Source organism: Pseudoduganella sp. jia 12 (genome assembly GCF_055502675.1).
This window is the reverse complement of the sequence record NZ_JBUXKP010000007.1, coordinates 227,585-342,927: the sequence shown is the minus strand read 5'-3', so window position 1 is coordinate 342,927 and position 115,343 is coordinate 227,585. Positions and strand designations below refer to the sequence as shown.

The 115,343-nt window shown below is 66.5% G+C and carries 84 protein-coding genes and 1 tRNA gene (1 of these 85 cut by a window edge); 66 read left to right on the top strand and 19 right to left on the bottom strand.

Annotated elements, in window-relative coordinates; genetic code table 11:
* The 4 genes from ACY65G_RS17785 to ACY65G_RS17770 all read left to right on the top strand — a co-directional run.
* On the top strand, positions 1-944 hold the 3' end of the coding sequence (locus tag ACY65G_RS17785; protein WP_464998648.1) for a cytochrome c biogenesis protein ResB. Its footprint begins 1,162 nt before the window's first position; the window shows 944 of its 2,106 coding nt (coding positions 1,163-2,106); its start codon lies off the left edge, out of view; it ends in the stop codon at positions 942-944.
* 73 nt (positions 945-1,017) lie between these two features.
* Entirely contained in the window at positions 1,018-2,346 is a 1,329-nt protein-coding gene (gene ccsB / locus ACY65G_RS17780; protein ID WP_464998647.1) for a c-type cytochrome biogenesis protein CcsB, read from the top strand.
* 93 nt (positions 2,347-2,439) lie between these two features.
* Entirely contained in the window at positions 2,440-3,417 is a 978-nt protein-coding gene (msrP, locus tag ACY65G_RS17775; protein WP_464998646.1) for a protein-methionine-sulfoxide reductase catalytic subunit MsrP, read from the top strand.
* 7 nt (positions 3,418-3,424) lie between these two features.
* Positions 3,425-4,054, top strand: a complete 630-nt coding sequence (locus ACY65G_RS17770; protein ID WP_464998714.1) for a protein-methionine-sulfoxide reductase heme-binding subunit MsrQ — start codon at positions 3,425-3,427, stop codon at positions 4,052-4,054.
* Positions 4,055-4,392: 338 nt separating this feature from the next.
* On the opposite strand, the gene lysA is transcribed toward ACY65G_RS17770, so the two are convergent.
* On the bottom strand, positions 4,393-5,670 hold the full coding sequence (lysA, locus tag ACY65G_RS17765; RefSeq protein WP_464998645.1) for a diaminopimelate decarboxylase: 1,278 nt from the start codon (positions 5,668-5,670) through the stop codon (positions 4,393-4,395).
* 26 nt (positions 5,671-5,696) lie between these two features.
* Positions 5,697-5,882, bottom strand: a complete 186-nt coding sequence (lptM, locus tag ACY65G_RS17760; RefSeq protein WP_464998644.1) for an LPS translocon maturation chaperone LptM — start codon at positions 5,880-5,882, stop codon at positions 5,697-5,699.
* A 39-nt stretch (positions 5,883-5,921) separates the two neighbouring features.
* Here lptM and cyaY point away from each other — a divergent pair, with 39 nt between their 5' ends.
* Positions 5,922-6,263, top strand: a complete 342-nt coding sequence (gene cyaY / locus ACY65G_RS17755; protein WP_464998643.1) for an iron donor protein CyaY — start codon at positions 5,922-5,924, stop codon at positions 6,261-6,263.
* Between the two features lie 126 nt (positions 6,264-6,389).
* Here the strand turns inward: cyaY and ACY65G_RS17750 are convergent, their stop codons facing one another.
* On the bottom strand, positions 6,390-7,895 hold the full coding sequence (locus ACY65G_RS17750) for a SulP family inorganic anion transporter (protein WP_464998642.1): 1,506 nt from the start codon (positions 7,893-7,895) through the stop codon (positions 6,390-6,392).
* A gap of 90 nt (positions 7,896-7,985) precedes the next feature.
* Positions 7,986-10,319 (bottom strand): penicillin-binding protein 1A, encoded by a 2,334-nt coding sequence (locus ACY65G_RS17745; RefSeq protein ID WP_464998641.1) that lies wholly within the window; start codon positions 10,317-10,319, stop codon positions 7,986-7,988.
* 328 nt (positions 10,320-10,647) lie between these two features.
* Here ACY65G_RS17745 and ACY65G_RS17740 point away from each other — a divergent pair, with 328 nt between their 5' ends.
* From ACY65G_RS17740 to ACY65G_RS17705, 8 genes are all read left to right on the top strand, one after another.
* Positions 10,648-11,769, top strand: coding sequence for a pilus assembly protein PilM (locus tag ACY65G_RS17740; protein ID WP_464998640.1), 1,122 nt, complete (start codon positions 10,648-10,650; stop codon positions 11,767-11,769).
* Entirely contained in the window at positions 11,769-12,395 is a 627-nt protein-coding gene (locus tag ACY65G_RS17735; protein ID WP_464998639.1) for a PilN domain-containing protein, read from the top strand. The genes ACY65G_RS17740 and ACY65G_RS17735 overlap by 1 nt, the downstream gene beginning before the upstream one ends.
* Positions 12,396-12,408: 13 nt before the next feature.
* Positions 12,409-13,062, top strand: a complete 654-nt coding sequence (locus ACY65G_RS17730; RefSeq protein WP_464998638.1) for a type IV pilus inner membrane component PilO — start codon at positions 12,409-12,411, stop codon at positions 13,060-13,062.
* A gap of 5 nt (positions 13,063-13,067) precedes the next feature.
* Complete coding sequence (locus ACY65G_RS17725; protein WP_464998637.1) at positions 13,068-13,598, top strand: pilus assembly protein PilP; 531 nt, start codon at positions 13,068-13,070, stop codon at positions 13,596-13,598.
* Entirely contained in the window at positions 13,595-15,754 is a 2,160-nt protein-coding gene (gene pilQ, locus ACY65G_RS17720) for a type IV pilus secretin PilQ (protein ID WP_464998636.1), read from the top strand. Before ACY65G_RS17725 ends, pilQ begins: the two co-directional genes overlap by 4 nt.
* Before the next feature lie 264 nt (positions 15,755-16,018).
* Positions 16,019-17,638 carry a bifunctional shikimate kinase/3-dehydroquinate synthase AroKB gene (gene aroKB, locus ACY65G_RS17715; protein ID WP_464998713.1) on the top strand — a complete coding sequence of 540 codons (1,620 nt, stop codon included), beginning with the start codon at positions 16,019-16,021 and terminating at the stop codon, positions 17,636-17,638.
* 2 nt (positions 17,639-17,640) lie between these two features.
* Positions 17,641-18,771 (top strand): deoxyguanosinetriphosphate triphosphohydrolase, encoded by a 1,131-nt coding sequence (locus tag ACY65G_RS17710; RefSeq protein WP_464998635.1) that lies wholly within the window; start codon positions 17,641-17,643, stop codon positions 18,769-18,771.
* Between the two features lie 81 nt (positions 18,772-18,852).
* Positions 18,853-19,158, top strand: a complete 306-nt coding sequence (locus ACY65G_RS17705) for a ribonuclease HepT family protein (protein ID WP_464998634.1) — start codon at positions 18,853-18,855, stop codon at positions 19,156-19,158.
* A gap of 18 nt (positions 19,159-19,176) precedes the next feature.
* Here the strand turns inward: ACY65G_RS17705 and mutY are convergent, their stop codons facing one another.
* The 3 genes from mutY to mutM are packed head-to-tail and all read right to left on the bottom strand — an operon-like array spanning position 19,177 to position 23,082.
* Positions 19,177-20,325, bottom strand: a complete 1,149-nt coding sequence (gene mutY / locus ACY65G_RS17700) for an A/G-specific adenine glycosylase (RefSeq protein WP_464998633.1) — start codon at positions 20,323-20,325, stop codon at positions 19,177-19,179.
* Positions 20,322-22,232 carry a dynamin family protein gene (locus ACY65G_RS17695; RefSeq protein ID WP_464998632.1) on the bottom strand — a complete coding sequence of 637 codons (1,911 nt, stop codon included), beginning with the start codon at positions 22,230-22,232 and terminating at the stop codon, positions 20,322-20,324. The genes mutY and ACY65G_RS17695 overlap by 4 nt, the downstream gene beginning before the upstream one ends.
* A 16-nt stretch (positions 22,233-22,248) precedes the next feature.
* A complete protein-coding gene (gene mutM / locus ACY65G_RS17690) occupies positions 22,249-23,082 on the bottom strand; it encodes a bifunctional DNA-formamidopyrimidine glycosylase/DNA-(apurinic or apyrimidinic site) lyase (protein WP_464998631.1) in 834 nt (277 codons plus the stop codon).
* 130 nt (positions 23,083-23,212) lie between these two features.
* Here mutM and ACY65G_RS17685 point away from each other — a divergent pair, with 130 nt between their 5' ends.
* From ACY65G_RS17685 to ACY65G_RS17565, 25 genes are all read left to right on the top strand, one after another.
* Positions 23,213-25,024, top strand: a complete 1,812-nt coding sequence (locus tag ACY65G_RS17685; protein WP_464998630.1) for a tetratricopeptide repeat protein — start codon at positions 23,213-23,215, stop codon at positions 25,022-25,024.
* Positions 25,025-25,031: 7 nt separating this feature from the next.
* Positions 25,032-25,646, top strand: a complete 615-nt coding sequence (locus ACY65G_RS17680) for an outer membrane lipoprotein LolB (RefSeq protein ID WP_464998629.1) — start codon at positions 25,032-25,034, stop codon at positions 25,644-25,646.
* Entirely contained in the window at positions 25,643-26,530 is an 888-nt protein-coding gene (gene ispE, locus ACY65G_RS17675; RefSeq protein ID WP_464998628.1) for a 4-(cytidine 5'-diphospho)-2-C-methyl-D-erythritol kinase, read from the top strand. The genes ACY65G_RS17680 and ispE overlap by 4 nt, the downstream gene beginning before the upstream one ends.
* Positions 26,531-26,625: 95 nt before the next feature.
* A tRNA-Gln gene (locus ACY65G_RS17670) sits at positions 26,626-26,702 on the top strand.
* Positions 26,703-26,862: 160 nt separating this feature from the next.
* A complete protein-coding gene (locus ACY65G_RS17665) occupies positions 26,863-27,813 on the top strand; it encodes a ribose-phosphate pyrophosphokinase (protein WP_464998627.1) in 951 nt (316 codons plus the stop codon).
* 163 nt (positions 27,814-27,976) lie between these two features.
* Entirely contained in the window at positions 27,977-28,576 is a 600-nt protein-coding gene (locus ACY65G_RS17660) for a 50S ribosomal protein L25/general stress protein Ctc (protein ID WP_464980341.1), read from the top strand.
* 214 nt (positions 28,577-28,790) lie between these two features.
* Complete coding sequence (gene pth / locus ACY65G_RS17655) at positions 28,791-29,363, top strand: aminoacyl-tRNA hydrolase (RefSeq protein ID WP_464998626.1); 573 nt, start codon at positions 28,791-28,793, stop codon at positions 29,361-29,363.
* 410 nt (positions 29,364-29,773) lie between these two features.
* Positions 29,774-30,475, top strand: coding sequence for an ABC transporter ATP-binding protein (locus tag ACY65G_RS17650; protein WP_464998625.1), 702 nt, complete (start codon positions 29,774-29,776; stop codon positions 30,473-30,475).
* On the top strand, positions 30,472-31,710 hold the full coding sequence (locus tag ACY65G_RS17645; protein ID WP_464998624.1) for an ABC transporter permease: 1,239 nt from the start codon (positions 30,472-30,474) through the stop codon (positions 31,708-31,710). The genes ACY65G_RS17650 and ACY65G_RS17645 overlap by 4 nt, the downstream gene beginning before the upstream one ends.
* On the top strand, positions 31,703-32,461 hold the full coding sequence (locus ACY65G_RS17640) for an outer membrane lipoprotein-sorting protein (RefSeq protein ID WP_464998623.1): 759 nt from the start codon (positions 31,703-31,705) through the stop codon (positions 32,459-32,461). The genes ACY65G_RS17645 and ACY65G_RS17640 overlap by 8 nt, the downstream gene beginning before the upstream one ends.
* A 60-nt stretch (positions 32,462-32,521) precedes the next feature.
* Positions 32,522-33,796 carry a hypothetical protein gene (locus ACY65G_RS17635; protein WP_464998622.1) on the top strand — a complete coding sequence of 425 codons (1,275 nt, stop codon included), beginning with the start codon at positions 32,522-32,524 and terminating at the stop codon, positions 33,794-33,796.
* 30 nt (positions 33,797-33,826) lie between these two features.
* On the top strand, positions 33,827-44,686 hold the full coding sequence (locus tag ACY65G_RS17630) for an amino acid adenylation domain-containing protein (protein WP_464998621.1): 10,860 nt from the start codon (positions 33,827-33,829) through the stop codon (positions 44,684-44,686).
* 10 nt (positions 44,687-44,696) lie between these two features.
* Positions 44,697-48,743: a non-ribosomal peptide synthetase gene (locus tag ACY65G_RS17625; RefSeq protein WP_464998620.1), complete on the top strand. Its 4,047-nt coding sequence runs from the start codon at positions 44,697-44,699 to the stop codon at positions 48,741-48,743.
* Between the two features lie 19 nt (positions 48,744-48,762).
* Entirely contained in the window at positions 48,763-54,318 is a 5,556-nt protein-coding gene (locus ACY65G_RS17620) for a type I polyketide synthase (protein ID WP_464998619.1), read from the top strand.
* A 37-nt stretch (positions 54,319-54,355) separates the two neighbouring features.
* A complete protein-coding gene (locus ACY65G_RS17615; protein ID WP_464998618.1) occupies positions 54,356-61,903 on the top strand; it encodes an amino acid adenylation domain-containing protein in 7,548 nt (2,515 codons plus the stop codon).
* Positions 61,904-61,941: 38 nt separating this feature from the next.
* Positions 61,942-62,133 (top strand): MbtH family protein, encoded by a 192-nt coding sequence (locus ACY65G_RS17610; RefSeq protein WP_464998617.1) that lies wholly within the window; start codon positions 61,942-61,944, stop codon positions 62,131-62,133.
* Positions 62,134-62,135: 2 nt separating this feature from the next.
* On the top strand, positions 62,136-63,359 hold the full coding sequence (locus tag ACY65G_RS17605) for a DUF711 family protein (RefSeq protein WP_464998616.1): 1,224 nt from the start codon (positions 62,136-62,138) through the stop codon (positions 63,357-63,359).
* 10 nt (positions 63,360-63,369) lie between these two features.
* Positions 63,370-64,119: a thioesterase II family protein gene (locus ACY65G_RS17600; RefSeq protein ID WP_464998615.1), complete on the top strand. Its 750-nt coding sequence runs from the start codon at positions 63,370-63,372 to the stop codon at positions 64,117-64,119.
* On the top strand, positions 64,097-64,936 hold the full coding sequence (locus tag ACY65G_RS17595; RefSeq protein WP_464998614.1) for a 4'-phosphopantetheinyl transferase family protein: 840 nt from the start codon (positions 64,097-64,099) through the stop codon (positions 64,934-64,936). Before ACY65G_RS17600 ends, ACY65G_RS17595 begins: the two co-directional genes overlap by 23 nt.
* A 112-nt stretch (positions 64,937-65,048) precedes the next feature.
* Positions 65,049-66,140: a redox-regulated ATPase YchF gene (gene ychF / locus ACY65G_RS17590; RefSeq protein ID WP_464998613.1), complete on the top strand. Its 1,092-nt coding sequence runs from the start codon at positions 65,049-65,051 to the stop codon at positions 66,138-66,140.
* A 182-nt stretch (positions 66,141-66,322) separates the two neighbouring features.
* On the top strand, positions 66,323-67,888 hold the full coding sequence (locus ACY65G_RS17585) for a hypothetical protein (RefSeq protein WP_464998612.1): 1,566 nt from the start codon (positions 66,323-66,325) through the stop codon (positions 67,886-67,888).
* Positions 67,889-68,132: 244 nt separating this feature from the next.
* Positions 68,133-68,327 carry a YqaE/Pmp3 family membrane protein gene (locus tag ACY65G_RS17580; RefSeq protein ID WP_130186489.1) on the top strand — a complete coding sequence of 65 codons (195 nt, stop codon included), beginning with the start codon at positions 68,133-68,135 and terminating at the stop codon, positions 68,325-68,327.
* A gap of 225 nt (positions 68,328-68,552) precedes the next feature.
* Positions 68,553-71,048, top strand: coding sequence for a beta strand repeat-containing protein (locus ACY65G_RS17575; RefSeq protein ID WP_464998611.1), 2,496 nt, complete (start codon positions 68,553-68,555; stop codon positions 71,046-71,048).
* A 97-nt stretch (positions 71,049-71,145) separates the two neighbouring features.
* A complete protein-coding gene (locus ACY65G_RS17570) occupies positions 71,146-72,366 on the top strand; it encodes a helix-turn-helix domain-containing protein (protein WP_464998610.1) in 1,221 nt (406 codons plus the stop codon).
* 47 nt (positions 72,367-72,413) lie between these two features.
* Positions 72,414-73,097 (top strand): Vgb family protein, encoded by a 684-nt coding sequence (locus ACY65G_RS17565; RefSeq protein WP_464998609.1) that lies wholly within the window; start codon positions 72,414-72,416, stop codon positions 73,095-73,097.
* Here the strand turns inward: ACY65G_RS17565 and ACY65G_RS17560 are convergent.
* Both ACY65G_RS17560 and ACY65G_RS17555 read right to left on the bottom strand, forming a co-directional pair.
* Positions 73,028-74,317, bottom strand: coding sequence for a glycosyltransferase (locus ACY65G_RS17560; protein WP_464998608.1), 1,290 nt, complete (start codon positions 74,315-74,317; stop codon positions 73,028-73,030). The two genes, ACY65G_RS17565 and ACY65G_RS17560, sit on opposite strands and share 70 nt — an antisense overlap.
* On the bottom strand, positions 74,318-74,833 hold the full coding sequence (locus ACY65G_RS17555; protein WP_464998607.1) for a nuclear transport factor 2 family protein: 516 nt from the start codon (positions 74,831-74,833) through the stop codon (positions 74,318-74,320).
* A gap of 112 nt (positions 74,834-74,945) precedes the next feature.
* Between ACY65G_RS17555 and ACY65G_RS17550 the strand changes: the two genes are divergently transcribed.
* The 4 genes from ACY65G_RS17550 to ACY65G_RS17535 all read left to right on the top strand — a co-directional run bounded on the left by ACY65G_RS17550 (position 74,946) and on the right by ACY65G_RS17535 (position 79,998).
* Positions 74,946-76,670 carry an NYN domain-containing protein gene (locus ACY65G_RS17550; RefSeq protein WP_464998606.1) on the top strand — a complete coding sequence of 575 codons (1,725 nt, stop codon included), beginning with the start codon at positions 74,946-74,948 and terminating at the stop codon, positions 76,668-76,670.
* A gap of 166 nt (positions 76,671-76,836) precedes the next feature.
* Positions 76,837-77,688 carry an MOSC domain-containing protein gene (locus tag ACY65G_RS17545; protein ID WP_464998605.1) on the top strand — a complete coding sequence of 284 codons (852 nt, stop codon included), beginning with the start codon at positions 76,837-76,839 and terminating at the stop codon, positions 77,686-77,688.
* 10 nt (positions 77,689-77,698) lie between these two features.
* On the top strand, positions 77,699-78,796 hold the full coding sequence (locus ACY65G_RS17540) for a GGDEF domain-containing protein (protein WP_464998604.1): 1,098 nt from the start codon (positions 77,699-77,701) through the stop codon (positions 78,794-78,796).
* A 131-nt stretch (positions 78,797-78,927) separates the two neighbouring features.
* Complete coding sequence (locus tag ACY65G_RS17535) at positions 78,928-79,998, top strand: TonB family protein (protein ID WP_464998603.1); 1,071 nt, start codon at positions 78,928-78,930, stop codon at positions 79,996-79,998.
* A 24-nt stretch (positions 79,999-80,022) separates the two neighbouring features.
* Here ACY65G_RS17535 and ACY65G_RS17530 read toward each other — a convergent pair whose 3' ends face one another.
* A complete protein-coding gene (locus ACY65G_RS17530; RefSeq protein WP_464998602.1) occupies positions 80,023-80,352 on the bottom strand; it encodes a YnfA family protein in 330 nt (109 codons plus the stop codon).
* A gap of 2 nt (positions 80,353-80,354) precedes the next feature.
* Positions 80,355-82,328: a monovalent cation:proton antiporter family protein gene (locus ACY65G_RS17525; protein ID WP_464998601.1), complete on the bottom strand. Its 1,974-nt coding sequence runs from the start codon at positions 82,326-82,328 to the stop codon at positions 80,355-80,357.
* Positions 82,329-82,438: 110 nt separating this feature from the next.
* On the opposite strand from ACY65G_RS17525, the gene ACY65G_RS17520 reads away from it, so the two are divergent.
* The 9 genes from ACY65G_RS17520 (at position 82,439) to ACY65G_RS17480 (ending at position 90,300) form a co-directional block, all read left to right on the top strand.
* Complete coding sequence (locus tag ACY65G_RS17520; RefSeq protein ID WP_464998600.1) at positions 82,439-83,461, top strand: KpsF/GutQ family sugar-phosphate isomerase; 1,023 nt, start codon at positions 82,439-82,441, stop codon at positions 83,459-83,461.
* Positions 83,461-84,000 carry a KdsC family phosphatase gene (locus tag ACY65G_RS17515; protein ID WP_464998599.1) on the top strand — a complete coding sequence of 180 codons (540 nt, stop codon included), beginning with the start codon at positions 83,461-83,463 and terminating at the stop codon, positions 83,998-84,000. The genes ACY65G_RS17520 and ACY65G_RS17515 overlap by 1 nt, the downstream gene beginning before the upstream one ends.
* Before the next feature lie 42 nt (positions 84,001-84,042).
* Positions 84,043-84,636 carry an LPS export ABC transporter periplasmic protein LptC gene (gene lptC / locus ACY65G_RS17510; protein WP_464998598.1) on the top strand — a complete coding sequence of 198 codons (594 nt, stop codon included), beginning with the start codon at positions 84,043-84,045 and terminating at the stop codon, positions 84,634-84,636.
* Between the two features lie 31 nt (positions 84,637-84,667).
* Positions 84,668-85,261, top strand: a complete 594-nt coding sequence (gene lptA / locus ACY65G_RS17505) for a lipopolysaccharide transport periplasmic protein LptA (RefSeq protein ID WP_464998597.1) — start codon at positions 84,668-84,670, stop codon at positions 85,259-85,261.
* Complete coding sequence (gene lptB, locus ACY65G_RS17500; RefSeq protein ID WP_464998596.1) at positions 85,262-86,023, top strand: LPS export ABC transporter ATP-binding protein; 762 nt, start codon at positions 85,262-85,264, stop codon at positions 86,021-86,023.
* 73 nt (positions 86,024-86,096) lie between these two features.
* Positions 86,097-87,572 carry an RNA polymerase factor sigma-54 gene (locus ACY65G_RS17495; protein ID WP_464998595.1) on the top strand — a complete coding sequence of 492 codons (1,476 nt, stop codon included), beginning with the start codon at positions 86,097-86,099 and terminating at the stop codon, positions 87,570-87,572.
* 91 nt (positions 87,573-87,663) lie between these two features.
* Positions 87,664-88,020, top strand: a complete 357-nt coding sequence (gene hpf / locus ACY65G_RS17490) for a ribosome hibernation-promoting factor, HPF/YfiA family (protein WP_464998594.1) — start codon at positions 87,664-87,666, stop codon at positions 88,018-88,020.
* A gap of 206 nt (positions 88,021-88,226) precedes the next feature.
* Entirely contained in the window at positions 88,227-89,309 is a 1,083-nt protein-coding gene (locus tag ACY65G_RS17485; protein ID WP_464998593.1) for an enoyl-CoA hydratase/isomerase family protein, read from the top strand.
* Positions 89,310-89,316: 7 nt separating this feature from the next.
* Complete coding sequence (locus ACY65G_RS17480) at positions 89,317-90,300, top strand: amidohydrolase family protein (protein WP_464998592.1); 984 nt, start codon at positions 89,317-89,319, stop codon at positions 90,298-90,300.
* A gap of 242 nt (positions 90,301-90,542) precedes the next feature.
* Here the strand turns inward: ACY65G_RS17480 and rapZ are convergent, their stop codons facing one another.
* The 6 genes from rapZ to ilvA all read right to left on the bottom strand — a co-directional run bounded on the left by rapZ (position 90,543) and on the right by ilvA (position 97,605).
* On the bottom strand, positions 90,543-91,406 hold the full coding sequence (gene rapZ / locus ACY65G_RS17475) for an RNase adapter RapZ (RefSeq protein WP_464998591.1): 864 nt from the start codon (positions 91,404-91,406) through the stop codon (positions 90,543-90,545).
* Positions 91,407-91,459: 53 nt separating this feature from the next.
* Entirely contained in the window at positions 91,460-92,713 is a 1,254-nt protein-coding gene (locus ACY65G_RS17470; RefSeq protein ID WP_464998590.1) for a cation:proton antiporter, read from the bottom strand.
* Between the two features lie 344 nt (positions 92,714-93,057).
* Positions 93,058-93,993 carry an HPr(Ser) kinase/phosphatase gene (gene hprK, locus ACY65G_RS17465; protein WP_130186459.1) on the bottom strand — a complete coding sequence of 312 codons (936 nt, stop codon included), beginning with the start codon at positions 93,991-93,993 and terminating at the stop codon, positions 93,058-93,060.
* 37 nt (positions 93,994-94,030) lie between these two features.
* Complete coding sequence (locus ACY65G_RS17460) at positions 94,031-94,513, bottom strand: PTS sugar transporter subunit IIA (protein ID WP_464998589.1); 483 nt, start codon at positions 94,511-94,513, stop codon at positions 94,031-94,033.
* Between the two features lie 317 nt (positions 94,514-94,830).
* A complete protein-coding gene (queF, locus tag ACY65G_RS17455) occupies positions 94,831-95,664 on the bottom strand; it encodes an NADPH-dependent 7-cyano-7-deazaguanine reductase QueF (protein WP_464998588.1) in 834 nt (277 codons plus the stop codon).
* A gap of 408 nt (positions 95,665-96,072) precedes the next feature.
* On the bottom strand, positions 96,073-97,605 hold the full coding sequence (gene ilvA / locus ACY65G_RS17450; protein ID WP_464998587.1) for a threonine ammonia-lyase, biosynthetic: 1,533 nt from the start codon (positions 97,603-97,605) through the stop codon (positions 96,073-96,075).
* A 239-nt stretch (positions 97,606-97,844) separates the two neighbouring features.
* Here ilvA and ACY65G_RS17445 point away from each other — a divergent pair, with 239 nt between their 5' ends.
* From ACY65G_RS17445 to ACY65G_RS17420, 6 genes are all read left to right on the top strand, one after another.
* Complete coding sequence (locus ACY65G_RS17445; RefSeq protein WP_464998586.1) at positions 97,845-98,339, top strand: YqaA family protein; 495 nt, start codon at positions 97,845-97,847, stop codon at positions 98,337-98,339.
* A gap of 226 nt (positions 98,340-98,565) precedes the next feature.
* Positions 98,566-102,579, top strand: coding sequence for a DUF3683 domain-containing protein (locus tag ACY65G_RS17440; protein WP_464998585.1), 4,014 nt, complete (start codon positions 98,566-98,568; stop codon positions 102,577-102,579).
* Between the two features lie 3 nt (positions 102,580-102,582).
* Entirely contained in the window at positions 102,583-103,029 is a 447-nt protein-coding gene (locus ACY65G_RS17435; RefSeq protein WP_464998584.1) for an HIT family protein, read from the top strand.
* A gap of 39 nt (positions 103,030-103,068) precedes the next feature.
* Positions 103,069-103,491 (top strand): gamma-butyrobetaine hydroxylase family protein, encoded by a 423-nt coding sequence (locus tag ACY65G_RS17430; protein ID WP_464998583.1) that lies wholly within the window; start codon positions 103,069-103,071, stop codon positions 103,489-103,491.
* Positions 103,492-103,755: 264 nt separating this feature from the next.
* Complete coding sequence (locus ACY65G_RS17425) at positions 103,756-105,477, top strand: methyl-accepting chemotaxis protein (protein ID WP_464998582.1); 1,722 nt, start codon at positions 103,756-103,758, stop codon at positions 105,475-105,477.
* Between the two features lie 151 nt (positions 105,478-105,628).
* A complete protein-coding gene (locus ACY65G_RS17420; protein WP_464998581.1) occupies positions 105,629-105,988 on the top strand; it encodes a VOC family protein in 360 nt (119 codons plus the stop codon).
* Between the two features lie 106 nt (positions 105,989-106,094).
* Here the strand turns inward: ACY65G_RS17420 and ACY65G_RS17415 are convergent, their stop codons facing one another.
* Complete coding sequence (locus ACY65G_RS17415; protein ID WP_464998580.1) at positions 106,095-106,352, bottom strand: hypothetical protein; 258 nt, start codon at positions 106,350-106,352, stop codon at positions 106,095-106,097.
* 223 nt (positions 106,353-106,575) lie between these two features.
* On the opposite strand from ACY65G_RS17415, the gene ubiE reads away from it, so the two are divergent.
* The 9 genes from ubiE to nudB all read left to right on the top strand — a co-directional run bounded on the left by ubiE (position 106,576) and on the right by nudB (position 114,850).
* On the top strand, positions 106,576-107,310 hold the full coding sequence (gene ubiE, locus ACY65G_RS17410; RefSeq protein WP_464998579.1) for a bifunctional demethylmenaquinone methyltransferase/2-methoxy-6-polyprenyl-1,4-benzoquinol methylase UbiE: 735 nt from the start codon (positions 106,576-106,578) through the stop codon (positions 107,308-107,310).
* Between the two features lie 19 nt (positions 107,311-107,329).
* Entirely contained in the window at positions 107,330-108,307 is a 978-nt protein-coding gene (locus ACY65G_RS17405) for a Tim44 domain-containing protein (protein ID WP_464998578.1), read from the top strand.
* Positions 108,308-108,408: 101 nt separating this feature from the next.
* Entirely contained in the window at positions 108,409-109,047 is a 639-nt protein-coding gene (locus ACY65G_RS17400) for a ubiquinone biosynthesis accessory factor UbiJ (protein WP_464998577.1), read from the top strand.
* Positions 109,044-110,612 (top strand): ubiquinone biosynthesis regulatory protein kinase UbiB, encoded by a 1,569-nt coding sequence (gene ubiB, locus ACY65G_RS17395; protein WP_464998576.1) that lies wholly within the window; start codon positions 109,044-109,046, stop codon positions 110,610-110,612. Before ACY65G_RS17400 ends, ubiB begins: the two co-directional genes overlap by 4 nt.
* Entirely contained in the window at positions 110,613-111,230 is a 618-nt protein-coding gene (locus ACY65G_RS17390) for a methyltransferase (RefSeq protein WP_464998575.1), read from the top strand.
* Between the two features lie 186 nt (positions 111,231-111,416).
* Positions 111,417-111,728 (top strand): FmdB family zinc ribbon protein, encoded by a 312-nt coding sequence (locus ACY65G_RS17385; RefSeq protein WP_464998574.1) that lies wholly within the window; start codon positions 111,417-111,419, stop codon positions 111,726-111,728.
* A gap of 16 nt (positions 111,729-111,744) precedes the next feature.
* Positions 111,745-112,332 (top strand): DUF502 domain-containing protein, encoded by a 588-nt coding sequence (locus tag ACY65G_RS17380; protein WP_130190313.1) that lies wholly within the window; start codon positions 111,745-111,747, stop codon positions 112,330-112,332.
* Between the two features lie 49 nt (positions 112,333-112,381).
* The gene (gene aspS / locus ACY65G_RS17375; protein WP_464998573.1) at positions 112,382-114,187 is read left to right on the top strand and encodes an aspartate--tRNA ligase; all 1,806 of its coding nucleotides are present in this window, start codon (positions 112,382-112,384) and stop codon (positions 114,185-114,187) included.
* A gap of 204 nt (positions 114,188-114,391) precedes the next feature.
* Positions 114,392-114,850 (top strand): dihydroneopterin triphosphate diphosphatase, encoded by a 459-nt coding sequence (nudB, locus tag ACY65G_RS17370; RefSeq protein WP_464998572.1) that lies wholly within the window; start codon positions 114,392-114,394, stop codon positions 114,848-114,850.
* A gap of 20 nt (positions 114,851-114,870) precedes the next feature.
* On the opposite strand, the gene ACY65G_RS17365 is transcribed toward nudB, so the two are convergent.
* Positions 114,871-115,278, bottom strand: coding sequence for a hypothetical protein (locus ACY65G_RS17365; RefSeq protein ID WP_464998571.1), 408 nt, complete (start codon positions 115,276-115,278; stop codon positions 114,871-114,873).
* Positions 115,279-115,343: the final 65 nt, after the last annotated feature.

Genomic DNA, 115,343 nt, shown 5'->3' with positions numbered 1-115,343 from the left:
ACGCCTTTGCCCTGGGCCTCGACAAGCACCTGGGCTCGGCCGCCAAGAACGCCAACAACAAGGACCTGAAAAACGTCGGCCCCAGCGTGCAGTACAAAGTGCGCGACAGCACGGGCCAGGCGCGCGAATACCAGAACTACATGCAGCCAGTCACGCTGGAAGGCGTGCCGATGTTCCTGTCCGGCGTGCGCGCCAGTCCGAGCGATCCGTTCAGCTACCTGCGCATTCCCGCCGACGACGAGCACAGCGTGCGCGACTGGATGCGCCTGCGCGCCGCGCTGCACGATCCCGCGCTGCGCGAGCGCGCCGCCAACGCGTATGCTGGCCGCATGTCGCCCGGGGCAGGCAAGGGCGATGGCAAGAGCGAAACGGTGCAGTCGCAACTGGCGCTGTCGGCCCGGAAGAGCCTCGAGATCTTCGCCGGCGACAAGGATGCGGGCGGCTACATGTCGGTCAGCCGCTTCCTGGAAAAAGTGCCCCAGGCCGAGCAGGAAAAGGCGGCCGACATCTTCATGAAGATCCTGAACGGCACGCTGTGGGAGCTGTGGAACGTGGCGCGCGAACGCGACGGCCTGGCCGCCATCGTACCGGACGAGCCCCATGCCCGCTGGCTGCAGCTGGCAATGAACGGCCTGTCCGACAGTTTCTTCTACGGCGCACCGGTGTACCTGCAGCTCGACGAATTCGAGCAGGTGAAGGCCTCCGTCTTCCAGGTCACGCGCTCGCCGGGCAAGTCGGTGGTGTACCTGGGCTGCCTGTTCCTCGTGCTGGGTGTGTTCGCCATGTTCTACATCCGCGAGCGGCGCCTGTGGGTGTGGGTGCGGGCCGACGATGGCGGCACGGGCGGCGCCCATGCGCTGATGGCGATGAGCACGCAACGCCGCACGCTCGACTTCGACCGCGAATTCGACGAATTGAAGGAAAAGCTGCCGCTGGAGGCGTAAGCTGGCGGAACATGCTGGGACATGCAGAGAACGTGCAGTCAATCGACAGGCAGGAAATGAAGAGCTGGAGACCATGATGGACATCACCCAAAAGCAACCCTACGCGGCCGACCCCGGCTATTTCCGCCGGCTGTCGGCTTACGACTGGGTATTCGGCCTGGTGCTGCTGGGCGGCGCGCTGTTCGGCCTGAACCGCTATGGCGCCTACATGGACGTCTATGAAAAGGCGATCCTGCTGCTGTCCGTGCCCACGTTCGCGGCGCTGGGCTGGCATTGGAAACCCATGCGCACCCTGATGGTGGCGATGACGGTGCTGTCACTGGGCGCCATCGCCATGTATGGCGGCGACCTGGCCGCGGGCGAACAGCGCTTCTGGCTGCGCTACATGCTGTCGAGCCAGTCCGCGATCCTGTGGATGAGCGTGTTCTTCTTCCTGTCCACGCTGTTCTACTGGATCGGGCTGGTATCGCGGTCCGCCGCGGGCGGCGCGATCGGCGCCCGGCTGTGCTGGGGCGGCCTGCTGCTGGGCTGGACCGCGATGATGGTGCGCTGGTACGAGTCCTACCTGATCGGGCCGGACGTGGGCCACATCCCGATCTCGAACCTGTATGAAGTGTTCATCCTGTTCTGCCTGATCACGGCAATGTTCCACCTGTACTACGAAGGGCGTTACGCCACGCGCCAGCTCGGCCCGTTCGTGATGATGATCGTTTCGGCCGCGGTGGGTTTCCTGCTGTGGTACACGGTCACGCGCGATGCGCACGAGATCCAGCCGCTGGTGCCGGCGCTGCAGAGCTGGTGGATGAAGATCCACGTGCCGGCCAACTTCATCGGCTACGGCACGTTCGCGCTGGCGGCGATGCTGGGCTGGGCATTCCTGCTGAAGTACGAACGGCCGCGCACCATGTGGATCTGGCTCGTTGCCGTGCCGCTGGGGTTCATCGCCCTCATCAACCTGGTGGCCTTCGCCACCGGCGCGAGCGAAGCCATCCGCAGCTCGACGGTGGGCACCAGCAAGTTCATCTTCGTGCTGGCCGTGCTGTTCGCGGTGACGAACCTGCTGCGCAACCGGCTGGCGGACCGCATTCCGGATGCCGAGGTGCTGGAGGACATCATGTACAAGTCGATCTCGGCGGGCTTCGCGTTCTTCACGATCGCCACGATCCTGGGTGCGCTGTGGGCGGCCGAGGCCTGGGGCGGCTACTGGTCGTGGGACCCGAAGGAAACGTGGGCGCTGATCGTGTGGCTGAACTATGCGGCATGGCTGCACATGCGGCTGATGTCCGGCCTGCGCGGCCGCGTGGGCGCATGGTGGGCGCTGGTCGGCCTGGTGGTCACCACGTTTGCCTTCATGGGGGTCAACATGTTCCTGTCGGGCCTGCATTCCTACGGCGAACTTTAACCGGCGGGCGGGCACCGGTTTAATGCTGTCCTAAACGAATGGTTTCCGGGATTGGTGTAAGGTTTGTATAAATCCTTACTGCCCGGAGCCATCATGCTGATCAAACGTTCCCCCAACGGCATCGACCTGCCGTTTTCATCGGAAATCACGCCGCGCCATGTGTTTGAATCGCGGCGTGATTTCATCCGGCAGATCGCCGCCGGGTCGATCGCCAGCGGCGCCCTGGTCGAGATGCTGACGCGCGAAGCGTTCGCCCAGGGAACCAGCCCGAAGCTGGCGGCGAAACTCAATCCCGCCTACTCGGCGCTGGACAAGCAGACGCCCCGCAAGGATGCGACCACCTACAACAACTTCTACGAGTTCGGCACGGATAAAAGCGATCCGGCGGAGAACGCCGGCACGCTGCGCACGCGGCCCTGGACGGTGGCGATCGAAGGCGAAGTGAAAAAGCCCATGACGCTCGATATCGACTCGCTGCTCAAGCTCGCTCCGCTGGAGGAGCGCGTGTACCGGCTGCGCTGCGTGGAAGGGTGGTCGATGGTGATCCCGTGGGTGGGCTACTCGTTTGCCGAGATCATCAAGCGCGTGGAACCGACCGGCAACGCGAAGTACGTGGAATTCACCACGCTGGCCGACCGGCAACAGATGCCGGGCATCCGCAGCCGCGTGCTGGACTGGCCCTACGTGGAAGGCTTGCGTCTCGACGAAGCAAACCATCCGCTCACGCTGCTCACGCTGGGCATGTATGGCGACGTGCTGCCGAACCAGAACGGCGCCCCGGTGCGCATCGTGGTGCCGTGGAAGTACGGCTTCAAGTCGGCCAAGTCCATCGTGAAGATCCGCTTTACCCGCGACATGCCGCGCACCGCATGGAACAAGTCCGCGCCGTCCGAATACGGCTTCTATTCGAACGTGAACCCCGACGTGGACCACCCGCGCTGGTCGCAGGCTTCCGAGCGGCGCATCGGCGAGGATTCCTTCCTGTCCCGCAAGCGCAAGACGCTGCCGTTCAACGGCTATGGCGACGTCGCCTCGCTGTACACGGGCATGGACCTGAAGAAGTGGTTCTGAGGCGGAGATCCTGATGCAGCCTTCCACGAAACAGCTTGTCGGCATCAAGGCGCTGGTACACCTGCTGGCGCTCGTGCCGCTCGCGCGGCTGGTGTACCTCGTGTTCACCGACGCGCTGGTCGAACCGCTGCAGTACATCACGCACTCGACCGGCGACTGGACGCTGTACTTCCTCTGCATCGCGCTGGCCGTGACGCCGCTGCGGCGGGTGACGAAATGGAACTGGTTGCTCAAGCTGCGGCGCATGCTGGGCCTGTATGCGTTCTTCTACGGCGTGCTGCACTTCACCACGTTCCTCTGGTTCGACCATTTCTTCGACGTGGCGGGGATGCTGAAGGATGTGGTCAAGCGCCCGTTCATCCTCGTTGGCTTCATCGCCTTCGTGCTGCTCATTCCATTGGCCGCAACGAGCACCAACGCGATGGTCAAGCGGCTCGGCGGCAAGAAGTGGCTGTGGCTGCACCGGCTGATCTATGCGATCGTGCCCCTCGGCGTGCTGCATTACTGGTGGATGAAGGCCGCCAAGAACGACCTGGCGCAGCCGCTGCTGTTCGCCTGCATCGTCGCCGCGCTGCTGCTGGTGCGCGTGTGGTGGGCGCGGCAGAAAAGCAAAGCGCCGGCTCGCGCCAGCGCCTGAATCTTTCCCAGCACCGGGGTCAGACCCCAATTTCAGGAAATGTTTCTTCAATTCGGGGTCAGACCCTAATGCCGTTCAGTTAGCGTTCGGCAGGCATGTCGAATCCGCATGCATACACTCCAAAAGCGAAGGTCTGGGGTCAGACCCGCTGGGGCGCAGCCGGGGTTTCAAGGAGCATTGCTCCTTGCCGGCGTAGCGGTGCTGGCTTGCCAGTACCCCCCTGACCCCGGCATCTGCCGCTGGGGTTTGGCTTATCTGAACGGCATTAGGGTCAGACCCCGATTTTTGCGGCAATATTTCCTGAAAAATGGGGTACGTCCCCATATTTAGCGCAACATTCAGCGGATCACGGATTCCAGCGCGAACAGCTCTTCGGCCTTCTCGCGCCGGCGCACCAGGTGCACCTGGTCGCCGTCGACGATCACCTCGGCCGCGCGGCCGCGGGTGTTGTAGTTGGAGGCCATCGTCATGCCATACGCACCGGCCGTCTTCATGACCAGCAGGTCGCCCGCTTCGACCGGCAGGTCGCGGTCGCGCGCCAGCCAGTCGCCGGATTCGCAGATCGGGCCGACCACGTCGAACACGGCGCCGTTGGTTTCACGTTTTACGACCGGTTGCATGTCCATCCACGCCTGGTACAGGGCAGGGCGGGCCATGTCGTTCATTGCCGCGTCGACGATGCAGAAGTTCTTTTCCTCGCCGTGCTTGATGAATTCCACTTTCGTCAGCAGCACGCCGGTATTGCCGACGATCGAACGGCCCGGCTCGAAGATCACCTTGATGCCGCGGCCATCGTGTTTTTCCGCGCGCCACGCTTCGACCCGCTGGAACACGCGGCCCAGGTAATCGCCGGCCGGCACGGGCGCATCTTCGCCGGCCACGCCATAGTCGATGCCCAGGCCGCCGCCGATGTCCAGGTGATGCAGGTGGATGTCTTCGGCTGCCAGCGTGTCGATCAGCTCGATCAGGCGGTCCAGCGCTTCCAGCAGCGGCGTGTCGTCCAGCAGTTGCGAGCCGATGTGGCAATCGATGCCGACCGGTTCCAGGTTCGGCAACTGCGCGGCGGTGCGGTAGGTGGCCAGCGCGTCGTCGAATGCCACGCCGAACTTGCTGGCCTTCAGGCCGGTGGCGATGTACGGGTGCGTCTTCGGGTCCACGTTCGGGTTCACGCGCAGCGAGACACGCGCCTTCTTGCCCAGCGCGCCGGCCACGGCATCCAGGCGGTGCAGTTCGGGGATCGATTCCACGTTGAAGCACAGGATGTCGTGTTCGAGCGCCAGGCGCATTTCCGCCTCGCTCTTGCCCACGCCGGAGAAAATCACTTTCTTCGGATCGCCGCCGGCGGCGATCACGCGCAGCAGTTCGCCGCCGGAGACGATGTCGAAGCCGGCGCCGCGGCGTGCCAGCAGGTCGAGGATCGCCAAGTTCGAATTGGCCTTCATCGCATAGCACACGAGCGCATCGCGGCCGGCGCAGGCGTTCGCGTACGCATCGAAGTTGTCCAGCAACTGGGCCTTGGAGTACACATAAGTCGGCGTGCCGAACGTTTCAGCGATGGCGGGCAGGGCAACGCCTTCGGCGTGCAGCACGCCGTTCTGATAATCGAAGTGGGACATTATTTAACTGGAGGTCTGCTGGAAATTTACTGTTGTGACGCGGGCGGTGTCGAAGGTACCGGGGCGGAAGATGGCGCCACGCCGGGCTTGCCGGTCGGCGACTCCGCCTTGACGGGCTGTTTCGGCAGGTACAGGGCGCCGGTCTGGCCGCAGGCGGCGAGCGACGCGGCAATCAACATGGAAATCAAGACACGCGCGGGAGTGGACTTCACGATTAGAATCTCGTTATTACTGAACCCTTGGAGTGTAGCATGACCGAAACCGAATTCCTGGACCTGGCCGACAGCACGCTGAACGCGATCGAAGCCGCGCTGGACCGCCTGAACGACGACAACCGGCTCGACGTCGAATGCAGCCGCAACGGCAACGTGCTCGAGATCGAATTCCTGCACAACGGCTCGAAAGTCATCGTCAACAGCCAGGCCGCGATGCAGGAACTGTGGGTGGCCGCGCGCTCCGGCGGCTTCCACTACCGCCGCGTCGACGGCCGCTGGGTCAACACGCGCGACGGCGGCGAGCTGTTCGACGCGCTGTCGCAGATCGCCACCGAACAGTCGGGCGGCGCACCGGTGATCGTCAGCGAAAACCCGTGACACCAGCGCAAAGTTGCCGGAATACTGGTGACGGACACTAAAACCGGTGACAGACACCGGTTTTTTTGAAACAGATGTTCCAGAATTACTGGTGTCTGTCACCGGTTTTTTTCATCGGCTTTTTCGTTATGCCAGCCTGTCATCCGCAATGCGGTAGTGCGGGTCCTCGAACTCGTTCACCTCGACCATGCCCTTGGCGTTTGTGAGGATGTCCAGGCAATCCGGCGAGAGGTGCCGCAAATGCAGCGTCTTGCCGGCCTGCTGGTAGCGCGTGGCCAGCGTGTCGATGGCTTCGACGGCCGAGTGATCGACCACTTTGGCGTGGCGGAATTCAATGACCACGTGTGCCGGATCGTTCTTCGGATCGAACAGCGCCGCGAAGTTCGCCGTGGAGGCGAAGAACAGCGAGCCCTTCAGCGTGTAGACCTTCCAGCCGTGCTCATCGGTCGACACGTCGGCGCGGATTTCCTTCGCGTGCTGCCACGCGAACACGAGCGCCGCGAACACCACGCCGGCCAGCACGGCCACCGCCAGGTCCGTCAGCACGGTGATCACCGTGACGCCCACGACGATCACCGCATCCTGCCGCGGAATCTTGCGCAGCGTTTGCAGGCTGCCCCAGGCGAACGTCTTTTCGCAGACGACGAACATCAGCCCCACCAGCGCCGCCAGCGGGATCATCTCGATCCAGCGCGACAGCAGCACGATGAAGCCCAGCAGGAACACGGCCGCCGTGATGCCGGAAATGCGGTGGCGGGCGCCATTGTCGATGTTGATCATGCTCTGCCCCACCAGTGCGCAGCCGCCCATCGACGCGAAGAAGCCGCTGGCGACATTGGCCAGGCCCTGCGCCATGCTTTCGCGGTTCGGCCGGCCGCGCGTGTCCGTGATGGCATCGATCAGGTTCAAGGTCAGCAGCGTTTCGATGAGGCCGATGGCGGCCAGGATCAGCGAGTAGGGCAGCACGATGTACAGCGTGTCGAGCGCCAGGGGCACCTGCGGCACGTGGAAGGAGGGCAGGCCGCCGGCGATCGAGCTCATGTCGCCGACCGTCTTCGTGTCGATGCCCAGCGCGGCCACGAGGCCGGAAATGACGAGGATCGCCACCAGCGAGGCCGGCAGCGCTTTCGTCAGCCGCGGCAGCACGTAGATGATCGCCATCGTCAGTGCCACCAGCCCGAGCATCGTCCACAGCGCGCTGCCTTGCAGCCACTGGCCGTTCACCTTGAAATGCCCGAACTGGGCGATGAAGACCACGATCGCCAGGCCGTTGACGAAGCCCAGCATCACCGGATGCGGCACCATGCGGATGAACTTGCCCAGCCTGAACGCCGCGAACAGCAGCTGGAACACGCCCATCAGCACGACCGCCGCGAACAGGTATTCGGGGCCGTGCGTCACGACGAGGCTCGTCATCACCACCGCCAGCGCACCGGCGGCACCGCAGATCATGCCCGGCCGGCCACCCAGCGCGGACGTGACGAGGCACACGATGAAGGCCGCATACAGGCCCGTCAGCGGGCTCACCTGGGCCAGCAGCGCAAAGGCGATCGCCTCGGGCACGAGCGCCAGGGAAACGGTGATGCCCGACAGGACATCGGTGCGCAACTGCGCGGTTGTAAGTGAAGACATGATGTTGGCCACTGAAAAAATTGGGGACGTACCCCTGTTTCCAGGAAATTTCCTGGAAACAGGGGTACGTCCCCGGTTTTGCTTATGTGATTAGAACAGCTCGTTCTTGACGGCGTCGCGCGCCTTTTCTTCTTCCGGGGTGCCGCGGGCGGCACCTTCCAGGCTTTCCACGCCCACGCCCGGCGGGTTCTCGGCATAGTAGTAATCGCCGTTGGCCATCACGATCCCGTCCGGTACCGGCCGCTCCTCGACCGGAATCGTCTTCAGCGCCTTCTGCATGTAACCGATCCAGATCGGCAGGGCCAGGCCGCCGCCGGTTTCGCGGTTGCCCAGGTTCTTCGGCTGGTCGTAGCCGATCCAGGCGATGCCCACCAGCTTCGACTGGTAGCCGGCGAACCACGCGTCGATCGAGTCGTTCGTCGTGCCCGTTTTGCCGGCCAGGTCGGGCCGCTTCAGTATCTGCTGGGCCTTGGCGGCGGTGCCATAGCGTGCCACGTCGCGCAGCATCGAGTCCATCAGGAAGGCGTTGCGCTCGTCGATCACGCGGTTGCCTTCCACGCCGGCGCGGTCGGGCGCGGCCTGCGACAGGATGCGGCCGTTGGCATCGGTGACCTTCGAGATCAGGTACGGCGTGACCTTGTAGCCGCCGTTCGCGAACACGGCATAGGCGCCTGCCATCTGCAGCGGCGTCACGGCGCCGGCACCCAGCGCGAGGGTCAGGTAAGGCGGGTTCTTGTCGGCTTCGAAACCGAAGCGCGTCGTGTATTCCTGGCCATACTTGGCGCCGATCTTGTGCAGGATGCGGATCGAGATCATGTTCTTCGACTTCGTCAGGCCACGGCGCATCGTCATCGGGCCTTCGTAGCGGCCGTCGTAGTTCTTCGGTTCCCACGGCTGGCCGCCCGTCTGGCCGGCATCGAACGAAATCGGCGCGTCGTTGATGATCGTCGCCGGCGACAGGCCGCGTTCCAGCGAAGCCGAGTAGATGAACGGCTTGAACGACGAGCCCGGCTGGCGCCATGCCTGCGTCACGTGGTTGAATTTGTTGCGGTTGTAGTCGAAGCCGCCGACCATCGCCTTGATGGCGCCATCCTCGGTACTGGCGGCCACGAAGGCCGATTCGATTTGCGGCATCTGCGTGATCTGCCAGTCTTTCTCTTCCTGCATCACGCGGATCACGGCGCCGCGGCGGATGCGGCGGTTCGGCGCGGCCTTTTCGGACAGCCAGGCCTTGCCCATCGCCAGGCCGGTACCGGTAATCGTGATTTCCTCGCCGGAGGCCGTCATCGCAGTGACCTTCGTCGGCGATGCCGACAGCACCATCGCGGCCACGATGTCGTCGCTGTCCGGGTGTTCGGCCAGTTCGGTCTCGATCACCTCGTCCGCCTCGGCGCGGTTCTTCGGCAGGTCCACGTAGGCCTCCGGGCCGCGGTACGGATGGCGGCGCTCGTAATCCATCACCCCCTTGCGCAAGGCCAGGTAGGCGGCGTCCTGGTCGGCCTTGGTGATCGTCGTGAACACGTTCAGGCCACGCGTATAGGTATCTTCCTTGAACTGTTCGTAGACGAGCTGGCGCGCCATCTCGGCCACGTATTCGGCATGCACGCCGAACTCGCTGCTGTCGGTCTTGACCTTCAGCTGTTCGTTCTTCGCCTCTTCGAACTGCGCCGGCGTGATGTAGCCCAGCTGCGCCATGCGCTGCAGGATGTATTGCTGGCGCGTCCTGGCGCGCTTCGGGTTCACCACCGGGTTGTAGGCGGATGGCGCCTTCGGCAGGCCGGCCAGCATTGCCGCCTCGGCGATCGTGATGTCCTGCAGGTTCTTGCCGAAATAGATCTGCGCCGCCGACGCGAAGCCATAGGCGCGCTGGCCCAGGTAGATCTGGTTCATGTAGACCTCCAGGATCTGGTCCTTGGTGAGGTTCTGCTCGATCTTCCACGCCAGCAGTGCCTCGTAGGCCTTACGCTTGAGGGTCTGCTCGCTGGAGAGGAAGAAGTTGCGCGCGACCTGTTGCGTGATCGTCGATGCGCCCTGGCGCGCGCCGCCGGTGGCATTGTGGAACGCCGCGCGCAGGATGCCCAGGTAATCCACGCCGCCATGCTCGTAGAAGCGGTCGTCCTCGATCGCCAGCACGGATTTTTTCATCACGTCCGGGATGTCCTTGAAGCGCACCAGGTTGCGGCGTTCTTCGCCGAATTCACCGATCAGCACATTGTCGGCCGAATAGATCCGCAGCGGCATCTTGGGCCGGTAATCGGTCAGCGTATCGAGCGATGGCAGGCTTGGGTAGGCCAGTGCCAGCCCGAACACCACGAGCAGCACCAGGACCAGGACCAGCCCGACCACGGAGCCCAGTGCCATCAGCAGCAGGTTCCTGGGCGACTTGGACCTGGTCTTCTTGGAAGCGTTGTTCGGAGGAGTCATGCGGGGAAAACCTTTGAAATTTTGTGCACGCATTATAAGCGAGCCGCTACCCCCGGCACGTCCGCGCGGCAATACCAGTGGTATCGGTAAGCAAGGTGACAACTGTGTTATTGGCCCGGCCACACATCGGCCGACAAGTGTGGTTTCCTACGCACATGAAAGTAATCATGCACTGCGGAAATGACTTTACAGTTGCCGCGAGGAATTGCTAGCATCCATCTTGCCGTCCGGAATTATTCACGTAAGCGACGGTTTTTAAACGTTTTTTTCTCTTTATGCTAATTATTCCGGGGTGGTTCTCATACTGCACCGGGCCGGGAACCCATCGATGATGCCAGACTGGAAGACCTTGTTCGGCGGTGCCGCGCCGCCGCTCGTCGGCCTCGACATCAGCAGTTCCGGCGTGCGTCTGGTCGAACTGAGCAATGCCGGCAAGGAAGGCCTTCGTGTCGAACGCTGCGCGGTGGAATCGCTGCCGCGCGGTGCGGTTGCCGACGGCAACATCGAAAACCTGGACCAGGTGGTGGACGCGGTGCGCCGCCTGCTGAAAAAGAGCGGTACCCGCGCGCGTCACGTTGCGCTGGGCATGCCGCCGGCTGCCGTCATCACGAAAAAGATCGTGCTGCCCGCCGGCCTGTCCGAGGAACAGCTCGAGGTGCAGGTCGAATCCGAGGCCAGCCAGTACATCCCCTTCGCGCTCGACGACGTGAGCCTGGACTTCGACGTCATCGGCCCCGTCGCGAGCTCGCAGGACGATATCGAAGTCATGCTGGCCGCCGCACGCCGCGAAAAGATCGAGGACCGCGTCGCCGTGGCCGAGGCATCCGGCCTGAAGGCATCGGTGATGGATATCGAATCGTATGCCGCGCGCGCGGCGGTAACGCGCGTGGCGGCGCAGGTGCCCGGTGCGGCCCCGGGGCAGGTGATCGCGCTGTTCCAGCTCGGCGCGTCGACGACGCATGTCTCGATCCTGGTCGATGGCGTCACGGTCTGGGAAAGCGAGAAACCGTTCGGCGGCAATTCGCTGACGCAGGACATCGTGCGCGCCTATGGCCTGGCATTCGAGGAAGCGGAAGCACGCAAGAAGTCATGGAGTTCGCAGGCGGCCGGCCAGGCAACGAACACGCCGGCAGGCGATCTGCCGCCGAACTATGCGACCGACGTGCTGCAACCCTTCCTGGAATCGGCCGCGCTGGAAGTCACGCGGGCCATCCAGTTCTTCTTCACCTCCACGCCCTACACCAGGATCGACCGGATCTTCCTGGCCGGCGGCTGCGCGATGCTGCCCGGCCTGCCGGAGATCGTGGCGGGGCGCACCCGCATCGCGAGCACGGTGATCTCGCCGTTCCAGGGCATGGCGCTCGCGTCCACCGTGCGCGACCAGCAACTGCGCACCGACGGGCCGGCCTACCTGGTCGCCTGCGGCCTGGCATTGAGGAGGTTCGACTGATGGTACGCATCAACCTGCTGCCGCACCGCGAGGAAAAGCGCAAGCAGCGCAAGGCCGCGTTCCTGGCCCTGATGGTGCTGTCCGCGCTGGCCGGCATCGGCATCGTGCTGCTGGTCGGCGGCTACAACGCACGCGCCATTGCCGTGCAGGAGCAGCGCAATGCCGTACTGCAGACGGCGATCGCCGCGCTGGACGTGAAGATTGCCCGCATCGCCACGCTCAAGCAGGAGATCAACGCGCTGAAGGCGCGCCAGCAGGCAGTGGAAGACCTGCAGGGCGACCGCAACCAGCCGGTCTACCTGCTCGACGAGCTGGTGCGTCAAACGCCGCAAGGCGTGTACCTGAAAGGCTTCCGGCAGGACGGGCAGCGCGTGGCCATCGACGGCTATGCGCAGTCGCAGGAACGCGTGTCCGAATTGCTGCGCAACCTGTCCAGCGCCTCGCCATGGCTGGAACGCCCCGACCTGATCGAAGTGAAGGCGGGCACGATCGGCCAGGCGAAAAACCCGCGCAAGGTCGTGGAATTCTCGCTCGTGGTCAATATCAAGCGGCCGCGCGACAAGGACGGCGAAAGCCGCGAAGACGATGGCAAGGCCGGCACGCCGGCCGCCGCGAAGGCAGGCTGACATGGCGGTTGAAATGAAACGATTGGCAGGCTCGCTCGGCGCCCAGTTCCAGGGCCTGAATGGCATGCACCCCGGCCAGTGGCCACTGGCGCCGCGCATCCTGTGCGGCATCGGCGTGGCGCTCGGCATGATGGTGCTGGGTTACTTCGGCTACTGGAGCGGCCAGTTCGAAGAGCAGGAGGCGGGGGCCGCGCAGGAGCTGCAGCTGCGCGAGCAATACAGCATGAAGACGGCGCAGGCGATCAACCTCGATGCGCTGACGGCGCAGAAGGCGCAGGTCGACCGCTACGTGGTGCGGCTGGAAAAGCAACTGCCCAGCAAGGCCGAGATGGCCGCGCTGCTGTCGGACATCAACCAGGCAGGCGTGGGCCGCGGCCTGCAGTTCGAGCTCTTCAAGCCGGGCCAGGTCGTGGCCCGCGACTATTACGCGGAGCTGCCGATCGACGTCAAGGTGACCGGCAACTATCACGACATCGGCGCGTTCGCGGGCGACATGGCGAACCTGCCCCGCATCGTCACGCTGAACAACCTGGAACTGGTGACGAACAAGGATGGCGCGCTGACGCTGAACGCCGTCGCCAAGACCTTCCGCTACCTCGACGGGGAAGAGATCGCCGCGCAGAAGAAGAAGGCGGCGGCCGACAAGAAGAAGGGCGCAAGGAAATGAAGCGGATGACCACCATGCTGCTGACCGCATCGCTGGCCTCGCTGCTGAGCGGATGCGGCGACCGCGACGAACAGGAAGTGCGCCAGTGGATGAAGGAAGTGGACGCGACCACGCGCGTGGCCGTCAAGCCGCTGGCCGAACCGAAGACATTCGTGCCGTTCGCGTACGCGTCGACCGGCGAGCCGGATCCATTCAACCCGAACAAGCTGCTGACCGACCGCGCCGCCGCGCGCCCCGGCACCGGCGTGGCGCCGGACACGAACCGGCGCAAGGAATTCCTCGAGGGCTTCCCCCTCGACACGATGCGGATGGTGGGCATGCTGAAGAAGGGCCGCACCGTCGTGGCCCTGCTGCAGATCGACCGCTCCGTCTACCAGGTGCAGGCCGGGCAACGCCTGGGCCAGAACTTCGGTCTCGTGACGTCGGTGACGGAAAACGCCGTCAACGTGAACGAAACGGTACAGGATGCGAGCGGCGAATGGGTCGAGCGCCCCGCCACGCTGGAACTGCAGGAAAGCAAGGAGAATACCCAATGATCGCCATGACTACCGTGCGCCGCCTGTCGGCGCTGGCACTCGCCTTGGCCTGCGCATGCGCCAGCGGGCTTGCCCGCGCGCAGGCGGCCAATGCGATCGAATCGGTGACCGCCAGCCGGCAGGGCACGAACGTGATCGTGAAGATCGCGCTCGAGCACGCCCCGGATGCGGCGCCGGCCGGTTTCGCCACCGTGAATCCGCCGCGCATCGCGCTCGATTTCGGCAAGACCGGCAATGCCACCGGCAAGACGGCGCAGGACATCGAGCTGGGCGACCTGCGCAGCGTGAACGCGGTGCAGGCGGGCGACCGCTCGCGGCTCGTGTTCAACCTGAAGCGCGCGCTCAATTACGCGACGGTCGTCGATGGCCGCAACGTGATCCTGACGATCGAAGGCTCGGGCGGCGTCGCCACCGCGCTCGATGCGCGCGGCGTACCTGCTGCCCCTGCCGCAGCCCCTGTCGTTCCCGTGGCCCCGGCGGTCCCGGCAAAGGCGGCCGCCAGGCCGGCATTGCGGGCGGTCGATTTCCGCCGCGGTACCGGGGGCGAAGGGCGCATCGTCGTCGACCTGCCGAACAACGCCGTGGCCGTCGACGTGAAGCAGGGTCCGAAGGGCGTGACCGTCGACTTCCTGAAGACGGCCCTGCCCGAAACGCTGCGCCGCCGGCTGGACGTGACCGATTTCGGCACGCCGGTCACGCGCGTGACCGCGGCGCCGCAGGGCGACAACGTGCGGCTGCATGTCGAAGCGGCCGGCCTGTGGGAGCAGAACGTGTACCAGGGCGAGACGCAGCTGGTGATCGAAGTGAAGCCGATCAAGGAAGACCCGAACCGCCTGATGCAGGGCACCCAGGGCTACCGCGGCGAGAAGGTGTCGTTCAATTTCCAGAACATCGAAGTGCGCGCCGCGCTGCAGGCGGTGGCCGACATGTCGGGGCTCAATATCGTGTCGTCCGACAGCGTGACGGGCAGCCTCACGCTGCACCTGAAGGAAGTGCCATGGGACCAGGCGCTGGACGTGATCCTGCAGGCCAAGGGCCTGGACATGCGCAAGAACGGCAATGTGGTCTGGATCGCGCCGAAGGAAGAGCTGCTCACGAAGGAAAAACTGGAACTGGAGCAGCGTGCGCAGATCGCCGACCTCGAACCGCTGAAGTCGGAAATCTTCCAGCTCAACTACCAGAAGGCGGAATCGTTCAAGCTGGTGTTCGGCCTGGATGGCGCCGGCGATGCGAAGAACCGCATCCTGTCGCGCCGCGGCAGCGCGATCATCGAGCCGCGCACCAACCAGCTGTTCGTGACCGACATCCCGTCCCGGCTGGATGAGGTGCGCAAGCTGATTTCCAAGACCGACATCGCCACGAAGCAGGTGCTGATCGAGGCCCGTATCGTCGAAGCCAACGACGGCTTCACGCGCAACCTGGGCGCCAAGCTGGGCTTTGCCGACTTCAAGGGCACGGCGGGCGGCAACCACGCCATCGTCGGCGGCAACATGGCGGCGGTCGGCCGGTCGACCGGCCAGGTGGGGACGGCCGATGCGGGCAACGACTTCACCAACAGCCAGTTCATCAACCTGCCGGCGGCGCCGATCAACGGCGTGGCGGCGGGCAGCCTGGCGGTAAGCCTGTTCAACTCGGCGGCCAACCGCTTCCTGAACCTGGAACTGTCGGCTCTGGAGGCCGATGGCACGGGCAAGATCATTTCCAGCCCGCGCGTGGTCACGGCCGACAAGTCGGTGGCCACGATCGAGCAGGGCCTCGAGCTGCCGTACCAGGTGGCGACCAGCAGCGGCGCGACGTCGATCGTGTTCCGCAAGGCCAACCTGCGCCTCGAAGTGATCCCGCAGATCACGCCGGACGGCAACGTGGTCATCGACGTCGACGTCAACAAGGACAGCGTGGGCGCCGAAACCCGCGCCGGCTTCGCGATCGACACCAAGCACGTGAAGACGCAGGTGATGGTGGAAAACGGCGGCACCGTCGTGCTGGGCGGCATCTACCAGCAGACCGAGCGCAATTCGGTCTCGAAAGTGCCGCTGCTGGGCGACGTGCCCGTGCTGGGCAACCTGTTCAAGACCAGCAGCCGCACGAGCGAAAAAACCGAACTGCTCATCTTTATCACGCCGAAGATCGTGGCCGACAAGCTTTCCGCCCGCTGATCCCTCGCTGCGGTCCGGCACCAGTACAGGATGAGTGCCTGGTGTCGGACACCCTTTCCCCGCAGGGGAAACGGTGTCCGACACCGGTATTCGCATGATGTCGCCGATATTCTGAGCGGAAACCGGTGTCGGACACTTTTCCGGACGAGGCGTCCGGAAAAATGTCCGACACCAGAGCGGGCCGCTAATCTTGCCACTCGGATTACAATGGTACGAAATGTACTTATCTGATCCGCGATGCAAAACGTTTTTTTGGTAGGACTGATGGGGGCGGGCAAGACGACGATCGGTCGCCTGCTCGCCCGCAAACTGGGCATGCGCTTCGTCGATTCCGATCACGAGATCGAGGAGCGCACCGGCGCCACGATCCCGTGGATCTTCGAGATCGAGGGGGAAGCGAGCTTCCGGCGCCGCGAAGCGGAAGTGATCCGCGACCTGTGCGGCCAGGAAGGCATCGTGCTGGCCACCGGCGGCGGCGCCATCCTCGATCCGGAATCGCGCGCCCTGCTGCAGGAGCGCGGCACCGTCATCTACCTGCGCGCCAGCATCACCAGCATCCTTGCCCGCACGGGCCACGACAAGAACCGGCCGCTGCTCCAGACCGCCGATCCGCGCAGGAAACTCGAGGAATTGATGGCCCAGCGCGAACCGCTGTACCTGGAGATGGCGCGCCTCGTCGTCGACACGGGCCGACCTAACGTACAATCGATGGTCCAGATCATCCTCAACCAGCTGGACGCCCTGGCTTGCCAGGATGCCCCGAACTGTATGACGCAGGCACAATCCTCCATGAACGAACAGACCAACATCCTCCTGACCGTGGACCTCGGCGAGCGCAGCTACCCGATCTCGATCGGCCCGGCGGTGCTCGACGACGCCGCCATGCTGGTGCGCCACGTGGGCGGCCGCAAGGTGGCGATCGTCACCAACACCACCGTCGCGCCGCTGTACCTGGAGCGCCTGGCCGCGCCGCTGGCGGCGGCCGGCAAGGACGTGATTTCCGTGGTGCTGGAAGACGGCGAGGAATTCAAGAACTGGTCCAGCCTGATGCAGATCTTCGATGCGCTGCTGGCCCACAAGTGCGACCGCAAGACCACGCTGGTGGCGCTGGGCGGCGGCGTGATCGGCGACCTGACCGGCTTTGCCGCCGCCTCCTACATGCGCGGCGTGGACTTCATCCAGGTGCCCACCACGCTGCTGTCGCAGGTCGATTCGTCCGTCGGCGGCAAGACCGGCATCAACCACCCGCTCGGCAAGAACATGATCGGTGCGTTCTACCAGCCGAAGGTGGTGCTGGCCGATACCACCACGCTGGAGACCCTGCCGCAGCGCGAGCTGGCGGCCGGCCTGGCCGAGGTGATCAAGTACGGCCCCATCATCGACGAGCCGTTCTTCGACTGGATCGAAGCCAATATCGACAAGCTGGTGGCGCGCGACCGCGCCGCGCTGGCCTATGCCATCGCCCGCTCGTGCGAGATCAAGGCCGACGTGGTGCGGCAGGACGAGCGCGAAGGCGGCCTGCGGGCGATCCTGAACTTCGGCCACACGTTCGGCCACGCGATCGAGGCGGGCATGGGCTATGGCGCCTGGCTGCATGGCGAAGCCGTCGGCTGCGGCATGGTGATGGCGGCCGACCTGTCGCACCGCCTGGGCTACATCGACGCGGCCACGCTGGAACGCATCCGCAGCGTCGTCGCCGCGGCCGGCCTGCCGGTCAAGGCGCCGGACCTGGGCACCGCCCGCTGGCTGGAGCTGATGGAAGTCGACAAGAAGAACGAAGGCGGCGCCATCAAGTTCATCCTCATCAAGCCGCTGGGCACGGCCATCGTGACCAACGTGCCGGAAGAGGCGTTGCTGGCCACGCTGGCCGCCTGCGTGGAGTAAGCATGGAAGAAGCGCTCGCTCCCTACGCCGCGCATTCGGACAAGGGGCGCGGGCGCCGCTATGCCGAAACCGCGCACGCCTCGCGCAGCCAGTTCCAGCGCGACCGCGACCGCATCATCCACTGCACGGCCTTCCGCCGGCTCGAATACAAGACGCAGGTATTCCTGAACCACGAGGGCGACCTGTTCCGCACGCGCCTCACGCACAGCCTGGAAGTGGCGCAGGTGGGGCGCTCGCTGGCGCGCAACCTGCGGCTGAACGAAGACCTGGTGGAAGCGATCGCGCTGGCGCACGACCTGGGCCACACGCCGTTCGGCCACGTGGGGCAGGATGTGCTGAACGACTGCATGAAGGACCACGGCGGCTTCGAGCACAACCTGCAAAGCCTGCGCGTGGTCGACCACCTCGAGGAACAGTACGGCGCATTCGACGGCCTGAATCTGATGTTCGAGACGCGCGAAGGCATCCTCAAGCACTGCTCCGTCAACAACGCCCGCCAGCTGGGCGAGGTGGCGCAACGCTTCCTCGACAAGACGCAGCCCTCGCTGGAAGCCCAGCTCACCAATCTGGCCGACGAAATCGCCTACAACAGCCACGACATCGACGATGGCCTGCGCTCCGGCCTGATCACGATCGCCCAGCTGGAGCAGGTGGATTTCTTTGCCCGCCTGTGGCGCGAGGTGCAGAACAAGTACCCGGGCCTGACGGGGCGCCGCGCCATCTACGAAACGCTGCGCCGCCTGATCACGGCGCTCGCGGACGACCTGATCGTCACCTCGCTGGAACGCATCGCCGAAGCGCACCCGCAAAGCATCGACGACGTGCGCGCGGCGCCGCCGCTGATCCGCTTTTCGGACCCCATGCGCCGGGACGCGACCGAACTGAAGCGCTTCCTGCGCGAGAATCTGTACCGCCACTACAAGGTGAACCGGATGCGCCTGAAGGCCAGCCGCATGGTGCGCGAACTCTACGACGCGTTCACGGCCGACCCGCAACTGCTGCCGCCGGATTACCGCGAACCTTCAGGCGATGCTACCAGGCAGGCACGACGCATTGCCGACTACATCGCGGGCATGACGGACCGCTATGCGATCCATGTGCACCGGAACCTGTATTCCCTGGAAGAACTGTGATTCTTATCGGCCTCGAGTGCTGATCTGCTTGACCTTTGCCGGCAGATAGACAACGCTGGGAAGCACAAGGGAGGAATCATCATGAACGAACCCGTCATGGACGAAGCCGGCAACGTTTCCCCGTCGACAGCACAACGTGGGGCATCGGCGAACTGCGCATCGAACGGCAGCGAACGCCGCTTTGCCGCCGTGGAGCGCGACGTGGCCGTGATCGGTTCGAACTATGCCACGAAGGAAGACCTCGTCAAGTTGGAGTCGCGCGTCCAGGATCGCCTGTCGCGCATTGAAAGCGGCATGGCGGGCATCGAGAACCGGCTGGTCCGCTGGTATTTCGGCACGTCCGTCGCCCTCGTCGCGCTGGTCTTTTCGATCGGCAAGCTCATGTAGCGCGCCTGCGGCGCACCGTCAGAACATCCGCGCCTGCGCAGTCGCTCCCAGCAATTCCACCAGCAGTTTCTTCACCGGCGCCGGCAGCGCCGCCTCCGCAACCTTGCCCACGTCCAGCCACACGTAGCGGCCATCGGCCGCCAGCGGCGCACGCTGCGCCAGCGTGACGAGTACGGGCGCGATGTGCAGCTTGTAGTGGGTAAAGCCGTGGGTGACGGTGTTCAGGCGTTCCTGCGATTCGGGCACGCCGAACGGCAGCAGCGCCTGCGCCACCGCGTCCTCGTCGATTTGCGGATAGCCTTCATCGTCCGCCGCCACGTGGCCGTCCACCTCGGGAAGCGACAGCAGGCCACCCCAGATGCCGGCGCCGGGGCGCTGCTCCAGCAGCACCTGGCCGCCGTGCACGACGAGCAGCATGGTCGCATGCTTTTCCGGCGTCGCCTTCTTCGGCTTGCGCACCGGCAGCTCCTTCGTGCGGCCGGTGGCGAAGGCCACGCAGCGCGCCGCCATCGGGCAGCGCGCGCAATCCGGGCTGCTGCGGGTGCACAGCGTGGCGCCCATGTCCATCAATCCCTGCGTATAGGATTCGATGCCCTGTGCGGGCAGCAGGGCTTCGGCACGGCGCCACATCGCTTCTTCCGTGCGGCGTTCGCCGGGGAAGGTATCGATGCCGAACACACGCGCGAACACGCGTTTCACGTTGCCGTCCATGATCGCCGCCCGCGCGCCGCCCGAGAACGCGGCGATCGCCGCGGCCGTCGAGCGGCCGATGCCGGGCAGCTCGGCGAGCAGGGCCGGATCGGCCGGGAACACGCCGCCGTATTCGGCCACCACGCGCTGCGCGCACTTGTGCAGGTTGCGGGCACGCGTGTAGTAGCCGAGGCCGCTCCATTGCGCCATCACGTCCTCGACGGGCGCGGCGGCCAGGTCGTGCACGGTGGGGAAACGCTCCAGGAAGCGCGCGTAATAACCGAGCACCGCGGCCACCTGCGTCTGCTGCAGCATGATCTCGGAAAGCCAGATGCGGTAGGCATCGCGGGTATTTTGCCAGGGCAGCGTGTGGCGCCCGTGCTGCTGCTGCCACGCGATCAGCGCGGCGGAAAAAGTGGGGTCTTCGTACTGCAAAATCGTCCTTGTGGTTTGCGGCGGAGGTACGGCATGGGTCATGCAAGTTCGGTATCGATGGCGAGCTCGATCGCCCCGGCCAGCGCCGCCAGCCGTTCCTTCTGCTGTTCGAGCGCGGCCTGCATGCGCGCGAATGCCTCGATCTTCTGTTCCAGCGTGTCGGCGGCATCGTGGATGCGCCCGATCGATGCCTGCCGGCCCTTCAACTGTTCGCGGTGCTGGCGGATCTGCGCCTCCAGCGGCGCCATGATCACCTTCAGCCAGCTCTCGCACTCCGCGTTGGCCGCCTTGAAGCAGCGCTTGACCTGCGACGCGATCGTGTCGAAGAAGCGCTCCATCAGCACGGTGCGGCTGGTGGTCAGCAGCGCCGCGGTTCCGAACTGCTTCTGGTAGATCGCTTCGATATCCGATACCTGCGCGCGGTATTTCGCCAGCCCGAACGGCGGCGGCGGCGGCAGCGCCACGCCATGCTCGGCGGCGAACTGGCGGTACACGGCGTCCATCATCGTGCGGATCTCGACGGCCTTGCGGTCCGATTCCTCCAGCTCCGCCTGCACGCTGTCGAAGAAGATGCGCACCGCCTCGCGCAGGCCGGCCGACCAGTGGCTGCGCGCCATCGCCTCGCGCACGTGCAGCACGTGGTCGCGCAGCACGTCCATGCCCAGCGTGCCGTACAGTTCCGTCGACAGGCGCGTGAACGCGGTGCGCGCCGCCTGCATGCGGAACAGGCTGGCGTCGAATTCCTTTTTCTCGGCCTCGACGCGGCGCATCATGTGGGCGATCACGTTCTGGTTCTTGCCGCGCAGGCTGTTCAGCTCATGCAGCTGTTCGGCGATGCCGCGCTGCCTTGCCGCCAGCATGGCGCCCTGCGCGCCATTGAGCGCGCCCAGGTCCTCGGCCAGGCGCTTGCGCACGATGTCCTTCTTCGCCGGGATCAGTTCCTCGAACAGCGCCTGCTCGAGCCGGCCGATGCGGCTGCGCCCGGCCAGCGCGGTGTCGCCCGTGATCTTGGCCACCAGCGCCTTGTGCGCGGAGACCGGAAATACCTGGCGCTCGTCGACGGCGAGCAATTGCGCCGCGTGCGCGCACTGGCGGGCGATCTCGCCATCCACTTCGGCCTCGGAACGCAGCGGGTCCCACATGCCGTCGATCTTGTTCAGCACCACCATGCGGCCCGCGCCGGCGCCGATGTGCTCGCGCCATACTTCGATGTCGCTTTTCGTCACGCCCGTATCGGCCGCCAGGATGAACAGCACCGCGTGCGCGTGCGGGATCAGGTTCAGCGTCAGTTCCGGCTCGGTGCCGATCGCGTTCAGGCCCGGCGTGTCGAGGATCACCAGGCCCTGCTTGAGCAGCGGATGCGGGAAGTTGATGATCGCATGGCGCCAGCGCGAGATGTCCACCATGCCCGCGTCGTTCACGGTGGCGGCGAGGTCGGGATCTTCCGGGTCGTACAGGCCATAGCGGTGCGCTTCGTCCACCGGCACGGCGCGGGTCTCGCTCACCTGGCGGAATGCCTCGTGCATGGCGGCGGCCGATTCCACGTCCAGCGGCAGCACCGTCCAGGCGCGCGGGTCGTCGCGGTAGTCGCTGGTGGAGAGGTTGGTGGCGCGCGTTTCGATCGGCAGCAGGCGGATCGAGGCCGGCAGCGCCGGATCGTACAGCAGCTCGGTCGGGCACATCGTGGTGCGCCCGGCCGCGGATGGCAGGATGCGCTGCCCATAGTCGGCAAAGAAGATCGCGTTGATCAGCTCCGACTTCCCGCGCGAGAATTCGGCCACGAACGCGACCGACAGCTTGTCGTCCGCCAGGCGCCCCAGCGTGCGGGCGATGCGCTGGGCGGTGGCGGCGTCGAGCAGGTCCGCCGCCTGCGCGCCATCGCGGTAGGCCTGCAGCGCCGCCGCCACGCCCTGGCGCCAGGCACTGTATTGTTCGAGGTCGCGCATCATGGCTGTCGTCGCTCCCTCATTTCTGGCAATTCACGCAATAGAACGTGGAGCGCTGCCCCTGCTTGACCTGCCGGATCGGCGCGCCGCACACGCGGCATGGCAGGCCGGCCCGGTCGTACACGAAATACGTGTTCTGGAAATAGCCGGACTGGCCATTCACCGCGATGAAGTCGCGCAGCGTGCTGCCGCCCTGGACGATCGCCTCGGCCAGCACGTCGCGGATCGCCTGCGCCAATTTGTCGTAGCGCGCGCGGCCGATGCGGCCGGCCGGCGTCTTCGGGTTGATCCCGGCGCGAAACAGGCTTTCGGAACAGTAGATGTTGCCGACGCCGACGACGATATCGCCCGCCAGCAGGGCCGATTTCACCGCCACGCTGCGCCCGCGCGTCTTCCGGTACAGCAGTTCGCCGGTGAAATCGGGGCCCAGCGGCTCCACGCCCAGGCCGCGCAGCAGCAGGTGCGTCTCGAGTTCGCCTTCCTCCTTCGGGTGCCACAGCACGGCGCCGAAGCGGCGCGGGTCCGTCATGCGCAGCACCTGCTGCCCCTGCGGGCCGTCCACCACCAGGTCGAAGTGATCGTGCTTCTGCGCCGGCACGCCGGGCGGCAGCACGCGCAGGTGCCCGCTCATGCCCAGGTGGATGATCAGCGTGCCGTGATCGAATTCCACCAGCAGGTACTTGCCGCGGCGTCCCGTCGTGGCCACCGTGCGGTCGGCCAGGATCTGGGGCAGGGCGGCGGGAAACGGCCAGCGCAGGCCGGCGCGGCGCAGCACCACTTCGCGCACGGCACGGCCTTCGAGGTGGGGCGCGACGCCGCGCCGGGTGACTTCGACTTCGGGTAGTTCTGGCATAGGAAACGAATGGGAATCCGGCGAAACCTGGTTACACTTGCGCGTTGCACTGCGGGTGACATCGTGGATGACAGCTGCAAGCCGCGCAGGCGATGGGTTGGGCGTAGAATCAGGGTTTGACCCGACCTGGATGCATGCCTTGAAATACGCACTCGCCATTGTAACCCTCTCGGCCCTGCTGTCCGCGTGCGCTGTTGCGCCAGAAAAACAGGCCAATGGCGAAGCCGCCGCCACGCCGGCGCTGCCCTCGGCGGCCGCGGCGCCATCCGGTGAACCGGGTACCGATGCCATCGCCGCCACCTTGCAGCATGAGGAAAAGCTGCCCGCCGTCGAACTGACCAGCGATCTGTTCTACAAACTTACGAAGGCCGAGCTCGATTTCAAGCGGGGGCAGTGGCAAAGCGCCTATGTGTCGATGATGGTGCTGGCGCAGCAGACCCGCGATCCGCGGCTGGCGCGCCGTTCGGCCGAAATGGCGCTGGCGGCCAAGCAGGGCAACGAGGCCCTGGCCGCGATCCGCCTGTGGCGCGAGCTGGCCCCCGATTCCGATGAAGCCGTGCAGTATTTCCTGGGCTTTTCCGTGCTGGGCGACGACCTGTCCGAGTCGGAAAAGGTCTTCGCGCAGCGCCTGGGCGCCGCGCCGGCCGAGGCGCGCGGCCTGGTCATGTTCCAGATGCAGCAATACCTGCTGCGGGCAAACGACAAGGCCGCCGCGTTCGCACTGATGGAACGGGTGCTGGCGCCTTATGCCGCCATGATGGAAAGCCACCTGGTGCTGGCGCAGGCCGCATATGCGGCCGAGGACCGCGACCGGGCGACGGCCGAGGCGAAACGCGCACTGGAACTGAAGCCCGATTCCGAGCTGGCCGTGCTGACGCTGGCGCAGGTGCTGGGCGACGCCGACGCGGCCGGCCAGCTGTTTGCCGGCTTCCTGGACCGGAACCCGGCTGCCCGCGAGGTGCGCGCCGCCTACGCGCGCCTGCTGGTGGAGCAGAAGCGCTACGACACGGCGCGCGTCCAGTTCGCACGCATGCTCAAGGATGAGCCGGACAATCCCGGCACCCTGTATGCGCTGGGCATCATGTCGATCCAGGCGGGCGACCAGCAATCGGCCGAGGATTACCTGCGCCGTTTCGTGGCCGTGCTGGGCGACAGCGACGAAACCGATCGCGATCCGTCGAAAGGCCTCATGCTGCTGGCGCAGATCGCCGAGGAACGGGGCGATTTCGATGGCGCGCTGGGCTGGCTGGACAAGGTAAGCAGCGACGATCCGCGGCTGTACATGACATCGCGCCTGAAGCGCGCGCACCTGACGGCGAAGAAGGGCGAGCTGGAACGGGCCCGCACGATGCTGCACGAGATCGCCGCCGTCGATCCCGCCGAGCAGGCCGAGGTGCTCCAGACGGAAGGCCAGCTGCTGCGCGATGCCGGCCGCGGCGCCGAAGCCTACACGCTGCTGGCCGATGCCGTGCAGCGCTTCCCGGACAGCCCCGACCTGCTGTACGACTTCGCGCTGGCCGCCGAAAAGCAAAACAAGCACGAGGAAATGGAAGCGGCGCTGCGCAAGGTGATGGCGGCGGTGCCGGACAATCACCATGCCTATAATGCGCTCGGTTATTCGCTGGCCGAGCGCAACGTGCGCCTCGACGAAGCCCATGCGCTGATCGACAAGGCCCTGAAGATGGCGCCGAACGATCCGTACATCATGGATTCGATGGGTTGGGTACAGTTCCGCATGGGGCGCCTCGAGGAAGCGGAAACCACGCTGCGCCGCGCCCATGCGCTGCGCAGCGATGCCGAGATCGCCGTGCACCTGGGCGAAGTGCTGTGGCAGCGCGGCAAGCGCGACGAGGCGCAGAAGCTGTGGCGCGAAGCGCGTACCAAGGACCCCCAAAACGATGTGCTGCGCGATACGCTGGCACGCCTGAACACCAGTCTCTAAGAACCGCATGACGATAAAACACTTCTTCACCACCGCCGCATTGGCCACGTCGCTGGCAACCCTGCTGGCCGGCTGCGCCACGGCCCCGCAAGCCCCGCTGTCCACGGTCGCCGCGGCACCGTATGCCGACACGGTGGCACTCGACGGCCGGCTATCCGTCAATTACGTGCGCGATGGCAAGCAGGAATCGATGACCGGCAATTTCACCTGGCGCCAGCAGGCCGCGCGCACCGACGTGACACTGGCCAACCCGCTGGGGCAGACGGTCGCCACGATCGCCGTCACGCCCGGCGAGGCCACCCTGAAGGAAGGCAGCAATCCGCCGCGCAGCGCGGCCGATGTCGACACGCTGTCGGCACAGGTGCTGGGCTGGCCATTGCCCGTGTCCGGCCTGCGCGACTGGCTGCAGGGCTATGCGGTGGCGGCGGACGGCAAGCGCGTCGCGGCCAGTCCGGCGCAGCCGAAAGTCACCACGCGCGATGGCTGGGAACTCGAATTCGTGTCGTGGCAGGAGGGCGTCACGCCGCCGAAACCGCGCCGCATCGATGCCAGCCGGGGCCCTGGCGGCGCTATCGAAAGCATCGACATCCGCATCGTGATCGACGGGGCGGCCGCGCCATGAGCCGGCTGGAAAACTGCCCGGCGCCCGCCAAGCTGAACCTGTTCCTGCACGTGAGGGGCCGTCGCCCGGACGGCTACCACCTGCTGCAGACGGCGTTCGTGCTGGTCGACCGCTGCGACACGCTCGATTTCACGCTGCGCGGCGACGGGCAGGTTCGCCGCGTCACCGACATTCCCGGCGTGCCGGAAGAAAGCGACCTCGTCATCCGTGCCGCGCGGCTGCTGCAGGAAGAGGTGCGGCGCCGCACCGGCACGCTGCCACCCGGAGCCGACATCGCGCTCCGCAAGATATTGCCGATGGGCGGCGGGCTGGGTGGCGGCTCGTCCGATGCCGCCACCACGCTGATGGCGTTGAACCGGCTGTGGGGCGCGGGGCTGTCGAAGCAGGCGCTGATGGACCTGGGCCTGCCGCTGGGCGCCGATATCCCTTTCTTCATCTTCGGCGAAACGGCGTTTGCCGAAGGCGTGGGCGAGGCGCTGCAGGCCGTCGCCGTGCCCGATTGCTGGTATGTCGTCATCGAGCCGGGCGTGCAGGTGCCGACTGCGCACATTTTTACGTCGGAGTATTTGACAAGGAACACAGCCGCCGTCATAATCTCGGACTTTTCCAGGCACTATGCGGTTCAGAGCAGTGAGCTGCGACAGTTTGGGAAAAACGATTTGCAACAAGTGGCCACCCGCTTGTTCCCGCCGGTAGCCGAGGCGGTCGAATGGCTGGGGGCTTACGGCGATGCCAGGATGACTGGCTCCGGTGCATGCGTGTTCTGCGCGTTTCACAGCGAAGAACAGGCCGATGCGGTGCTTGACGCGTTGAAGCGGCAAGCGCCATCTACCTGGAAGGGGTGGAAGGCAAAGGCGCTCCGCAATCACCCGCTGGCACTTTAAACGGTGTGAAAGTTGCGAAGCGTAAAAAGATTTGGTGTTACGTCGTTTTGCTAGTATAATGCTCGCCATCTGACGGAACACAGTCAGTCAAGCGTAGGGGAATCGCCAAGCTGGTTAAGGCACCGGATTTTGATTCCGGCATACCAAGGTTCGAATCCTTGTTCCCCTGCCACCAATTCTTCAAGTCTGTCGAAGCGCAGTGCGGGTAAATAGCCTGACAGTCTTAGAAAAACAAGAAAAGCCCCTGCTCAGCCGGGGCTTTTTTATTCCGACGCCGATTTTTGCTTCATATCGGTGGTATTTCAAGTCAAGCTTACCTTCCTGGGACTCCCATGGCTTACGAAAACCTGATGGTTTTTACCGGCAACGCTAATCCTGCGTTGGCAGAAGGGGTCGCGAAAAATCTCGGCATCCCCCTCGGCAAAGCGGTCGTTTCGAAATTCTCGGACGGCGAAGTAATGGTCGAAATCAACGAAAACGTCCGCGGTAAAGACGTGTTCGTGCTGCAGTCGACCTGCGCCCCGACCAACGACAGCCTGATGGAACTGATCCTGATGGTCGATGCCCTGAAACGCGCATCCGCTGGCCGCATCACTGCCGCCATCCCTTACTTCGGCTATGCACGCCAGGATCGCCGCCCGCGTTCCGCCCGCGTTGCGATCTCGGCCAAGGTCGTGGCCAACATGCTGGAAAAAGCCGGTGTCGAGCGCGTCCTGATCATGGACCTGCACGCCGACCAGATCCAGGGCTTCTTCGATATTCCCGTCGATAACATCTACGCTTCCCCGATCCTGCTGGGCGACCTGCAGAAGAAGGATCACCAGGACCTGCTGGTGGTGTCGCCCGACGTCGGCGGCGTGGTGCGCGCCCGCGCGCTGGCCAAGCGCCTCGGCTGCGACCTGGCGATCATCGACAAGCGCCGCCCGAAAGCCAACGTGTCCGAAGTGATGAACATCATCGGCGACGTGGAAGGCCGCAACTGCGTGATCATGGACGACATGGTCGACACCGCCGGCACGCTGGTGAAAGCCGCCGAAGTGCTGAAAGAGCGCGGCGCCAAGAAAGTCATCGCCTATTGCACGCACCCGGTGCTGTCCGGCCCGGCGATCGAGCGCATCACCAATTCGTCGCTGGACGAACTGGTGGTGACGGACACGATCCCGCTGTCCGACGCCGGCAAGGCATGCGGCAAGATCCGTCAACTGACCTGCGCACCGCTGCTGGCAGAGACGTTCAAGCGCATCATCAAGGGCGATTCCGTGATCTCCCTGTTCGTCGACTGATTTTCCGGCGACTTACCTGATTCGAGGCGGCGCAGCTGGTTTTCGGCTGCGCCGCCAAAGTTTTATCCGGCGGCGGTTCATCGGCGCCGGTTTCCGGAGCTTCCTGGTCGCGGGAGGCTCCATAACAACGGGATGATTCATCCCGGCTCTTTTGGAGTATCAAATGAAAGTTGTTGCATTCAAACGCGAACTGCAGGGCACGGGTGCGAGCCGCCGCCTGCGTATTTCCGGCCAAACCCCTGGCATCATCTACGGCGGCGCCGAAGCCCCCGTGACGATCGCCCTGGACCACAATGCGCTGTACCACGCGCTGAAGAAAGAAGCGTTCCACGGTTCCGTGCTGGACCTGGAAATCGACGGCAAAGTACAGAAAGTGCTGCTGCGCGACTTCCAGATGCACGCATACAAGCAACTGGTGCTGCACGCTGACTTCCAGCGCGTCGACGCAAACCAGCCGGTGCACGTCAAAGTGACCCTGCACTTTGAAAACGCTGAAATCTCCCCGGCAGTGAAACTGCACGGCGCGACCATCAGCCACGTGACCAACGAGATCGAAGTGTCCTGCCTGCCGGGCAACCTGCCTGAGTTCATCACCGTCGACCTGACGAACATGGACGTCGGCACCTCGCTGCACGCATCGAACCTGACGCTGCCGGAAGGCGTGACGCTGATCACCCACGGTTCCGACCTGACGATCGCTACCGCATCGGTACCGGCCGGCCAAGTGTCCGCCGACGCTGCTGCGACCGAAGAGAAGAAGTAATCTCTCCAGCATCGAAAAAACCCGCTCCGGCGGGTTTTTTTTCGCCAATATTTCCCAGAAAATGGGGACGTACCCCATTTTTGAAGCAATCTTTCCTGAAAAATGGGGTACGTCCCCATTTTTCAGGAAAGATTTCTTGGCTGCCATGCTCTTTCGTTTCGGGGCCATCTCCGCGATAATCCGCCCTTCCAATCCATCTACTCTCCAGCGCGCCATGACCATCCGCCTGATCGTCGGCCTCGGCAACCCCGGCCCCGAATACGAGCAAACCCGCCACAACGCCGGCTTCTGGCTGGTGGATAACCTTGCCATCGGCCCGCTCCAGCGCGAGAGCCGCTTCAATGCGCTGGCGCAGAAGACGTCCATCGCCGGCAGCGAGGTATGGCTGCTGGAACCGCAGACGTACATGAACCGCTCCGGCCAGTCGGTCGGCGGCCTGGCGCGCTTCTTCAAGATCAATCCCGACGAAATCCTCGTCGTGCATGACGAACTGGACCTGCCGCCCGGCGTGGCCAAGCTGAAGAAGGGCGGCTCGTCCGGCGGCCACAACGGCCTGAAGGACATCACCGCCGCCCTCGGCACGCAGGATTACTGGCGCCTGCGCATCGGCATCGGCCACCCGCGCACGCTGAACCTCACGCAGAACGTGGCCGACTTCGTGCTGCACCGGCCGCGCCGCGAGGAACAGCTGCTGATCGACGAAGCGATCCGGAAAAGCCTGGACGTCATTCCCCTCGCCGTCGCCGGCAAGATGGCGCAGGCCACGATGGAGCTGCACAGCAGCTGATGGGCCGGCACCGCTGATGTTTCCTGGCGCCTGACATAAATTTCCAGAAATAAAAATCGCATAACGTTATTACCTGTACACATTTGCGACAAAAGCGGCACAACTGCACGATGGATTGTGCTGCGCACCATCGTTAAGATTCCCTCACTCGAAAGGGAGGCGCAAATGAACACACCATCTCGCGCAATGCCGTGCCAGGCGCACGGTTCCAGCCTCCCTCCAGCCCCGACCCAGGCCTGCCCGCGCGAGCAGACCCACCGGCAAGGGCGATAGCCAGTATCCCGGCCCGCGCCGGCAGCAACCAGAACCCCGACAGCAGGTATCGGCCACCGAGCGCGATGCCCATCATCCGGCAATGCCACGCGCATCGCCGCGGGGGCCCGTTTTTGCCTTTTTTCAAGGAGCATCCTTTGAACATCGTAGAACTCACCCACGTCGAAAAGGCGTACGGCAAGGACCAGGGCAGGGTTGTTGCACTGCACAAGCTCAGCCTCGAAGTGCATCCGGGCGAATTTGCCTGCGTGTGGGGCGCATCGGGCAGCGGCAAGTCCACGCTGCTCAACCTCATCGGCCTGCTGGACCGTGCCGACCTCGGCAGTGTGCACATCGATGGCACCGACTGCGCCACGCTCGATGACATGGCAGCGGCGAAATTCCGCAACGCCACCGTCGGCTTCGTGTTCCAGGGTTTCAACCTGGTACCGGTGCTGAGCGCGCTGGAAAACGTGATGATGCCGCTGCAGATCGCCGGCGTCGCTGCCGCCGAGGGCAAGGCCCGGGCGCTGCGCATGCTGGCCGACGTGGGGCTGGAACAGCAGGCCCGCAAGCGGCCGGACGAGATGAGCGGCGGCCAGCGCCAGCGCGTGGCCATCGCCCGGGCGCTCGTCAACGAACCGAAGCTGGTGCTGGCCGACGAACCCACCGCCAACCTCGATTCCGTCACCGCCGAATCCGTGATCGGCCTGATGCGCAGGCTGAACGAGGAGAAGGGCGTCACCTTCGTGTTCTCCACCCACGATGCGCGGCTGCTCGGCTATGCCAGCCGGCGGCTCGAACTGTCCGACGGCCGCATCGTCACCGATACCCGTACCGCCACCGAAAAGGCCGCATGATGGACATGATCACCCGCTTCAAGCTCGCCGCCCGCAACGCGGTCCGCAACCGCCGGCGCAGCATGGCCACGCTGGCCTCCGTCGTCATCGGCTTCGTCGCCCTGTCGCTGTTCGAGGGGTACTTCGTTTCCGTCTACAGTTCGCTGGAAGATGAAGTCATCGTCGGCGAACGCCTTGGCCACCTTACCGTGGGCAAGCCCGGCCTGTACGACAAGGGCGCCCAGGATCCGCGCCGCTATGCCTTCACCGAAAGCGAACTGGCCTCGGCCACGGCCCGGCTGGCGGCACTGCCCGGCGTCAAGCTGGTCAGCCCGCGCATCACGCTGTCGGGGCTGGTCAGCAACGGCGACACGTCGCGCATCTACATCGGCGAAGGCATGCGCGCCGAAGACATGTTCACGCTGCGCGGCGAAAAATATGCGAACCAGCCGGGCCTGCTCGATCCCCGGCGCACGCAGGGCGCCGTGTTCGGCCGGCGGCTGGCCGAATCGCTGGGCTTGAAAGCGGGCAGCGATGCCAGCCTGCTGGGCGGCACGCTGGACGGCATGGTCAACGCCGTCGGTGTCGAAATGCTGGAAGCCTCGGCCACCGGCAGCCTGGGCACGGACGACAAGTTCATCCTCACCTCGCTCGAGACCGCGCGCCGCCTGATGGCCTACGATGGCGCCGAACGCATCGTGCTGCTGCTGGAAGACGGCACCGACCTCGCCGCCGCCGCCGCCGCGGTGAAGGCCGCGCTGGCCATCGATGGCATCGCCGTCGAGGTGCGCGACTGGCGCACGCTGTCCGCCTACTACAACCAGGTGAAGAGCCTGTTCGACATGATGTACCTGTTCATCAGCGTCGTCGTCGCCATCGTCGTGCTGGCCAGCGTGTTCAACACGATGGGCATGACGATTACCGAGCGCACCCGCGAGATCGGCACGCTGCGCGCGCTGGGCATGCAGGTGCGCACGCTCGACAGCCTGTTCGTGCTGGAAGGCATGCTGATCGTGGCCATCGGCTGCGGCCTCGGCATCGCGATCACGGTGGCCGCCGGCTTCCTGATCAACGGCGCCGGCATCACCTACATGCCGCCGGACGCCGCCGCCGAAGTGCCGCTGGTCGTCAAGCTCGTCGCCGCCAACCTCGGCGGTTCCCTGTTCACGCTGGTCGTGCTGGCCGCCCTGGCCTCGTACCTGCCCGCCCGGCGCGCGTCGCGTCGCAACATCACCGGAGCACTATCCCATGTTTAACGCCAAACACCTGATGCGGCTGCTGCTCGCAGCCGCAGCCACCTTCAACGCACAGGCAGCGATTGCCGCGCCCGATCCCAACAAACTGCTCGAACAGAGCGACATGGCGCGCGGCGGCGGCCTGAAAGGCGTGCAGCTGAACAGCAGCGTCACCGAGATCCGCGACGGCCAGGCCGGCTCGGAACTGAAGCTGCAGATCCAGGCCGCCGCCGCCGACAGCCTGATCAGCTTCACGGAACCGCCGCGGGTGCGCGGCAACCGCATGCTGATGCAGGGCCGGAACATGTGGTTCGCCTCGCCGGACGTGCGCAAGCCGATCGCCATCTCGCCGCGCCAGCGCATGCTGGGCGAAGCGTCGAACGGCGACATCGCCACCACCAACTACAGCCGCGACTACGATGCCGCGCTGGCGGGCGAGGGCACCGTCGACGGCCGCGCCGTGTGGGTGCTGGACCTGAAGGCGAAATCGACGTCGGTGGCCTACGACCGCATCCGCTACTTCATCGACAAGGAAAGCGCGCTCGGCATCAAGGCCGAATACTTCGCCGTGTCCGGCAACGTGCTCAAGACGGCCCGTATCGAGTACGACAACCACGTGCGGCACAACGGCCAGACCGTGCGCTTCGTCAGCAGGATGGAAATCGCCGACGCGCTCGAACCATCGAAGCGCACCGTCCTCAAATACTGGGACGTCAAGGTCAACGACATTTCGTCGTCCACGCTCAGCCTGGCGAACCTGACGCGGAACTGATGCGCAACTGATGTACAACTGAGCGTATTCAGGCTCAACCCACCAACAACGAGGTCTTCCATGCGATCTGCTCTGGTAGTGCTGGCCACCCTGGCGGCCGGTACGGGGAACGTGTACGCCGGCGCGCCGGAATTCGGCGCCGACCTGGTGCTGTTCAGCTCCCTGTACGACGTGCGCGCCGACAGCAGTTACAACCCGGACAACCTGCTGGCAGGGCTGCCGCGCATGCAGCATGGCGCGCAAGCCCGGCTGCGCTGGCGCATGGAGGGCGAGTATGGCGTGCTGGCGATCGGCCCGCGCGTCACGTTCGGCAAGGCCACCGGCACCAACGCCGCCAGCGGCGACACGCGGGAGACCAAGGCCTATCTGCAGAATTGGCTGGTGGAGGGACGCCTCGGCAATGTCGACGTGTTCTACAGCCGCGAGCTGATGCTGTGGGGACCGTCGCAGTTCGCTTCGCCGTCGAACCCGTTCTTCACCGAGACGAACCAGGTGAACCCGTTCACGGAACTGCCGTCGCGCGATTTCGTCGGCGTCCGCTGGCGCATCGACGACCGCAACACCGTGGCGCTGGTGCGCAATGTCGACGAAGGCCGCGACCGGGAAGTGCTGCGCCCGTTCAAGCCCGAGACGGCGCTGCGGGCCGATCACGTGGGCGACGTGTTCGCCGTCGGCGCCGTGGCCTCGCACCGCGCCGGCCGCAACCAGTACGGCGCCTATGGCCAGTGGACCGTCAACGATGCCGTCATCGTGTACTTCGACGCCGCCACGTTCCGCGGTTCGCGCCGGCTGCTGGCCCTCGCACCGGGCGCCGCAAGCAACGGCACGCAGGACTGGCAGCTGGCAACGCGGGCCGACGACCGCAAGCGCCACTACGACGTGCTCGTCGGCGGTTCCTACACCTTCGAAGGCGGCAGCACCGTGAACCTGGAATACCGCCGCAATACGGAAGGCTACTCGGCGGCCGAGCGGGCGGCGCTCGATGCGTTCGCCGTCGCGCAGGCGGGCCGCTTCCGCGGCAGCGATCCCTTCGCCGCCGGCGCCGCGGCGGGGCAGCTGGGCGCCGTCGTGCAACCGTATGCCCGCACGTTCGGCCGCGACACCGTGTACATGCAGTACGTGAATCGCAGCATCGCGCCCGCCACCAGCCTGGTGGCACAGGTCAGCTATGGCCTGGGTTCCAGGGACGGCAGCACCACGATCGTGATTTCCCACGACCTGAACGACCGCATCAAGCTGGCCGCCAACCTGACGGTGCCGTTCGGCAGCCGCCATGGCGACACCCGCCGCTACCTGGACAGCGTGCTGTTCCTCGGCATGACGGCAAGTTTCTGACATCGACACTAAAACTATCAGGGGCAACCGATGAACACGCATGACGACTTCGCACCGCGCGACCTGGTGGACCTGCTGCAACAGCAGGCCGCCCGGCTGCCGGACTTCCCGGTCCTCACTTACCTGCGGGACGGCGAGGAAGCCGCCGCCACCGCCACCTTCGCAGATCTCGACAAGGAGGCGCGCGCCATCGCGCAGGCGCTGTCCGCCAGCACGCAGCCGGGCGACCGGGTGATGCTGCTGTACCTGCCGGGCATGGAATTCACCAGCGCCTATTTCGGGTGCCTGTACGCGGGCCGCATCGCGGTGCCGCTGCCGCCGCCACGGCCGGCGCGCCTGCAGCAGACACTGGAAAAGCTGCTGGCCATCGCCGCCTCGGCCGCGCCGCGCGCCGTGCTGACCACGCGCCTGCTGGCCGACAAGGCGGCCGAGTCGTTCGATGCGATGCCGGCGCTGCGCGACATGGCGTGGATCGCCAGCGAGGAAGTCGATACCGCCCGCGCGGCCGCCTGGCAGCGCCCGGACATCGATCCGCACGGCGTGGCCTTCCTGCAGTACACGTCCGGCTCCACCGCACTGCCGAAAGGCGTGATGCTGACCCATGCGAACCTGCTGGCCAACACCGGATACTTTGCCCGCGGCTGCGCGCATGGCGAAGATTCCAGCCTGCTGAACTGGCTGCCACCGTTCCACGACCTGGGCCTGATCTATGGCCTGCTCACGCCGATCCGGCTGGCGATCCGCGGCTACATCATGCCGAACGCCTCCTTCGTGCAGCAGCCGTCGCGCTGGGTACGCGCGATCAGCCGCCACCGCATCACGCACACGATGGGGCCGAACTTCGCCTTCGACCTCGCCATGAAAAGCGTGACCGCGGGCGAGCTGGCGGAACTGGACCTGTCGTGCTGGCAGGGCGCCCTGAACGGCGCCGAGCCCGTGCGGATGGAAACCATGCGCGCCTTCACGGAAAAATTCGCCCCCGCGGGCTTTCGCGCCGGCGTGTTCAACCCGAGCTGGGGCCTTGCCGAGGCCAGCTGCATCGTCACCGGCAGCCACCTGAAGGCGGCCGGCCAGGCGCCGAACGGCCTGTTCGTCGATGCCCGCGCGCTGGAACGCCACCGCGTCGAGCCGCGCCCGGGCGGGCCGGGCACCACGTGGCTGGCCTGCAGCGGCTACCCGATCGGCGATACGGAACTGGCCATCGTCGATCCGGCCACCCGCCTGCATTGCGCGGCCGACCGCGTGGGCGAGATCTGGGTGCGCAACGCCGCCGTCGGCGCGGGCTACTGGGAAAACCCGCAGCGCACCGAGGAAACGTTCGGCGGCACGCTGGCAAGTGATGCCGCGAGCGATGCCGCCAGCAGGTACGCCCGGCGCTGGATGCGCACCGGCGACCTGGGTTTCCTGCACGACGGGCAGGTCGTCATCGCCGGCCGCATGAAGGACGTGATCATCATCCGCGGCCGCAACCACTATCCGCAGGACATCGAACATACCGTCGACAGCGCGCACCCGCTGCTGCGCCCGGCCGGCGCGGCCGCGTTCGCGGTGCCGGTCGGCGGCGAGGAGCTGCTGTGCGTGGTGGCGGAAACCGACCGCCGCTTCAACCCCGAACGCGATACCGATGGAATGCTGACGGCCATCCGCCGCAGCATCGCCGACAGCCACGAGCTGAAGGTGGCCGGCATCGCCCTGATTCGCCAGGGCACGATCCCGAAGACCACCAGCGGCAAGGTGCAGCGCCGCGCCACGAGCGCGATGTTCCTGGACGGCACGCTGGAAGAAAAGGCCGGCTGGCGCAGCCCCGCGCTGCTGGCCGCGCAGGCATCTGCCGGCACCGAGGCAATGCCGGCACCCGCCGATGCCGCCGGTATCGAGACTTGGCTGCGCCACCGCGTGGCCGAGCTGGCCGGCCTGCCGGTCGAGGCGATCCGTGCCGAACGCGCGTTTGCCGACTGGGGCCTGGATTCGAACGATGCCGTGCGCCTGTCCGGCGAACTGGAACGCGAGTTCGCCATGCCCGGCCTGCCGACCACGCTGCTGTTCGACCATCCCACGCCGGCCGCCGTGGCGCGCCACCTGGCCGCCGCATTCGCCGACCCGTCGGCACCGGCGATGCCGGAGCAACCGGCGGCGCAGGAGGAGGCGCGGGACGATATCGTCGTCGTCGGCATGCATGGCCGCTTCCCCGGCGCGCCGGACCTGGCGGCGTTCTGGCAACTGCTGCACGAAGGCCGCCGCGCCGTCGGCATGCCGTCGGCCGCACGCCGCGCACTGGGTGCCGATGCCGATGCCGAGGCCGGCTGGCTGGACGATATCGATGGCTTCGATGCCTCGTTCTTCCACCTCGCCGCGCATGAAGCCGAACGGATGGACCCACGCCAGCGCCTGCTGCTGATGAGCGCCTGGCATGCGCTGGAAGCGGCGCGCATCCCGCGCGAACGGCTGGCCGGCAGCCGCACCGGCGTGTTCGTCGGCGTCAGCGGCCAGGAATACGGCCAGCGCGTGCTCGACGACGTGGCCGGCGGCCATGCCGCCACCGGTGGCGCCAACAGCATCGTCGCCAACCGGCTGTCGTATTTCCTCGACCTGCGCGGCCCCAGCGTGGCGATCGACACGGCATGTTCGTCGTCGCTGGTGGCACTGCACATGGCGTGGCGCAGCCTGCGGGATGGCGAATGCGATACCGCCATCGTCGCCGGCGTCAACCTGCTGCTCGACGAGCGGCTGTCGGCCACGCTGCGCCGTGCCGGCATGCTGTCGCCGAGCGGCGCGTGCCACAGCTTCGACGCGTCGGCCGATGGCTATGCGCGCGGCGAGGGCGTCGTTACCGTCGTGCTGCGCCGGCGCGACGCGGCCGGGGCGGATGGCAACCCTATCCTGGCCCGCATCGCCGGCAGCGCCGTCAACCAGGATGGCCGCAGCTTCGGGCTCACGGCACCGAACGGCAACGCCCAGCAGCAACTGCTGCGCGCCGCGCTGGATGCCGCCGGCATCGCGGGCGCGGCCGTGCAATACGTCGAAGCGCACGGCACCGGCACCGCGCTGGGCGACCCGATCGAATGGCATGCGCTGAACGCGGTCGTCGGCGCGGGCCGGGGCGATCGGGGTGGCGATCATGCCCCCTGCCTGGTCGGCACCGTGAAGGCCAATATCGGCCACCTGGAAGCGGCGGCCGGCCTGGCCGGTTTCGTGAAGGCCGTGCTGTGCCTGCGGCACCAGCAGGTGCCGCCCGTCGCCGGGCTGTCGCAGCCGAACCCCAGGCTCGAACGCGCCGAAGGCCGCCTGCAACTGGCCGATGGCACGGCGCCCGCCGCGCCGTTGCGCCACGTGGGCGTCACGTCGATGGGTTTTGGCGGCAGCAATGCGCACGTGATCCTCGAGCGCCATGAGAGCGTGGCGCCGGCGACGGCTGATTTTCCCACCGCGGTCCTGCCGGTCAGCGCGGAATCGGAACGGGCGCTGCGCTCGCTGTGCCACGCCTATGCGCGGCAATTGCGTGAAGATCCGGCAGCGCTGCATCGCCTGTCCCGTGCGGCCGCAGGAGGCCGCTCCGCACTGTCGCGCCGCGCCGTGGCCATCGGCACCGATGCGGCGGATCTCGCCGCGCAGCTGGAAGGCGCCGCCAGCCTGGCGCAGGGCGACGTGACGGGCCGCCCGGCGCCCCGCATCGCCTTCGTGTTCGGCGGGCAGGGCGCCCAGCAGGCCGCGATGGGCGCGGACTTGTACCGACACGTGCCGGCCTACCGCGAAGCGTTCGATGACGCCGCCGCCGCGTTCGCGCGGCACGGCCTGCCGACCTCGGACCACCTTGCGGGCCACCTCGCCGAACAACTTTACGGCAACGAACCGGTCGATAGTGAAATGCTGGCGCGGACCATGTTTGCCCAGCCCGCCCTGTTCGCCTGCGAATACGCGCTGGCACGCACGCTGATGGCCTGCGGCATCCAGCCGGCCGCCGCGTTCGGCCACAGCCTGGGCGAATACGTGGCGGCCTGCATCGCCGGCGCGCTCGACCTGGATGACGCGGCCCTGCTGGTGGCCACGCGTGCCCGGCTGATGAGCCGCTGCACGGGGGGCGCGATGCTGGCCGTCACGGGCCGCGCCGACCTGCTCGATACGTGGCTGGCGCACGTGCCGCCCGGTGTCGAGCTGGCGGCCGTCAACGCGCCCGGCGTGGTCACGCTGACCGGCCCGGCCGCGACCCTCGACACCGCGCGGGCCGCCGTGCTCGCGGCCGGCTTCACGGCGCAGCCGCTCCAGGTCGAAACGGCCTTCCACTCCGCCCTGATGGACCCGGTGCTCGGGGAATTCGGCCGCGTGGCAGCCGGCATCGGCTACCGCGTGCCCGTCATCCCGCTCTACGGCAACCTGCGCGGCACCCGCTTGCAGCAGGTCGACGGCGGCTACTGGGTCGATCACCTGCGCGGCACGGTGCGGTTCGCCGATTGCGTTGCCGCCGCCCAGGACGATGGTGCCGATGTGCTGCTGGAAATCGCGCCGCAGGCCGTGCTGGCGGGCCTGCTGCGACGCGGCGCCGCCCCGGACACCGACGTGGTGTCGTGCGTGCCCGGCACTGCGCTGCGCGGCATCCTCGCCGCGCTGGCCCGGCTGTATTGCATCGGCGCGCGGCCCGACTGGGTGGCGCTGGCCGGCAGGGATGCCGATCCCGCCATCGCGCTGCCGGCTTACCCGTTCGATCTCGCTTCCCACTGGATTTCACCTTCCGAGGCACCTGCCATGAATGCTCCCCATACGCCGGCCGCCGTTGCCGCTCCCACTACCCAGGCTGGCGCCGATGCCGCTGGCTGGCTGCGCGCCACGCTGGCCGAACTGCTGCGCTGCCCGGCCGATGCGGTAGACAACCGCCGCAGCTTCCTGGAAAGCGGCGCCGATTCGCTGGTGCTCACCGAGTTCGGCGGCCGCATCGAAACGCGCTTCGCCGTGAAGGTCGAGCTGCCCGCGCTGTTCGAAGGGCTCGACACGATCGACCGGCTGGCCGGGCACGTCGCGACGCATGCACCGGTGGTCATAGTGGAACCAACCGCACCGGTCCCCGCCGTCGCCCTTGCCGCCCCGATCGCCCCAGTCACCGCCGCGATCCCGGTCGCCGGCGGCATCGACAACCTGGCCCGCCTGTTCGAACAGCAGCTGGCCACGCTGCGCGACGTGATGGCCCTGCAGATGGCGCAGGCCGGCGGCAATGCGCCGCTTGCATCGACACCCGTGGCGCCTGCCATGCCGGTGGCCGCCATGCAGTTGCAACCGGCTGTCGTTTCCACATCTACTCCCGCATCTACTCCCGCATCAACTCCTTTCTTTGCGCCAGCGGCCCCCGCCGCGCCGGCCCTCGACAGCCGCAAGGCCGCCCATATCGACGAGCTGGCCCGCGCCTATACCGCGAAAACGGCCGGCTCGCGCGCCTACGCCGAGCAGCACCGCGCCGTGTTCGCCGATTACCGCAGCTCGCTGGGCTTCAAGCGCGCCACGAAGGAAATGATCTACCCGCTGGTCGTCGACCGCGGCGCCGGCAGCCACGTCACCGACATCGACGGCAACGACTACGTCGACCTCACGATGGCCTTCGGTTCCTGCCTGTTCGGCCACAACCCGCCGATGGTCGTCGACGCGTTGCGCAGGCAGCTGGTCGACGGCATCCAGGTGGGCCCGAAATCGCCGTTGTCCGGCCGGGCCGCCGCCCTGGTGGCGCGGCTGACCGGTGCCGAGCGCGTGGCGTTCGCCAACTCCGGCACCGAGGCCGTGATGACGGCGATCCGGCTGGCCCGCGCCGTTACCGGCCGCACGCGCATCATCCGCTTCACCGGCTCGTACCACGGCCATTCCGACGCCACACTGGCCAGCGCCGGCCGCGGCGGCATCGAAGGCCAGCCCGGCGCGCCCGGCGTGCCGGCGTCCAGCGCGCGCGAAGTGACGATGCTGGAGTGGGGCACCGAAGCGTCGCTGCAGAAAATCCGCGAACTGGCACCCGAAGCGGCGGCCATCATCGCCGAGCCGGTGCAGAGCCGCCGGCCCGGCCTGCAGCCCAAGGAGTTCCTGCACGAGCTGCGCCGCATCGCCGATGAAACGGGCTGCGCGCTGATGTTCGACGAGATGATCACCGGCTTCCGGCTGCATGCCGGTGGCGCCCAGGCCTGGTACGGCGTGCGGGCCGATATCGTCACGTATGGCAAGGTGGCCGGCGGCGGCATGCCGATCGGGGTCATCGCCGGCCGTGCGCGCTTCATGGATGCGATCGACGGCGGCGCCTGGCGCTACGGCGACGACTCCGCACCGCGCCAGCCGCACACGTTCTTCGCCGGCACGTTCTCGGCGCACCCGCTGACGATGGCGTCGTGCATCGCCGTGCTGGAACGCATCGAGGCGGAAGGCGAGGAGCTGTACCGCACGCTGAACGGGCGCACGGAGCGGCTGGCGGCGCGGCTGAACGCGCACTACGCCGCCGCCGGATTCCCGATCCACATCGACCATGCCGGCTCGCTGCTGCGGTTCGTGTTCTTCAATAATTTCAGCGTCGAGTTCCAGCCGATCGAGGCGAACCTGTTCTTCTATCACATGACCTTGCGCGGTGTGTACATCTGGGAAGGGCACACGTGTTTCCTGACCACCGCGCACGACGATGCCGACATCGAACGCATCGTGGCCGCCGCCATCGACAGCGCCAACGCGATGCGCGCCGGCGGTTTCTTCCCGGGCGGCGATGGCGGCGGACTGGTTGTCGATCGAGCCGCCATGGCACCGGAAGCGGCAACGCTCGCGCTGGACGATTTCGCGCTGGCCGCGTTTGCCGACGCCCTCGTCAGGCTGGGCTGGCGCGACGATGCGGCGGCCCCCGTGACGCCGGCCCATGCGAAGCTGCTGAACCGCATGCTGGAACACCTGGGCGCGCCCCGTGCCGATGCGCTGCGCCGGCTGGCCGCCACGCTGCCGCAGCGCCGCGCCGTACTGGCCGAGCGGCTGCCCCGGGCCATCGCCGCGCTTGCCGACCGCTGCGCGGTGGCGCTGCCGGACGTGCTGGCCGGCCGGCGCGAGGCGGTCGACGTGCTGTTCCGTGGCGAAGGCTTCGAATGGCTGGCGCGCCTGTATGCGGAAGCGCCGGGTGCGGCCGCCGCCAACGAAGGGCTGGTGCAGGCAGTGCTCGACTGCGAACGCGTCGCCGGCCGGCCACTGCGCATCCTTGAGGCGGGTGCCGGCACCGGCACCGTCGCGCGCCGCCTGCTGGCCAGGCTCGGCGCGCAATGCGACTACTGGTACACCGACGTCTCGCCCGCCTTCCTGGCTCGCGCCGAGCGCGAGTTGGCCGATGGCCGCGTCACGTACCGGCAGTTCGACCTCACCCGCGCCGCGGCGGAGCAGGGCATCGACGGCACGTTCGACGTGGTCCTAGCCGCCAATGTCGTCCACGTAACCCCCGACCTGGCGGCCACGCTGGCGAGGCTGGACGCGCTGCTGGACGACGGCGGCACGTTGCTTCTGCAGGAATGCACGCAGGCGCACGCGTGGCTCGACCTCGTGTTCGGCATCACCGAAGGCTGGTGGCAGCGCGACGATACGGACGTGCGCCCGGACCATGCGCTGATGCCCCCGGAGCGCTGGCTCGACCGCCTTGCCGCCGCCGGCTTCGCGCAGCCGGAAACGCTCGTTGTGGCGGCCGGCCAGGCCGTGCTGCGCGCACGGCCGGTACGCGACCTTGCGCTGCCCATGTCGGAAGCGCAGCGCCAGATCCTCGTACACCTGGAGCTGGGCGAGCAGATCGCGCCGGCCTACAACGAAGGCGCGCTGTATGCCGTGACGGGCGATCTCGATGCCGGCCTTCTGGCGCAGGCATGGAGCGCGGCGGTGGCACGCCACCCGCTGCTGCGCGCCCAGGTCGCCGAAGGGGGCGAACGCTTCGTGGTGCCGGCCGCTGCGGCCGTGGCCTTGCAGGTGGGCGCGCTTCAGCAGGTCGCGCTTCAACAGGTTGCGCTTCAACAGGTCGACTTTTCGATGCTCGGCGATGGCGCGAAAGGGCGCGCGCGTGACTGGATCGCCGTGCGCCAGCGCACCCCGCTCGATCCGCGCCGCGGCCCGCTGGCCGGCGCCTGGCTGCTGTGGCTGCCGTCGGGCGAAGCGTGGCTGTACCTGCTGGCGCACCACCTCGTCATCGACGGCATGTCGTTCGGCCGCCTGGCCGGCGAGCTGTGGGCGCTGTATGGGGCGCTGAAGGAAGGCGGCGTGGCGCCATTGAAACCGGTGCTGCCGGTCGACGCGGCTTGCAGCAAGCTCGACGAGATCGACCCGGCCGCCGCCGCCTACTGGCGCGAGCGGCTGGCGCAAGTGCCGCCGGCACCCGCGCTGCCGGTCGACCGACCGCATCCCGCAGTTCAGCGCTTCGAAGCGGGCCGCGTCACGCTGCAACTGCCGGCGGCCATGCTCGATGCCGTGCGCAGGCTCGGCGCCGCCGCCCAGGCCACGCCGTTCATGACGCTGAACGCCGCCTGGCGCCTGCTGCTGGCCCGGCTGAGCGGCGCCACCCGGTTCGTCATCGGTGTGCCGGTCTCCGTGCACCCGGCCGGCGCGGCCGAGTCGTACGTGGGCTTCGGCGTCAACGTGGTGCCGCTGACGGTCGCCGCGATGCCGGAGCAGCCGTTCACCGACTTCCTGCGCAGCGTGCGCACGGAAGTGGCCGATGCGCTGGCGCACCGCGCATTCCCGTTCGCCGACATGGTGCGCGCCGCCGGCCTGGAACGCGATCCGGCCCGGCCGGCGCTCGTGCAGGTGCTGTTCAACTGCGAAGCGCACGACGCATGGCAGGGAGCGGGCGTGGCGACGCGCACCATCGTGCCGCCCGCCACGCACACGAAGTACGAGCTCACGCTCGACGCGCTGCTGGCCACCGACGGCATCGAACTGGTGCTGACCTACTCGGCGGCACTGTTCGACGAAGCCACCGCGCAGACCATGCTGCGCCGCTATGCGCACCTGCTGGAGCGCATCGCCGCGGCGCCGCAACAGCCGCTGGCCGGCTTCGACGCGCTGCTGCCGGAAGAGCGCGAGGCGATCGCGGGGCAGCCGGCGGTGGCGATGAACGAGGGCTGCCTGCACCGCCTGTGTGAGGCTCAGGCCGCGCGCGACCCGGGCGCGGTGGCGTTGCGCTGCGGGGGCGAGACGATGACGTTCGGCGCACTCGATGCCCGCGCCAACCGGCTTGCCCATGCACTGCTGGCGCGTGGTGTCCGGCCCGAGGACCGCGTGGCCGTCTGCCTGCCACGCACGGCCGACCTGCCGGTGGCGCTGCTGGCCGTGCTGAAGGCCGGCGCGGCCTACGTGCCGGTCGACCCAACCTATCCGGCCGCATATGTCGACACGGTGCTGCGCCTGTCCGGCGCGGCGCTGGTGATCACGGCCGCCGGCACCGGCGACGTGGCGCTGGGCGCATGCCCGCGGTTCGTCCTCGACGACGGTGCGCTCGAAACGCATCCGGCGCATGCACCGGCGGTGGACGTCTCGCCGCACCAGCTGGCCTATGTGATCTTCACGTCCGGCTCCACCGGCGAACCGAAAGGGGTGGCGATCGAGCACCGCACCGTGTGCACATTCCTCGACTGGGCCGCCACCGAGTTCACGGCCGAGGAACGGACCGGCATGCTGGCCTCGACGTCGGTGTGCTTCGACCTGTCCGTCTTCGAGCTGTTCCTGCCGCTTGCCCACGGTGGCAGGATCGTCCTGGTCGACAACGTGCTGGCGCTGACGCAGGGCGGCGATGCCGACGACGCCCGGTTTGCCGACGTCACCCTGGTCAATACCGTGCCCAGTGCCGCCGCCGAGCTGGCCCGCGAGCAGTGCCTGCCGCCTGCCGTGCGGGTACTGAACCTGGCCGGCGAAGCGCTGCCGCAGGTGCTGGTCGACGGCGCGCGCGCCCTGTGGCCGCAGCTGACCGTCTGCAACCTGTACGGCCCGACCGAGGACACCACGTATTCCACGTGGCTGCGCCTGGCGCCGGGCGAGGAGGGCGCCGTGACGATCGGCCGCCCGCTGCCGGGTACCCGCCTGTATCTGCTGGACGAGGCGCTGCAGCCGGTGCCGGCCGGCGCGCAGGGTGAAATCTGCCTCGCCGGCAATGGCCTGGCGCGCGGCTACCTGGGCCGCCCCGGCATGACCGCCGAGCGCTTCATTCCCGATCCGCTGTCCGGCAGCGCCGGCAGCCGCATGTACCGCACGGGCGACCTGGGCCGGCTGCTGCCCGACGGCACCGTGGAATACCTGGGCCGCCGCGACGACCAGCTCAAGATCCGCGGCCATCGCGTGGAACTGGGCGCGATCGACGCGGCGCTGCGCGCCGTACCCGGCGTCGAGGCCGGCGCTGTCGTCGCGCATGGCGAACCGGCCCGGCTGGCCGCCTTCTACAGCGCGGGCAGCGACATGGAAGCGCCGCTGCGCGCCGCACTGGCCGAGCGCCTGCCGCGCTGGATGGTGCCGTCCGCGTTCCTCCGCCTGGCGCAACTGCCGCTGACGCCGAACGGCAAGACCGACCGCCGCGCACTGGCCGGGCTGGCGGCGGCGGGTGCCGGCGAACCGCAAACGCATGCCCGGCAGGCGCCCCGCAACGCCGTCGAGGAAGACCTGGCGCAGCGCTTTGCCGTGCACCTGGGCCTCGACCCTGAAGCGGTGGGCATCGACGGCGACTTCTTCGCGCTGGGCGGCCATTCGCTGCTGGCTACGCGGCTGCTGTTCGACGTGAACCAGCACTGGCACGCGGCGCTGCGCCTGTCCGACCTGATGACGCGGCCCACCGTGGCCGAACTGTCGCAAACGCTGCTGGCCGCGCTGGCCGATGGCATGGGCGACCTGCATGAACTGGTGGCCGAAGTGTCCGCCGACACCGCGCGGTAAGGAGAAGAGCATGGATATCATCGACAAGATCGCCGGCCTGTCCCGGTCGCAGACGGAAACGCTGCTGGCGCGCATGCGCGAGCGGCGCGAGGTGGTGGCACGGGGGCAGGGCGTGCCGCAGCTGGTGCCGGATGCCAGCCGCCGCCGCAAGCCGTTCCCGCTGACGGAAATCCAGCAAGCCTACTGGGTGGGCCGGCAGGGCAGCTTCGCGATGGGCAACGTGTCCGCGCACGGCTACCTGGAAATCGAGGCGCGCGGCGCCGACCTGCCACGGCTGGAGCGGGCATTCAACCGCGTCATCGCCCGGCACGACATGCTGCGCGCCGTGGTGCAGTCCGACGGCAACCAGCGCATCCTCGCCGACGTGCCGTATTACCGTTTCAAGGTGGAGGACCTGTCGGCCCTGCCGCCGGCGGAACGCGGCGCGCGGCTGGCCGCGCTGCGCGAGGAACTGTCGCACCAGGTACTGCCGGCCGACATCTGGCCGCTGTTCGAGATCCGTGCCAGCCGGCTGCCGGAAGGCGTGCTGCGGCTGCACCTGTCGCTCGACGTGCTGATCCTCGACGCCCACAGCTTCGACCTGATCAGCGACGACTGGCAGCATTACCACGACCACCCGAATGACGAATTGCCGGCGCTGGCCTTCTCGTTCGCCGACTACGAGGCCGGCTTGCGCCAGATGGAGGACACGCCGGCGTTCCAGGAATCGCTGCGCTACTGGCGCAACCGGCTCGACGACCTGCCGCCGCCGCCGGAGTTCCCGCTGGCGCGCAGTCCGGAATCGATCGACGCGCCGAAGTTCACGCACCGCAGCCTGCGCCTGCCGCGGGCCGACTGGGAAACGCTGAAGAAGCGCGCCGGCGCCCTGCGCATCACGCCGGCCGCGCTGCTGCTGTCGATCTATGCTTGCGTGGTGCGGCGCTGGTCGCAGTCGCCGCGCTTCACGCTGAACCTCACGCTGTTCAACCGGCTGCCGTTCCACCCGGACGTCGACCGGCTGGTCGGCGACTTCACCACCGTCACGCTGCTGGCCTTCGACCTGTCCACGCCGCGCGCCTTTGCCGACATCGCGCTGGGCGTGCAGCGCCAGCTGTGGCAGGACCTCGACCACCGCGCCGTCAGCGGCGTGCGCGTACTGCGCGAACTCACCGAACGCCGGCGCGGCGCCGGCTCGGTCATGATGCCGGTCGTGTTTACCGGCGCCCTCAATAGCGGCAATGGCAGCAATGGCAACGGCAACGCGAGCGCCGCCGCGCATGCGGATGTCGCCCCGCTGGACTGGCTGGGCCATACCGCCTATGCCGTCACGCAAACGCCGCAGGTGTGGCTCGACTGCCAGGCCGGCGAATACGGCGGCGACCTCGCCATCGATTGGGACAGCGTCGATGAGCTGTTCCAGCATGGTTTCGTCGATGCGATGTTCGATGCCTTCACGGGCCTGCTGCAGCGCCTGGCCCGCGATGGCACGGCATGGCAGCAGCCGCGGCTCGACCTGGTGCCCACCGCCCAGCAGGCACTGATGGCGCGCACCAATGCCACGGCCGCGCCGGTGCCGGCCGGGCTGCTGCACGAGCCCCTGCTGGCCCAGTGCCATGCGCGGCCGGACAGCCTGGCCGTGGCCGACGGCAGCCGCACGCTCACGTTCGGTGCGCTGTACCGCGAGTCCAATGCGCTGGCCCATGCGCTGTGCGCCCGCGAAGTGCCGACCGGGGCCCTGGTCGCCGTGATGCTGCCGAAATCGGCCGCCCAGGTGGTGGCCGTGCTGGGCATCCTCGAAGCAGGCACCGCCTACCTGCCCATCGAACCCAGCCTGCCGCAGGAGCGCATCGACGAGGTGCTGCGCCTGTCCGGCGCGGCCGCCGTCGTCACCGACGCGGCCACGCTGCGCCAGCGTTCCATTGCCGGCTGCATGGTCGTCGAGCTGGACTCGCTGGCGCCCGGCACGCCGCGGCCGCTGCCACCCCTGCGGGCACCGACCGACCTGGCCTACGTGATCTACACGTCCGGCTCGACCGGCACGCCGAAGGGCGTGGCCATCGACCACCGCGGTGCGCTGAACACCTGCATCGACGTCAACCAGCGCATGCAGGTGGGCGCGGACGACCGCGTGCTGGGGCTGTCGGCGCTGAACTTCGACCTGTCGGTGTGGGACATCTTCGGCGTGCTGGGCGCCGGCGGCGCACTGGTGCTGCCGGATGCCGGCCATGCGCGCGAACCGGCGCACTGGGCAGGGATCATGGCACGCCACGGCGTCACGCTGTGGAACACGGTGCCGGCACTGCTCGACCTTTACGTCGGCTACCTGCGCGACGTGGCCGAGCGGCCCGACCTGCGCCTGCGGGTGGCCATGATGAGCGGCGACTGGATCTCGCTGGCCCTGCCGGCGCAACTGCGCACGTGGTGCCCGAACGCGGCCATCTACAGCCTGGGCGGCGCGACGGAAGCATCGATCTGGTCGATCCTGCATCCTGTGTCGGAGATCGATCCGGCCTGGCGCAGCATCCCGTACGGCAAGCCGATGGTGAACCAGACCTTCCACGTGCGCGACGCGAACCTCGACAACTGCCCGGTCGGCGTTCCCGGCGAGCTGTGCATCGGCGGCACCGGCGTGGCCGTCGGCTACTGGAAGGATCGGGAGCGCACCGCGCAGGCATTCGTCACCTGCCCGCACAGCGGGGCGCGGCTGTACCGCACGGGCGACCTGGGCCGCTGGCTGCCGGACGGCACGCTGGAAATCCTGGGTCGCATCGATTTCCAGGTGAAGGTCAACGGCTACCGCGTGGAGCTGGGCGAGATCGAAAGCGCGATGAATGCCTGGCCGGGCGTGCAGGCGTCCGTCGCCAACGTGGGTACCGGCAAGGCGGGCCAGCTGGTCGGCTATTACCTGCGCGACGATGGCGGCAGCGCGGGCAAGCTGCAGGGCATCCTGTCGCAACCGGGCCTGCGCCGCCTGCACGGCAGCGAAACGGTACTCGGCGGCGCGGCACCGCGGCGCATCGAGCGTCGCTCCACCCGCGTGTTCGCGGGGGACGCGGTGCCGGCGGCGGCCCTGGCCCGCCTGCTCGAACCGCTGCGCCAGGGCGGCGACGACGGCCTGCCGCGCTACCGCTACGCTTCGGCCGGCGGCCTCTACCCGGTGCAGCTGTACCTGCACATCAGCCGTGTCGACGGGATCGAACCCGGCATCTACTACTACCACCCTGTGCGCAACGCGCTGCAGCAGGTGGCCGCCGGCGTGACGCTGGACGCGGACCTCTACCCGCGCCGCAACCAGCCGATCGCCGCTGCCGCCGCGTTCCGCCTGTTCCTCGTCGGCTCCCGGCAGGCGATCGAGCCGCAATACGGCGCCGTGGCGCCCACGCTGTGCCTGCTGGAGGCGGGTGCCATGAGCCACTTGCTGGAAGACGCCGCCGCGGCGGCCGGCCTGGGCCTCGTGCAACTGGGCGGCTTCGACGCGGAACGTGCCGGCGATCCGTTCGCGCTGGGGGGCGACGCGATGTACCTGCACATGCTGGCCGGCGGTCTGCCGGGCCAGGAAACGGCAGGCAACGCGAACGATCCCGACGCGTCGCTGCCGAAGGCCGCGTTCGAGGAAGGCCTGCGCGCCCACCTGGCCCGCCGCCTGCCCGAGTACATGGTGCCGCGCCAGTTCGTGCGGCTCGAATCGTTGCCGCTGTCGGCCAACGGCAAGGTGGACCGCAAGGCGCTGCCCGAGCCGGTGGCACGGCAGGCGCAGGGCACCGCGCGTGCCGGCGCCGCCAGCCCGCTGGCGGCGGACATCTGCGCGCTGTGGGCCGAAGTGCTCGGCGTGCCGCACGTGAGCCCGGCCGACAACTTCTTCGACCTGGGCGGCACCTCGGTGGACATGATCCGCATCCACACGCGCCTGCAACCGCGCCTGCCGCGCGACGTGAGCCTGCTCGACATGTTCTTCGGCCACCCGACCATCGCCGACCTGGTGCGGCACGTGGAGGGCGAGGCCACGGCGGCCGCGGGTTCGGGCAAGAACAACGACAACAACGACGCACCGCGCGGCCGCCGCCGCCGGGCTCAATGAACACATTCAGGGGAATACCATGAAAGAGAACCAAGTCTCGTCGGGCAAGATCGCGATCATCGGCATCAGCGGCCGCTTCCCGGGCGCGCCCGACGTGGAAAGCTTCTGGAACATGCTGTGCGAAAGCCGCAGCGCGCTGCGCCAGTTCACGCCGGAAGAAATCCGTGCGGGCATCGATGCCCACGACTACCTGACCGTGCCCTATGTCGAGCGGCAGGTGGCCGGCGGCGGCTGGGTCGGCGCCGGCTACCACCTGCCGGACGTGGACAAGTTCGACGCCGGTTTCTTCGGCTACGCGCCCAGCGAGGCGGAGCTGATCGATCCGCAACAGCGGCTGTTCCTGGAAGCGTCGTGGGCGGCGATGGAAGATGCGGGCTACGCGCCGGACGGCTACCGCGGCACGGCGGCCGTGTATGCCGGCACCGGGCTGTCGCGCTACTTCCTGAACAATGTGTATTCCAACCGCGAGATCATGTGCGCATCGGACCGCGACCTGATCGCCGGCATCGGCAACGAACCGGATTACCTCAGCAACCGGGTGGCCTACAAGCTCAATCTCACCGGCCCGTCGGTGACGGTGCAGACCGCGTGCTCCACGTCGCTGGTGGCGATCCACATGGCATGCCAGGCGCTGCGCGCCGGCGAATGCGACCTGTCGCTGGCTGGCGGTTCGATGGCCACCGTGCCGGCCGGCCATGGCTACAACTACACGGAAGGCAGCCTGAACTCGGACGACGGCTGCATCCGCGCCTTCGACGCGGGTGCGAAGGGCACCGTGTTTTCCGAGGGCGGCGTGGGCGTCATCGTCCTGAAGCGCCTGGAAGATGCCGAGGCGGACGACGACAACATCTACGCCGTGATCCGCGGCTCGGCGGTCACGAACGATGGCTCGCACAAGGCCGGCTACACGGCGCCCGGCATCGATGGCCAGGTGGAAGCGGTCACGCGGGCACTGAAGGCCGCTCGCACGAACCCGGACGACATCGGCTACATCGAGGCGCACGGCACCGGTACGTCGCTGGGCGACCCGATCGAGATCACGGCCTTGACGCGCGCATTCCGCGTCCACACCGACCGCAGCGCCTACTGCGCGATCGGGTCCGTGAAAACCAACGTGGGCCACCTGGCGCCGGCCGCCGGCGTGGCCGGCGTGATCAAGGCTGCGCTGGCGGCGCGCTCCGGCATGCTGCCCCCGAGCCTGCATTTCGATACGCCGAATCCGCGCATCGATTTCCCGGCGACGCCGTTCTTCGTCAACGACCGGCTGAACGAATGGCGCACCGCACCCGGCCGCAAGCGGGTGGCCGCCGTCAGCTCGTTCGGCATCGGCGGCACCAATGCGCACCTGATCCTGGAAGAACCGCCGATCACGAAGCCCACCGTGTCGGGCGAGAAGCTGCGGATCTTCCCGCTGTCGGCGAAAACGCCCGGTGCGCTGGGCCGCGCCGCCGGCCAGCTGGCCCGCTTCCTCGAACGCCATCCGGAAACGGACCTGGACGACGTGGCCTTCACGCTGCAGGAGGGCCGCCGCGCATTCGACCTGCGGGGCGCCGTGGTCGCGCGCAATGCGGCCGAACTGATCGACAACCTGGACAGGCTGGCGAAGGAGCCGGGCAAGACGCCGGCACTGCCGGCCACGAAAAAACTGGCCCTGCTGTTCACGGGCCAGGGCGCGCAATATGCCGGCATGGCGCGCGAGCTGCATGCGGGCTGCAGCGTTTTCCGCGACACGTTCGATGCCTGCTGCGCCACGCTGGCCCGGCACCTCGACACCGACCTGGCCCGGCTGCTGCTGACGGCCACGCCCACGGAGGCGGACAGCGCGCTGCTGCGTGAAACGCGCTATGCCCAACCGGCACTGTTCACCGTCGAATATGCGCTGGCAATGCAGTTGCAGGCATGGAAGATCGTGCCCGCCGCGCTGCTGGGTCACAGCCTGGGCGAATACGTGGCCGCCACCGTGGCAGGCGTGTTCACGCTGGACGATGCGCTGCGCCTGGTGGCGCTGCGCGGCCGCCTGATGCACGCGATGCCGCCCGGCGCCATGCTGTCGATCGGCGGTGGCGAAGCCGAAGCGCGTGGCTGCCTGCGCGAAGGCATCGAGCTGGCCGCCGTCAACAGCCCGCGCGCCAGCGTCGTTGCCGGCCCGCTGGCGGCCATCGATGCGCTGGCGGCAGAGCTGGAAGCCGCCGGCACCGGCTGCCGCAGGCTGCAGACGTCGCACGCGTTCCACTCGGCGATGATGCAACCCATTGCCGGGCAATTCCGCGCCGCCGTCGCCGCGGCCGCGCCGCGGGCGCCGGCGATGCCGGTCGTGTCGAACGTCACCGGCACCTGGCTGACGGCGGCCGAGGCCACCGACCCCGATTACTGGGTGCGCCACCTGCTGTCGCCCGTGCTGTTCCAGGCCGGGGTGCAAACGCTGCTGGCCGATGGCTGCGGCTTCCTCGTCGAAGCCGGCCCGGCGGGCGTGCTGAGCACTTTCGTGCGCCACATCGCCGGGACGGTCGCGGGCAAGCCCACGGCGGTGGCTGTGCCGCTGATGCGCCATCCGCAGGATGTGCTGCCTGCCGACCGCTTCCTGCTGGCCGCGCTGGGCAACCTGTGGGCAGCAGGCAATGCGCTCGACTATGCCGGCGTCGATGCGTTCAACCTGGGTCGCCGCATTCCGCTGCCCACCTATCCGTTCGCGCGCGAACGCCACTGGATGGAACCGCCGCTGGCGCCGAGCGGCACCCTCGATGGGGGGCTGCGCCGCAGCGCCGACATGGGCGAATGGTTCCATGCGGCGTCGTGGCGCCGGCAGCCGTGGCTGGACGCCGTGCCCGCGCTCGCTGGCCGCAACGTGCTGCTGCTCGCGCACGACGACGCGCAGGGCAATGCGCTGGCAGCGGCCCTGCGCGCCGCCGGCGCCACCGTGGCCTGCGCCGAGCCGGGCCCCGCGTTCGGCGTGGTGGACGACGGCGCGTACTGGGTACGCCCGGACCAGGCGGCCGACTGGGAAGCGCTGGCGCGGCATGCCGGCAAGCCCGATGCGATCGTCCATGCCTGGCTGCTGCCGGCAAGCGGCGGCGACTCCGTCGCCAACAGCGGCGCCACCCTGGAACTGGGCTTTCATACGCTGCTGGCGCTGACGCAGGCATTCGGCAACGACGCCGGTGAACGGCTGCCGCTGCTGTCCGTGGCCTGCGAAGTGTTCGACGTGCAGCCGGGCGAAGCGGTCGATGCCGTGAAGGCCACGATGCTGGGCGCGCACCTGGCGATCGGCTACGAACACCGCGCCATCGCCAGCCGCGTGCTGGATCTTCCGGCTGGCTCGGACGGCATCGCCCGGTGCATGCTCGACGAACTGGCCCGCCTGCAGGCGGCGCCGCATGCGCCGGCCGGCCCGGCGGACCAGTTCGTGGCCGAACGGAACGGCGCGCGCTGGCTGGCCCATGTGGAGACGATGGCGGTGCCGGAGCCGGCGATGCCGGCCGCGCTGGCGGCCGAGGGCACGTACCTCGTCACCGGCGGGCTCGGAGGCCTGGGCCTGGAATTCGCCGACGAGCTGGTGGAACGCGGTGCGCGCCACCTGGTGCTGGTGGGCCGCAACGCGCTGCCGCCGCAGGCCGAATGGAACGCGTGGCTGGCCGCGCATCCGGACGATGCCGCGGGCCGCGAACGTATTCGCCGCCTGCAGCGCATGGCGGCGCGTGGCGCCCGGGTCGTCACCGAACGTTGCGACATCACCGACCCCGCCGCGGTGCGCGCGATGGTCGAACGCGTGCAGGGTGCCATGCCGCCGGTGCGCGGCGTCGTGCACGCGGCCGGTATCGCCGGTGCCGGCATGATGGCGCTGAAGACCCGTGCCCAGGCCGATGCCGTGCTCGCGCCGAAAGTGCTGGGCGCGCTGGCGCTGGAAGCTGCGCTGGCTGTGCAGCCTCCGGGCACTGCGCTGGCCGGCCAGCCACTCGATTTCTTCGTTGTCGTGTCGTCGCTGTTCGGCACGATCGGCGGCGTGGGCCAGGCCGATTACGCGGCCGCCAACGCCTTCCTCGATGCGTTTGCCCGCAGCCGCAGCGCACGCGGCCAGCGCACGCTGTCGCTGGCCTATGGCGGCTGGCGCGAGGTCGGTATGGCGGTCGCTATGGGGCATACCACCTCCGCCCCGGCGCTGCCGGCCGGCCGCACGCTGGCCCACCCGTATTTGTTCAGCCGCGCCGACGAAGGCGCCACGCTGCGGTACACCGCGCACCTGCGTGCGCAGGACCATTGGGCGCTGCAGGACCACCGCATCCACGGCACGCCCGTGATGCCGGGCACGGCGCTGATCGAGATGGTGCGCGCCGCATGGCAGGAAGCCGCTGGCGGCGGCGAAGCCTGCACCCTGAGCGACGTGTTCTTCTACCGCCCGCTGTTCGTGCCGGCCGACCGGCTGGTCACGGTCGACGTGCTGCTGCAGCGCGCCGGCGACGGTTATTCGGTCGAGGTGAAGGAGGGCGACAGCCCCGTGTTGTCGGCCACCGTGTCGGCTGGCGCGACGGAAGTCCCGACCAAGGCCGACCTGGCGGCCATCGCCGAGGAATGCCGTGACGACATGCTGGACTTCCCCGGCGGCGCCGCGGCGATGGTGGGCGAGGATGGCTTCCTGGAGCTGGGCCGCCACTGGCAGGTGGTGCGCCGCATCCGCCTCGGCGGGCGGCAACTGCTGGGCGAGCTGGCGCTGCCGGACGGCGTGGCGGATGATGCCGCGCTGGGCCTGCATCCGGCCTTGCTGGACATGGCCACCGGCCCGATCACCGGCCACCTGCTGGCGCGGCTGGACCTGGGGCTGCAGGACGAATACCTGCCGTTCACGTACGGCACCCTGGCCGTGCACGGCCGGCTGGGTACGCACCTGTACAGCCACGTGAAGTTCGCCGGCATGTCCGACGACCGCGACGTGATCCGCTTCGACATCGCGCTGTATGCGCCGGATGGCACGGTGCTGGCCGAGGTGGCGGACTTCCAGCTGCGCCGGGTTCCAGCCGGCGCATTGGCGGCAAAGCCTGCCGCCGCCGCACTGGCGGTGGACGATGGCTCGATCTCCCCGCAGGAAGGGCGCGCGCTGTTTGCCCGTGCCCTCGCGCTGCGGAACGGCGGACACTGGATCGTCAACCCGCACCCGGTCGAAGCGCTGTTGCGCAAGCTGCGCGACGAGCGCATCGCCCCGGCTGCCACGCCCGCGGAAAAGAAAAAGGTGGTGCGCGAGGACGTGATCGCCGCGCCGCCCACCAACCCCACCGAGGAAGTGCTGGTGGGGATCATCGAGGGCGCATTGGGTATCACCCCGGTCGGCATCCACGACAACTTCTTCGACCTGGGTATCGATTCCGTGATCGGTATCCAGGTGGTGTCGCATGCCCGCAAGCATGGCGTGCTGCTGAAACCGAACCAGCTGTTCGAACACCAGACGGTGGCCGAGCTGGCGGCCGTGGCTGGCGCGGTTGACGACCCGGCGCCCCCTTCGTCCGCACCGCAGGCACCGGCGCCCGAGCCGGAACCGGCAACCGCCGACGACCTGGATGCCGTGCTGCACGCGCTGGCCGATTGAATACCGGATGAACGACACAAGAGACTCGAGAGCGACCATGAACAAGCAGGACATACAGGAAGTACACCGGCTTACGCCACTCCAGCAGGGCATGCTGTTCCACACGCTGGAGGCGCCGGGCAGCGGTGTCTACGTCGAGCAGTTCGCCTGCCCGGCGGCCGGGCGGATCGATGGCGCGCGCTGGCAGGCGGCGTGGAACATGGTGCTGGGCGCCTGCCCGGTACTGCGCGCCGCCATCGCCTGGGAAGGTCTCGAGCATCCGCTGCTGGTGGTGACGAAGCTGGCGGCGATCGACGTGGTCGAGATCGATGCCACGGGCGACGACGACACGGCCTTCGCCGCGCGCCTGGATGCCCTGCGCCGCGACGAAGCGGCGCGTGGTTTCGACCTGCGCCGCCCGCCCTTGCTGCGCCAGGCGCTGCTGCATCGCGAAGGGCGCAGCGTGGTGTTCTGGACCTACCACCACGTGCTGCTCGATGGCTGGTCGGCCTTCGTGGTGCTGGGTTCACTGCTGTCCGCCTATGCCGCGCTGACCGATGGCGCGGCATGGCAGCCGCGTCCGGTGCCAGGCTGGGGCGATTACCTGGGCTGGCTGCGCAGCCGCGACAAGGTTGCCGCGGAAGGATACTGGCGCGGGCAGATGGAAGGCTTCCATGCGCCCACGCCGCTTGGCCTGGTCAAGCGCCCGGCACCGGACAGCGGCGCCGATGCCGGCGCCACGGCGACGGCGGAACTGGGCGAGGCACTGGGCAACCGCTTGCGCGACACGGCCCGTGTCCTCCGCGTCACGCCCGGCACGCTGCTGCAGGCCGCCTGGGCGCACCTGCTGGCCCTCTACAGCGGCGAGGACGACGTGGTATTCGGCGCCACCGTCGCTGGCCGGCCGCCCGAGCTGGCCGGCGCGGATGCGATGGTGGGCCTGTTCATCAACACGGTGCCGGTGCGCGTGCGCATCGATCCGGCCGAAACGGTGCGCGGCTTCGCCACCCGGCTGGGCGCCGCGCTGGTGGCGCAGCGCGAACACGAACATGCGTCGCTGACGGAAATCGCCGGCTGGAGCGAGGTGCCGCGCGGCCGCGCGTTGTTCGATTCCATGCTGGCCATCGAATCGTTCCCGTACACGGAAGGTTTCAGCCTGCCGGACGTCAGCGTATGGCAGCACACGAATTTTCCGCTGGCCCTGGTCATCGACCCGGTCGGCCGCATGCGCATCAAGGCGCTGTACGACGCGCGCCAGTTCGACGGCAGTGCGGTGGCAGGGCTGCTGGCCCAGTACCGCGCGCTGCTGTCGCGGATGGTGAGTGACGTGGACCTGCCGGTCGGCATGCTGTCGATCGCCCCGGACGGCGACATGGCACTGCAGGACGCCTGGAACCACCGCCCCGCCATGGATGTGGCATCGGACCTGGGCGAGCTGTTTGCGCGGCAGGTGGCTGAACGGCCCGACGCGCCGGCCATCGTGTCGGACGAGGGACACGCCACCTATGCGGAACTCGACCTGCACGCGCGACGCCTTGGCGCCCGGCTGCTGGCCGCCGGCGTGCACGCGGGCGACACGGTGGCTTTCGCGTTCGAGCCCGGCGTGCCGATGATCGCCGCGCTGGTGGCGATTGCGCGCCTCGGCTGTGCGTATGCGCCGCTCGACACACGCCTGCCGGCGGCGCGGCTGGCGCAGATGGTGACCGACCTGGGCATCCGCCATGTGGTGACGGACGACGCGCATGCGGCGTTGTTCGACATCGCCGGCGTGACGATCCTGCTGGCCGGTCACGATGAGCGGGATGTGCCAATGAAGGATTGGCCGGAGAGCGATCCGGCACGCATCCTGTACGTGATCCACACGTCCGGCTCCACTGGCAAGCCGAAGGCGGCCGGCGTGTACCACGACAGTTTTACCCGCTTCATCGGCTGGTGGAACAAGGAGTTCGCCTTTGCGTCGGGCGAACGCTGCCTGCTCGTCAACAAGATCACGTTCGACCTGGCGCAGAAGTGCGTGTGGGGCGCCCTGACGACGGGCGGCATCCTGCACCTGGCGCCCACGCGCCACTTCGACCCGCTGCATGCGCGCGAGCAGGTGGCCGGGCATGGCATCGGCTGGATCAACTGCACGCCGAGCATGGCCTATGCCATGGTCGAAGCGGACTCCGGTCACCGTCCTTCTCGACATGACGCGCTGGCATCGCTGCGGCTGCTGTTCGTCGGCGGCGAGCCGGTCGACAAGCGCCGGCTGGCGCCGTGGCTGCTGTCGCCGGCTTGCACGACGGCGCTGGTCAACACCTATGGCCCGACCGAATGCACGGACCTGTGCACCACGCACCGCTTCGGTCGTGACGAGTTCATGGACCTGGAAGCGCCCGTTACCGTGGGCAGCGTGCTGCCCGGCCTGGCCGTACACGTGCTGGACCGTTTCGGCAACCGCCTGCCGGCCGGCGTGACGGGCGAGGTGGCGATCGCCGGCGGTTCGGTGGGCGCCGGCTACCTGAACAACGCGCAAATGAGCGCTGCCAAATTCCTGCCCGATCCGGACAGGGAGGGCGCGCGGCTGTATTTGACGGGCGACCTGGGTTACTACCGCGCCGACGGCACGCTGGTCGTGCACGGCCGCGTCGACTTCCAGGTGAAGCTGCGCGGCTACCGCATCGAGCTGGATGCGATCGGCCATGAGCTGCGTGGCCACCCGGCCGTGCTCGACGCCGTTGCCGCCGTGACACCGGATGGCCAGCGCCTGGTCGCCTACGTGGTGCCGGAGGGGGGCGCCGCGTGGACGCCCGCACTGCAGGAAGCATGCCGCGCCTGGCTGGCTGCCCGGCTGCCCGAGTACATGGTGCCGGCGTGCTACATGCCGCTGGCCGCGCTGCCGCTGAACGCGAACGGCAAGCTCGATCGCGGTGCGCTGCCGGCCCCGGACATGAGCAATGCGGACACGGTGAAAATCGCGCCGCGCGACGACATCGAGGCAAGGCTGGCCGGCATCTGGGCCGCCGTGCTGGGCACGGACGATTTCGGCGTCACGGACAATTTCTTCGACCTGGGCGGCCATTCGCTGTCGATCACGCAGGCGTATGCGCGGCTGCAGAAAACGTTCGGCGTGCGCATTCCGCTGTCCGTGCTGTTCGAGCAGCCGACCATCGCCGGGCAGGCTGCCGCCCTGCGCGAGGCCGGCGCGGATGGCACGGATGGTGCGAAGGCCCAGGCCGCGGCGCGGCAGCCGGCGATCACCGCCGGCCAGCGGCCCGAACGCCTGCCGCTGTCGTTCTCGCAATCGCGGCTGTGGTTCCTGCACCAGTATGAACCGGCCAGCATGGCCTACCACGTGCCGAACGCGCTGCCGCTGGCCGGCACCGTCGACCGCGCGGCGCTGCAAGGGGCGCTGGACTGGCTGCACGCCCGCCATGAATCGCTGCGCACCCGCTATCCCGAGGCGGAGGGCATGCCATGGCAGGAGGTGCTGGCACCGGCGCCCGTGGCGCTCGGCTATGACGACCTGCGCGACGTACCCGACGCCGCCGGGCGCCTGTCCGCCATCGCCACCGCCGAGGCGGCGCAGCCGTTCGACCTGCGTGCCGGCCCGGTAGCCCGCTACCGGCTGGTGCAGGGCGACGACCGGGCCATCCTGCTCGTGTCGCTGCACCATATCGCCACCGATGGCTGGTCGATGGACGTGATGATGCGCGAACTGTCGTCCGCTTACGCCGCGTTCGCCGCCGGCGGTGCGCCCCAGGCGGCGCCGTTGCCGATCCAGTATGCGGACTATGCGCTGTGGCAGCGTGCCGACCTGGCCGGCGACAAGCGCGCCCGGCTCGTCGATTACTGGCGCGCGGAACTCGACGACAGCCAGCCGCAGATCGCGCTGCCGTATGACTTCTCGCGACCCGCCGCGCGGTCGTCGGTTGGCGGCCTGCATGTGTCGCACATTCCCGCGGATGTCTGCGCGGGAATGCGCGGTATTGCCGGCAGCGATACCACGGCGTTCATGACGTGGCTGGCGCTGTACGACCTGCTGCTGTACCGCTGGAGCGGCCAGCCGGACTTCAACGTGGGCAGCCCGATCGCCAACCGCAACCTGGAGGAAACCGAGGGCGTGATCGGCTTCTTCGTCAACACGCTGGTGCTGCGCGCCCGCATGGACGGCGGCCAGACCTTTGCCGGCCTGCTGGACGACGTGCGCCGCACCGCGCGCGCCGCCTACGACCATGCCGAGCTGCCGTTCGAGTTGCTGGTGGACGAGCTGAACCCGCCGCGCAGCGCCAATACGCTGCCGTTCTTCCAGGTTGGTTTTGCGCTGCAGCGCGCCTACGAGGACACGTCGCTGATCGACACCACCGAATGGATTTCCCGCTTCGACCTGCAACTGGTGCTGCATGAAAGCGCCGATGGCGGCCTGCGCGCGCACTGGGAATATGCACGCGACCTGTTCCTGCCCGAAACGGTGGCGCGGCTGGCCGACTCGTTCGCGCTGCTCGCGCGGCAGGTGGCCGAGGCACCGGCCACGCCGCTGCGCAACCTGGCGGTGGTCGACGGCGCCACGCGCGAAAAGATGCTGGCGCTGGCGCAGGGCAGCAAGCCGGCATTGCCGGACGCCTCCGTGCATGGCCTGTTCGCCCGACAGGCGCTGCTGGCGCCAGAGACTGTCGCGCTGGTGCAGGGCGAGCGGCAACTGGGCTACGATGAACTGAACCGCCGCGCCAACCGGCTGGCCCATCACCTGCTCGGGGCAGGCGTGGCACCGGGCGGCATCGTGGGCGTGGCACTGCCACGCAGCCCGCAACTGATCGTCGCGCTGCTGGCCGTGCTGAAGGCCGGCTGCGCTTACCTGCCGCTCGATACGGAATATCCGCGCGAACGCACCGCCTACATGCTCGCGAACGCGGGCGCCGCGGCCGTGCTGACGAACGCCGACGGCGCCGCGCTGCTGCCCGCATTCGACGGTGTCGTGCTGGATGTCGACGCACCGCAAGTCGTGGCGCAGCGCGATGCCAACCCGGACGTGCCGCACGATCCGCGGGCGCTGGCCTACGTGATGTACACGTCCGGCACCACCGGCAAGCCGAAGGGCGTGATGATCGAGCACCGCAGCATCGTGCGGCTGGTACGCGAAGCCGACTATGCCGACTTTTCCACGGACTGCACGTACCTGCAATATGCACCGGTGGGCTTCGATGCCTCCACGTTCGAGATCTGGGGCAGCCTGCTGAACGGTGCGCGGCTCGTGCAGGCGCCCGCCGGCGTGGTGGGCCTGGACCAGCTGGCCGGGCTGATCGCCGGAGAGCGGATCGACACGGCGTTCGTGACGGCCGCGCTGTTCAACCAGCTGGTGGACCAGCACCCGGAAGCGCTGGCCGGCGTGCGCCAGTTGCTGACGGGCGGCGAGGCGATGTCGTCGCCGCACGCCGCGCGGGCAATCGACGCCATGCAGGCGGGGAGTGGGGGACAACTGATCCACGTATACGGCCCGACCGAGTGCACCACCTTCGCCACGGCCGGGAAGGTGAGCATGGCCGGCGCGCTGGCCGGCACGGTGCCGATCGGCCGGCCAATTGCGCATACCGACACCTATGTGCTGGACGATGCGATGGAACCGGTGCCGTGCAATGTGCCGGGCGAGCTGTATATCGGCGGCGCCGGCGTGGCGCGCGGCTACCTGAACGCGCCGCAGCAGAGCGCCGAGCGCTTCGTGGCCGATCCCTTCGCGGTTGATGGTCTTAGAGGCGATGGTGCCAGCGCGGGTGCGCGGCTGTACCGCACCGGCGACAAGGTGCGCTGGAAGGCCGATGGCACGCTGGAATTCCTCGGCCGGATGGATGACCAGGTGAAGATCCGCGGCTACCGGATCGAGCCGGCCGAGATCGAGGCGCAACTGGCGGCCTGCCCGGGTGTCGGCGGTGCGCTCGTGCTGGCGCTGGGCGACAGTGCCGACAAGCGCCTGGTGGCCTACGTGACGCTTGCCGATGCCGGCGCTGATGCTGATGCTTCCGTCACCCCAGCCCTGTTGCGCGACTACCTGGCGCAGCGGCTGCCCGCCTTCATGGTGCCGGGCGCCTACGTGCTGCTGGACCGTTTTCCGGTCACCGCGAACGGCAAGGTCGACCGCCGTGCGCTGCCGTTGCCGGATGCCGATGCGCTTGGCGCCGGCGACTACGTGGCGCCGGAAACACCGCTCGAACAGTCGATCGCCATGGTCTGGGGCGAGATGCTGGGCCTGGAGCGGGTCGGCGTGACGGCCGATTTCTTCGCGCTGGGCGGCAATTCGCTGACGGCCACCCAGCTGCTGGCGCGGGTGCGCGCCTCGCTCGGCCATACGGTCACGCTGCCCGAATTCTTCAGCGAGCCGACCGTGCGGGCGATGGCGTTCCGCATCGAGCATGCCGACACGGCCCGCGCCATGGATGCGGCGGAAAGCCGGCTCGATGGCGAGGCCGAATCCGCGCTCGTGCTGCCGGAACCGCTGCCGCCGCTGGCATCGAGCCTGGAGCACGTGCTGCTGACGGGCGCCACGGGCTTCGTGGGCGCCTACGTGGCGGCCGAGATGCTGGACCGCTGGCCGCGCGTGACGCTGCACTGTCACGTGCGCGCGGCGCATCCGGCCGCCGGCCTGCGCCGCCTGCGCGACAACCTCGATCAATACGGCCTGTGGAAGGAGGGCTATGCCGCCCGCATCCGCGTGCTGACGGGCGACCTGGCCGACCCGCACCTGGGCCTGGACGACGACCACTACGCCACGCTGGCGCACGACGTGGACCTGGTGGTGCACAACGCCTCGCGCCTGAACCACGTGCTGCCATACCAGGCGCTGCGCCGGGATAACGTGGAGCCGACGCGGGGCCTGCTGGCGCTGGCCGCCACGGCCAAGCGCAAGGGCTTCGTCCTGGTATCGACCGCCGGCGTGCTGCAGGGCGAGAATGGCGGTACCTTCGACGAGGACGTGCGGGTCGAAGGCATCGGCCAGAGCGTTCGCGAAGGCTACAACGCCAGCAAGTGGGTGTCCGAACTGATGGTGCGCCGCGCCGCCCGGGCCGGCATTCCGGCCCAGATCATGCGGCTGGGCCGCGTGGTCGTTGACAGCCGCAGCGGGGCAGGGCGGATGGACGATTTCGTGGCGCTGTTCGTGCGCACCTGCCTGAACGTGGGCGCATGGCCCGACCGGCCGTTCGTCGAGCAGTTCGTGCCGGTCGACCACGTGGCGCGCGCCATCACGGCGCTGGCCGCCGACTACACCAGCACCGGCGTGCACCACCTGGTCGGCGACGACAAGCGCGACTGGAGCCGGCTGCTGCCCGACTTCGTCGACTGCGCCGGCGCGGGCCTGAAGCGCATGCCTATCCGCGACTGGGTGGACGCCGTCAAGGAACGCAGCGCGGTAGAACCGCTGCCGTTCGCCCCCTACCTGTTCTGGTGGGACACCGACGCCGCGGCGCCGGAAGAAAAGCGCCTGAAGGTGAAGCAGGCAAAAACCGTGCGCCGGCTGGCCGGCCATGGCCTGCGCGAACCGCGCATCGAGACCGAGGCATGGCAGCGCTATGTCGGCGACATCTTCGCGACCGAGGGCATGGCCATGACGCTGAAAAAGCGCGGCATCTTCGGTTGAACAAATCCCACAATCGATTACATATCCTGGAGAAAATCATGAATTCGACTGCCTACAATGTGGTTCGTAACGAAGAAGACCAGTACTCGGTCTGGCCCGCCTACCGACCGGTTCCCGCAGGCTGGATCACCATCGGCGACGCGGCAGACCGCGAGACCTGCCTCGAGCGCATCGAGCAATTGTGGACCGACATGCGGCCGCGCAGCCTGCGCGCCGCGAAGGAGCAGTAGTCATGCCTACCCTGCGTACCATCACCTTCGGCTGCCTGCTGGACGGCGCCGCCCCCGGCGACACCGCCGCCACCGCGCGCCGGTTCTTTGCCCATGCCCGGCGCCTGCTCGACGAAGCCGGCTTGGCGGCCCGCTGCTTGCGCTACGTGGCGCCACCCGTCGAGCAATGGCTGCCGGGCGGCGACCCGGCCACCGCCGGCCGTGTCGCCGTGCAGCTCGAGCAGGCGCTGGGCGAGGACATCTGGTGCTGCCTGCCGGGCCCGGCCTGCGACACGCACGACAGCGTGGGCCGGCGCGTGGACCTGATCGATGCGATCGTGGGCGGAACGCGCCACGTGTTCACGAACATGCGCGTGGCCGGCGAGCAGGGCCTGCACAATGAGGCCGTGGCCGCCGCCGCCGAAACGATGGCTCGGCTGGGCACCACGGTGGCGCGCCAGCAGGACAATTTCCGCTTTGCCGCGCTGGCGTGGATCAAGCCGGCCACGCCGTACTTTCCGGCCGCCTGGCACGACGGCGCACCGGGCTTCTCGGTGGCGCTGGAACTGGCCGGGCCATTCCTGGCAGCGTGCCGCGAGCATGACAACTTCGCCGACCGGCTCGACGCCTGCCGCCAGGAGCTCACCAGCCGCGTGGCGCAAACGCTGCCTGTGCTGATGCGGCTGGCGCGGGAGCAAGGCGTGCGCTTCCTGGGCTACGACCTGTCGCTGGCACCGTTCCCCGGTGACGAGACGAGCGCCGTGGCCGTCGTCGAAAGCATGAACGGCAGCCGCATCGGCCAGCTCGACTTCATGTTCGCGCTGTACGCCGTGAACGACATGCTGCAGCACGCGCTGCCCAGCCTGCCGATGGTGGGCTTCAACGGCACGATGCTGTCCGTGCTCGAGGACACGCGGCTGGCCGAAGCCACGGCCGCCGGCGACGTGGGCGTGAAGGACCTGCTGCTGCTGTCCACCGTGTGCGGCTGCGGGCTGGACATGATCCCCGTGTCCGCCGACAGCGACCCGGCCCGGCTGGCCACCCTGGTGCGGGCCATTTCCACCATCGCGCAGAAGTGGCGCAAGCCCCTGATCGCGCGGCTGCTGCCGGCCACGACGAATGCGCGCGGCATCACCCGCTTCGAGCACGACTTCATCGTCAACACGGCCGTGCTGCGCCTCGATACACCGTCTTTCATGCCGACCGAGCGGGTCGGCGTCTTTGAACCGCTGCGCCGCGCAGCCTGAGGAGAACATCGTGAATCCCTGGTTTACCCATTTTTCCCGCCCTGCCCCGAACGCCGGCGCGCGCCTGCTTTGCCTGCCCAGTTCGGGCGGCGGTTCCACGCTGTACCGGCCGTGGCTGGGTGGACTGGAGGACATCGAACTGCATGCCGCGCTGCTGCCCGGCCGCGAGCGGCGCATGCTGGAACCGCCGGTACAGTCGATGACCGCGATGGTCGACGGCCTGGTGCCGGCCGTGGCCGCACTGGCCGACAAGCCGTATTTCCTGTTCGGCCACAGCATGGGCGCGCTGATCGCGTTCGAGCTGGCGCGCGCACTCATCGCGCGCGGCATCAACCCGCCGCGCCGGTTGTTCGTGTCGGCGTTCCGGGCGCCGCACCTGCCGAATCCGAAGCGCGACCTGCATGCGCTGCCCGACGACGAGTTCATCGACGCGCTGCGCGAATACGGCGGCACGCCGGATGCCGTGCTGCGCCACCGCGAAACGATGGATGTGCTGCTGCCGATGCTGCGCGCCGATTTCCGCATGCATGAAACTTATCGCCACCACGAAGCCCGTCCGCTGCCGGTGCCGATCACGGCACTGGCCGGCCGCGCCGACGATGCCGTGCCGGCCAGCCAGATGAGCGGCTGGGCGAAACACACCGATGCCGGCTTCGCGATGCGCCATTTCGACGGCGCCCATTTCTTCATCCACGACAGTCGCGATGCCGTGCTGAAGGCACTGGGGGAGGCGATCCATGAAGAACTTGTATTTGCCTGAGGATGCGCCGCTGCTCGTGTGGGTGCGCACGGCCAACGTGGCGACGGCGCTGCCACTGGCGGAAGGCTGGCTCACCGTGGCCGAGCGGGAACGGGCACGAAGGTTCGTGTTCGACGGCGACCGGGCCGACTTCCTGGCGAGCCGCTTCCTGTTGCGCCGCGTGTTGGCCGAACTGGCCGATACGTTGCCGGAGGGCCTGGCGTTCGAGACGAACCGCTGGGGCAAGCCGGCGCTGTGCGGCCGGCCGGACCTGACGTTCAACCTGTCGCACTGCCGCGGCGGCGCCGTGCTGCTGACCGGCGCCGGCGCGGCGGCCGGCGTGGACATCGAACCGGTACAACCCGGCCGTGCCGACCCGCTCGTGGCCCAGCGGCTGTTCCACCGCGCCGAGCAGATCCAGCTGCTCGGCAGCCCGCGCAGCGGCTACGACCGCCTGTTCCTGCGCTTCTGGACGCTGAAGGAAGCCGTGCTGAAGGCCGAGGGCAGTGGCCTGGCGCTGCCGCTCGATGCGTTTGCCGTGCTGCTCGACGGCGACACGATCGTGCCGCTGACGGTGCCCGCCACCTTGGCCGCCCGTCCGTTCGCGTTCGGCCAGGCGGAGCTGGCGCCGGACCTCGTCTGTGCCTGGGCGCGCGTGTCCGGTGACGGGCAACTGCCGACCGTGTGGCAACTGGGCGCGCGCGGCGCCGTGCAGCCGGCCCCGCAGGTGCGGCTGGGCATGGGCAGCTACCGGCCGCGTGCGGCTGCCGGGCGGGTGGCGCGCAGCGCTGTTGCGGGAAAACTACCAAGCCGGGTGCCTGCCGCGGAGGCATGCTGAGAGAGGGAGGCAAGGGGCGTGTCGAGTGGGTGAAGAGGGTACAATAGCCGCATTTCCAGGCTGCCCCCGTTTTTTCGCGCCTGCTTAACATATTGATCATCAAAGGTTTTTCATGAGTCTGAAATGCGGCATCGTCGGCCTGCCCAACGTCGGCAAGTCCACCCTCTTCAATGCGCTGACCAAGGCCGGCATCCCCGCCGAAAACTATCCGTTCTGCACGATCGAACCGAACGTCGGCGTGGTCGAGGTGCCGGATCCCCGCCTGAACAAGCTGGCCGAGATCGTCAAGCCCGAGCGCATCGTCAATGCGATCGTCGAATTCGTCGACATCGCCGGCCTGGTGGCCGGTGCGTCGCAGGGCGAAGGCCTGGGCAACCAGTTCCTGGCCCACATCCGCGAAACGGACGCCATCGTCAACGTGGTGCGCTGCTTCGAAGATGAAAACGTGATCCACGTGGCCGGCAAGGTCAGCCCGCTGGACGATATCGCCGTGATCCAGACCGAGCTGGCGCTGGCCGACATGGGCACCGTGGAGAAGGCAATCCACCGCGAAAACAAGAAAGCCCGCTCCGGCGACAAGGATGCCGCCAAGCTGGTGGCGCTGCTGGAAAAAGTGCTGCCGGCGCTGAACGACGCAAAACCTGTTCGCGCGCTGGGCCTGTCGGCCGACGAAATGGACATCATCAAGCCGCTGTGCCTGATCACGGCCAAGCCGGCGATGTACGTGGCCAACGTGTCCGATACCGGTTTCAAGGACAACCCGCTGCTGGACCAGCTGACCGCCTACGCGGCCGAGCAGAACGCGCCGATCGTGGCGATCTGCGCATCGATCGAAGCGGAAATCGCCGACCTGGACGACGCCGACAAGGCCGAGTTCCTGGCCGACATGGGCATGGACGAGCCGGGCCTCGACCGCCTGATCCGCGCCGGCTTCAAGCTGCTGGGCCTGCAGACCTACTTCACCGCCGGCGTGAAGGAAGTGCGCGCGTGGACGATCCACGTGGGCGACACCGCGCCGCAAGCTGCCGGCGTGATCCACACCGACTTCGAGCGCGGCTTCATCCGCGCGCAAACCATTGCCTTTGATGACTTCATCGCGTTCAAGGGTGAAGCGGGCGCCAAGGAAGCGGGCAAGATGCGCGCCGAAGGCAAGGAATATGTGGTGAAGGATGGGGATGTGTTGAACTTCCTGTTCAACGTGTAAGTAAGGATGAGATCGGTTCCGACGGATTCCGATCGACGAAGATGGCCCCGGTTTCTACGTGGAACCGGGGCCATTTTTTTGCTTGCGAGACCGGCAGGCCTCTCCAGCCATTGGCAGACCACCCCTGAAGTAGAATGCATCTCACTCGCTCCCGCGAGCCTGTAACGCATCAGAGGAAGCCAATGACCAACAAGTCATCACATTTCGACACCTTCGGCCAGCCGAGTACCGGCCAGCATCGCGAACTGGGCCACTACGTTGCCAATGACGCCACGTTCCCCACGGCCTACCTGCGAGCGGTGGCCGCCATCGCCGCCTCCGACGGCATCCTCAACGTCGCCGATTTCAATGCCCTGAACGACGTGGCGGCGCTGATGAAGGATTCGGCGCTGGCGCGGGTGGTGTTGCTGGAATGCGTGGAACATCCGCTGGACTGGAAAGTGGCGTTCGGCGACCTGCATGCCGCGTCCGCCGGCATCGACCAGGCGACCGCGGCGGAGGCGTTCGAGGCGGCCCGTGCGCTGTTGTCGATCCAGGGCACGCGCAGCAGGAACATGGCCCGCGATTTTGCCGAGGCGCTGCGTTACCAGGTGCCCATGGGAGAACTCGAGGCGTTTCCCACCGACGAACAAAGCCTGTGGAACAAGGTGAGCCTCGGTTCGGTGCGCATGCTCAAGGGCCGCAAGTATGCCGACCTTGCCGACCTGTGCGTGCGCGCCACCGGCGACGTGGCGCTGGCGAATGCCGTGCTCGAATTCGAGCAGGGAGCGCTGGACAAGGCGGAGTTGACCCGGCGGATGACCGCGGCGTGCGCCCGCGTGAGCCAGGAGATCGCGGCGTTCAACCAGCGCATCACGGACTATGAAACCAGCAGCGACACCGCCGTGGCTTTCCTCGAATCCGCCCATGGGTTGCAGAAGCAGGTCGGCCAGCGCCTGGCGATCGCCGATGCGCGCATCGCCCTGGAACGCGAGACCTTCGACGAAGACCTGGAAGAATATATCCACGATGCGGGCAATGCGTTCGAGCGGGAAGTCGTCGATCGCCTCAACACCGACCAGTGGAAGCGCGCGGCGGTATGGGAAAGCATCGCCAACTCCACCTTCGGCAAGGAACTCGAACGGCGGGTGAACCGGATCATCGGCCGGCGCGAGCGGTCGCTCCAGCTGATCCATGAAGACCTGCGGCTGTTCCAGGAAGAGATGGCGCTGTCGCGCAGCACGATCTTGAAGCGCCTGCACCACACGGAGCTCGCCGGCGCGGCACCCTCGCTGCGCTGGGGCACGCGGCTCAAGAACAGTGCCGAGGGGGCCACGAACATGACACTGAAAGCAGGCGGCGTGGCAGCCGTCGGGACGGGCGCCGCGGCATACTTCCTTGGTGCCGCCGCGGTCATGCCCGTCATCGCGCCGGTGGCGCCCATCGTTGGCGGCGCCTTGCTCGTCGCCGGCGTATTCAAGTGGATGATGAATCCGGCGGAGCGCAAACTCGACGAAGTCGGCCACCAGCGCGAGATGTTCGAAAAGGCGTTCCGGCTGCAGCTGGAGGCCGCGCGCAAGGACCTGGGCGCGCAACTCGATGCCACGGCGCAGCAGTTCCACCAGGCCGCCGAGCGCCTGGTGCAGCCGGTGATCCTCGAAGCGCAGGCCGCGGACAGGCTGGCCACGCTGCACGTCAAGATGGCGCGCAGGCTGAACGACCATTCGCAGAAGGCGCTGGCGGAAATGCTCGCCGCATTGCCCAACTGATTGCCCGCCACACCGCCGCTGGTCCGTGGGCCGGCTGGCGAGCGCGATACCGGCGCGGACGATGTGATAATTGTTGAGTTTTCATGCATACCGGGCGCGGTAGCATGACGATTGCCGGTGCTTGACCATTTGCGTGATTGCCGTCGCTCCACACGGCTTTGGTGCTTTGGACAGCGCAGGTACAGGTTCCGGACACAACAAACAATGGCCCACCCCAAGCGGGCCACATCGAAAGGAAGTATCCATGCGTCTCCTGATTGCCCTCATCTTTCCCTGGCTGACCTTCTTCACCATCGGGCGCCCCATCGCGGGCGTGATCTGCCTGATCCTGCAAGTCACCCTGATCGGCTGGCTCCCGGCAACGATCTGGGCCGTGTATGCGCTCAGCCAGTACAAGACCGACCAGAAGATCGAAAGCGCCCTTCGCCAGCGCAATTGACCCGCGTGTCACCGCCACGGTGAACGATGGCGTAAAGCAGGCGACACCAGGCTTCACAAAACGTTCCGCGTTTCAGGGCAATGCCTGGCCTGCGCGAAAGACGCGCCTTGCGTGGCGCGCTTTTTCCAATAGTTCAGTCCGATAGCTTGGTGCTCGGCAGTATCCATTCCGTGCCCGTCAGTACGCTTCCCCTTCGATTTCAATCGTTAAGAGAAGGAGTACGACATGGTGAAACTGAACGGTATTGCCCGGAACCCTATTGCCTCGAACGACCTGCTGCCGGATCCGGGGGACGATCACAGTCGCTCGCCGGTGCCTGGCCACGAATTCGTGAATGGCTGGCTGCGCATCACCGGCACGGCCCAGGACGACCTGCTGGCCGGTACCAATGGCAGCGATACGCTCGATGGCGGCGAGGGCGACGACACGATGGCAGGCGGACTGGGTAACGACGAGTACCACGTCGATGCCACCGGCGACGTCATCCAGGAAGTGGCCGGTGGCGGGAACGACACCGTCCATGCGACGGCGAACCGGTATGCACTGAGCGCCAACGTTGAAACGCTGGTGTTCAAGGGGGCAGGCGCCTTCACGGGCATCGGCAACGCGCAGGACAACGCGATCGCCAGTGGCGATGGCAACGACCGCCTGGAGGGCGGCGGCGGCAACGATTCCCTGTCGGCCGGCGCCGGCAACGACACGATGATCGGCGGTGCCGGGAACGACGGCATCGTCGCCATGGCCGGCCACGACGTGTTCGACGGCGGCACCGGTATCGACACGGTGTATGCGATGGCGGGCCGGGAAAGCTACATGGTGCGCCGGGCCGGCGCGGATGGTCTCGTGTTCACCGCTCTCGCGAACGGCCAGACGCTGACGGTGCACAACGTCGAATACTTCGAGATGGGTGGCAAGTTCCATTCGCTGGCCGGCTTCGTGGCTGGACTGCCGCCCGACGGCAGCGACACTATCGCCGGCACCAATGGCAACGACCGGCTGGACGGCTTCGATGGCATCGATACGCTGGCCGGTGGACTGGGCGACGATACCTACATCGTGTGGAATGCGGGAACCAGGGTCGTGGAGCTGGCTGGCGGGGGAACGGACACCGCGGAGGTGGCCTACGCCGGCAAGGCCTGGCAGCTGGCCGATCACGTCGAGAACGGCATCGCGGTCGCCGGCAAGCTCGGTATTTCCATCGATGGCAATGCCCTGGACAACGCGTTGACCGGCAATGCCGGCGCCAATGTGCTGACGGGCGGCGCCGGCAACGATACGCTCGATGGCGGCAAGGGCTCCGATGTGCTGGCGGGTGGCAGCGGCGACGATACGTATTACATCGACGCGACCGGCGACATGGTCACCGAGGAAGCGGGCGAAGGCACGGACACCGTGTTCACGACGCAGGCGAAGATCACGCTCGGCGCGCATGTCGAGAACGCAGGCTACCTGGGCACCTCGGCTTTCACGGCCATCGGCAACACGCTCGACAACGTGATCACCGGCGGTGTCGGCAACGACAAGATCGATGGCGGCGGCGGTCTCGACACCTATGTCGCGGATGGCGCGTTCGTGGACTACGCGCGCGAGCGGCCCAACGCGACCGACATCGTGCTCGCCAGGGGCGAACAGCGCATCACGCTGAAGAACATGGAGCAGGTGCGCTTCACCGATGGCGTGAAGACGGTCGCGGACATGTTCGTCAACCAGGCCTCGGCCGGCAACGACACGCTGGCCGGCACCGACGGCAACGACATACTGGATGGCCTGGGCGGCGCGGACCAGATGCGTGGCGCCAAAGGCAACGATACCTACAAGGTCGACAACGCTGGCGATACCACCATCGAACTGGCCGGCGAAGGGCTCGATACCGTCGACATCGCGATCAAGGGCGTGGCCACCTACGTGCTGGGCGCCCACGTCGAAAATGCCACGGTCACGTCGACCTCGGCGGTGAACGTGACCGGCAACGCGGCGAACAACAAGCTTACCGGGAACAACAGCGCGAATGTGCTGGCGGGCGGTGACGGCAACGATATTCTCATTGGCGGCAAGGGCAGCGACACGCTCGACGGCGGTGCCGGCAACGACTTTTATTCCGTCGACGCGGCCGGCGACAAGGTGCTGGAAGCGGCGAACGGCGGCCACGACATCGTTGAAACCACGGCCACGAAGCACACGCTGTCGGCCAACGTGGAAGTGCTGCGCTACACCGGCACCAGCGCGTTCACGGGCATCGGCAACGAGGGCGACAATGTCATTGCCGGCGGTTCGGGCAACGACAAGCTGACCGGCGCCGGGGGACGCGATACGTTCGTGATCGGCACCGGCCACGACAAGATCGCCGATTTTGCGAGCGGCGTCGACACGCTGGCGATCGACCGCGCCATCGGCAATGGCGACGGCGTGATCGACGAAACCTTCACGCTGGGTGCGCCCGGCGGGTTCGCGGCGGACGCCGAACTGGTCATCTTCACGCAAGCCGTGACGAGCCTGAGCACGGCCACCGTGGCCAAGGCGATCGGCAGCGCCACCGAAGCCTATGTGCAGGGCGAAACCGTGTTGTTCGCGCTGCATTCGGCGACCGCCACCGGCGTGTACCTGTTCACGAGCAGCGGCAGCGATGCCGTGGTCAGCGCGGGAGAGCTGGTGCAGATTGCCACGCTGACCGGGGTGGCGACGACCGGCGTCGGCGATTACAGCCTCTCTGCGGCCGCGTAACGGGCGGGCCGGCCTTGCATGATCGAAGGGCGGTCCGGTCAACCGGGCCGCCCTTTGTGTTCCCGGGATGATGCGCGGCCTGGTGTAGCCTCTCGGGATGGACTCCCTGATTTCCGCCGCGGCGCGGGCGCTGGCCGCCGGCGATCCGCTTGGCGCATTGAACCGCGTTGCCCTGCGCGGCGACCCTCCTGCCCTGGCCCTGCGGGGTATCGCCATGGCACAGCTGGGCGAGCATCGGCGGGCGCGCGAACTGCTGCGGGCCGCCGCGCGCGGTTTCGGTGCCCATGAGGCACTGGCGAGTGCCCGCTGCGTGGTGGCCGAAGCGGAGGTGGCGCTGGCGATGCGCGATATCGGCGGCTCGCCGCGGCCGCTCGCGCTGGCGGCGGCCACCCTCGACGCCCATGCCGACCGTGCCAACGCGCTGCAGGCACGCCTGGTCGCGGCACGCCGCCTGTTGCTGCTGGGGCGCCTCGCCGATGCCGAGGCGGTGCTGGCGCCCATCGATGTCCGCGGGCTGTCACCGGCGCTGGCCGCCGTCGCCGCGCTCAGCATGGCGGAACTTGCGCTGCGCCTGCTGCGCATCGATACGGCGCGCGGCGCGCTGCACCAGGCGCAGGCGGCTGCGTCCCATGCCGGCATACCGTCGCTGCTGGCCGAGGTGAGGGAGGCGTGGGCGGCGCTCGAACGCCCGGCTGCCCGCCGCGTGGCTGGCGGAGCATCGCACGTGCTGCGGCTTGCCGACGTGGCTGCCCTGATGGCGTCGGACACGCTGGTCGTCGATGCCTGCCGTCGCGGCTTCGGTACCGGCGGCGTATGGCGGTCGCTGGCGCGCCGGCCGTTACTGTTCGCGCTGGCGCGGGCACTCGCCGAAGCCTGGCCCGGCGACACCAGCCGGGAAGCACTGATCGCCCATGCCTTCCGCATCCGGCGCCCCAACGAGACACACCGGGCGCGCCTGCGGGTCGAGATCGGCCGCGTGCGCGCCCTGGCTGCGCCGCTGGCGGACATCGTCGCCACGGGACGGGGATTCGCGCTACGACCCCGCGACGGACGTGGCCTGGCCTTACTGGAGCCACCCATCGATGGCGACGGGGCATCGCTCGTGGCATTGCTGTCCGACGGTGCGCCCTGGTCCACCTCGGCGCTGGCGCTGGCATTGGGGGCGAGCCAGCGTACCGTCCAGCGCGCGCTTGCCGGGCTGGAAGCCGGCGGGCAGGTGCGCGCGGTCGGCGGCGGGCGGGCGCGCCGCTGGCTGGCACCGCCGCTGACGGGATTCACGACGATCTTGTTACTCCCCGCTACGCTGCCGATTCGCTAGAGTTGTCTTGCGGCGCCCCTTCTCGGCGCCTTCTACGGAGGTGAAAAATGATGAGCGAAACCTTGAGCAGGAACGACCTGGAAGCCGGCTGCCAGGCCGCCGAGATCGTGCGGGAATATGGCCCTTTCATCGGCGCCGACACGATTCATGGCGTGACGCACGACGGCACGCAGGTCTGGGCCGCCACCGGCACCAGGCTGGTCGCCTTCGATCCGCACAGCGGCGCCGTGGCACGGTCGATCGAGCGGCCGGGCGACGCCGGCACCGCGTTCGACGGCACCTACCTGTACCAGATCGCCGAAGCGCGGATCGACAAGATCGATCCTGCCAGCGGCGCGGTCGTGGCATCGATTCCCGCCCCCGGTGACGGCGGCGACTCGGGGCTGGCCTGGGCCGAGGGCAGCTTGTGGGTGGGCCAGTACCGTGGCCGCAGGATCCACCAGATCGATCCCGATACGGGCGCAATCCGGCGCACCATCGAAAGCAACCGCTTCGTCACCGGCGTGACATGGGTCGACGGCGAGCTGTGGCACGGCACCTGGGAAGGCGATGCCAGCGACATCCGCCGTATCGATCCGCACACCGGGGCCGTGCTCGAACGGCTGGACATGCCGCCCGGCGCGGGCGTGAGCGGGCTTGAATCCGACGGCGCCAGCCTGTTCTACTGCGGCGGCGGCGACAGCGGCACGGTGCGCGCCGTGCGGCGCCCGAAAGTGGCGGCGCCGGCCTGACCCAGCACGAAGCGCTTCTGCGCCGGCAGGCAATGCCGGCGCAGGTCGTAGCCGTCGACAATCGTCTGCCGGGCCGCCGCGCGCAGGTGCACCAGGCTGTCGCGGCGCTCCAGCGTATCGGCGATCGTTTCCGCCAGGGCGCCGTGGTCGAAGAAGTCCGTCAACAGGCCGTTATGGCCATGTTCGATCACTTCCTGCAGCGGCGCGGTGCGCGAACCGACGATCAGGCAGCCGGTGCTCATGGCTTCCATCAACGACCACGACAGCACGAACGGATAGGTGAGATACGTGTAGACGGCCGATACCTGCATCACCTGTGTGAGCAGCGCATGCGGCAGGCGGCCCACGAAGTGCACGCGGCTCATGTCGAGCCGGGGCATCACCTCGTCGCGGAAGATCGCCTTCCACGTCCTGCCTTGCGGCGCGGCGGCACCGTAGCTGGCACCGTCGCCGCCCACCAGGACCACCCGCGCATTCGGGCGCAAGCGCTGCAGTTCGGGCAGCGCACGCATGAAGACATGGTAGCCGCGGTAGGGCTCCAGCTGGCGCGAGACGAACGTCACCACTTCGTCGCCGGGCTTGAGCGTCAGGCCGGCGCCGGTCAGCGACACGCGCGCATTCGCATCGGGGCGAAAGCGGTCGGTGTCGATACCGTCGTGGACCACGGCGATGCGGTCGCGGAACCATGCCGGATGGCGGTCGGCCTGGAACACGGTCGGCGACAGGCCCGCATCGGCCACGGACATCGCGTGCAGCAGGTGGGTGTTGCGCAGCCGCAGCCGCTGCAGGCTCGCCAGGTCGGGCGGCGCCGAGAACTCGGGGTCGAAATGCGAATCGCCGCCCTCGGCGCCGTAATAGTATTCGGCGTAGATCAGCAGGCGCGTGCGCGGAAACACGTCCTTGACATACAGCGCCTCGCCCCAGCCCGGGTGGGCGAACACGATGTCCGGCGTGAAGCCTTCAGTCTTCAGGCGGTGCAGCGCCGCGCCGGCCGATTCGCCGCGCAGTATCTTGCTGTACAGGTCCTTCAGTTGTGCCGCCTGTTGCCCGGCGTCCGCCGGCACGCGCGCCTGGTGCAGGAAATAACGCACGCCGGGCAGGCGCTCGGCATGCTCGGCCATGCCGAGCGCCACCACTTCATGGCCGTCGGCCGCGAGCGCGGGGGCCAGGTGGCGGAACTGGCCGGGAAAGTTCTGGTGGATGAAGAGGATGCGCGCCACTTATCTGCTTTTTGCTTCGGCGGCCTTCGCTTCGAACTGGGCGATTGCCTTCGCGAATCCGTCGACCAGCGCGTTCGGCACCGCCAGCGACAGCTGGTAATGCTCGACCAGGAATCCCTTGCCCGTGTTGCGCAGCACGCCGCTGGCCTGGCAGGTACCCATCTGCGTGTTCAGCTGTTCATCGAACCATACGTAACGCCGGTCGGAGGAAAAATACACATTGCGCTTTTGCGCGGTGAAGGCCCAGGCCTTCTTCGCGTCGAAGTACGGCTTTGCCCATGCCTTGAACTGGTCGCGCGTCCATACCTCGGTCTTGTCGGTGCCGATGTATACGCCGTTCGGCGCGATCTTGTCGAAGTAGGCGGGGCGGGCGTGGGCGGCATCGTCATGCCAGCCGTCGACGAAGGCGTTGACCTGTTGCGTGAACGCGGCGGTATCCGGCAACTGCGCGTGCGCGGGGGCGGCCAGCACGACGGCGGCGGCCGCGGCGGCGAAAGCGTTGGCCAGTGGCCTCATTCCAGTCCTCCTGTCGGGTGAAACGGGAAGAATACATCAGTAGTGTGCACGGTGCGAGCCGGGACAGGCTACCGCTGTATAATCGGCGGCTCCACCGCTACCCAAGAGACTCATGGCTTCATCCAACGATAATGTCAGCATGGCGCTGTTCTGCGACTTCGAGAACGTCGCGCTCGGCGTGCGCGACGCGAACTACGAAAAATTCGACATCAAGCCCGTGCTGGAACGCCTGCTGCTCAAGGGTAGCATCGTGGTCAAGAAGGCTTACTGCGACTGGGACCGCTACAAGGCGTTCAAGAGCCCGATGCATGAAGCGAACTTCGAACTGATCGAGATTCCGCATGTGCGCATCTCGGGCAAGAACTCGGCCGACATCCGCATGGTCGTCGATGCGCTCGACCTGTGCTATACGAAGGCCCACGTGAATACCTTCGTCATCATCTCCGGCGATTCCGATTTTTCGCCGCTGGTGTCCAAGCTGCGCGAAAACAACAAGAAGGTGATCGGCGTGGGCGTCAAGGATTCCACGTCCGACCTGCTGGTCGCCAACTGCGATGAATTCATCTTCTACGACGACCTGGTGCGCGAAAGCCGCCGCCAGCGCCGCGACGTGCGCGACCAGCAGCAGCCGAAGCGCTCGCCGGAAGAGGAAAAGAAGAAGCGCGACGAGTCCGAGAAGCGCCGCGCCGAAGCGCTGGACATCGCCTACGAAACCTTCGATGCCCTCATTGCCGAGCGCGGCGACAGCGGCAAGATCTGGGCTTCGGTGCTGAAGGAAGCGATCAAGCGCCGCAAGCCGGACTTCAACGAAGCGTATTACGGCTTCCGCACCTTCGGCAACCTGCTGGAGGAAATGAAGGCACGCGGCCTGCTCGAATTCGGCCGCGACGAGAAATCCGGCGCCTATGTCTACCGCAGCAGCAATGCGGCGCTGCCGGTTGCCGCGGCGGCCGATGCCGATGCGGCCGATGCCGAGGCGGCAACCGAAGCGGTGGTCGGCACGCAGGATGCGGCCGAGGCGCAGGACAAGCGCGAAGGGCGGCGTGGCCGCGGCAACCGTGGCGGCCGCAATCGCCGCCCCGGCGCGACTGAAACGGTCGATACCGCGGTATCTGCCGGCCCGTGGGGCGCGCACAGCGAAGCACGCAGCCAGGAAGCCGGGGAATTCGCCGACGAACCGCTCGACAATGCCGCCGACGATGTTGCCGACGATGCGGTCATCGAGCTGGCCGAGGACCTGGGCGAGGAAATCGCCGACGGCGCCGAGCTCGATGCGGACGAAGTGGCCGTGGCGCTCGAATCGGCCGCCGCCGATTACGCCAGCGAGCTGGCATCCGCCGAGCGGGCGCTGGAAGAGATGGCACGCGAAGTCAAGGAAACGCGCCGTGCCCGGGCTGCCGGGCAACTGACGGCTGCCGAACAGGCGGCCAAGGCGCTTGCCGAACTGCATGCCGAGACGGATGCAGTGCCTGACGAGGAAACGGAAACGGCAGCCGAAGCAGCGGCCGTGGCGGAGCAGGCGGAACCGGCGCCGGCCAAGCGCGGCCGTACGCCTGCACGCAAGCTGGCGGCGGCGAAGAAGCCTGCGCGGGCAAGCAAGGCGACGAAAGCCACCGCTTCGGCCAGCGCCGAGCCGGTCCCGGCGCCGGAACCGGAATCCGCGGCACCGGAACCCGTAGCACCGGCACCGGCCGTCGAGGAAGACACCGCGCCGCTGGAGCCGGCCGAGCCGGCTGGCGAGGCGGCACCGCAACCTGCAAAGAAGCCGCGCACGCCATCGCGCAGCCGGCTGCCGCGCAAGCCGAAGAGCAAGCCCGAAGGGGAGAGCGAAGGCTGACCTGTCGGGGAAGAATCGCCGGCATGCCGCCGGCGATTTCCTGCTTTCCAGCATGGCCGGCGTTTGCCGGCCATTTTTTTCGGCACCGCCGCCGCGGCCACGGCAATTTACTGCCGCCTGCTTTGCTGCCATACTGCGCGTCACAGAAAACTCATGGCGGCTGTCGATGGCGATCCTTTCTGAAATTACCCTGTATCCGGTCAAGTCGTGCGGGGGCATCGCGCTGCGAACGGCAACGCTCACGCGCGCCGGCCTGATGTCCGAGCAGATCTACGATCGCGAATGGATGGTCGTCGACGCGGCCGGCGCGTGCCTGACCCAGCGCGAGCATCCGGAAATGGCGCTGATCGCGCCGCGCCTCAAGCTCGATACGCTCGAACTGCGCGCGCCCGGCATGCTGCGCCTGGAAATCCCCCTCGGCCTGCCCGATCCCGAAACGGCGCCCACGCTGACCGTGCAGGTCTGGGAGCACACCCTCAAGGCCTATGACTGCGACGCGCTGACGGCTACCTGGTTCAGCAACTACCTCGGCGTGCCTTGCCGGCTGGTGCGCTTCCACCCGGATGCGCTGCGGCTCGCGAGTCCCAAGTGGACCGGCGGTATCGAGGCACCCACGCTGTTTTCCGACGGTTACCCGATGCTCGTCATCGGTGCCGAATCGCTGCGCGACCTGAATGGCCGCCTGGAAGGGGCAGGGCGCACGCCGCTGCCGATGAACCGTTTCCGCCCGAACCTCGTCGTCGACGGTATCGGCGCCTATGAAGAAGACTATGTCGACACCTTCCGCGCCGGCGAGGCGGTGCTCAAGCCCGTGAAGCCATGCCCGCGCTGCCCGATGCCGTCGATCGACCAGGCCACCGGCAAGTTCGGCCCCGATCCGCTCGACATCCTGCAGGGCTACCGCGCCAAGCCGGAAGTCGATGGCGCCATCTGCTTCGGCATGAACAACATCCTGCTCGATGGCGATGGTGCAACCGTGCGCGTGGGCCAGGAAATGCACGTGGAACTGGCCTTCTGAACGGCAGCCGATGACCGACAACGAAGACCTGGCGGCCGAGAACCGCGCGCTGCGCGCCCGCATGGCCTGGATGCTGGAGCAGGCCGAGCGCAATCACGACATCATGATGCGGCACCAGGCATTCGACCTGGAAATCGTGGGCGCCACCAATTTTCCCGAGCTGATCGGCAGGATCTTCGGCTCGCTGCCGGCCATCTCCGAACTGGAAAGCGTGACGCTGTCACTGGTGGACGAGGGGGACGACATCCGCACGGTGATGGAAAGGCTGGGCGTCGATTTCGCCGCGTTCCCGCAGCTGCTGTTCGTGCCGGACATCGGCCAGCTTGCCCTCGGGGCGGAAACGAAGCCGCTGCTCGGCGCGCATGAGGCGGCGCGCGACGCGCACCGCTTTCCCGGCGCGCCGCCGTTGCAGAGCGTGGCCATCGTGCCGCTGCTGCGCAACCGGCGCGTGATCGGCACGCTGAACCTGGGCAGCGCCGATCCCGCCCGCTTCACGCCGAGCCTGGGAACCGACTTCGTCGAGCACATGGCGTCGATCATCGCGATCTGCCTGGAAAACGTGATCAGCAACGAGATGCTGAAGTACATCGGACTGACCGATTCGCTGACGGGCGTGTACAACCGCCGCTACCTGGACCGGCGCCTGCTCGAGGAGATCGCGCGGGCGCGCCGCCAGCGCTACGACCTGTCGTTCATGTACATCGACATCGACCACTTCAAGCGCATCAACGACACGCTGGGCCACCAGGGCGGCGACGAGGTGCTGCGCGAAGTGGCAAGCCGCATCAAGGGCGAACTGCGCCTGTCGGACGCGCTGGCGCGCTTCGGCGGCGAGGAATTCGTGGTGCTGCTGATCGACGCAAGCCTGGACAGTGCCGCCCTCGTGGCCGAGCGTATCCGCGCCGGCCTCGCGTCGGCCATGGTCGAGCTGCCGGGCGGCGTGAAAGTGTCGATCACCGGTTCGATCGGCGTGGCCTGCCTGGCCGGGGCCGAAGGCGAGGGGCCGGCCGAAGCCGCGGCCACGGAACTGATCGCCCATGCCGACGAGGCGCTGTACCAGGCCAAGGCCGGTGGGCGTAACCGGGTGGTCCGGTATGCCGGGCGCTGAGGCGTTCGTGCAGCGGCCGATTGCACCGCAAGCTATTGTTTTGCAAGTAAAAAAGGGTATCGAAAGCGGCCCGCATTGGCGGTAAGATGGCGTGCGCCGCACGACCATGCCAACCCATGCACGGAGAACCCATGCCCTTGACCCGCCTCGCCCGCACGTCCGTATCCCTCATCGCCGCGGCCCTGTGCGCCGCGCCCGCCCTGGCCGCCACCACGCCCGCCGTCGCCGATTTCAAGACATGCGAAAAGCCCGTCTGGCCCAAGGAGGCGTTGCGGCGCGAGCAGCAGGGCAGGGTCACGCTGGCATTCGAGATCAGCGAGGCCGGCGCGGTGACGGATTCCAAGATCGTCAAATCCAGCGGTTTCCCGGCGCTGGACATGGCCGCGCGCGACGGCATCATGAAATGCCGCTTCACGCCCGCCACGCAGGACGGCAAGCCGCAGGCGGCATGGATGAAGATGCAGTATGTCTGGACGCTGCAAAGGAAGGCGGCCGACCCGGCGGCCGTGGCGGCCGCATTCGAGGCCGACCGCGAAGCGGCGGAGGGCGGCGATGCGGCCGCCGCCCTGCGGGTGGCGCAACACTACATGACCCCCACGAACGGTGCGCACGATCCCGAGAAGGCCGCATGGTGGCTGCGCAAGGCGGCCGATGGCGGCGATGCGCAGGCGATGGAAGTGCTGGCGTCGATGCTGTTCCAGGGCCGTAACGGCGTGGCACAGGACAAGGTCGACGCGGCGCGCTGGATCGAGCAGGCGGCGGAACAGGGCCGCGCGAATGCGCAGGCGATCTACGGCATGCTGCTGCTGCGCGGCGACGGTATCACGAAGAACGAGGCCGGCGGGGAAGAGTGGCTGGCCAAGGCCGCCCGGCAGGACCACCCGCAGGCCCAGGCGCAACTGGCGGCGCTGCAGATGCGGCGCGGCACCGTCGATGCCGGCACGATCGCGCTGCTGGAAAGCGCCGTCGGGCGTGGCGAGATGGCGGCCGGTGTCATGCTGGGACGGTGCTACGAGCAGGGCACCGGGGTGGCACAGGATGGATCGAAGGCGTTCGCGCTGTATGCCAGGGCGGCCGCCAGCGGCAGCGCCGAAGGCAAGCGCGCGCTGGCGAGCCTGTACGACAAGGGCGCCGGCCTGCCGGAAGACCGGCGCGCCGCCAAAACGCTACTCGGGCGCACCGATACGCCGCCGGCGAATTGAAACGGGAGCAGCCAGCCGCGCCGGCTATCCGCGCGGCTGCAGGGCAATGACGGCCATGCCGCCCAGCGCGAGGGCGGCGCCCAGCGCATCCCACCGGGTCAGCGCGATGCCGTCGACGAAGCGCAGCCACAACAGGGCTACCGCGATGTACATGCCGCCATACGCTGCATACGTGCGGCCGGCGGCGGTGGGGTGCAGCGTGAGCAGCCAGGCAAACAGGGCAAGCGAGGCGGCAGCGGGGACCAGCATCCACGCGGAACGGCCATTCTTCAACACGAGCCACGGCAGGTAGCAGCCGACGATTTCGGCCAGCGCCGTGACAGCGAACAGCAGCGCCAGGCGCAGCATTTCCATCGTTATCCCAGTAATCGTTGTTCGGCGCGCGCGACCGCCTGCGCATTGCCGCGCAGGACAACCACGTCGCCCGCTTCCAGCACCATGTCCGCGCCGGCATCGAGCCGTTCCCTGCCGCGCCGGACCGCCATCACCTCGGCACCATCGACATCGATGTCGCCCACGGTGCGGCCCACGCAGTTCGATGCCTGCGTCAGCGTCAACGTGTGCAGCCGCGCGGTTTCGGCGTCGTCGCCGACGTCGCTGATGCCGTGGAAGTAGCCGCGCAGCGAGGCGTAGCGTTCCTCGCGGGCGGCCTGCACGCGGTGCACCACCCTGCGCAGCGGCACGCCCAGCATCACCAGCGCGTGCGAAGCCAGCATCAGGCTGCCCTCCATCAGTTCCGGCACCACCTCGGCGGCGCCGGCCGCCTTCAGGCGGTCCAGGTCGGTGTCGTCGTGGCTGCGCACGATCACGGGCAGCGTGGGCGCCAGCTCGTGCACGAGGTGCAGCACCTTCAGCGCCGATGGCGTGCTGGCATACGTGATCACCAGCGCGCTGGCGCGGTAGATGCCGGCCGCCACGAGGCTTTCGCGGCGCGCCGCGTCGCCATACGACACGCTGGCGCCGGCCGAGCGGGCTTCCTGCACGCGGGTGGGGTCGAGGTCCAGCGCCTGGTAGGGAATGCCTTCCTCCTGCAGCAGCGTGGCCAGGCTCTGGCCGCTGCGGCCGAAGCCGGCCACGATCACGTGCTGTTGCGTGGACATCGTGCGTGCCGCGAGCTGCGTCAGGTTCAGCGATTGCATCATCCATTCGTTGCTGGAGAATTTCAGCACGAGCCTGTCGGACTGCTCGATCAGGAAGGGCGCCGCCAGCATCGACAGCACCATCGACGCCAGCACCACCTGGATCACGAACGGATCGACGAGGTCCATGCCGCCCACCACGTTGAGCAGCACGAAACCGAATTCGCCGGCCTGGGCGAGTGCCAGGCCGGTGCGCATCGACACGCCGTCCGAGGAGCCGAACAGCTTGGCCAGGCCGGCGATCAGCGCGAACTTCATCAGCACGGGGAAGACCAGCAGCGCCAGCACGAGCCACCAGTTGTCCAGCACCACGCGCACGTTCAGCAGCATGCCGATGGTGATGAAGAACAGGCCGAGCAGCACGTCGCGGAACGGCTTGATGTCCTCTTCCACCTGGTGCTTGTATTCCGTTTCGGAGATCAGCATGCCGGCCAGGAAGGCGCCCAGTGCCAGCGACAGGCCGGCACGCTCGGTGATCCACGCCGCGCCCAGCGTCACCAGCAGCAGGTTGAGCATGAACAGTTCCTGCGAGCGGCGTTTCACGACCACCGTGAACCAGCCACGCATCAGCTTCTGGCCGAAGAACAGCAGCAGTACCAGTACCAGCACGGCCTTCAGCGCTGCCCAGCCCAGCGTGACCAGCAGGTTCTCCGGGTTCTTCGCCAGCGCGGGGATCAGGATCAGCAGCGGTACCACGGCGATATCCTGGAACAGCAGGATGCCGATGATCTTGCGGCCATGCTCCGATTCCAGCTCCAGCCGCTCGGTGAGCATCTTGACGACGATCGCCGTGGACGACATGGCCAGCGCGCCGCCCAGCGCGAACGCCGCTTGCCAGGAGATGTGGATGGCCGGCGGCAGCGCGCTGGCGATCACCCAGCCGAACGCCATGGTGGCCACGATCGTCAGCACCACCTGCGCCATGCCCAGGCCGAACACGTCGCTGCGCATCGATTTCAGTTTCGGCAGCGAGAATTCGAGGCCGATCGAGAACATCAGGAAGACCACGCCGAATTCGGCCAGCGTGTGGGTGGCATGGCTTTCCTCGGCAAGCCCCAGCGCGTTCGGACCGATCAGGATGCCCACGGCCAGGTAACCGAGCATGGGCGGCAGGTGGAGCATGCGGAATGCCACCACGCCCAGCACGGCACTGCCTAGCAGGACGAGAGTCAGTTCAAGGGGTGAGAACACGGAAGTGTCCCGGGAATGGCCAGTGGAAGGAGGAAGAGATGCTGCGCGCGTGCGGAGTTTGTAACATCTGGCAAGTTTTTTGCTTTCCCAATTCGGCTATACTTTCGGCCATGAGTGTAACCCATGAAAAAACAATGCTGAAAGCTTTTGATGCAACAACCGCAAGCCGGGCGCTGGCGCTGGCGCGCGAAGCCCTGCAAATCGAGGCCGACGCGCTGATCGCGCTGCATGACCGCCTGGCAACGGATGAGAGCGTGGGGAAAGCCGTCTCGCTGCTGCTGAACTGCAAGGGCCGCGTTGTCGTGTCCGGCATTGGCAAATCCGGCCATATCGGACGCAAGATCGCCGCCACGCTGGCTTCCACCGGCACGCCGGCCCTGTTCGTGCACCCGGCCGAAGCCGCGCACGGCGACCTGGGCATGGTGACGCCGGACGACGCGTTCATCGCCATTTCGTATTCGGGCGAAAGCACCGAGCTGATGGCGATCCTGCCCGTGGTCAAGCGCATGGGCGGCATGGTGATCTCGATGACGGGCAAGCCGGAGTCGAGCCTGGCGAAGCTGGCGGACGTGCACCTGGACGTGTCGGTGGCCAAGGAAGCCTGCCCGATGAACCTGGCGCCGACGGCGTCGACGACCGTGACACTGGCGCTGGGCGATGCGATCGCCGTCGCGCTGCTGGACCTGCGCGGCTTCAAGGAAGAGGATTTCGCCCGTTCGCACCCGGGTGGCGCGCTGGGCCGCCGCCTGCTGACGCACGTGCGCGACATCATGCGCCACGGGGATGCGATTCCCGCCGTGACGGCCGATACCCGGCTGCCGGATGCGCTGATGCAGATCACGCAAAAAGGCATGGGCATGACGGCGGTGGTCGATGCGCAGTACCGGCCCGTGGGCGTGTTCACGGACGGCGACCTGCGCCGCCTGATCGACAGGGTGCAGGATTTCGGCAAGGTCGTCATCGGCGACGTGATGCATGCGAATCCGCGTACCATCGGGCCGGATAAACTGGCTGTCGATGCCGTGGCCGTGATGGAAGAGCACCGCATCAACCAGATGCTGGTGGTCGACGACGCGGGCACGCTGGTCGGCGCGCTGCACATCCATGACCTGACCCGGGCAAAGGTGATCTGATGAGTATCGAATATGACGTGGCTATCGTCGAGCGGGCCGCGAAGGTCAAGCTGTTCATCTTCGACGTCGACGGCGTGCTGACCGATGGCGGCCTGCACTACGGTGCCGAAGGCGAGGCATTCAAGACGTTCAACGTGCAGGATGGCCTGGGCATCAAGCTGCTGCAGGAATCGGGCGTACTCACCGGCATCATCAGCGCGCGCCGTTCGCCGCAGGTGACGGCCCGCGCCAGGGACCTGGCGATCGAGTTCGTGCACCAGGGCGGCCATGACAAGCTCACGCCGTTCAAGGCGCTGCTGGAGCAGCTGAACCTTTCCGAGGAACAGGTGGCCTTCATCGGCGACGACGTGGTCGATATCCCGATCCTGTCGCGCGTCGGTTTCGCGGTGGCCGTGCCGAATGCGCGGCCGGAAGTGCTGACGCGGGTGCACCACGTGACGCAGCACCGTGGCGGCCACGGCGCGGTGCGCGAAGTGTGCGAATTCGTGCTGCGGGCGCATGGCAGTTACGACCGCGTCATGGCCCAGTTCCTGGCCTGAACGTGGACCGGGAGGCGGGTGTGGAAATGACAGGGAGACAGGATGCGTAACCAGCGAACGGCACACCGCTACCGGCTGTCGATCGGCATGGTCCTCGCGCTGCTCGGCGCGCTGGGCTCGTTCTGGCTGCTCGAGCTGATGAACCGCGCCGGCGAGGAAATGGAAGCCGGCATCAAGGTCGACGAGCCCGACTACATCGTGGAACGCTTTTCGTTCGTGCGCATGTCGGAAACGGGGCAGCCCAGCTACATCATCTCGGGCGACAAGCTGACGCACCGGCCGTCCGACGATTCGTCCGAGATCGACAAGCCGGTGGTGCGCAGCCTTTCCGGCGACAAGCCGCCGATGGACATTCGCGCCGAGCATGCGCGGGTCGACCAGGACAACACGCGCGTGACGCTGACGAAGAACGTCAACATCCACCGGGCCGCGTCGCCCGCCGCGCGGGACATGCACCTGGCCACCGAGAAGCTGACGATGTACCCGGACGAGGACCGCATGGAAACCGACCTGCCGGTGCGCATGCAGAGTGGCGGCGCCACCGCGACCGGCATTGGCATGAAGGCCAACAATGCCACGCGCCAGGTGCAGCTGGGCCAGGGCACCATCGTGTATCCGCCCCGCCCGCGGCAGTGAAGCAAACAAGAATCGCAGATAGGAATCGAAGATGAAGAGACTCATATTGTCGGCGTTGCTGCTGCTGGGCGCGGCGGGCTATGCCGCCGCCGAGAAGGCAGATTCGTACAAGCCCACCGAGATCAACTATGGCCGCCTCGACGCGGACGACGTGAAGCAGGTCTACACGTTTACCGGCGACGTCACGCTGACGCGCGGCACGCTGCGCATGAAGGCCGACAAGGCGGTGGTCACCTACACGCCGGACGGCTACCAGCTCGCCACGCTGACGGGCGGCGGCAAGAAGGTCGCGTTCCGCCAGAAGCGCGACGGCGAGGGCGACCAGTGGATGGAAGGCGAGGCCGACCGCATCGAATACGACGAAAAGGCCGAACTGGTGAAGATGTATTCGAAGGCCAAGATCCGCCGCCTCGAAGGTTCGAAGCCGAGCGACGAGGTGGAAGGCGAGTTCATTTCCTACGACAGCCGCCGCGAGTTCTTCAGCGTGCGCAATTCCAGCACGGGCACCGACAAGCCGGGCGCCGGCCGCGGCACGATGGTGATCCAGCCGAAGCGCACCGCGCCTCCAGCGTCTTCCGAGGCGCCATCCACCCAACCGCCGGCCGTGCCGGCAGCGGGGAATTAAATGGCGCGGGAGCAGCAAGACTGCAGCAGCACGCTGATCGTGCGCGGGCTGCAAAAGAGCTACGGCAAGCGCCAGGTGGTGCATGACGTGTCGTTGCAGGTGGCATGCGGCGAAGTGGTGGGGCTGCTGGGCCCGAACGGGGCCGGCAAGACCACGTCGTTCTACATGATCGTGGGCCTGGTGGCGTCGGATGCCGGCACTATCGACCTCGACGGTACCGACATCTCCAGCCTGCCGATCCACAAGCGCGCCACCCTCGGCCTGTCGTACCTGCCGCAGGAAGCGTCGGTGTTCCGCAAGCTGACCGTGGAAGAAAACATCCGCGCCGTGCTGGAGCTGCAGAAGGTGGACGGCAAGGCGCTCGGCAAGGCCGAGATCGACGAGCGGCTGAATGCGCTGCTGGCCGACCTGCAGATCGAGAAGCTGCGCGAGAACACGGCGCTGTCGCTGTCCGGTGGCGAACGCCGCCGCGTGGAGATCGCCCGCGCGCTGGCGACCAATCCCCGCTTCGTGCTGCTGGACGAGCCGTTTGCCGGTGTCGACCCGATCGCCGTGATCGAGATCCAGCGCATCGTGCGCTTCCTGAAGGAACGCAGCATCGGCGTGTTGATCACGGATCATAACGTGCGTGAAACGCTGGGCATCTGCGACCGGGCGTATATCATCAATCAGGGCAGCGTGCTGGCCTCCGGCCGGCCCGACGACATCATCGCCGACGAGTCCGTGCGCCGTGTCTATCTTGGTGAACATTTCCGCATGTAAGCACTTGGACCGCGTTGTTCCACCGATAATGAGACATGACCAGCAGCCATGAACCAGCAGCCATGAACCAGCCATGAAACAGTCTTTGCAACTGCGTACTTCCCAGCACCTCGCGTTGACGCCGCAATTGCAGCAGTCGATCCGGCTGCTGCAATTGTCCACGCTGGAGCTGCACCAGGAACTGGAACAGCTGCTGACCGATAACCCGCTGCTCGAGCGGCTCGACGATCCGCTCGACCGTTCCGTGCGCCTGCTGGGCGATGGGGCGATCAACACCACGCAGGCGCCCGGAGAGGCGCCTCCCGAAGGCGGTCCGCCGCAGGATGCGCCGGCGGCGCCGGAGCCCGAGCCGTTCGAAGGTGGCGAGGGCGAAGGCCTCGACCCTGGCGCCGGCGATACCGACTGGAGCAGTGCGGGCAGCGGCAAGGGACCGGACGATGACGACGGCCGCCCGCAGCTCGAGGCCAGCCACCGCAGCCTGCGCGAACACCTGATGGAGCAGATGCGCGTGACGGTGCTGGAGCCGCGCGACCGGGCCCTGGTGGAGCTGATCATCGATGCGCTCGACGATAACGGTTATCTCGAAGAGAGCCTGGAAGACATCCATGCACGCATGCCGGAAGAGCTGGAGATCGAGTTCGACGAATTGCGCACCGCGCTGAAGCTGCTGCAGAGCTTCGACCCGGCGGGCATCGGTGCGCGCAACGCTTCCGAATGCCTGGCGCTGCAGATCCGGCGCATGCCTGGCGTGCCGATGGTCACGCGGCGGATGGCGCTGTGCATCGTTGAAAAGCACTTGCAGTGGTTCGCGCAGCGCGACTTCAACAAGCTGAAGAAGGCACTCGATTGCGACGACGAAGACTTGCGCGAGGCACAAGCCGTCATTCGGCAATGCAATCCGCATCCGGGCGCCGCCTTCGCGGCCGACGTGTCAGACTATGTCGTACCGGATGTCGTGGTCAGGAAAGGCCGCAGCGGCTGGGTGGTCACGCTGAACAACGACGTGATGCCACGCCTGCGCGTAAACGCGCTGTATGCCAGCCTGCTCAAGCAGGGCAAGGGCGAAACGCAGATGAATGCCCAGCTGCAGGAAGCAAAGTGGCTGATCAAGAATATGCGCCAGCGCTTCGACACGATTCTCCGCGTGGCCCAGGCCATCGTCGAGCGGCAGAAGAACTTTTTCTCGCATGGCGCTGTGGCAATGAGGCCCCTTGTGTTGCGTGAAATAGCTGATACACTGGGTCTGCACGAGAGTACTATCTCTCGGGTAACAACTCAAAAATATATGCTCACCCCGCACGGCATGTTTGAGTTGAAGTATTTTTTTGGCAGCCACGTCGCAACCGAAGCTGGTGGGGAAGCTTCCTCGACTGCGATCCGGGCGCTGATCGTGCAATTCACAGGAGCCGAAGACCCGAAGAACCCTTTATCCGACAGTAAGATTGCGGACATGCTGGGTGAACAAGGCATGGTGATTGCGCGACGCACTGTTGCCAAATATCGCGAAGCATTGAAAATTCCCCCAGTCAGCCTCCGCAAGTCCTTGTAAGCAATCTGTAGTGTATGGGTTCCTCTGCGCCGCCGCATTTCGATGGCGGAAGCTGCACGAACCTGGATTGATCTTCTTTAGGAGTGTGTGTATGAATCTGACCATCAGTGGACACCATATCGACGTAACCCCTGCCATTCGCGAGTATGTGCAGAGCAAGCTGGAACGCGTTAGACGGCATTTCGATCAGCTGATCGATGTAAGTGTGATCCTGAGTGTAGATAATCTCACCGAGAAAGAAAAAAGGCAGAAGGCGGAAATCAACCTGCGCATGTCGGGCAAGACCGTGTTTGTCGAAAGCGTCGCGCAGGACCTGTATGCGGCCATCGACTCGCTGATCGACAAGCTGGATCGCCAGGTCATGAAGCACAAGGATAAAGTGCAGAACCATAATCATGAAACCATCAAGCACCTGAGCGAGATCGAGATTCCCGCGTCACCCGCATAACGCCGGATGCAGGTCGCAGCCCTTTGGCTGCAGCAACAGAAGGGCGCGCAATGCGCCCTTTGTTACGTCCGCACCCCACCGTATTCCCGCAGTTCACTGCAGTTCGCCGCAGTTCACCTTCAGTTCACCTTCAGTTCACCTTTTACGCCACATCATCCGCATCCATGGCTAGAATGAGGCCAATAACGACAACGATGCGAGACACCATGACCGACCACGTCCATACCAAGGTGCGCAATGGCACCGGCTTCATCACGCTCGACCGGCCCAGGGCATTGAATTCATTGTCGCTCGACATGATCCGCGCGATTACCGGCACGCTGCTGGCCTGGCGCGACGACGGCGACATCGCCGCCGTCGTCGTCCGCAGCACCACCGAGAAGGCGCTGTGCGCCGGTGGCGACATCCGCTTCTTCCATGCCGCCGGCACAGCGACGCCGCAGGGCGGCAGTGCGCAGATCGAGGATTTCTTCACCGAGGAATACGCGCTGAACTACCTCGTGCATTGCTTTACCAAGCCCTACGTGGCCTTGATGGATGGCGTGGTGATGGGCGGCGGCATGGGCATTGCCCAGGGCGGTCCGCACAGCAGCGTGCGCGTGGTGACCGACCGCACACGGCTGGCGATGCCCGAGGTGAACATCGGCCTGTTCCCCGACGTGGGTGGCAGTTATTTCCTGTCCCACGCGCCAGGCAGGCTGGGCGTGTACCTGGCACTGACGGCGCTGACGATCGGTGCGGCCGACGCGATGTATTGCGGGCTGGCCGACCACTACGTGCCCGCGGCCGAATTGCCGCAACTGGCCGACCTGGTCGGCTCCACGGCCGGAGCGGGGCTGCGCGAGGCGGTGGGAATGTTCGGCCGCTCGCTGCGCCATGAAGCGGGGCCTTCCGAACTGCAGGCGCACCGCGCGCTGATCGACGACCATTTCACCCAGCGCTCGGTCGCCGACATCGTGGCCTCCCTGCGCCGCGACGATCATCCGTTCGCGCAGAAAACGCTGGCCGCGATGGAGCGCCGTTCGCCGCTGATGATGTGCGTGACGTTCGAGATGATGCGGCGCGGTGCCACGATGGGCGTTGCCGATTGCCTGCGGATGGAGCGCAACCTGGTGCGCCGGACCTTCGAGCATGGCGAGGTGATCGAGGGCGTGCGCGCGCTGGCGATCGACAAGGACAATGCGCCACGCTGGAATCCGCCAACGCTCGATGGCGTGACGGACGACATGGTGGCGCGCTTCTTCGAACCCGCATGGCCCGCCTGGGCCCATCCGCTGCGCCACCTGTGAGGCCACCATGGACCGCCGTGCTTTCCTGACTTTCTCCGCTGCCGCCCTGGCATTGCCGGCCCGGGCCGACGATACGGCGGTCGCCGACATCGTGCCGCTGGTGGACCACCACCAGCACCTGTTCAGTCCGGCAATGGCGCGGCTGCTCGACAGCGGAGCCGGCGGGCCGCCCGTCATCACGGCGAAGGACCTGGTTGCGCTGCTCGATGCGGCCGGTATCCGGCGCGCCGTGCTGCTGTCCGTTGCCTACGTGTGGGGCAGTCCCGCCCGCAAGATCGACGAAGAGTATGCGAAGGTGCGCGCCGAGAACGACTTCAACGGCGCGCAGGCCGCGCTGTATCCGGGCCGGCTGCGGGCCTTTTGCAGCGTCAATCCGCTGAAGGATTACGCCCTGGAGGAACTGGAGCGTTGCGCGGCGCTTCCCGACCTGAAGCATGGCCTGAAGCTGCACTTCGGGAACTCGGACGTGCAGCTGGAATTGCCCGAGCATGCGGCGCGGCTGCGGCAGGTCTTCGCGGCGGCCAATGCCAGGAAAATGGCGATCGTGGTGCACATGCGCGCATCGGTATCGAAGCGCCGGCCATATGGCGCCACCCAGGCCCGCATCTTCCTCGAGCAGCTGCTGCCTGCCGCGCCGGACGTGACGGTGCAGGTTGCGCACCTGGCCGGCACGGGGCCGGGATATGGCGATGCGCCATCCGACGAGGCGCTGGGCGTGCTGGCCGAAGCGGTGGCGGCACACGCCCCCGGCACGAAACGCCTGTGGTTCGATGCGGCCACCATGGCCAATCCCGACATCACGCCGCAACAGCGGGAAAAGCTGGCGCAGCGCATCCGGCAGATCGGCGCCGACCGCATCCTGTTCGGCTCGGACGCCGCCGCCGGCAAGAACCTGCGGCCGCGCGAAAGCTGGGCCGCTTTCCGGCAGCTGCCCCTCACGGAGGCGGAGTTCAAGCGGATCGCGGGGAACGTGGCGCCTTACATGAGGTAAATGGGCGGTGTGCGCTTGCAAGCGCACACTCCTTTGCATCGCCTGGCTAGTGTTGTTCGCGATGGCGGAGCAGGGCATTCGTGGGGCACTGCCCCACGCCTGCGTAGCGGTGTGCGCTTGCAAGCGCACACTCCTTGCACCGCACTAGTGTTGTTCCCGGTGGCGTAGCCAGGCATTCGACGAGCACCGCTCGTCGCTGGCGCAGCGGTGTGCGCTTGCAAGCGCACACTCCTTGCACCGCACTAGTGTTGTTCCCGGTGCCGAAGGACGACACGCTCGGCGCTATCGAAATAGCGAGCGAGCCGCTCGGCCATGTACACCGAACGGTGCTGCCCGCCCGTGCAGCCGATGGCGACCGTCAGGTAGCTGCGGTTGTCGGTCTTGAATGCCGGCAGCCATTTTTCGATGAATGCGCGAATGTCGCCGAACATCTCTTCGGCGCTCGGTTGCGCGTCGAGGAAGGCGATCACGGGAGCGTCGCGGCCGTTCAACGGGCGCAGCGCCAGGTCGTAATACGGGTTCGGAATGGCGCGCACGTCGAACACGAAGTCGGCATCCTGCGGCACGCCCACCTTGAAGGCGAACGATTCGAAGAACAGCGTCAGCGGTGCGTTCTCGCTCTCGACCAGTTCCTTGATCCAGGCGCGCAGCTTGTTGGCGGAAATTTCCGACGTGTCGATCACGTGGCCCAGCTGCTCGATCGCGGACAGGCGCTCGCGCTCTTCGCCGATACATTCGATCAGCGTGCGCCGCGCCGCCGGATTCTGGCCGGGATGCAGCTCGTGCGACAGCGGGTGGCTGCGGCGCGTTTCCGAAAAACGCGCCACCAGCGAATGGGTGTTCGCCGTGAGGAACATGATCTTCACGTCATGCCCCAGCTCGCGCAGCTTGCGAACGTCGCTTGGCAGACTGGCCAGGGAGGCGGCGCTGCGGGCGTCCACCGCCACGGCCAGCGCGTCGGTGCCTTCCTCGGCCAGCGTGGCAACGAGGTTGGCCAGCAAGGCTGGCGGCAGGTTATCTACACAATAATAGCCGGTGTCTTCGAGAACGTTCAGGGCCACCGATTTGCCCGAGCCGGAAATACCGGTAATGAGGACGATGCGCATGCGCGCATGATACATGAAAAGACACGCGAAACGATGTGGGCATGATCCCGCGTTCAGCGCCGCCAGAAACGGTCGAGCAGCGGCGTCACGCTGGTACCGTGCATGACGATCGACAGCAAGATGACGGCAACGGTGATGCCGGTCAGGCTGCGTGCCAGCGGCTCCGGCAAGCCATGGTTGATCGCATACATCAGGTAGTACAGCGAGCCGATGCCGCGCACGCCGAACCAGGCGATGATCACGCGTGCCTGTGTGCTGCCGCGGCCCAGCGCGAGCAGCACGCTGAGGGGCCGGGCAACGAAGAACAGGAACAGCGCGGTGGCCCAGCCGCGCCAGTCGTCGATCCATACCACCAAGGCACCGCCCAGCAGCAATACCAGCGTCAGTTCCGACAGCCGTTCCAGGTGTTCCTTGAACAGCAGCGAATTGGCGGAAATGGTGTCCTGCACCGGTTCCACGCCCTTGTCGGTGAGGATGGCCTTGCCGCTGCGTGCCGCCAGCGTCAGCTCGGTCTGGCGCAGGGCGACGCCCGCCGCGAACACGGCGAGGAAGCCCCACGCGTCGACCGACACCGTCAAGCCGTAGGAAACGGCAATCAGGCCCAGGCCCATCAGGTCATCGAGCACCTCGTGCTGCGGCCGGTACTGGCGCAGCGCATGGCTCATCCGGGCCAGTCCGGCACCGCATGCGCTGCCGATCGCCAGGCCGCCGATGGTGCCCCACAGGAGTTCGACGCCGAGCCAGTGCAGGCCATGCTGCCCCAGGTCGTGCAGGCCAAGCAGGCCCAGCCCCAGCATCACGAACGGGAACGCGCTGCCATCGTTCATGCCCGCCTCGGAACTCAGCGCGAAGCGCACCGGATCCTTGTCGCCGGCATGGCGGAGCTGTACATCGCTGGCCAGCACGGGATCGGTCGGCGCCAGGATCGCGCCAAGGAGCACACCGGCGCCCAGCGGCAAATCCAGCACGTAATAGCAGAACAGCGTCATCAGGAGTACGGAAATCGCCATCGCCAGCCACGCCAGGCGGATAGGCGGCAACCAGCGCTGGATCGTGACGGGCACGGGCATCTTGATTCCCGCCGAGAAGAGTGAAATCAGCACGGCCACTTCCGTCAGCACCTCGAGCAGCGGCGCTTCCTTGACCAGGTCGAACGAAAAGATGCCCAGGCCGAACGGTCCCACCACCAGGCCAACGGCGAGGTAGATCATCGCGGACGTGAACGGGAGATGGGCGATCGGTGTGCCCCACAGGCCGCGGGCCAGCATCAGGCAGCCGATCAGCACGAACCACTGGTAAGTCGCCATGTGTGATACCGGAACTCAAACCGGGATACTACCGGCTCACGTCCTGGCGTGGCGCCAGCGATGAGTTGCAGAGACTTCAGTCGCCGCTCATTGCCTGCCGTTGGCGAAGGTGGGAGTGGAGCAGGGAGTGGAGCAGGGTTTCGCCGAGCATGCTCGGTGCTGCGGAACGGTGCTCGCTTGCAAGCGAGCACTCCTTGGCAACGTTGCGATGGAGGGGACTCTAGTCCCCGCTCATCGCCTGCCGTTGGCGAAGGTGGGAATTCGACGAGCACGGCTCGGCGCCACCGAAGCGGAGCTGCATTGCAAGGCAGCTCTCCTCAGCAGCATTGCAATGAGGGGCGACTTCAGTCGCCGCTCATTGCCTGACGCTGCCGTTCCATGAACTCCTGCAGCGTATCGATCCCGCGCAGTTGCAGGATGGTATTGCGCACGGCGGCTTCCAGCAGCACCGCGATGTTGCGGCCGGCGGCCACGGGGATCACGACCTTGCGGATCGGCAGGCCGAGCACGTCTTCGGTGGGGAACTGGAAGGGCAGGCGTTCGACTTCTTCCTCGAGCGCGGAGCGGCGCACCAGGTGGACGATCAGTTTCAGCCGCATCTTGCGGCGCACCGCGGTCTCGCCGAAGATCGCCTTGATGTCCAGCAGCCCCAGCCCGCGCACCTCGAGCAGGTTCTGCAGCAGGGGCGGGCAGCGGCCTTCGATCATGTTCGGGGCAATGCGCGAAAATTCCACGGCATCGTCGGCCACCAGGCCATGGCTGCGCGAGATCAGTTCCAGCCCGAGTTCGCTCTTGCCGAGCCCGGAGTCGCCCGTGATCAGCACGCCGACACCGAGAACGTCCATGAACACGCCGTGCATGATGATGCGTTGCGCCAGCTTTTTCGACAGGTACACGCGCAGGAAGTCGATCACCTGCGCCGCCGGCAGTGGCGTGGAAAACAGCGGAATGTTTTTCTCGTCGCAGATCGCGAGGATGTCGGGCGGCGTTTCCAGCCCTTGTGCGACGATCAGTGCCGGCGGGCCGCCGGCGATCAATTCGCCGATGACATGCGCGCGCGTGAGCGCCTTCAGGCGGTGGTAATAATTGATTTCCTGGTGGCCAAACACCTGGATGCGGCCCGGGTGGATCGTGTTGAGGTGGCCCACCTGGTCGGCGGCCGAGGCCGCGTCGCCGGAAATCGTGCGTTCGCCGCCGGGAAAGCCGGCAAACCAGCCCAGTTGCAAAGATTCCCGATTGTCGTCATACAGGCGCTGGATCGTCAGGGGATTTTGCAGCATGGGCTTTTTTTATTGTGGAGTAGGTCGACGCCCGGGCTTAACCCGCCGCCTGCAAGCTGGGTTGCCAGTTGACGATGCGGCGATGCACGGATTGGGGATCGGGATCGCTGGTCAATGCCTGCCGGAAAGCGTCATCCGAAAACATCTCGGCGATCTCGGACAGGATTTCCAGGTGCTGCTGTGTCACGTGATCGGGAATCAGCAGGAAGAACAGCAGGTTCACGGGCTTGCCGTCCGGCGATTCGAAGGGAATCGGCTCGGCCAGTCGCACGAAGGCCGCGAGAGGCGACTTCAGGCTTTTCGCGCCCTTCACGCGCCCATGCGGAACGGCCACGCCGTGGCCCAGGCCGGTCGAGCCGAGGCGTTCGCGGGCAAACAGATTGTCCGAAACGGTCGAGCGGGCGATACCGCAATTGTTCTCGAAGATCAGGCCTGCTTGCTCGAAAGCGCGCTTCTTGCTGGAGACTTCCAGATCCAGTTGAACGTTCTCGGGCGAAAGGATTTTACTCAGGTTGTTCATAACGCGACGTAATTGGTGCGGCGCACAAAGGTGGCTGGCGAGCAGAATTATAGGCCTGTTTGACCGCCGTGTAACCCGAAATTGCTCGGACCGGCACCTGCGCCTCGCTGCCGGCCAGCTTGCCATGCATGCGTTGAAAAGTGTTTTGAAACACAACGAATAAGGCTGGCGCTATTTCCACGTTAAAACAACGTTGAGCGCCGACATTTCCATCGCGCGAACAGGCATTGGCCGATTATTGCGCGTTTCGGACGATCGTGCCGCAAGCATCCTGAAGCTGAGCATACTCCTAAGATGAATGCTTTGCGATGTCTCAATCACTGTCGTGCGTTACGCAGATTCGACGGGCTGCCGGCCTTAGTGAAGTTGCTGCGCCATGGATTGATGTCGAGTCCACCACGGCGGGTATACCGGGCATAGACGGTAAGGTGGGCAGGCCGGCACTCGCGCAGGATGTCCACGAAGATCCGCTCCACGCATTGCTCATGGAATTCATTGTGCTCGCGGAAACCAATGAGATACTTCAACAGGCTCTCCTGGTCGATCTGGGGGCCGGCGTAGCTGATCTGCACGCTGCCCCAGTCCGGCTGGCCGGTCACCAGGCAGTTCGATTTCAGCAAGTGCGATACCAGGGTTTCCTCGACGGGCAATTCATCGACAGCGGCTTTGAGAATCGATGGCTGCGGCGAATAATGGTCGATTTCGATGTCGAGGCGATCCAGCAGCATGCCATCGAGTTCGCCCATCTGCAGCTTGCCGAACTCTTCCTGCATCGTCAGTGCCACATGCACGGTGGCACCGGTGGCGGCGGACAGATCCTGCTGCAGCAGCTCGCGCAGCGCTTCCGCGCCGCCCAGCCGCGTCTGGTTGAACGAATTCAGGTACAGCTTGAACGATTTCGATTCGATGATGTTCGGCGAATCGGCCGGCACCGAAATGCGCGCCACGGCCACTTGCGGCTTGCCGCGCATGTTCAGCCACGACAGCTCGTAGGCGTTCCAGATGTCGACGCCGAAGAATGGCAGCGTGCCTGTCAAGCCGAGCTCGTCACGTTTGCCGATGCGCGGAATCGGGAACAGCAGTTCCGGCGCATAATCGGTGCGGTAAGCGGAGTTCTTGCCGAGTGGGGAATGTTCGGGAGAGTTCGACATGGCGGGCCTTCAAAACGGGACAGCCCGCCATGGTAGCTCAAAACGGCAGCGGGCGGTCCGTCGCGCGGGAAGGGCGCCTGTCGAAAATGTTGCTTGAAAAATGGGGACGTACCCCATTTTTCAAGCAACATTTTCTAATAGCCGTTGCCAGGAATTGCGGGAACATCTTATAGACCGGATTCTGCGTCTCGTCCCAGTACCGGTAGCCCAGCGCGCGAGGAATTTGCCGAAGTCCTCCATCTCCTCTGGCGGCATCTGCAGGCCGATCAGGATGCGGCCCACGTCGGAAGCGGGCGGTCCGTCGCGGGGGAAGAGCGATTTCGAAAAATGTTGCCCGGAAAATGGGGTACGTCCCCATTTTTCACCCCCATTTTTCAGGCAACGCTTCCTGAGAGCCGTTGCCAGGAATTACAGGAACATCTTGTAGACGGGATTCTGCGTCTCGTCCCAGTACCGGTAGCCCAGCGTGGCGAGGAATTTGCCGAACTCCTCCATCTCTTCCGGCGGTACCTGCAGGCCGATCAGGATGCGGCCCACGTCGCCGCCCTGCGAGCGGTAATGGCACAGCGAGATGTTCCAGTTCGGCGCCATGCTGTCCAGGAAGCGCATCAGCGCGCCCGGGCGCTCGGGGAATTCGAAGCGGTACAGCAGCTCGTCCCGCGCCAGCGCGCTCTTGCCGCCGACGAGGTGGCGCAGGTGCGACTTGGCCAGTTCGTCGTGCGTCAGTTCCAGCGTGCGGAAATCGTGTTCCTCGAAGCGGCGCGCCAGGGCGGCCGATTCGCCGCGGTCGGCGATCTGCACGCCGACAAATACGTGAGCCTGTTCCTGGTCGCTGATCCGGTAGTTGAACTCGGTCACGTTGCGCGGGCCGATCAGCGCGCAGAAGCGCTTGAAGCTGCCGCGCTGTTCGGCCATCGTCACGGCGAACACGGCTTCGCGGAATTCGCCCAGCTCGGCGCGTTCGGCCACGAAGCGCAGCCGGTCGAAGTTCATGTTCGCGCCCGAGGTGACCGTGATCAGCGTCTCGTTCCGGATCGGGTTCTTCGTCAGCGCCGCGCGTTCGATGTAAGCCTTGGCGCCGGCCACGGCCAGCGCGCCGGAAGGTTCCAGGATCGAGCGGGTATCGGTGAACACGTCCTTGATCGCCGCGCAGATCGCATCGGTGTCGACGATGATCACGTCGTCCACGTACTGCTGCGCGAGCCGGAACGTTTCTTCCCCGACCAGGCGCACTGCGGTGCCGTCCGCGAACAGGCCCACGTCCGGCAACGTCACGCGTTCGCCCGCCTTCAGGCTGCGCGCCATGGCATCGGCATCCATCGTTTCAACGCCGATGATCTTGATGTCCGGCCGGATCTGCTTGATGTAGGCGGCCACGCCCGAAATCAGCCCGCCGCCGCCGATGGCGATGAACACCGCATGGATCGGGCCCGAGTGCTGGCGCAGGATCTCCAGGCCGATCGTGCCCTGGCCGGCGATCACGTCCGGATCGTCGAACGGGTGCACGAACGTGAGCTTCTGTTCCTTTTCCAGCGTGAGCGCGTGGTTGTAGGCATCCGTGTACGACTCGCCGTGCAGCAGCACTTCGACGTTGTCGCCACCGCGCGCCTTGACTGATTCGATCTTCACCAGCGGCGTGGTGGTCGGCATCACGATGACGGCGCGGCAGTCCATGCGCACGGCGGACAGCGCCACGCCCTGCGCATGGTTGCCGGCCGAAGCGCAGATCACGCCGCGCTTGAGCTGCGCTTCGGACAGGTGCGCCATCTTGTTGTAGGCACCGCGGATCTTGAAACTGAATACGTCCTGAATATCCTCGCGCTTGAAGTAAATTCGGTTCTGGAAGCGCTGCGACAGGGTCGGCGCCAGTTCCAGAGGCGTTTCATGGGCAACGTCATAGACGCGCGCGGTAAGGATCTTCTTCAGGTAGTCGGTAGTCATGGTCTCGAGCGGAGTGAATCCAGGCGGATGGCGGAGTGCGATGAATCGACGGTGGATAACCGGGAGTCGCCGAACGGGTATCGGTGCGCGGGGTGTGCGCGCCGGTCATTCGTGCGGGTTGACGGGTGTCGGATCATTATAATGGGAAGCCCGAGCCACCCGCCTAATCTTCACGGTCGCCACAGCCGGTACTGCTTGTGTGTGTGGAACTGACTACCGGACTGCCTGACTGAACATGCATGATTGAAAATTCGATAGCCTGGCTGCTGGCCTTCCTGGCGGCGCCGGAAGTGGGGTTGACGTCCGTCTTCATCATTTCGTTTGTTTCCGCAACCCTGGTCCCCCTCGGCTCCGAACCGGCCGTCTTTGCCGTCTGCAAGGCCAATCCGGAACTGTTCTGGCCCGCCATCCTCGTGGCCACCTGCGGCAACACGCTGGGCGGCATCGTCGATTACTGGATGGGGTATTACGCCAAGGCCGCGTTCTCGAAGGAACGGCAAAGCCGCTGGTTCGGCTGGCTGGCCCACTATGGCGCGAAGACGATGCTGCTGTCGTGGGTACCGGGTATCGGCGACCCGCTGTGCACGCTCGGAGGCTGGCTGAAGCTGCCGTTCTGGCCAGCCGTCGGCTACATGGCGATCGGCAAGTTCGCCCGCTACGTCACCATGACGGCGGCGCTGCTGTACATCCCCGATGGTTTCTGGCGTTCGCTGGCCCAGATGCTGGGTGGTTGAAACGCTACACTTTATTTTGCTTCGGCGGAATGCGCGCACAATTTTGTCGTTTTCACATGCAAAAACCGCATGGAGATTGATGATTTCACGAAAGTTCCGAATATTATTTCGCCACTTGACGTTCACGTAACCCGGCAAAAAATAGGGGTGTTGAAACGTGGTGCGCCGCAATAAGATAAAATGGACCCCTTAGTGACCATCTCCAGCGTCTTCTGTATCCCCCCACATGAACGCACCAGCACAACTCCAGGCCTTGCTCGCAGAATCGCCGGACGGCCACGCGCCGACCCGCGTCCGTGAAATCCCGTACAACTACACCTCGTTCTCCGACCGCGAGATCGTCATCCGCCTGCTGGGTGAGGAATCCTGGCAGCTGCTGGACGAGCTGCGCAGTGCGCGCCAGACGGGTCGTTCCGCGCGCATGCTGTATGAAGTCCTGGGCGATATCTGGGTCGTGCGCCGCAACCCTTATCTGCAGGACGACCTGCTCGATAACCCGAAGCGCCGCCAAGCACTGATCGACGCGCTGCATCACCGCCTGTCCGAGGTGGACAAGCGCCGCATGGCCGTGGACGCCGACGAATCGGGTGAAGCGGCCGCAAAGCGCGCGGCCAGTGTCGAAAAGCTGCTGGCCGCCGCCAGCAAGGCCGTGGCCGACTTCGGCGATGAATTCCGCCAGATGTACGACCTGCGCAAGCGCGCGGTCAAGGTGCTGGGCCGCTACACGGCCAAGCACAACATCTGCTTCGACGGCATGAAGCGCGTGTCGCACGTGACCGACGCCACCGACTGGCGCGTCGAGTATCCGTTCGTGGTGCTCACGCCGGATGCCGAGGAAGAAATGGCCGGCCTCGTGAAGGGCTGTATCGAACTGGGGCTGACGATCATCCCGCGCGGCGGCGGCACCGGCTACACCGGCGGCGCGATTCCGCTGACGCCGCTGTCGGCCGTGATCAATACCGAAAAGCTGCTGCGCATCGACGCGGTGGAAATGAAGGTGCTTCCGGGCCTCGAGCGCGATTACGCGACCATCTACACCGAGGCGGGCGTGATCACGAACCAGGTGTCGGTCGCCGCCGAAAAGGCCGGCTTCGTGTTCGCCGTCGACCCCACGTCGGCGCACGCTTCGTGCATCGGCGGGAACATCGCGATGAACGCGGGCGGCAAGAAGGCCGTGCTGTGGGGCACCGCGCTGGACAACCTGGCATCGTGGCGCATGGTCGACCCGAACGGCGACTGGCTCGATGTCACCCGCCTGGACCACAACCTGTCGAAGATCCACGACACGCCGCTGGCCCGCTTCAAGCTCGAATGGACGCACCCGAACGCGAAAGGCGAGGCGAAGGGCGAACCGTTCAAGACGGAGATCCTGGAAATCGCAGGCCGCAAGTTCCGCAAGGAAGGCCTGGGCAAGGACGTGACGGACAAGTTCCTGGCCGGCCTGCCGGGCATCCAGAAGGAAGGCTGCGACGGCCTGATCACGTCGGGACGCTGGATCCTGCACAAGATGCCGAAATTCACGCGCACCGTCTGCCTCGAGTTCTTCGGCCAGGCGCGCGACGCGATTCCATCGATCGTCGAGATCAAGGATTACCTCGATGGCCTGCCGGCAAAGGGCGAGCAGTTCGCCACGCTGCGCCTGGCCGGCCTGGAGCACCTCGACGAGCGCTACCTGCGCGCCGTGGGCTATGCAACGAAATCGAAGCGCGGCGTGCTGCCGAAGATGGCGCTGTTCGGCGACATCGTCGGCGACAACGAGGATGCGGTCGCGATGGCCGCGTCGGAAGTGGTGCGCCTGGCGAACACCCGCGTGGGCGAAGGTTTTGTCGCCGTCAGCCCGGAAGCGCGCAAGAAGTTCTGGCTCGACCGCGCCCGCACCGCGGCCATCGCCAAGCACACCAATGCGTTCAAGATCAACGAGGACGTCGTCATTCCGCTGAACCGGATGGGCGAGTACACGGACGGCATCGAACGCATCAACGTCGAGCTGTCGATCAAGAACAAGCTGGAACTGGCGGGCGCGCTGCGCGAGTTCTTCGAAGCAGGCAATCTGCCGATCGGCAAGAGCGACGACGCTTCCGAGGATGGCGTGGGCAATGCCGAAATGCTGGGCGACCGCCCGCAGCAGGCACTGGCCCTGCTCGACCAGGTGCAGGAGCGCTGGACGTTCATCCTGGCGAACCTGGACAAGCCGCTCGATGCCGCGCGCCTCGAGCTGTACCAGCTCGGCCTGCAGGACCTGTCCGGCGCGTTCGAGGAGCGCCTGCAGCGCCAGCCCGAAGCCACGCTGTTCGACGTGGTGCAGGACCGCACGGTGCGCATCAGCTGGAAGCAGGAAATCCGTGCCGTGCTGCGCCAGATCTTCAATGGCGCCGCCTATAAACTCATCCTCGACGAGGCGCAGGCGATCCACAAGCGGATCCTGCGCGGCCGCGTGTTCGTGGCGCTGCACATGCATGCCGGCGACGGCAACGTGCACACGAACCTGCCGGTGAATTCCGACCATTACGAGATGCTGCAGGATGCGCACAAGGCCGTGGCCCGCATCATGAAGCTGGCCCGCTCGCTGAACGGCGTGATCTCGGGCGAGCACGGCATCGGCATCACGAAGCTGGAATTCCTGACCGAGGATGAAATCGGCGAATTCCGCGACTACAAGCTGCGCGTGGACCCGGAAGGTCGCTTCAACAAGGGCAAGCTGCTGAACCTGCCCGGCATGGACGCCGACCTGCGCAACGCGTACACGCCGTCGTTCGGCCTGATGGGCCACGAATCGCTGATCATGCAGCAGAGCGATATCGGCGAAATCGCCAACAGCATCAAGGACTGCCTGCGCTGCGGCAAGTGCAAGCCGGTCTGCAACACGCACATCCCGCGCGCGAACCTGCTGTATTCGCCGCGTGACAAGATCCTGGCAACGTCGGCGCTGATCGAAGCCTTCCTGTACGAGGAACAGACCCGCCGCGGCATTTCGATCCGCCACTGGGAAGAGTTCGAGGACGTGGCCGATCACTGCACCGTGTGCCACAAGTGCGAATCGCCGTGCCCGGTGAACATCGACTTCGGCGACGTGTCGATGAACATGCGCAACCTGCTGCGCAAGATGGACAAGCGCTCGTTCAACCCGACCAAGGCGGCCACGATGTTCTTCCTGAACGCCACCGATCCCGGCACCGTGAACGCGGCGCGGCAGGCGATCGTCGGCGTGGGCGCCAAGGCCCAGCGCCTCGGCAACGAGGTGTTCAAGAAAGTGGCGCGCCAGCAGACCAAGGCACCGCCGCCGACGACGGGCAAGCCGCCGATCCGCGAGCAGATCATCCACTTCGTCAACAAGAAGATGCCGGGCAACCTGCCGAAGAAGACCGCGCGTGCGCTGCTCGACATCGAAGACAACAAGATGATCCCGATCATCCGCGATCCGAAGAAGACCAACGCCAACACGGAAGCGGTGTTTTACTTCCCGGGCTGCGGATCGGAGCGGCTGTTCTCGCAGGTGGGCCTGGCCACCCAGGCCATGCTGTGGGAAGTGGGCGTGCAGACGGTGCTGCCGCCGGGCTACCTGTGCTGCGGCTATCCGCAGCGCGGCGCGGGCGACTACGACAAGGCCGAGAAGATGATGACGGATAACCGTGTCCTCTTCCACCGCATGGCCAATACGCTGAACTACCTGGACATCAAGACCGTGCTCGTCTCGTGCGGCACCTGCTATGACCAGCTGGCCACGTACGAGTTCGAGAAGATCTTCCCGGGCTGCCGCATCATGGACATCCATGAATACCTGCTGGAAAAGGGCGTCAAGCTCGAAGGCGTGACCGGTACCCGCTACATGTACCACGATCCCTGCCATACGCCGATGAAGCTGCAGGACCCGATGAAGACGGTCAATGCCCTCGTGCAAACGCATGATTCGGTGAAGATCGAAAAGAACGACCGCTGCTGCGGCGAATCGGGCACGCTGGCCGTGGCGCGGCCGGACATCTCCACCCAGGTGCGCTTCCGCAAGGAAGAGGAGATGGTCAAAGGCGCGGACAAGCTGCGCGCCGACGGCTTCGATGGCGACGTGAAGATCCTCACGAGCTGCCCGGCCTGCTTCCAGGGCCTGTCGCGCTTCAACGAGGATTCGGGCACGACCGCCGACTACATCGTCGTGGAAATCGCCCGTCACCTGCTGGGCGAGAACTGGATGCCCGACTACGTGAACCGCGCCAACGACGGCGGCATCGAACGCGTGCTGGTGTAAGGCATGGAACCGGCAAGCTGCGACCTGTGCAAGCTGCTGGCGGCACCGCCGGCCGGTGCCGTCATCTGGCAGGATGACGCACTGGCCGTTGTCGCCGTCGACGAGCCGGGCTATCCCGGCTTCACGCGCGTGGTGTGGCATGCGCACGTGAAGGAAATGACCGACCTGTCGCCTGTCGACCGCGATCGCGTGATGCGGGCCGTATGGGCCGTGGAGGCGGCGCAGCGCGACGTGCTCGCGCCGCACAAGGTCAACGTGGCCAGCTTCGGCAACATGACACCCCACGTGCACTGGCACGTGATCCCGCGTTACGCGGACGATGCGCACTTCCCGCACCCCACGTGGGGCGCGCGGCAGCGTGACCCTGCCGGCGCCGCTGTTGCCGTGCGCACGGCGCTGTTGTCCGAGCTGCACGCGGCGATCCGCGAACGCATGAACGAACCCAGCTGAGCAATCACGCCGACGCCGGCGAATCGAGTAGAAACCACCATGGCCAATCCCACCGCTATCACCCTGCACAACAAATCGCGCTACCTCGAGATCGCCTTCGACGATGGCGCTTCCTTCAACATCCCGTTCGAGCTGCTGCGCGTGTATTCGCCCTCGGCCGAAGTGCAGGGCCACGGCCCTGGCCAGGAAACGCTGCAGGTCGGCAAGCGCGACGTCGGCATCACCGACCTGGAACCGGTCGGCCAGTATGCGCTGAAGCCGATCTTCACCGACGGCCACGCTTCCGGCCTGTATACCTGGCAATATCTGTATGACCTGGGCGCCAACCTCGACGCCCGCTGGCACGATTACATCGGCCGCCTGCATGCCGCTGGCTTCTTCGGCGACACCGGCCGCGAACCCGGCGCCATCCTCCCCGGCGCCGCCAGCCACGGCCACCACGGCTGCGGCCACCGCCACTGACATCTCCCGCAGGACTGCTTCCCAGCAAGCTGTTATAAAAAATTCGGGGACTGGCCCTTCAGGGGACTGTCCCCAGCAACGTGCGCGTCAGAAATGTTTCCTAAAACCGGGGTCTGACCCCGGTTTTAGGAAACAGATCGAATCGACAACAATTTGTTGCTGTGTGGCCACTAATTGATGTGTGGAAAGGCATGCGGTATTGTGCGCGCCCGAGTGGGGCAGGAGAATATTGTTCCTTGACCGTTCCGCTCTCCAGGAAATTCCATGCCCAAACTTACTGTCCGCTTCAGCCTGATGGCCGCGCTGTGCCTGTTCGCCGTGATGATCGCGATCGGCGCCGCGCTCGGGGTGTTCATGATCAACCGTTCCAACGATGCGTTGTCGCTCGTGCAGAAGGTTGCGTTGGAAACCCAGGCGATCAACGATATCTACAAGGACGCCACGCGCGTTCGCTCCAGCCTGAACCGTGCGTATTCGGAAGCCCGCGATGGCGGCCAGGTCGCCACCAATGGCAGTGCCATCGGCAACGCCACCAATTACCTGGTTCGCACCCGCAAGGCGCTGGCCGATTTCGTGTCTGCGCCACCGTCGCCCGGTACCGATGTGCAGCTGCGCAACGACCTGGCCGCGGCATCGACCCGCATGCTCGACACGCTCGACACGGGCATTGCCGCACTGAAGGCGAACGATATTGCCGCTTTCGCCACGATCAACAGCCGCGACCTCACGCCGCGCGGCGCCGAGATATCCACGCTGCTGGAGAAGTTCCAGAAAGAGAATACCGAACGCGGCGAGGCGCTGATGAAGGAGCGCGACGGCGAGTACCGTCTCGTGCTGTGGCTCGTGGGCCTCGGCTTGGCCGGAGCGCTGGCACTGGTAATCGGCATGCATGTGTTCCTGCGCAACCTCGTCATCGCGCCGCTGGAACGCGCCGTCGAACTGCTCGACGGCGTGGCGCACGGCGACCTGACCGCGCGCGTGGATGCCCAGGGCAATAACGAGATCGACCGGCTGATGCGCGGCATCGCGAAGATGCAGCAAAGCCTGATCGACATGGTGTCGAACGTGCGCACCGGCGCCCAGGCGATCGGCACGGCCGCCAGCGAGGTTGCCATGGGCAACCAGGACCTGTCGTCGCGCACCGAGAGCCAGGCCAGCGCGCTGGAAGAAACGGCCGCCACGATGGAAGAGCTGACCAGTACCGTGCAGAGCACCGCCGACAACACGATGCAGGCGCGCCAGCTGGTGGAAGCGGCATCGACCAAGGCGGCAGCGGGCGGCGCCGTGATGGGCCAGATGTCGGAAACGATGGCGGCCATCGATGCGTCGTCGCGCAAGGTGGTCGATATCATCGGCGTCATCGACAGTATCGCTTTCCAGACCAATATTCTGGCGCTGAACGCGGCCGTGGAAGCGGCCCGCGCCGGCGAGCAGGGCCGCGGCTTCGCGGTGGTTGCCTCCGAAGTGCGCACGCTGGCGCAGCGCAGCGCCTCGGCGGCCCGGGAAATCAAGGCGCTGATCGACGATTCCGTCGACAAGGTCGGTTCCGGCAGCATGCTGGCCACCCAGGCCGCGCAGGCCATGAACGAAATGGTGACCAGCGTCGAGCGCGTGACCGGCATCGTGGTCGACATCGCCGAGGCCAGCCGCGAACAGAGCAACGGCATCGCACAGGTGAACCAGTCGATCACGCAGATGGACGAAGTCACGCAGCGCAACGCGGCGCTCGTGGAAGAGGCGGCCGCCGCCACGCAGGCGATGCAGCACGAAACGGAAAACCTGCTGGGCGCCGTCAGTGCGTTCAAGCTGTCGAATGATGGTGCGTCGGTCCATGTGCCGGCACCGAAGGCGTCACCGGCCCCCGCGCGGGCAAAGCCGATTGCAGCGCTGCCGCGTGCCACCAGCCAGGTCAAGGCCCCGCAGCCGCGCGCACAGAAGCCGGCGGCTGCCAGGTCGCCTGCGGCCGACGAGTGGGAAGAGTTCTGACAGGGAGGCCGGCAATGGCGTAATGGACCAGGGAGTGCCCCGTCAAGCTTGGCGCAGGGTTCCAGGATAGCCGGCAATCCGAAGACGCTTGCCGCAACGTTCGTGCGGACGGAGAAAAGCGTCCGCGCGATTCATCACCTCGAGGGGATCCATGAACGCGCAAAAGATTTATACCGCATTGCTCACCGCGGACCTTGCCGCGGCGGAGAACTGGTACACCAGGCTGCTCGGGCGTGGGCCGGATTACCGGCCAATGGAGACCCTGGTCCAGTGGGAACTCTTCGACCAGGGCGGGTTGATGCTTTCAAGCAGCGGCGAGATCGCCGGCAGGGGCTTGATGTTCATTTACGTGGACGATCTCGCAGCCGAGCGCAACCGGCTGCAGGCGGTAGGCATCGTACTGGGGGAGGATATCCAGGGGGATTACTCGACACTGGCGCAGCTGCATGATCCTGACGGCAACGTCATCACGCTCGCAACGCCGCCTGTCCAGCCGTTTCCACCGGCATGACCGTGGAAAGGGGCGCAGCAACGTCGCGTTCAGGGACTGCTCGATCGACTGTGGCCGCGGCTTGATTCACCGCGGCTCGATGGGCTACGGCTTGATCGACTGCCGCTTAATTGACTGCGCTGGTGCGGCGGCGCTGCACGTATTCTTCGTAGCGGCGCTGTTCCCGTTCCCAGATGTAGCGGAAGGCGGCGCGGGCGGCGGGCGGCAGCGTACGGATCGCTTCGGCGTTGAACGGCATTGGCGCGGGTGCCTTGCCGCCTTGGGCGCGGCGAGCCTGCGCATCCGTTGCGTCGATCATCTGGCGGGTTGCCTCATCGATCTCGGGAAAATAAATATCCTTGGGGAGTTGATGCTGAAGCTCCATTGTCTTCCTCCGTAATCAGTAGACAGATGCCGCGTCGAAGAGACCGGCTTTGCTCACTTAACGCGGCCTTGCCGAGGATGGTTGACACGATTTTGGAAAAGTGCTGGAAATTGCAAATTCGGCAATGGCTGTGGCGCTGGCGAACCACGGGCGCTGCCTCCCGGATGACGCTTGTATAATGCCGGAAGATCAATCCGCCCCATCGCATTCATTCACTACGCTAATGACCAACACCACCCACTTCGGTTACAAGACCGTCAACGAGGACGAGAAAGTCAAGGAAGTCGCCAAGGTCTTCCACTCCGTCGCCGCCAAGTACGACGTGATGAACGACCTGATGTCCGGCGGCCTGCACCGCATCTGGAAAACGTTCACGATCGCCAACGCGGGCGTGCGCACCGGCATGAAGGTGCTGGACATTGCCGGCGGCACGGGCGACCTGGCCAAGGCGTTCGCGAAGCAGGCGGGACCGACGGGGGAGGTGTGGCTCACGGACATCAACGAATCGATGCTCCGCGTGGGCCGCGACCGGCTCTTGAACAAGGGTCTCGTGACCCCCACCTTGCTGTGTGATGCGGAAAAGCTGCCGTTCCCGGACAATTATTTCGACCGTGTCAGCGTGGCCTTCGGCTTGCGCAACATGACGCACAAGGACCAGGCGCTGGCGGAAATGCGCCGCGTGCTGAAACCGGGCGGCAAGCTGCTGGTGCTGGAATTCTCGAAGGTCGCCGAGCCGCTGCAGAAACCGTACGACCTGTATTCGTTCTCGGTGCTGCCGTGGCTGGGCAAGCGCATCGCCAACGATTCGGAAAGCTACCGTTACCTGGCCGAATCGATCCGCATGCATCCTGACCAGGAAACGCTGAAGACGATGATGCAGGCAGCAGGACTGGAGCGGGTCCAGTATTACAACCTGACGGCAGGTGTGGCCGCTTTACACACCGGCATCAAACTGTAATCAACCTAGGACAAAAGCTATGGAACTGAAGAAATTCCTCGTTGGCGCCACCCTGGCGCTGGCCGCCATCTCGATGACGGCGGAGCTTGCCGCGCGCCCGATGGGCGGCGGCAAATCGTTCGGCCGCCAGTCGCAGAACGTGAAGAACATGGCGCCGCGCCAGGCGCAGCCGGCCACGCCGCAGCAACAGAACGCGGCTCGCCCCGCGAACCAGCCGGCACCGGCCTCGGCCGTGCCGGCCAAAAAGCCGAGCATGTGGAAGGGACTCCTCGGCGGCGCACTGCTGGGCCTGGGCCTGGGCGCGCTGCTGTCGCACCTGGGCATCGGCGGCGCGCTGGCCAGCATGATCGGCACGCTCCTCACGTTCGCGCTGATCGCCGCCGCCATCTTCTTCATCTGGCGCCTCATCAAGGGCAAGTCGCAGGGTAACCGGGCCCAGCCGGCCAGCGCCTATGCGGGTGGCTTCGGTGGCAACAATGGCGGCAGCAATGGTCACTTCGGTAACCAGCCCCAGGGCGGGTCGTCCACGCCGGAAATCGGTTCGCGCCTGCAGCCGGCATCGTCGGGCATGAACCTGAACAAGCCAGCCTCGAACCTGCAGCAGCCGCACCAGCAATGGGGCGTGCCGGCGGACTTCGACCAGGCCGCGTTCCTGCGCCATGCCAAGAGCAACTTCATCCGCCTGCAGGCGGCGTGGGACAAGAGCGACGTGAACGACATCCGTGAATTCACCACGCCGGAAGTGTTTGCCGAACTGCGCATGCAGATCCAGGAGCGGGGCGGCAAGGAAGACTACACCGACGTCGTCGAGATCGAAGCGGAACTGCTGGGCATCGAGAATACCGGTTCCGAGTACGTGGCATCGGTGCAGTTCTCCGGCCGCACGAAGCCGGCACCGGATGCGCTGCCGGAACCGCTGAACGAAGTATGGAACCTGGTCAAGCCGGTCAACGGCAACGGCGGCTGGATGCTCGGGGGGATCCAGCAGGTTGCTTAAGCTTAATGACACCATCGTGCAGGGTTAATCTCCTGCAAACTGGTAAGATCGAGACCGCCCCGGATTTCCTGGGCGGTTTTGTTTTTTTGTCTCTCCCAAACATGTTCCCATTTCCGAATGCATTGCCGACATTGTCGATGCCGGCCGCCGCCACGATCAATCACCTGCTGGCGCAGGAGCCCTGGGCCCGCGCCGAGCTGAAGCAATACGCGGGCAAGGTGGCCCGCATCGATGCGTCGCCCGTCGAGCTGCGCCTGCGCGTAGCGGCCGATGGTATGGTCGAGGCCGCTAGTGCCGAGCAGGGCGCCGCGGTCACGATCCGGCTGAAATTGTCCGACTTGCCGCTGATCGCGCAAAACCGCGAGCGTGCGTTTTCCTATGTGCAAATCGAAGGCGATGCCGAGTTCGCGAACGCGATTTCGCGGCTGTCCCAGTCGCTGCGCTGGGAAGCCGAGCACGACCTCGAAAAGGTCATCGGTCCGGTGGCGGCCGTGCGCATGGTCTCGGGCATGAAGTCGGCCCTGGCTTCCCTGCAGCAGGGGCAGCGCAAGGCGGCGGAAAACGTGGCTGAATATTTCCTGGAAGAGAATCCGGTGCTGGTGCGCCCCGTGACGGCCCAGGCATTCGCCGGCGACGTGACGCGCCTGCGCGACGATGTCGAGCGCTTCGCCAAGCGGCTGGAAAAGCTGGAACAGAAAATCAACAATAAGATGAGCAAGCAAGGCGCCGACCCTCGATGATCCTGAAATTCCTTCGCCTGTTTAAAATCCTTCGTGTCATCGTCAAATACGGCCTCGATGAAATCGCCATTTCAGGCTTCGACAAGCCCGGCATCAACCGCTTCTTCGACACGGCCTTCTTCTGGCGCGATATCTCGACGGCGCGCGCGATCCGCCTGCGCATGGCGCTCGAAGAGCTGGGGCCGATCTTCGTCAAGCTGGGGCAGGTGCTGTCCACGCGCAGCGACCTGATTCCGCCGGATCTCATCGCCGAACTTTCCAAGCTGCAGGATCGCGTGCCGCCGTTCGATTCGGAGTTGGCCGTGGCGCAGATCGAGCGTTCGCTGGGCGGCCATCCCGACCAGCTGTTCGCCCGCTTCGAGCGCGTGCCGGTCGCATCGGCATCGATCGCGCAGGTGCACTTCGCGGCGCTGCCGGATGGCACCCCGGTGGCCGTCAAGGTATTGCGCCCAGGCATGAAAAAGCTGATCGACGAAGACGTGGCGCTGATGAACTTGGCCGCGGACATGATCAACCGGCTGTGGAAGGATGCCCACCGGTTGAAAATGAAGGAGGTCGTCGGCGAGTTCGACAAGTACCTGCATGACGAGCTGGACCTGATGCGCGAGGCCGCCAACGCCGCGCAATTGCGCCGCAACTTCGCCGATTCGAACCTGCTGATGGTGCCCGAGATGTATTGGGATTACTGCTCCAGCGACGTGATCACGATGGAGCGCATGCATGGCATTCCCGTGTCGCAGATCGACCGGCTGGTGGAGGCGGGCGTCGACCTGAAGAAGCTGGGCAGCGACGGCGTGGAAATTTTCTTCACGCAGGTATTCCGCGACGGCTTCTTCCATGCCGACATGCACCCGGGGAATATCCTCGTGTCGATCGACCCGGCCACGTTCGGGCGCTATATCGCGCTGGACTTCGGCATCGTCGGCACGCTGAACGATTACGACAAGGATTACCTGTCGCAAAACTTCCTGGCATTTTTCCGCCGCGATTACAAGCGGGTCGCCGAGGCGCACATCGAGTCGGGCTGGGCGCCGAAGAATACCCGTGTCGACGAGCTGGAAGCGGCGGTGCGCGCCTGTTGCGAGCCGATCTTCGACCGGCCGCTGAAGGACATCTCGTTCGGCCAGATTTTGTTACGCTTGTTCCAGACGTCGCGCCGTTTCAATGTCGAGGTACAGCCGCAGCTGGTACTGCTGCAAAAGACGCTGCTGAACATCGAAGGCATGGGCCGCGTACTGGACCCGGACCTGGACTTGTGGAAGACGGCGAAGCCGCACCTGGAACGGTGGGTATCCGAACAGGTGGGCTGGCGGGGCCTGGTGGACAAGCTGAAGGCGGAAGCGCCCCGTTACTCGCACATCCTGCCGCAGCTGCCGCGGCTCACCCATCAGGCGCTGACGGCACTGGGCGAGCGCGACGATACCACCAACGAGCTGTTGCGGCAGCTCACGGAGGAGCAGCGCCGCACCAATCGCATGCTGAGCTTTTTCGTTTATTTCGTCGGCGCGTTCGTGGCCGGGGCCATCGGCTTCCAGGCCTACCTGCGCTGGCATGGAGTGATGTAAATGCCCGAATTCGACACGCGCGACCCTCTCGATCCCCGCTTCTGGGACGAACGCTTTGCACGGCAATTCATGCCGTGGGACCTGGGCGGCATCCCCGAGCAGCTGCGCAGCCTCGTGGCCTCGCACGACGCGGCGGCCGATGCGGCCGTCGTGCCCCCGGTGGCGCTGATCCCGGGCGCCGGCTCGGCCTATGAGCTGGACCTGATGTGCGAGGCGGGCTGGGATGCGCACGCCATCGATTTCTCGCCGAACGCGGTGGAGCGGGCGAAAAAAACGGTCCGGCGCTGGCCGGAGCGGATCGTGCAGGCCGATTTCTTCACCTACCAGCCGCCGGCGAAGCTCGATGTGATCTACGAACGCGCCTTCCTGTGCGCGCTGCCGCCCGAGCACCAGCCCCGCGTCGTGCAGCGCTGGGCCGAACTGCTGCCGCACGATGGCCTGCTGGCCGGCTACTTCTATTTCGGCGATCCCGCCAAGGGCCCGCCGTTCGGCATCGCCCGCAGCGAGCTCGACACACTGCTGGCGCCCCATTTCACGCTCGTGGAAGACGAGCCCGTGCCCGACTCGCTGCCGGTCTTCGGCGGCCAGGAACGCTGGATGGAGTGGCGGCGGCGCTGAAAACCGGTGACAGACACCATTTATTTCGCAACTTCTGTTTTCATCAATTCGGTGTCTGTCACCGGTTTTTTTGAAATATTCCTGAAAAACCAGTGTCTGTCACCGGTTTTGCCACCCCGCAAATAAGGCTCTGCCCGCAAAAACACTTATAATTCAGGGTTTTTGATGTTTTTTGCGGAGTAACAGATGCCTATCTATGCCTACCGCTGCGAGGAATGTGGCTTTGCCAAGGATGTGCTGCAGAAGATCTCCGATCCGCAGCTCACGGAATGCCCCTCCTGCGGCAAATCCACCTTCAAGAAGCAGTTGACCGCGGCCGGCTTCCAGTTGAAAGGCACCGGCTGGTACGTGACCGATTTCCGTGGCGGCAATGCGCCAGCCACCGGCGTGGCCGCCAAGCCCGATGGTGTCAAGGCCGACGCGCCGAAAGCGGAATCGTCGAGCGCCGCGCCAGCGAGCACCGTGCCGGCAGCCACCGGCACGGGCGACAAGAAATAAGGTGCTGATGAACACGATACGCAAGTGCTTCCTGACGGGGTTGCTGGTCCTGGTGCCGCTGGCCATCACGGCCTGGGTGCTGAACATCATCATCGGCACGCTGGACCAGTCGCTGCTGTTCGTTCCGGAGCGCTGGCAGCCGCGCACGCTGGTCGGGTTCGATATTCCCGGCTTCGGCGCGATCCTGACCATCCTCATCGTGTTCGTCGTCGGCCTGCTGGCCAATAACCTGATCGGCAACTACGTGCTGCGGCTGTGGGAAAAGCTGCTGCACCGCATTCCTGTCGTCAGTTCGCTGTACGGCAGCGTGAAGCAGGTGTCGGATACGCTGTTCTCATCGTCCGGCAACGCGTTCCGCAAGGCGGTGCTGATTCCCTATCCGCACGCGAACTCGTACACGATCGGATTCCTGACGGGCGCCCCCGGTGGCGACGTCAAAAACCACCTGGTGGGAGACTATGTGTCCGTGTACGTGCCGACGACGCCGAACCCGACCTCCGGCTTCTTCCTGATGATGGCGCGCGAAAACGTGGTGGAGCTCGACATGACCGTCGACGCCGCCCTGAAATACATTGTGTCGATGGGTGTGGTCGCTCCCGAATGAAGCGCCGGACCCGGTCACAGCCCCAATTCAACCTGAACGAGAAATAATCATGTCAATGCGTACTCATTACTGCGGGCTCACCACCGAAGCCCTGCTGGGCCAAACCGTCAGCCTGTGCGGCTGGGTGCACCGTCGCCGCGATCACGGCGGCGTGATCTTCATCGACCTGCGCGACCGCGAAGGCCTGGTCCAGATCGTCTGCAATCCGGAGCAGGCGGAAGTGTTCAAGACGGCCGAGTCCGTGCGTAACGAGTACTGCCTGCGCGTCACCGGCGTGGTCAAGGATCGCCTGGCCGGTACGGTCAACAACAACCTGAAGTCCGGCAAGATCGAAGTGGTCTGCTCGCAGCTCGAAGTGCTGAACCCGTCCGTGGCCGTGCCGTTCCAGCTCGATGACGACAACCTGTCCGAAACCACCCGCCTGACGCACCGCGTGCTGGACCTGCGCCGCCCGCAGATGCAGAACAACCTGCGCCTGCGCTACAAGGTGACGATGGAAGTGCGTAAATACCTGGACGACCTGGGCTTCATCGACATCGAAACGCCGACGCTGACCAAGTCCACGCCGGAAGGCGCGCGCGACTACCTGGTGCCGTCGCGCGTGAATGCCGGCCAGTTCTTCGCGCTGCCGCAGTCGCCGCAGCTGTTCAAGCAGCTGCTGATGGTGGCGAACTTCGACCGCTACTACCAGATCACCAAGTGCTTCCGCGACGAAGACCTGCGCGCCGACCGCCAGCCGGAATTCACGCAGATCGACTGCGAGACCTCGTTCCTGAACGAGCAGGAAATCCGCGACCTGTTCGAGGACATGATCCGCAAGGTGTTCAAGAACACGCTGTCGATCGACCTGCCGAACCCGTTCCCGGTGATGAACTTCTCGGAAGCGATGGGCTCCTATGGTTCGGACAAGCCGGACATGCGCGTCAAGCTGCAATTCACCGAACTGACCGAAGTGATGAAGTCCGTGGACTTCAAGGTGTTCTCCGCCGCCGCCAACCTGCCGAACGGCCGCGTGGTCGGCATGCGCGTGCCGAAGGGCGCCGAGATGCCGCGTTCGGAAATCGACGCGTACACCCAGTTCGTGGCCATCTACGGTGCCAAGGGCCTGGCCTACATCAAGGTCAACGAGAAGGCAAAAGGCCGTGACGGCCTGCAGTCGCCGATCGTCAAGAACATCAACGACGAAGCCCTGGCCAAGATCCTGGAACTGACGGGCGCGGAAGACGGCGACCTGATCTTCTTCGGCGCCGACAAGGCGAAAGTGGTCAACGATGCGATCGGCGCGCTGCGCGTGAAGATCGGCCACAGCGAATTCGGCAAGAAGAACGGCCTGTTCGACGACGTGTGGGCACCGCTGTGGGTCATCGACTTCCCGATGTTCGAATACGACGAGGAAGACGACCGCTGGACCGCCACGCACCACCCGTTCACGGCGCCGAAGGATGGCCACGAAGACATGCTGGAAACGAACCCGGGTGCCTGCATCGCCAAGGCCTACGACATGGTGCTGAACGGCTGGGAACTGGGCGGCGGTTCGATCCGTATCCACCGCGAGGAAGTGCAGTCGAAGGTGTTCCGCGCGCTGAAGATCGGTGCCGAGGAAGCACGCCTGAAGTTCGGCTTCCTGCTCGACGCGCTGCAGTACGGCGCGCCGCCGCACGGTGGCCTGGCCTTCGGCCTGGACCGCATCGTCACGCTGATGACGAAGTCCGATTCGATCCGCGACGTGATCGCCTTCCCGAAAACGCAGCGCGCGCAGGATCTGCTGACGCACGCGCCTTCGGAAGTGGACGAGAAGCAGCTGAAAGAGCTGCATATCCGCCTGCGCGCGGCCGAGCCGAAAGTAGCTGGCTAAAAGGAAAGGGCGCCACGGCGCCCTTTTTTACACCCGCGGCTGCGGATCCGCAGGGGTCTGTCCCCGGTAAGTGCTGACTTCAACGTGAATCGTTGGCTGCGTCAGGGGACTGACCCCGGTTTTGAGCCCTGCCGTCGAAGCGCCGGCAAAAAACCGGGCACAGACCCCTGTGACGCATACGCACTTCGCGACATCGAACCGCCGATGCTAAAACCCCAAAAAATCCCCATCTCCGTCCTGGTCGTCATCCACACGGCCGACCTGCAGGTGCTGCTGATCGAACGCACCGGCCACCCCGGTTTCTGGCAGTCGGTCACCGGCTCGCTGGACGCCATCGACGAGCCCTTGCTGGCCACCGCCACGCGCGAGCTGTTCGAGGAAACCGGCATAGTGGCCGATGGCGAGCGCATCGTGCTGCGCGACTGGCACCTGTCCAATGTGTACGAGATCTATCCGATCTGGCGCCACCGGTATGCGTCCGGCGTCACGCACAACACGGAGCACGTGTTCAGCGTGGAAGTGCCGCGCGACATACCCATCATGCTGTCGCCGCGCGAGCACACCGCGCACGCGTGGTTGCCGCACCTTGAAGCGGCGGACAGGTGCTTTTCCGCGTCGAACGCGGAAGCGATCCTGCAACTGCCGCGCATGCTGGGCCGTTGATGCCAGCTACCTGACGGCAGCTACCTGACGGCGGGCCGGCCGGAGCGCCGCAATTGCGCAACCAGCAGCGCGATGGCGGCGGCCCCCAGCAGGGGCAGGTTGCCGGGTTCGGGCTCGCTGGCGGCCGGCGCATGCGGACGATAGGCGATGTCGCCCCCGATCAGCTCGCCGAAATACGTTCCGGTCTGGTTGAGCAGCGATGTTGAACCCTGGTCGGTACCCGTCATGCCGATCGGCGCATCGGATTCGAACAGCACGCGGCCGGCAGCCTGCGGAGCTGCCGCATGGCCGCGGTTGGCGATGCCGGCGGTCGCGATGCCGGCGGTCGCCGGGCTCGTATCCGGCAGCATCGCGAAAGCCGTTGCCGGTACTGCCGACAGTGTGGCCAATACGGTGCAGAAAGTGGTGCAGAAAGTCCTGATCGCCATACAGCCTCCCGTTCGCGTCAGTTGTGATTGGAAACTTGAAGTTCCTCTGTTGGATCAACTATAGG

Excerpts from the sequence above, each read along its gene's own strand:
- lptA (WP_464998597.1), top strand. The coding sequence starts at position 84,668 with ATGAAGAGACTCATATTGTCGGCGTTGCTGCTGCTGGGCGCGGCGGGC.
- ACY65G_RS17585 (WP_464998612.1), top strand. The coding sequence starts at position 66,323 with ATGACCAACAAGTCATCACATTTCGACACCTTCGGCCAGCCGAGTACC.
- ACY65G_RS17385 (WP_464998574.1), top strand. The coding sequence starts at position 111,417 with ATGCCTATCTATGCCTACCGCTGCGAGGAATGTGGCTTTGCCAAGGAT.
- ACY65G_RS17580 (WP_130186489.1), top strand. The coding sequence starts at position 68,133 with ATGCGTCTCCTGATTGCCCTCATCTTTCCCTGGCTGACCTTCTTCACC.
- ACY65G_RS17480 (WP_464998592.1), top strand. The coding sequence starts at position 89,317 with ATGGACCGCCGTGCTTTCCTGACTTTCTCCGCTGCCGCCCTGGCATTG.
- rapZ (WP_464998591.1), bottom strand. The coding sequence starts at position 91,406 with ATGCGCATCGTCCTCATTACCGGTATTTCCGGCTCGGGCAAATCGGTG.
- ACY65G_RS17440 (WP_464998585.1), top strand. The coding sequence starts at position 98,566 with ATGAACGCACCAGCACAACTCCAGGCCTTGCTCGCAGAATCGCCGGAC.
- ACY65G_RS17615 (WP_464998618.1), top strand. The coding sequence starts at position 54,356 with ATGAACAAGCAGGACATACAGGAAGTACACCGGCTTACGCCACTCCAG.
- ACY65G_RS17430 (WP_464998583.1), top strand. The coding sequence starts at position 103,069 with ATGGCCAATCCCACCGCTATCACCCTGCACAACAAATCGCGCTACCTC.
- ACY65G_RS17495 (WP_464998595.1), top strand. The coding sequence starts at position 86,097 with ATGAAACAGTCTTTGCAACTGCGTACTTCCCAGCACCTCGCGTTGACG.
- ACY65G_RS17435 (WP_464998584.1), top strand. The coding sequence starts at position 102,583 with ATGGAACCGGCAAGCTGCGACCTGTGCAAGCTGCTGGCGGCACCGCCG.
- ACY65G_RS17520 (WP_464998600.1), top strand. The coding sequence starts at position 82,439 with ATGAGTGTAACCCATGAAAAAACAATGCTGAAAGCTTTTGATGCAACA.
- ACY65G_RS17745 (WP_464998641.1), bottom strand. The coding sequence starts at position 10,319 with ATGACTCCTCCGAACAACGCTTCCAAGAAGACCAGGTCCAAGTCGCCC.
- ACY65G_RS17640 (WP_464998623.1), top strand. The coding sequence starts at position 31,703 with ATGTTTAACGCCAAACACCTGATGCGGCTGCTGCTCGCAGCCGCAGCC.
- ccsB (WP_464998647.1), top strand. The coding sequence starts at position 1,018 with ATGATGGACATCACCCAAAAGCAACCCTACGCGGCCGACCCCGGCTAT.
- ACY65G_RS17725 (WP_464998637.1), top strand. The coding sequence starts at position 13,068 with ATGACCACCATGCTGCTGACCGCATCGCTGGCCTCGCTGCTGAGCGGA.
- ACY65G_RS17635 (WP_464998622.1), top strand. The coding sequence starts at position 32,522 with ATGCGATCTGCTCTGGTAGTGCTGGCCACCCTGGCGGCCGGTACGGGG.
- ACY65G_RS17365 (WP_464998571.1), bottom strand. The coding sequence starts at position 115,278 with ATGGCGATCAGGACTTTCTGCACCACTTTCTGCACCGTATTGGCCACA.
- ACY65G_RS17530 (WP_464998602.1), bottom strand. The coding sequence starts at position 80,352 with ATGGAAATGCTGCGCCTGGCGCTGCTGTTCGCTGTCACGGCGCTGGCC.
- ACY65G_RS17750 (WP_464998642.1), bottom strand. The coding sequence starts at position 7,895 with ATGTCTTCACTTACAACCGCGCAGTTGCGCACCGATGTCCTGTCGGGC.
- ACY65G_RS17660 (WP_464980341.1), top strand. The coding sequence starts at position 27,977 with ATGAAAGTTGTTGCATTCAAACGCGAACTGCAGGGCACGGGTGCGAGC.
- ACY65G_RS17445 (WP_464998586.1), top strand. The coding sequence starts at position 97,845 with ATGATTGAAAATTCGATAGCCTGGCTGCTGGCCTTCCTGGCGGCGCCG.
- ACY65G_RS17470 (WP_464998590.1), bottom strand. The coding sequence starts at position 92,713 with ATGGCGACTTACCAGTGGTTCGTGCTGATCGGCTGCCTGATGCTGGCC.
- ACY65G_RS17405 (WP_464998578.1), top strand. The coding sequence starts at position 107,330 with ATGGAACTGAAGAAATTCCTCGTTGGCGCCACCCTGGCGCTGGCCGCC.
- ACY65G_RS17550 (WP_464998606.1), top strand. The coding sequence starts at position 74,946 with ATGGCTTCATCCAACGATAATGTCAGCATGGCGCTGTTCTGCGACTTC.
- ACY65G_RS17545 (WP_464998605.1), top strand. The coding sequence starts at position 76,837 with ATGGCGATCCTTTCTGAAATTACCCTGTATCCGGTCAAGTCGTGCGGG.
- lptC (WP_464998598.1), top strand. The coding sequence starts at position 84,043 with ATGCGTAACCAGCGAACGGCACACCGCTACCGGCTGTCGATCGGCATG.
- ubiB (WP_464998576.1), top strand. The coding sequence starts at position 109,044 with ATGATCCTGAAATTCCTTCGCCTGTTTAAAATCCTTCGTGTCATCGTC.
- pilQ (WP_464998636.1), top strand. The coding sequence starts at position 13,595 with ATGATCGCCATGACTACCGTGCGCCGCCTGTCGGCGCTGGCACTCGCC.
- ACY65G_RS17595 (WP_464998614.1), top strand. The coding sequence starts at position 64,097 with ATGAAGAACTTGTATTTGCCTGAGGATGCGCCGCTGCTCGTGTGGGTG.
- ACY65G_RS17630 (WP_464998621.1), top strand. The coding sequence starts at position 33,827 with ATGAACACGCATGACGACTTCGCACCGCGCGACCTGGTGGACCTGCTG.
- ACY65G_RS17485 (WP_464998593.1), top strand. The coding sequence starts at position 88,227 with ATGACCGACCACGTCCATACCAAGGTGCGCAATGGCACCGGCTTCATC.
- nudB (WP_464998572.1), top strand. The coding sequence starts at position 114,392 with ATGCTAAAACCCCAAAAAATCCCCATCTCCGTCCTGGTCGTCATCCAC.
- ACY65G_RS17730 (WP_464998638.1), top strand. The coding sequence starts at position 12,409 with ATGAAACGATTGGCAGGCTCGCTCGGCGCCCAGTTCCAGGGCCTGAAT.
- ychF (WP_464998613.1), top strand. The coding sequence starts at position 65,049 with ATGAGTCTGAAATGCGGCATCGTCGGCCTGCCCAACGTCGGCAAGTCC.
- ACY65G_RS17610 (WP_464998617.1), top strand. The coding sequence starts at position 61,942 with ATGAATTCGACTGCCTACAATGTGGTTCGTAACGAAGAAGACCAGTAC.
- ACY65G_RS17575 (WP_464998611.1), top strand. The coding sequence starts at position 68,553 with ATGGTGAAACTGAACGGTATTGCCCGGAACCCTATTGCCTCGAACGAC.
- lptB (WP_464998596.1), top strand. The coding sequence starts at position 85,262 with ATGGCGCGGGAGCAGCAAGACTGCAGCAGCACGCTGATCGTGCGCGGG.
- aspS (WP_464998573.1), top strand. The coding sequence starts at position 112,382 with ATGTCAATGCGTACTCATTACTGCGGGCTCACCACCGAAGCCCTGCTG.
- lysA (WP_464998645.1), bottom strand. The coding sequence starts at position 5,670 with ATGTCCCACTTCGATTATCAGAACGGCGTGCTGCACGCCGAAGGCGTT.
- ACY65G_RS17665 (WP_464998627.1), top strand. The coding sequence starts at position 26,863 with ATGGCTTACGAAAACCTGATGGTTTTTACCGGCAACGCTAATCCTGCG.
- ACY65G_RS17605 (WP_464998616.1), top strand. The coding sequence starts at position 62,136 with ATGCCTACCCTGCGTACCATCACCTTCGGCTGCCTGCTGGACGGCGCC.
- ACY65G_RS17740 (WP_464998640.1), top strand. The coding sequence starts at position 10,648 with ATGATGCCAGACTGGAAGACCTTGTTCGGCGGTGCCGCGCCGCCGCTC.
- ACY65G_RS17685 (WP_464998630.1), top strand. The coding sequence starts at position 23,213 with ATGCATGCCTTGAAATACGCACTCGCCATTGTAACCCTCTCGGCCCTG.
- ACY65G_RS17515 (WP_464998599.1), top strand. The coding sequence starts at position 83,461 with ATGAGTATCGAATATGACGTGGCTATCGTCGAGCGGGCCGCGAAGGTC.
- ACY65G_RS17645 (WP_464998624.1), top strand. The coding sequence starts at position 30,472 with ATGATGGACATGATCACCCGCTTCAAGCTCGCCGCCCGCAACGCGGTC.
- ACY65G_RS17710 (WP_464998635.1), top strand. The coding sequence starts at position 17,641 with ATGGAAGAAGCGCTCGCTCCCTACGCCGCGCATTCGGACAAGGGGCGC.
- ACY65G_RS17570 (WP_464998610.1), top strand. The coding sequence starts at position 71,146 with ATGGACTCCCTGATTTCCGCCGCGGCGCGGGCGCTGGCCGCCGGCGAT.
- ACY65G_RS17735 (WP_464998639.1), top strand. The coding sequence starts at position 11,769 with ATGGTACGCATCAACCTGCTGCCGCACCGCGAGGAAAAGCGCAAGCAG.
- ACY65G_RS17460 (WP_464998589.1), bottom strand. The coding sequence starts at position 94,513 with ATGAACAACCTGAGTAAAATCCTTTCGCCCGAGAACGTTCAACTGGAT.
- ACY65G_RS17390 (WP_464998575.1), top strand. The coding sequence starts at position 110,613 with ATGCCCGAATTCGACACGCGCGACCCTCTCGATCCCCGCTTCTGGGAC.
- ispE (WP_464998628.1), top strand. The coding sequence starts at position 25,643 with ATGAGCCGGCTGGAAAACTGCCCGGCGCCCGCCAAGCTGAACCTGTTC.
- hprK (WP_130186459.1), bottom strand. The coding sequence starts at position 93,993 with ATGCTGCAAAATCCCCTGACGATCCAGCGCCTGTATGACGACAATCGG.
- ACY65G_RS17400 (WP_464998577.1), top strand. The coding sequence starts at position 108,409 with ATGTTCCCATTTCCGAATGCATTGCCGACATTGTCGATGCCGGCCGCC.
- ACY65G_RS17425 (WP_464998582.1), top strand. The coding sequence starts at position 103,756 with ATGCCCAAACTTACTGTCCGCTTCAGCCTGATGGCCGCGCTGTGCCTG.
- ACY65G_RS17555 (WP_464998607.1), bottom strand. The coding sequence starts at position 74,833 with ATGAGGCCACTGGCCAACGCTTTCGCCGCCGCGGCCGCCGCCGTCGTG.
- ACY65G_RS17695 (WP_464998632.1), bottom strand. The coding sequence starts at position 22,232 with ATGATGCGCGACCTCGAACAATACAGTGCCTGGCGCCAGGGCGTGGCG.
- ilvA (WP_464998587.1), bottom strand. The coding sequence starts at position 97,605 with ATGACTACCGACTACCTGAAGAAGATCCTTACCGCGCGCGTCTATGAC.
- ACY65G_RS17625 (WP_464998620.1), top strand. The coding sequence starts at position 44,697 with ATGGATATCATCGACAAGATCGCCGGCCTGTCCCGGTCGCAGACGGAA.
- ACY65G_RS17565 (WP_464998609.1), top strand. The coding sequence starts at position 72,414 with ATGATGAGCGAAACCTTGAGCAGGAACGACCTGGAAGCCGGCTGCCAG.
- ACY65G_RS17705 (WP_464998634.1), top strand. The coding sequence starts at position 18,853 with ATGAACGAACCCGTCATGGACGAAGCCGGCAACGTTTCCCCGTCGACA.
- ACY65G_RS17415 (WP_464998580.1), bottom strand. The coding sequence starts at position 106,352 with ATGGAGCTTCAGCATCAACTCCCCAAGGATATTTATTTTCCCGAGATC.
- ubiE (WP_464998579.1), top strand. The coding sequence starts at position 106,576 with ATGACCAACACCACCCACTTCGGTTACAAGACCGTCAACGAGGACGAG.
- mutM (WP_464998631.1), bottom strand. The coding sequence starts at position 23,082 with ATGCCAGAACTACCCGAAGTCGAAGTCACCCGGCGCGGCGTCGCGCCC.
- queF (WP_464998588.1), bottom strand. The coding sequence starts at position 95,664 with ATGTCGAACTCTCCCGAACATTCCCCACTCGGCAAGAACTCCGCTTAC.
- ACY65G_RS17540 (WP_464998604.1), top strand. The coding sequence starts at position 77,699 with ATGACCGACAACGAAGACCTGGCGGCCGAGAACCGCGCGCTGCGCGCC.
- hpf (WP_464998594.1), top strand. The coding sequence starts at position 87,664 with ATGAATCTGACCATCAGTGGACACCATATCGACGTAACCCCTGCCATT.
- ACY65G_RS17535 (WP_464998603.1), top strand. The coding sequence starts at position 78,928 with ATGCCCTTGACCCGCCTCGCCCGCACGTCCGTATCCCTCATCGCCGCG.
- cyaY (WP_464998643.1), top strand. The coding sequence starts at position 5,922 with ATGACCGAAACCGAATTCCTGGACCTGGCCGACAGCACGCTGAACGCG.
- ACY65G_RS17680 (WP_464998629.1), top strand. The coding sequence starts at position 25,032 with ATGACGATAAAACACTTCTTCACCACCGCCGCATTGGCCACGTCGCTG.
- pth (WP_464998626.1), top strand. The coding sequence starts at position 28,791 with ATGACCATCCGCCTGATCGTCGGCCTCGGCAACCCCGGCCCCGAATAC.
- msrP (WP_464998646.1), top strand. The coding sequence starts at position 2,440 with ATGCTGATCAAACGTTCCCCCAACGGCATCGACCTGCCGTTTTCATCG.
- aroKB (WP_464998713.1), top strand. The coding sequence starts at position 16,019 with ATGGGGGCGGGCAAGACGACGATCGGTCGCCTGCTCGCCCGCAAACTG.
- mutY (WP_464998633.1), bottom strand. The coding sequence starts at position 20,325 with ATGACCCATGCCGTACCTCCGCCGCAAACCACAAGGACGATTTTGCAG.
- ACY65G_RS17620 (WP_464998619.1), top strand. The coding sequence starts at position 48,763 with ATGAAAGAGAACCAAGTCTCGTCGGGCAAGATCGCGATCATCGGCATC.
- ACY65G_RS17420 (WP_464998581.1), top strand. The coding sequence starts at position 105,629 with ATGAACGCGCAAAAGATTTATACCGCATTGCTCACCGCGGACCTTGCC.